Raw genomic sequence first — 115,343 nt, forward strand, 5'->3', positions numbered from 1 at the left:
TACTGTCAAGTTTTTGTCATTTTCTGTAAACGTCCTGACTTTCCTTTCACAATTCCCATTACTTGCTTATCAAGATAGCAATATTTTATGCTACAATAGTTATATGAATACATACGATACAATTATCATTGGCGGCGGTCCCGCTGGTATGATGGCTGCCATTTCAAGCAGTTATTATGGCAATCAAACATTACTTATTGAAAAAAATAAACGACTCGGCAAAAAACTAGCTGGAACGGGTGGTGGACGTTGTAACGTCACTAATAATGGTACCATTGATGACCTCATGGAAGGCATTCCTGGAAATGGACGCTTTCTTTACAGTGTCTTTTCACAATTTGACAACCACGACATTATTCGATTTTTTGAAGAAAATGGCGTTGCTTTAAAAGTTGAGGACCATGGGCGTGTGTTCCCAAAAACTGATAAATCAAAAACGATTATTGATGCTCTTGCCCATAAAATCAATGAACTCGGTGGCACCGTTTTAACCAATACTGAAGTTGTTTCTGTCAAGAAAATCGACAACCTTTTCCACGTCAAATCTGCGACAGATGAGTTCATCTGTGAAAAACTCATTATCACAACAGGTGGCAAAGCCTATCCTTCCACAGGGTCAACAGGTTTTGGTTATGAGATTGCTAGGCATTTTAAACTCAATCTTACAGAACTTGAAGCGGCTGAAAGTCCATTATTAACAGATTTTCCACATAGGGAACTTCAAGGAATCTCTCTTGATGATGTTTGTTTGAGCTATCAAAAACACCGTATTACACATGATTTGCTCTTTACGCATTTTGGTTTGTCTGGACCTGCCGCACTACGCCTATCAAGTTTTATCAAGGGTGGCGAAACCATTACACTTGACCTTTTCCCAAAACTATCCACAGAAGAGCTACACACATTTTTAGCGGAGCAGCGTGAGAAATCCCTCAAAAATGCTCTTAAAGTGCTTCTTCCAGAACGATTAACTAGCTTTTTAGCACAGTCATTTCCCGAAAAAGTCAAACAACTAACGCCACAACAAGAAAAAGAACTTGTGGATAACATCAAAGAGCTGCCGATTAAAGTAACTGGAAAAATGTCACTGGCAAAATCTTTTGTAACTAAAGGTGGCGTTGATTTGAAAGAAATTAATCCCAAAACCCTTGAAAGCAAGCAAGTCCCAGGACTTTACTTTGCTGGTGAAGTGCTTGATATTAATGCCCACACAGGTGGTTTTAACATCACTGTGGCGTTATGCACAGGCTGGGTCGCTGGAAGTTTACATTACTAACAATTGTTGAGAAATCCTTTTGTGGGTTTCTTTTTTAAAAAATATTTAACTATTTAAGCTTTTCTCTTGCTTATTTCCTCAAAGCTGTTATAATAAATATCGTTAACCAGTTAAGAAAAGGGAGACATTATGGCTAAAAAATCAAAAATTGCTAGATACAACCGACAACTAAAACTCATTGAGCAATATGCCGACTTACGTCGTGAATTGAAGGCAAAAGGCGATTACGAAGCGCTTCGTAAATTGCCACGCGACTCAAATCCAAATCATTTGAAAAATCGTGACCGCATTGACGGACGCCCACACGCATACATGCGTAAATTCGGCGTTAGCCGAATCAACTTCCGTGACCTTGCTCACAAAGGACAACTTCCTGGCGTCAAAAAAGCCAGCTGGTAATCCTCAAAAAAATAGAAAGACAAAAGTTTTTATCACACAAAAAGCTGGGATGTCCCCAGCTTTTTTAGTTAATAATAGTAAGTATAGAAACAATTATCCACAGCTAAATGTGGAAAATTAGCAGGTAAATTTGACGATTCAATTGCTTGAAAACCAAATTTTCGGTAAAAGTGCTGTTAACCAGAAAATCAAACGTGTTTATCCAACAGAAAAAGCCATGGACATTTATCCACAGCTTCACGAATATGAACAAAAGCAATCTGATTTTCTTTTATCAAACTTATCCACAGAAGAAATTGCTCAACTCAAACAATTAATGGCAAAATTAAAATATTAACCGTAAAATCGCCATGCTAACAATTCCTGTAATGACGGCATATAATAAATTTTTAGATTTTAAGGCGACATAAAAAGTGGGAAGACTGGCTAGAACTTCCAAGTCCTTTACTTGTGGCAAATGACCAATTTCAACGTCAAAAAGACTTGAAAACATCAAAGCAAATAAAATGGAAACGGGCAAATATTTCAAAAAACGAATGACAATTTCGGGCAAGCCTTTATATTTTACCAAGATAAAAGGGGCAACTCGCGGAACCCACGACACAACAAATCCTAAAAGAATGGCTACCAAAACATAACTACTAACGCTCATCCAACATTACCCCCACACTACAACCAATTAACGTTGATACTAAAACCGCTAAGGCACTTGATAGAAAAACAGCACAGACTAAAAAACTAATAGCCACAGCTGCTAGTACAAGCAATAGTTTTTTAATGCCTTCACTCAACATCGCATCAAATTGAAAGACAAGTAAACCAATAAACATACCAATCAGAGCAAAATCAAGCCCAAAACTTTCTGGATTTGGGATAATACCTCCTAGGAGTGTCCCTACAATTGTGGATAAAACCCATGCTGCATAACTCAGTACATTATTACCATGCATCCAGCTAGCTGCAATTGATTTATTGTGAACATTTTCTCCCAACAAAACACCATAACTTTCATCTGTAATTAGGCTAGCTATCCCAATGTTATTGAGGAAGCTTGTTTTGGTAAAAATAGTTGTTGCATGCAAACTCATCAACATATTACGCAAATTAACTAAAAAAACGGTCAACGTTACTGAAGCTAAATCAGCATGAGCAAGCAACATGGCACACATGGCAAATTGAGCTGAACCACCATAGACCAAAAGACTCATCAAGCCAACTTCTAAAGCTGATAATCCTGAAGCAGACGCCACAATTCCAAAAGCTAATCCAATCGAAATATAACCCAAAGCCGTTGGAAGCGCAGCTTGAAGTCCCGCTTTAAACCCTTTTTCCTGCATACAAACTCCCTAAATATTAAATAAGCAGAGAACTCATATAAAGTCTCTGCAGCCACTCGTTGTTCAAATAATTTTTCTATTATCTTCATCTTTCTAATCCAAACTATCAAAAACTAAACTTGGTTTAGCATTTAAGTCTAAGTCAGCAAAGTGCCCTTTATCGTATTCAATCGCTGCTGCTAACGAAATCATGCCGGCATTATCGCCACAAAGACGTAATGGCGGAATGACAACTTCTGCTTCTGTAATTTCATCTGCCAAACGTTCACGCAAGCCTTGATTAGCAGCCACACCACCAGCTACAACGAGTGTTTTGACAGGATATTTTTCCAAAGCTTTTTTTGTTTTCGCCATCAAAACATCCAAAATGGCAGCTTGAAATGATGCTGATAAATTTTCTTTTGAGAGTGTTTCACCTTTTTGCGCAGCATTATGGTGTAAATTAATAAAAGCTGATTTCAAACCTGAAAATGAAAATTCGAGGTTATCTTCTTTAATCATGGCACGCGGAAAATCATAAATATCCTTTCCTTGATGTGCCAATTGGTCAATTTCACGTCCAGCAGGATAAGTCAACCCCATAACACGACCAACCTTGTCATATGCTTCACCAACAGCGTCATCACGCGTTTCACCGATAATTTTATAATCACCAGGTTCAGACACATAAACCAATTCTGTGTGTGCACCAGAAACCAATAATGCCATTAATGGATAAGTTAATTCTTTGACTTGACGAGCTGCCATCAAGTGCCCAGACATATGATTAACAGGAATCAATGGCAAATGGTTCGCCCAAGCAAAAGCTTTAGCAGCAGCCATCCCCACTAAAAGTGCTCCAACCAAGCCAGGACCGTAAGTTACAGCAACCGCATCAAGGTCACTCGCTTCAATTCCTGCCGCATCCAAAGCATCTTTGAAACACATTGTAATCACTTCGACATGGTGACGACTAGCAACCTCTGGCACCACGCCACCAAAACGCTTGTGACTTTCAATTTGACTAGCAATAATATTGCTCAAAATCTCGCTTTCATTTTTTAAAACGGCAACACTTGTTTCATCACAAGAGCTCTCCACAGCTAAAATATATCTATCGTTCATTTATCTTTTCTACCTCTCATTACCTTCACGCTTCATGATAATCGCATCCTCAATTGGATTATGGTAATATCGCTTACGCTCACCAATCACCTTAAATCCAAATTTTTGGTACAAAACTTGTGAAGAAGTATTTGATGCTCTCACTTCCAAGAAAATTGGAAAGTCAATCTGGTCTAAATTAGTCAATAACTGACTGCCTAAACCACAACCTTGATAAGCTTTCTTAACCGCAATATTTGTGATTTCTATTTCGCCAAAAAGTTGCTGAATTGCCAGAAAACCAACCATTTCCTTGTCTTTCTCCACAAAAAAATAATCCACACTATCCTGCTGCATATCTGCTAAAATTTGCTTTTTTGTCCATGGTGACACTTCATAGACATCAGACAAAATAGCATAAACAGCAGTCACTTTTTCTGATAAATCTTTCATGTTAGATACGTTTGACATAATCTGCAGTTGAATCTTCTTTATGCGTTTTAAGCCAGTTTTCCTCTGCTTCCACACGTTTAAGATAATTTGGTACAAAACTGTCAACATCAGCTGGTTCAAGACTTTGACCATATTTTCCAATAGCATAAGCTGATGGCAAAACAGGTGAAATAACAGCTTGTGGTAGAGCTTCTTCAATCTGGTCGCTGAAATTATCCACTTCACCAACAAATATAACCTTAGCTTCAGCCTTAACGGCTTCTAAAACAGCTGTAAAACTCATGTGTTGGTCTGCTTTAACAGGCTGACCATTTTTATAAAAACCAGCATAAACATTATTACGACGGGCATCCATGATAGGAACAACCAAGCCATCAAAATCAGCTGCCGCAGCAAGTGCATACAAACTTGACACCCCTACTAACTCAATATTTAACGTATATGCCAACGTTTTAGCTGTCGCAACCGCCACGCGCAAACCAGTATAAGACCCTGGACCTTGCGCTACAACAATTCTATCTAAATCACTTGGTTGCAAATCCACAGATGTCATCAAAAAATCAATCGCAGGCATTAATGTTATACTGTGATTTTTTTTAATATTGATCGTTACATCAGCTAACAAATTCTTGTCATCTAAAATGGCAACAGACAAAGCCTTACTTGAAGTATCAAAGGCTAAAACTTTCATAATTTAAATTCCCCCACTTGATTATACCTCTTATTTTATGATATAATTTTAATAATTGCAACGAATCAAGGTTAAATCAATTACTCGGAAAAATTTCATAGATGTTTGTCAAGTAGATGTAAAGCTATTTGGCAGGTTTTTTGTAGTTTGATTAGCCACAGGTATAAAGAAAGGAAAACTATGATTTATAAAGTTTTTTACCAAGAAACAAAAGAACGTAACCCACGCCGTGAGCAAACTAAGGTGCTCTACTTAGACATTGATGCCACAACTGAACTCGAAGGACGCATCAAAACACGCAAACTCGTTGAAGAAAAAACACCTTACAACATTGAATTTATTGAACTTCTATCAGATAAACACCTAGCTTACGAAAAAGAAACAGGTGTCTTTAAATTAACGGAGTTATAACATGTCACAAATCAATTTAAAACCCGAAGAAGTTGGGGTTTACGCAATTGGTGGTCTTGGAGAAATCGGAAAAAATACTTACGGTATTGAGTACAAAGATGAAATTATCATCGTTGATGCTGGTATCAAATTTCCTGAAGATGATCTTCTCGGAATTGATTATGTCATTCCAGATTATTCTTATATCGTTGAAAATATTGACCGTATCAAAGGGCTCGTTATTACCCACGGTCATGAGGACCACATTGGTGGAATCCCATTTCTCTTAAAACAAGCTAATATCCCAATCTACGCTGGACCATTAGCCCTTGCACTTATCAAAGGAAAATTGGAAGAACACGGACTTCTCCGTGATGCTAAACTCTATGAAATTAATGCTAACACAGAATTAACATTTAAAAACCTTAGCGTTACTTTCTTCCGCACAACCCACTCAATTCCAGAACCTCTTGGAATCGTTATCCATACACCACAAGGTAAAATTGTCTGCACAGGGGACTTCAAATTTGACTGGACACCAGTTGGTGAGCCAGCAGATATCCACCGCATGGCTGCCCTTGGTGAAGATGGTGTTCTCTGTTTATTATCAGACTCAACCAACGCTGAAATTCCAACCTTTACAAATTCAGAAAAAGTCGTTGGACAATCTATCATGAAGATTATTGAGGGCATTCATGGACGTATTATTTTCGCGTCATTTGCTTCAAATATCTTCCGTCTCCAACAAGCTGCCGAAGCTGCCGTTAAAACAGGACGTAAAATCGTTGTTTTCGGACGTTCTATGGAAAAAGCCATTGTCAACGGTATCGAACTTGGTTATATCAAAGTTCCAAAAGGAACATTTATCGAACCAAGCGAACTCAAAGACTATCATGCTAGTGAAATCTTAATCATGTGTACAGGTAGTCAAGGGGAACCAATGGCTGCGCTAGCACGCATTGCCAATGGTACACACCGCCAAGTTACACTACAACCTGGTGATACAGTTATCTTCTCATCTAGCCCAATTCCTGGTAACACAACAAGTGTTAATAAACTGATTAATACTATCCAAGAAGCTGGTGTTGAAGTTATCCACGGTAAAGTCAACAATATCCACACATCTGGTCATGGTGGTCAACAAGAGCAAAAACTCATGCTCCGCTTGATGAAACCAAAATACTTCATGCCAGTTCATGGTGAATACCGTATGTTGAAGATTCATGCTGGTTTAGCAATGGACACAGGTGTTCCAAAAGATAATATCTTTATCATGGAAAACGGTGATGTCCTAGCTCTTACAGCTAATTCAGCTCGTCGTGCTGGACACTTCAATGCTCAAGACATTTATGTTGATGGTAATGGTATTGGAGACATTGGTGCTGCTGTGCTGCGCGACCGTCACGATTTATCAGAAGACGGTGTCGTTCTTGCTGTCGCAACTGTCGATTTTGACACACAAATGATTTTAGCAGGTCCTGACATTCTCAGCCGTGGATTTATCTACATGCGCGAATCAGGCGACCTCATCCGTGAAAGTCAACGTATTCTTTTCAACGCGATTCGCATTGCCTTGAAAAACAAGGACGCAAGCATTCAATCTGTTAACGGTGCTATCGTTAACGCACTTCGTCCATTCTTGTACGAAAAAACAGAACGTGAACCAATCATTATCCCAATGATTCTCACACCAGATGAAAAATAGAATTAACGAAGCTGAGACAAAAGTGCTCAGCTTCTTTGTTTACGAATGATAAATGACAAAACGCAGAAATCGGGAACAAATCAGTTTAGGTCAGTAGCTGAAAACTAAGACTAGCTAAAAAATCAAATCTCTTTGAAGTTACCGATTTGCTTTTGAATTTTTAAGTCCATGAATAAAGTCACATTTTCCTCTTTTCCACAACTTATCCACAAAAATAAAGCAGCTTGATTTTTCAAACTGCTTTTTCTATGCTTTAAATTGATATCAATAAGTCGTTGGATAAATGTAGCTAACTGTGCCTGCTGTTTGGCTATTTGTTGGGTCAAACCAGCCACGGTAATTATCAATCCATTGTTTATCACCGTAGTTTGATTCTAGCACTTGAATTTCACCGCTGACACTAACAGCTGTTACATACGCTACGTGTCCGTAACTGTCAGGGTCAGTCCAACAAATAATCGCTCCAACCTCTGCTTGCGTTCCGACAGTATATCCTTGCAAGGCAGCATTAGCAGCCCAATCACCAGCATTCCCCCCCAGTTAGTTACTTGCCCATGTCGCTAACTCTTTAACTCCCCATGTGTATTGACCAACTGGATAAGTATTATCACTATTTGTACTAGTCTCTGTTGCTACTTCTTCAGTTGACGTTGTTTCTACCGAAAATTGGTCTGGTACTTGAAGTGTCTGACCAGGGACAATCGTATCATAAATTGACACGCCATCCAAAGCAGCCAAATCATAAACATCCATACCGTACAATTGCGATACACTATAAAAAGAATCTCCACTTTGTAGTGTATAAGTGTCAGCATCTGCATTTACTTGTAAAAATAGCAAAGCTCCTGAAACTGTTGCTGTTGCTAAAGCTAATTGTGTTTTTCGATTCATAAACATCCGTCTCCCAATTTTGATTACCATTAGTATATCAAGGAATTGTTACAAATTGTATAAAACCATGTAAGCGCTATATTTCAATTTATCACATCTTAAATATGACCATAAAGGCGCCATTGTCCATAAACCTAAAGACTATCTTGAATCCAAGCAAAAAACTCGCCATAAAAGCGAGCTTTCTTAGTTTTATTGTGCAACCATGATACGAAGACCTTGGTCGATTTTTTCTGCAGCTTTGCGTCCTTCGCGGATTCCCCAAATTACAAGACTTGGACCACGACGTGCATCACCAGCAACAAAGACACGGTCATTATTTGTTGAATAGTCATCATAGACACTTTGAACTCCAAACTGTTCAAATAATGATTTTTCAGCACCTGTGAATCCCATTGCTAGTAAAACAAGGTCTGCTTTGATGATTTCTTCAGTTCCTTCAATTGGTTTGAAACCAGGACCAACTTTGATAGTCTTAGCAGCAATGACTTGACCACGGTCAGCACCGATAAATTCAGTTGTTGATGTGGCATAAGTTGTCAATTCTGTATCTTGTACGAAATTGGCTTCTTCTTGCCCATAACCGACGCGTTTAATCATTGGGTACTGTGGCCATGGATTTGTTGGTAAGCGTTTTTCTGGCGGTTCTGGAGTGATTTCAAGCTGTTTAACACTTGCTGCACCCAAACGAACAGCCGTACCGATACAGTCATTACCTGTATCCCCGCCACCAATGACAAGAACATGTTTGCCTTCAAGCGTTGGACCAAGTTTTTTATTATCAGAAGCAAGGACATTTTTAGTCGTTTCAGTTAAGAAATCAACCGCAAAACGCACACCAGATAGATGACGACCTGGGACATCCAAATCACGCGGAACACTTGCACCAGTTGCAAGAACAACACGGTCATATTGTTTCAACAAGTCATCCGCTGTTACATCACGTCCCACTTCCGTATTGGCAACAAAATTAATACCAAGTTTTTCCATCAAATTAATACGACGTTGAACAATTTCCTTATCCAATTTCATATTTGGAATACCGTACATCAATAGTCCACCAAAGCGGTCACTACGTTCATAGACAGTTACTGTATGACCTAGTTTATTAAGGCGCCAAGCAGTTGAAAGCCCTGCAGGTCCAGAACCAATAACAGCAACTTTAAATCCTGTTCGGTAGGCTGGACGACCTGACTCCTCTACCCAACCATTTTCAAAAGCTGTATCGATGATAAAGCGTTCATTATCATGGATAGTGACACCAGAGCCATTGAGAGCTTCTGTACAACCTTTTTCACACGGCGCTGGACAAACACGTCCAGTCATTTCGGGTAAAGGATTTGTACGTGAAAGGCGCTCAAAAGCACGTTTGTAATCGCCTTTATAAAGCAAATCATTCCATTCAGGAATCAAGTTGTCATTTGGACAACCTGAAACCGCACGTCCACCACCATAGAATTGTCCAGAATGACAGAAAGGAATCCCACAAGCCATACAACGTGCGGCTTGTTTTTGACGGTCCTCTTCTGACAACGGAACTTGTAATTCCTCAAAGTCCAAGATGCGTTCAGCAACAGGACGAAACGGATTATCTTTACGTTCATATTTCAAAAATCCAAATGGATCAGCCATTTTACTTACCTCCTGTTACTTGTGCGAGAAGTTCTTCTTTCTCGGCAGCAGTTTCTGCACCACCTGTGGCAATTTCGAAGGTACGCAATTCAAGTTCATCACCTTCTAAGCCAGTATTGGCAAGTGCGTATTCAATATTGTTAATTTCATGGAATTCAGTTGGATAAACTTTAATGAATTTATCAACTTCTTGTGCCCAGTTGTCAAGCAAGCGTTTTGCTTTAGCGCTACCTGTGTATTCATAGTGTTTTTGAATCATATCAACCAAGACATCATCCCCACGAGTTTCACCGACTTTGTAAAGATCAACCATTTCTTGGTTAACTTTTTCGGCAAAATCACCGTCCACATCATAAACATAGGCAATACCACCACTCATACCAGCAGCGAAGTTACGTCCTGTTGTTCCAAGGATAACAGCAACACCACCTGTCATATATTCACAACCGTGTGCTCCAACACCTTCAACAACAACTTTAGCACCAGAATTACGAACACAGAAACGTTCACCTGCGCGACCAGCGAAATAAGCTTCACCCTTAACCGCACCAAAGAGAGCAACGTTACCAACGATTGGTGAATTTTCAACATCATAAGCGGCATCATGTGGCGGCTTAACAATCAAACGTCCACCTGACATTGATTTGGCAATGTAGTCATTTGCTTCACCAACTAGTGTTAATTCCATACCTTGTGTGATAAAGCTTGCAAATGATTGACCAGCAATACCAGTATATTCATATTTAATCAAACCTGGTTCAACGGTATCATTTCCATAACGTTCAGCCATCCAGCCTGCCATTCGAGCACCGACTGCACGTTGAACATTGTTAATTGATTCTTTAACCGTCACGCTTGCGCCATTATCAACAGCAGCTTTGGCAAATCCGTCCAATTCTTTCCATTGACGTGCTTCAGCAAATGGATCTTCTGTCTTGCGGTCAATTGGATAAGCTGTACCAAGCATACGTGAAAAATCAAGCGATTTTGCTTTACCTTTTGGAATGAATTTCGCTTTCAAGATTTCTGAATGACCAACCATTTCGTCAACAGAACGGAAACCAAGTTCAGCCATATATTCACGCAATTCTTCTGCCATAAACATCATCATGTTAATCACATGTTCAGGTTTACCTGCAAAATGTTTACGAAGTTCTGGATTTTGAGTTGCTACACCAACAGGACAAGTATTCAATGAGCAAACACGCATCATCACACAACCAATAGAAATCAATGCTAGACTTGCAAATGAATATTCTTCCGCTCCAAGAAGAGTGGCAATGGCAACATCGCGACCAGTCATTAATTTACCATCAGTTTCAAGGGTCATACGTTGACGGAGACGGTTAAGTGACAATGTTTGGTGTGCTTCAGCCAAGCCCATTTCCCATGGAAGCCCAGCATCACGGACAGAGTTACGTGGAGAAGCTCCTGTACCACCGTCGTAACCTGAAATAACAACCTTATCAGCACCAGCTTTTACACAACCTGTAGCGATTGTACCAACACCAGTACTTGAAACCAATTTAACATTGATTTTAGCATAAGGATTAATGGCTTTAAGGTCATAAATCAATTGCGCCAAATCTTCAATTGAGTAGATGTCATGGTGAGGTGGTGGTGAAATCAAGCGTACACCAGGCGTTGCACCACGAATTTCTGCAACCCAAGGGAAGACTTTTTGACCAGGCAATTGACCACCTTCACCAGGTTTCGCACCTTGTGCTAATTTAATTTGAAGTTCTTCAGCAGACATGAGGTATTCTGCATTGACACCAAAACGTCCAGAAGCAACTTGTTTGATTTTAGAGTTTAAATTACGTCCGTCTGGTTGTACTTTGAAACGATTACGATTTTCGCCACCTTCACCAGAGTTTGATTTCGCTCCGATTGAGTTCATGGCTTCAGCAATTGTTTCATGTGCTTCTTTAGAAAGTGAACCAAAACTCATGGCACCAACTTTGAAACGTTTAACAATAGTTTCTGCTGGTTCTACCTCAGAGAGGTCAACTTTTGGACGATCAGATTTAAATTCCCAAATAGAACGAAGTGTTGTCGGCGTTGACAATGCTTCTTTGTTTAATTCAGCTGTATATTCTTTAAAGAGTTTGTAGTCCCCTTTACGAACAGCTTGTTGGAAATTATAAATGGTATGTGGATTAAAAAGATGATACTCGCCATCTGCTTTAAATTGATAAATACCACCACTTTGGAGATAATCTCCACGACGAGGACCAAAAGCATCTTCCATACGTTGAAGGTATTCTTTTTCAATTTGGTCAAGTGACAAACCGCCGATACGAGTTACTGTACCTGTAAAGTATTTGTTAACAACAGAGTCAGATAAACCAACGGCTTCAAATAATTGAGCCCCTTTGTAACCAAGGATTGTTGAAATCCCCATACGACTCATAACTTTAACAATACCTTTTTCAGCAGCTTTACGATATTTTTCAAAAGCAAGCTCATCTTTGCCATATTCCTTCAATGTCGCATAAGCGCCATAAGGGTGAACCGCAGCCGCACCATAACCAACCAAGGTTGCAAAATGATGAACTTCAATAGCTTCCGCTGTATCGACAACAATTGAGAATTGGCTTGCTTTTCCTTTGACAACCATATAGTTATTTAAACCAGAAACAGCTAACAGCATTGGGATAGTTGTTTGATTTTCTTTAACATTACGGTCTGAAAGAATAATAATCTTACTACCATTATCAACGGCTTTTTCAGCAGCTTTGAAAAGATTTTCTAGCGCACGTTGCAAACGATTATGTGACGGCTCAACCACGTCATAAACCGTAGATAGGGTTGTTGCACAATAACGGTCATCTTTCAAGTTAGCAATTTTCGCAAAATCTTGACTTGAAAGAACTGGGCTGTCAATTTTTACTTTGACACAGTTATCAGCACCATCAGCTTTGAAATTACCATCACCACCGAGGTAAACACTAGTTGACACAACGATTTGTTCACGAATGGCATCAATTGGCGGATTAGTAACCTGCGCAAATTGTTGCTTGAAGAAAGTGAAAAGCGATTGGCTCTTATTAGAGAGAACTGCTAGTGGGCTATCAAATCCCATTGAAATAACAGGTTCTTCACCTTTTTCAGACATTGGTAGAATGATCGTACGAATAACTTCTTCATTATAGCCGTAAGCCTTCCACATTGTTTCAATGTCATTTGTTTCTTGAATCAATTCAGCAGCCTCAAAGTCGTTAAGATGAGCAATGTTTTCGTCAACCCACTCTTTGTATGGATATTGTGCAGCATAGTATGCTTTCACTTCTTCATTGCGCATTAATTTTCCTGAAGTCGTGTCAATCAACATCATATTACCAGGTCCAAGCACACCTTTTTCAATAACACGACTTGGTTCAAGATCGACAACACCAGATTCACTTGAGCAAATAAGGAAATTATCTTTTGTCAATGAATAACGGCTAGGACGCAATCCATTACGGTCCAAACGCGCACCAACCATATCACCGTCAGTGAAAACAAGCGCTGCTGGACCATCCCATGGAGCTACGAAACTTGACGCATATTCATAAAACGCCTTCAAATCATCTGAAAGCCCTGATTCATCACCCCAAGCTTCAGGTACCATCATTAAAAGACTTTGTGGAATATCACGACCATTACGGTAAAGGTATTCTAGACAGTTCTCCAACTTAGCAGAGTCCGAATTTTCTTCGTTATAAACTTCAATCTGGTGACTGTGCATCCAATTTTCAGCACCACGGAGAGTATTAATTTCACCATTGTGTGCCAAAAAGCGGAATGGCTGTGCACGATCCCAAGATGGGAAAGTATTTGTAGAAAAGCGTGAGTGTGTCAACGCAATATGAGATTTGAAATGTTCATCTTGCAAGTCAGGGTAAAAAAGCCCAACTTGGAAAGCATGAAGCATTCCTTTATACACAATTGTCTTACTTGAAAGTGAGCAAATGAAAAATTCATCAGCTGAAAAGCTCTTTTCAAGTTGACGACGCAAACGGAATAACTTATCCTCAAAATCACGACCAGCTTTTGTGTCATCAGGTTTCTTAACAAAAACTTGTACAAAACTTGGCATAATCTCTTGAGCTGCTGGACCACAATTATCATAATTAAATGGTACATCACGTGTCATCAAAACATGAAAACCTGCTAATTTAATTTCAGCTTTAACAGCTTCCAAAAGACTTACCTTAGCTTCAGTATCCTGAGGTAAAAATAATTGTGCGACGGCGTAATCGCCTTTTTTAGGCAAAACATAGCCTGCTTCTTTAGCTTTTAATTGGAAAAATTCATCAGGCAAAGCAAGCAGCATTCCTGCACCGTCTCCTGTATCAGGTTCTGCACCTGTACCTCCACGGTGATTCATACGAGTTAACATGGTTAAGGCATAATCAATCAAAGTATGACTAGCTTTACCATCAAGCTGTGCAACAAAGCCCATACCACAAGCATCCGATTCAAAAGATGGATCCCAAAGCGTTGTCTGTTGCGCTCTCAAAGCACTTTCATTCATAGCTTCTACTCCTATCACTAGTATAAATAGTCCAAAATAGTCTAATTATTCAGAATATTTATTTTAAATTATACCACATTATACTAGATTAGAATAGTTCTTATTTGAACTTTTCTAACTGATAATGTGGTGAATTGATAAAAAAAAGACAGCCAGAAGCTGTCTTTTTACTACTTCTTAGTATAAATCTAGATAGTGATCAATTTCCCATTGTGAAACAAAGGCCGCATAGCTTGACCATTCAATTTTCTTAGCTTCCACAAAGTTTACAAAGATATGTTCACCAAGTGCTGCTTTGACAACTTCATCTTCTTGTAAAGCTTTAACAGCATTGTGCAAAGTAGAAGGAAGGTCACGGATACCTGCTTCTTTACGTTCTTCTTCAGTCATGACATAGATATTTGATTCAACTGCAGCTGGAGCTTCAATTTTGTTTTCAATACCATCAAGACCTGCTTCAAGAAGGACAGCGAGTGCAAGATATGGGTTAGCAGTTGGGTCAACAGAACGAAGTTCCAAACGAGTACCCATACCACGTGATGCAGGAATGCGGATAAGTGGTGAACGGTTACGTCCAGCCCATGCAATGTAAACTGGTGCTTCATAACCAGGAACCAAACGTTTGTATGAGTTTACAGTTGGGTTCATGATTGCAGTGTAGTTATAAGCGTGTTTCATCAAACCACCAAGGAAGTAATATGCTGTTTCTGACAATTGCATACCTTTTGGATCTTCAGTATCGTAGAAGGCATTGTTTCCATCGTAATCGAACAATGACATGTTACAGTGCATACCTGAACCGTTGATACCAAATTTAGGTTTAGCCATAAATGTAGCATAAAGACCATGTTTACGAGCAATTGTTTTAACAACAAGTTTGAAAATTTGAATGTTATCACAAGCTTTCAAAACATCAGCGTATTTAAAGTCAATTTCATGTTGACCAACAGCCACTTCGTGGTGACTTGCTTCAACTTCAAATCCCATTTCAGTCAAAACATTAACGATTTCACGACGAGTATTATCTGCAAGGTCAGTTGGTGCAAGGTCGAAGTAACCACCACGGTCGTTTACTTCAAGAGTTGGTTCACCTTTTTCATCCAATTTGAACAAGAAGAATTCTGGTTCTGGACCAAGGTTAAATGATTTGAAACCAACTTTTTCCATATGACGAAGAGCACGTTTCAAGTTTCCACGTGGGTCACCTGCAAATGGTTCACCTTCAGCAGTATAGATGTCACAGATCAAACCTGCAACAGCACCATTTTCACCACCCCAAGGGAATACTGTCCAAGTATCAAGGTCTGGATGTAAGAACATATCAGATTCATTGATACGAACAAAACCTTCGATTGAAGAACCGTCAAACATTGCTTTGTTTGCCAATACTTTGTCAAGTTGTTCATCAGTTGCTGGAATTTCCACGTTTTTCAATGTCCCAGCGATATCTGAGAACATTAAACGCAAGAAAGTTACATTTTTTTCTTTGACTTCGCGACGAATGTCAGCTGCTGTAATAGTCATGAATTAAGGTCTCCTTTTTAAAACCGAAATAACCGAGCGACGCGTATTTTTAGATGCGCCAGTTGCTAATGTACTGTGATGGGGCCGAAAAACGACCTTGGTTACGGAGTTCATCTTGTAAGATACGACGAACATCAGCATCAGTTAAAGATTTTTGTTTCTGATGTGCTTTATCTTGTCGCTCCGCATATTCACGCTTAATAGCCGCAATATTAAGCCCCTCATCAAGAAAATCTTTAATTTCGAGCAATCGATCCATATCGTTTAACGAATACATACGACGATTTCCCGACGTCCTCTCTGGGGTAATTAAACCCTGATCTTCATAATAACGAATTTGGCGTGCTGTTAAATCCGTCAATTTCATTACTGTTCCAATAGGAAATACCGCCATTGAACGTCTGAGTTCTTTTTCTTTCATGATGACCTCCTTCCGACACTTATTATAGTCTGAAAATTCTAAACTGTCAACCCCTTATGTAAGAAAATATGACATGAACGAAAAATTTTTAGATTTTTTTGCGTAAAAGCCCCCTAATCTTATCAACATCAGAATTAACAAGAATAGCTACAAAGACTCCGCAAAATGTTTCAAATACCCTAGCAAACACATATAAAATAGTATCTCCAGCAGGAATTGATAAGGTAATAATCAAAAGCGCCGATGTTCCACCAATGATTCCTGCTTTGTTATTAATTGAAACATTAATCATAATTCCTAACATGGTAAAAATTGGGACAAAAATCAACGTTACCCAAAACTGATTATGGAAAAATTTATTGATAAAAAAGAAGAGCAAAGATAGCAAACCACCAACACTATTTCCAACCACACGTGAGAAACCAAAATGAACACTTTTGTCAAAACTTTCACGTAAACTGAAAACAGCTGTCAGCGTTCCTATCTGCAGCCCTTCCCATCCAAATAAATGGAAAATTAATAACACCAAAAAAACAGCTAAACCAGTCTTAAGGGTGCGCATACCCAATTTAAATTTACTCGGGTCAAACTTATAATTCGATAAAAGATTTTTTAAATAATTCATAACTCACAACCAATTTGCATTTTCTTTATTTTAACATATTTTCAAATTGATTTGTGAGCGTTCCACCAATATGAATGCGTTTACCACAAAATATCTCTCACTTGATTTTCACAAAACAAAATAATAGTACCACTTTTAAGCAATAAAATGTTTTCTTTTCATTTATGGATTTTACACACAAAAAAGGACGGCTTTGCCGTCCTTTTGAATCTTCTTAACGAAGAAATTATTATTTATCAGTAAGTGCTGCAAGACCTGGAAGTACTTTACCTTCAAGAAGTTCCATAGAAGCTCCACCACCAGTAGAAATCCATGAGAATTTGTCAGCACGACCAAGGTTGATAGCTGCGGCAGCTGAGTCACCACCACCGATAATTGATTTAACGCCTGGTTGTTTAATGATAGCGTCCATTACACCGATTGTACCAGCTTGGAAATCAGGGTTTTCGAACACACCCATAGGTCCGTTCCAAACAACTGTTTTAGCACCAGTCAATTCTTCGTCAAATTTAGCGATAGTTTTTGGACCGATATCAAGACCAAGGAATCCATCATCTATTGCTGGACCTTCAGTAACTTTAACTTCAGTGTAATCAGCAAAAGCGTTAGCTTCTTTTGAGTCAACTGGTAAGATTAATTTACCGTCAGCTTTAGCCAAAAGTTCTTTAGCAACATCAAGTTTGTCTTCTTCAACAAGTGAGTTACCGATTTCAATACCTTGTGCTTTAAAGAATGTGTAAGTCATACCACCACCGATAAGGACTTTATCAGCTTTCTTCAACAAGTTTTCGATAACACCGATTTTATCAGAAACTTTTGAACCACCTAGGATTGCGATAAATGGACGAACTGGTTTTTCAACAGCTTCTTGGATATATGCAATTTCGTTTTCAAGAAGGAAACCTGCAACAGCTTTTTCAACGTTTGCAGAGATACCTACGTTAGATGCGTGTGCACGGTGTGCAGTACCAAATGCATCGTTAACGAAGATTCCGTCACCAAGTGAAGCCCAGTATTTACCAAGTTCTGGATCGTTTTTAGATTCTTTTTTACCATCAACATCTTCAAAACGAGTGTTTTCAACAAGAAGAACTTCACCATCTTTAAGGTTGTTGATAGCTTCTTCAAGTTCAGCACCACGTGTAACACCTGGGAAGACAACTTCTTGACCAAGTTTAGCTGCCAAATTAGCTGCTACTGGAGCAAGAGATTTACCTTCTTTATCAGCTTCTTCTTTAACACGTCCAAGGTGAGAGAAAAGAATTGCACGACCACCTTGTTCGATGATGTACTTGATTGTTGGAAGAGCCGCAGAAATACGGTTGTCGTTAGTGATAACGCCATCTTTCAAAGGCACGTTAAAGTCAACACGGACAAGAACTTTTTTGCCTTTCAAATCAACGTCTTTAACAGTCAATTTAGCCATTTGATAGGACTCCTTATTATTTTTTATACATGCTAATTATATCACAAAACCTGTAAAAGAGGTAGCAAAATCAGTACATTTTGTACGTCAGCCACTACTAAACGAGGAAACCTGTGAATTTCTGTATCATTTTACAATAGACAAAAAAGAGAGGAACGAATCCTCTCTTCTTCAGCTAACTCATTGATTATTTAGCAATTTTTGCGAAGTATTCAAGAGTACGAACAAGTTGTGAAGTGTAAGACATTTCGTTGTCGTACCATGAAACAGTTTTAACCAATTGAGTACCATCTGTTGCTTCAGTTACTTCTGTTTGAGTTGCATCAAACAATGAACCAAATGACATACCAACGATATCAGAAGAAACGATTGGGTCAGTATTGTAACCGTAGCTTTCAGTTGCAGCAGCCTTCATAGCAGCGTTAACTTCGTCAGCAGTCACTTTTTTGTCAAGAACTGAAACCAATTCAGTCAATGAACCCGTTGGAACTGGAACACGTTGAGCATGACCTTGCAATTTACCGTTCAATTCTGGCAATACAAGACCGATAGCTTTAGCAGCACCAGTTGAGTTAGGAACAATGTTTGCTGCAGCAGCACGTGCACGACGGAAGTCACCCTTACGGTGTGGAGCGTCAAGGATCATTTGGTCACCAGTGTAACCGTGGATAGTTGTCATTGTACCAGCTTTAAGACCGAAGTTCTTGTTCAAAGCGTCAGCCATTGGAGCCAAACAGTTTGTAGTACATGAACCAGCTGAGATAACTGTTTCTGTACCATCAAGAACGTCATGGTTAGTGTTGAAAACAATAGTCTTAACATCTGATCCACCAGGAGCAGTGATAACAACCTTCTTAGCACCACCAGCATGCAAGTGCTTTTCAGCTGCTTCTTTAGTAGCAAAGAAACCAGTTGCTTCAAGAACGATTTCTACGCCATCGTTTGCCCAGTCAATTTGTTCTGGGTCACGTTCTGCAGAAACTTTAACGAATTGACCGTTAACTTCGAACCCACCGTCTTTGACTTCAACAGTACCGTTGAAACGACCTTGAGTTGTATCGTATTTCAACAAGTGTGCAAGCATAGCTGGGTCAGTAAGGTCGTTAATACGAGCTACTTCAACACCTTCAACGTTTTGGATACGACGGAATGCAAGACGACCGATACGACCGAAACCATTAATACCAACTTTAACTACCATTAGTGATTTCCTCCTTTTGAAAATCAAAAAAATTTTTTATTTTAAAAGGTTTCCCTTTTAGACAATTGTGAAAAGATTAACTTACGTAGGCACAAATCAACCTTTCAACGTTAGTATTATATAACTATTTCGCCAAAATTGCAAATATTATTACCGTTTTCATAATAAAAAAGGACGCTCTTTTGAGCATCCTCTCTATCAAAAATTATTCACCAGAATTTTTCTTGATGATTTCTTCTTGTACTGATTTAGGAACGTCTTCATAGTGGTCAAATACCATCATGAATGTACCACGTCCTTGAGTTGCAGAACGAAGAACTGTTGCATAACCAAACATTTCAGCAAGTGGAACGAAGGCACGAACGATTTGGGTGTTACCACGAGCTTCCATACCATCAACACGTCCACGACGAGCTGTAACGTGACCCATAACGTCACCAAGGTTTTCTTCTGGAGCTGTGATTGTAACAAGCATCATTGGTTCAAGAATAACCGGTTGTGCAGTTTTAGCAGCTTCTTTAAGTGCAAGTGATGCAGCAATCTTGAACGCTGTTTCAGATGAATCGACATCGTGGTATGAACCATCGTAAAGTTTAGCTTTAATGTCAACCAATGGGTAACCAGCAAGAACACCATTAGCCATAGATTCTTGAAGACCTTTTTCTACTGCAGGGATAAATTCACGAGGAACGACACCACCAACAATAGCATTTTCAAATTCGAAACCTTTACCTTCTTCATTTGGAGTAAATTCAATCCAAACATCACCGAATTGACCTTTACCACCAGATTGGCGTTTGAAGAATCCACGTGCTTGAGTAGCTTTACGGAATGTTTCACGGTATGATACTTGTGGAGCACCTACGTTTGCTTCAACTTTGAATTCACGTTTCATACGGTCAACAAGGACGTCAAGGTGAAGTTCACCCATACCAGAGATAACTGTTTCACCAGTTTCAACGTTAGTTTCAACACGGAATGTTGGGTCTTCTTCAGCAAGTTTTTGAAGAGCAATACCCATTTTATCTTGGTCAGCTTTAGATTTAGGTTCAACCATCAATTGGATAACTGGTTCTGGAACTTCGATTGATTCAAGGATGATTTTAGCTTTTTCATCTGTCAATGAGTCACCAGTTGTAGTGTCTTTCAAACCAACGGCAGCAGCGATATCACCAGCGTAAACTGTTTCAATTTCGTTACGGTGGTTAGCGTGCATTTGAAGGATACGTCCGATACGTTCACGTTTACCTTTAGATGTGTTAAGAACGTAAGAACCGCTGTTCAATACACCTGAGTAAACACGGAAGAATGTCAAACGACCTACGAATGGGTCAGTCATGATTTTGAATGCAAGGGCTGCAAATGGTTCTTCATCTGACGCTGGACGTTCTTCTTGTTCGCCTGTATCTGGGTTAACACCTTTGATTGCAGGGATGTCAAGTGGGCTTGGAAGGTAATCGATAACCGCATCAAGCATCATTTGAACACCTTTGTTTTTGAAGGCAGAACCACAAAGAACTGGGAAGAATTCAACGTTGATAGTTGCTTTACGGATAGCAGCTTTCAATTCAGCTTCAGTGATTTCTTCACCTTCAAGGTATTTCATCATCAATTCTTCATCAGTTTCAGCAACTGCTTCGATCAATTTTTCACGATATTCGTTAGCTTGATCTACGTATTCAGCTGGGATATCTTCTTCAAGAATATCTGTACCAAGGTCGTTAGTGTAAATTTCAGCTTTCATTTTAACCAAGTCAATGATACCGTTGAAGTTATCTTCAGAACCGATTGGCAATTGAATTGGGTGAGCGTTAGCTTGAAGACGATCGTGAAGTGTGCTTACTGAGTACAAGAAGTCAGCACCGATTTTGTCCATTTTGTTTGAGAATACGATACGAGGAACACCGTATTCAGTAGCTTGACGCCAAACTGTTTCAGTTTGAGGTTCTACACCTGATTGTGAGTCAAGAACTGTTACCGCACCATCAAGAACACGAAGAGAACGTTGTACTTCGATTGTGAAGTCCACGTGCCCTGGTGTGTCGATAATGTTTACACGGTAATCTTTCCATTGTGCAGTTGTAGCGGCAGATGTGATTGTGATACCACGTTCTTGCTCTTGTTCCATCCAGTCCATTTGTGAAGCACCTTCGTGTGTTTCACCGATTTTATGGATTTTACCAGTATAGTAAAGAATACGCTCAGTTGTTGTTGTTTTACCAGCATCAACGTGAGCCATGATACCAATGTTACGAGTTTTTTCAAGTGAAAATTCGCGAGCCATTTTTTCTCCTATTATAAATTTAATTTACTACTCCATTATAGCATACTTTTAGAACGGATAGGCAGGACCTACCCGTTCTAAACACGCTTTATTAAATTTGATACATGTTAGCAAGTAAAACACTCACTAAACACAGCCTGAATACCAGTAGTAAAAAGGTTTAATTGTATTCGAAGCTTTGTTTCTGTATATCGCAGATTACCAGCGGAAGTGTGCGAATGCACGGTTTGCTTCTGCCATACGGTGTGTATCTTCACGTTTTTTAACTGAAGCACCAGTGTTGTTAGCAGCATCCAAGATTTCTTTTGCAAGACGATCATTCATAGTGTGTTCACCACGAGCACGTGATGCAGTTACCAACCAACGAAGTCCAAGAGTTATACGACGTTCTGGACGAACTTCAACTGGGACTTGGTAGTTAGAACCACCAACACGACGAGCACGTACTTCAAGAACAGGCATGATGTTTTCCATAGCTGTTTCGAATACTTCAAGTGCATCGTTTCCAGTAGCTTCTTTGATTTGTTCAAATGCATCATAAACGATTGATGCAGCTGTACCACGTTTACCATCAAGCATAACACGGTTGATAAGACGTGTTACAAGTTGTGAATTGTATAATGGATCTGGCAATACTTCGCGTTTAGGCGCTCTATTTTTACGACTCATTTTTTCTTATCCCCCTTCTATTACCCTTTAGGACGTTTAGCACCGTATTTAGAACGGCTTTGTTTACGATCAGCAACACCTGCAGTATCAAGTGCACCACGAACGATGTGGTAACGTACCCCTGGAAGGTCTTTTACACGTCCACCACGGATAAGAACAACACTGTGTTCTTGAAGGTTGTGTCCGATACCTGGGATGTATGCAGTAACTTCGATAAGGTTGCTCAAACGTACACGAGCGAATTTACGAAGGGCTGAGTTAGGTTTTTTAGGTGTCATTGTTCCAACACGAGTTGCAACACCACGTTTTTGTGGTGAAGATACGTTAGTTTGAACTTTTTTGTGGCTGTTGTAACCAACGTTAAGTGCTGGTGATTTAGATTTTTCAACTTTAGATTTACGTGGTTTACGTACCAACTGGTTGATTGTAGGCATCTACTTTTCTCCTGTAAGATTTTTTATTTTGGTTGATAAAGTACTTGGTGACAGTCCTTATCTAAAATGTGTACTTTGCAACATTTGTCAGCACGTCTCTGTACACTCTGGAGAGACCAAAAGTAAAAAGTACCGTTCATTATGATAACATAACTCGCACCATCTGTCAAATGCTTTCGCTGTGTTTTATAGCTTTTATAAAACTTTTTGGCAGCTATTAAAATTTGTTATAGTCAAGATTAAACGCTCTTGGGTAATATAACTTTCAAAAAAGGAACTCCCTCTTTTAATCGAAAATATTACCAATTTCTACTTTGACATGGTTGTTTTGAACATCAATTTCTGAAACTTTTAGAAGAGATTTGTAAGTCATTCGGTCACGTTTTTCTTGGGCATTTTCAGCAAAGATTGCGACACCCACAAGAGTACTATCGAATTCTTTCAAAAGACTGACCATACCAGAAATCGTTCCCCCACCTTTGAGGAAGTCGTCAACAATTAAGACACGGCTATTCGGTTTCAAGCTACGTTTAGACAAGAACATCTTTTCAATACGGTCACTTGAACCACTTGCATAATTGACAGAAACGGTTGAACCTTCCGTAATTTTAAGGTCACGTCGAACGATAACAAATGGAACATTCAAGATATTTGCAACGGCATTTGCCAAAGGCACTCCTTTGGTTGCTACTGTCATAACCGCATCAATTTTATTTCCCTTGAAAGCATTAGCAATGATACGTCCAACACTTTGTAAAATTTTAGGGGTACTTAATAAATCTGATAAGTAAATATAACCTCCAGGAAGAATACGATTGCTTTCTGAAAGGCGGTCACGTAATTCTTCGATGACTGCTTTAGCTTCTTCATCAGAGATTCCTGGTGTAAAAATGACACCTCCGCTCGCCCCTGTAACTGTTTCAATTTCGCCGATTCCTGATTCTTCAAAAGCTTTTTTGATAATGGCGATATCTTCAGAGATTGAAGATTTTGCTGCTTCATATTTTTCAGCAAAAGTGTTTAAACTTGTCAATTTATGTGGGTTGTTAATCAAATAGTTGGAGATGACAACCATGCGTTCACTACGTCGTAATTTCATAATTTCTCCATTTTCATATCTGTTTTTTGTCATTATATCATAAGAAGACAAAAAAAACGAACATTTTAATAAAAAATGTTCGTTTTTTGTGTTTTTCCCTAATGCAAAGGGGATTTTAAGTGAGTAATGTTAAAATGTTCTGCTTTTTATTGCCTTTTATAATTTTGGTTTGTAGAATGAGCGGTTGTCCATTGCAAAAATACGATTTGTCATTTCACCCTCGTCAATACGACCTAATGCTGTTGTCATCATCATCATTTCGGCGTCGATATTATCGATAATATGAATAATCTCTGCTTCCATAACACGTGGACGAACGGGGCTGCCGTATTCAAGCAAACCGTGATGACTTAAGATAACATGGCGTAAAATGATAACATCTTCTTTGGTGTCATCAATGTTTAATTCTGTGAGAACTTTTGTGATTTCTTCATCAATCAAGGCAATGTGACCGATTAGATTGCCACGTACAGTGTATTCGGTATTATCTGGACCAGTTAACTCAATGACTTTCGCCAAGTCATGAAGCATGATACCAGCGTAAAGCAAACTTTTGTTGAGTTGTGGATAGATATCACCAATTGCATCCGCTAAACGCACCATGGTTGCTGTATGGTAGGCTAATCCAGATTCAAAAGCATGGTGATTTGTCTTAGCTGCAGGATAAGTGAAAAATTCCTTGTCGTATTTGCGATAAAGCGCACGAACAACACGTTGCCAAACAGCATTTTCAATTTTGAACATCATTTGCTCAAGATAATCTTTGACATCAACAACGTCAACTGGTGATTTTTCTCGGAAGTCACTTGGGTCGCTTGGCTCACCCTCACATGGATTACGAAGGGTAATTTGATTGACTTGGGGCGTTCCATTATAGACCTCACGGCGACCTTTCATGTACACTACTTTACCAGCAACAAATTCTTCAACATTATAGGGCTGAGCGTCCCAAAGATTACCAGAAATTTCACCAGTATCATCTTGGAAAGTAAAGGCAATATAATCCTTGCCAGCTCTCGTCTTACGAAGCTCTGCGGATTTTATTAAGTAGAACCCTTCAAAAAGTTCATCTTTTTTCATTTGATTAATTTTCATGATTTTCCTCGTCTTCTAATGGTGGGAGGTTAAGTAAACTTGCAGTTGCTTGGTCTTGATAAGATTCGACAGTATTTAAAGCTCGAATAATCGCATTTGTCCTTGTGGAAATAAGGCTATCCAAAGTGTTATTGGCAGTATTGATTTGTTTTTGAGCTTTGATCAACATATTACCAAATTTTTCAAATTCTACCTTAACATTTCCTAAAATTTTGCTAATATCGTTTGCGTTTTTTTGAATATTGAGAGTTTTGAATCCGACAGCAAGCGAATTTAATAGAGCTGATAAGGTTGACGGTCCTGCTATGACAATATTTTCATCACGTCGCAAGCTATCAAAGAAATTAGCATTACGAACCACTTCTGAATACAAACCTTCTGTTGGTAAAAACATAATTCCAAAATTAGTTGTCTCAGGTGGATTGAGGTATTTTTTATTAATATCTTTAGCAAAGCGTTTAATGCTGTTAAGAAGCGACTTGCGGTAAAGCTCAACTTGTTCTTTGTCACCACTTTCGTAAGCACCTTCCAAGCGATAGTAATCCTCCAATGGGAATTTCGAATCAATTGGCAAATAAACATAGCCGTCATCATCTGTTCCTGGAAGTTTTATGGCGTATTCAACACGCTCACTAGAGCCTGAAACGGTCGGAAATTCTCGTTCATATTGGTTAGGCGTCATAATATCTTCGATAATTTGCCCCAGTTGTAACTCACCAAGAATACCACGTGTCTTAGTATTGGAAAGTACTTTGTTTAAAGTGCCAACATCTTGTGCGACATTTTTCATCTCGCCCAAGCCTTGATTGACAGACTCCAGTTGCTTAGAAACGGTCTCAAATGAGGCTTTCAAGCGATTTTGCAAGGTTTGTTCGAGTTTTTCTTCAACCGTTTGACGCATTTCTTCCAAACGTTTTTCGTTTGATTCTTGCATTTCTTTGACAGAATTTGTCAAATTGCGGTTGATGATTTCTAAACGCTGGTCAGAACGGTCACGATTTTCATTCAAACTTTGATGAAGGACATCGCGAATATCATTTAATTGTGTGTATAAATCATTTTGCAAACGATTTATCTGATTATTCAACGCTAAAACTTGGTCTTTTTGCGCTAAATCAAGCTGATATGAGATTTGGTCAGATAAATTATCAGCGTTCTCGTCCAGTTTTTGTGAAACATTTTCTACCAGCTTTGTCATTTTCAGCAAAAGATAAATCAGCAAAACGACACTAAGAAGTCCTAATAATAATGTAATAATTAACATTTTACCTATCCTTACTTTGAATAACGATAAGATAGCCTGATTTTAAGGTAACTGTAATTGGTTGGTCAAGAAATTCATTACTTGAATAGATTTTTTTCTTGAAAAAATTACTGGCGTCAAACTCGTATTTAGCACCTTTAATGGTCAAATCAGCGTCACCATCAGCCATAAAAGAAACGTAAATCATTTCTTTTTCTGGCAAAACTTGATTAGAACCTGCAGGATAAAACTGCACGGTATTTTGCTCATCGCGTAGGGTTATCTGACGCATGAAGGGTGCTAATTCTGGGTCGCTTGGTAGAAAAAGATTGGACATCATGTGGTCAATTCGACCGCCAAAAGCGCCGAAAATCGTCACTTGTGCTTGTGGGCATTTTGAGAAAATCGCCTTTAGGGCTAACTCTGTATCCGTGTCGTCTTTTTCTGGTGCAGCCTTGATGAAATCGCCAGCTTTTTCTTGAATCATTTGTAATTCTTCTTTGCTGACAGAATCAAAATCTCCCACTGCCAAATCTAAAGGTAATTGATTTTTTAATAGGAAAAGACTACCATGGTCAACACCGACAAAAAGCTCAAAATCAGTCGAAAAATCTGACAAGCGACCGCCAGTAAAAACAGCTATCTTAGTCATCTAACCGCCACACGCAATGCTTCTACTTGTGCAGCTAAATCACTTGCTTTGAAGAGATACGAACCAGCAACAAAGACATTAGCTCCAGCATCATAGCAAGCTTTGATAGTCTTATTATCAACGCCACCGTCAACTTCGATGTCAAAATCATAGCCTTTTTCATCGCGGAGTTGAGCAACTTTTGCCACTTTTTCAAGCATTTCAGGAATGAAGGCTTGTCCACCAAATCCTGGGTTGACTGTCATGATAAGCACTTGGTCAACCAAACTCAAGACAGATTCAATAGCTGAAACTGGTGTTCCTGGGTTGATAACAACACCTGCTTTCATACCTGCAGCTTTAATTTTTTGCAAAGCACCATGAATATGAAGAGTTGACTCCGCATGAATTGTCATAATATCCGCACCAGCTTGCGCAAATGCGTCAACATAACGTTCTGGATTAACCACCATAAGGTGACAATCAAAAACGAGTTTGCTGTGTTTACGCATGCTAGCCACGACATCTGCACCAAAACTGATATTTGACACAAATTGTCCATCCATAATGTCGATATGAACATATTCTGCACTTGTTTCTTCGATACGTTTTAATTCTGAAGCGAAATTTGCATAATCAGCTGCTAAAATTGATGGTGCGATTTTATTGTTTGACATAAGTACCTACTTTCTTTTTATAACTTTCTTATACGTTTCACGACGGTTTTCAATTTCACTAAGAAATTGGAGATAATTATCATACCGTGACTGCCAAAGGTCGCCTGATTCCAAGGCTTCCTTAACCGCACATGATGGCTCATGCGTATGCGTACAGGAACGGAATTTACAGTAATGACTAAGGTGCCTTAGCTCTGGAAAAGCTTCGTTGAGATCTTCGGCATTTGTAATTTCATAATCAAGCGATGAAAATCCTGGCGTATCTGCTATTTTCCCACCATTAACATTGTAAAAACTAACTGCACGAGTGGTATGGCGACCACGTCCAAGACTATCCGAAATTTCACCTGTTTCTAACTTGAGTTCTGGAGCAATTTTATTTAATAATGTTGATTTACCAACACCTGTTTGCCCAATGAAAACAGTCACTTTGTCGGTCAATAGCGGAAGCAATTCTTCCAAAGACGTGCAAAATTGATAACCAATTTCTTGATATTGTCTTTGAATTGTCCTTATCTCATCAGGAGTTGTCACTAAATCCATTTTTGAAATATAAACAATCGGTTCTATCGCCTTATGCTCTAATAAGACCAAAAAACGATCCAACAAATTGGCATTAAAGTCTGGTTCTTTGGCTGACATGATGACAACCGCTTGGTCAATGTTGACAATCGGTGGTCGAACCAAACTATTCTTTCGGTCATGAATCGCTAAAATGTAGCCTTCTGAATGGTCATCTGCTGAAAATTCAACAAAATCGCCAACATAAGGTGTTTGACCTTTTTTTCTAAAATTGCCACGCGCACGTGTCTGATAAATGACTCCGTCAGATTCAACATAGTAAAAACCTGCTAGAGACTTGATAATTCTACCTTGCAAATGTATTTCCTTTTTATAATTGATAGTCTCATTATAGCAAAAAATGCCCTTTTATTCAGTACCTAGCTCAAAAGATTTCTCATGTTTGTCTTTTTTGATTAAAAGTCGTATAATAATTTTGTCTTTTGCGGAAGTGGTGGAACGGCAGACACGCATGCTTCAGGCGCATGTGCCCAGTATGGGCGTAAGGGTTCAAATCCCTTTTTCCGCATGGTATTTTGAGCAACATTATCATTTGAAATCAAACAACGCTTAAATACGACATTTGGAAAGGTGGCCCAGCTTGGTACGGCACCAGACTCGAAATCTGGCAAGTGGATGTTATTCACACGCGGGTTCAAATCCCGTCCTTTCCTTATAACAAATAAAGAAGCTGGGACAAAAGGTGCTCAGCTTCTTTGTTTACATAGTTATTATTTATTAGTTGCCTCTCTATCTATATTATTCGCAAAAGGTTTTAAAAAAATGCCCTATTGAGCATTGAATAACACAAGTTTTTTTAAAAATATTCACAATAAGATCAGCAGCTACTGATGATAGGATAATACTTATAAGAGCTCCACTCCACAAACTATCCAAAAGAAATGGTGACGTATTTTTGTTACAATGTTTTTTTGTGTTGTCAAACAATTTGTAAGCTGTAAATAATTGATAACCAGCTAACAATAAACAAGCAATACCAGCTAAAACTTCTAACATAAAATACCTCTTTTCATTCGGAATTTGTTAATCGTGTATTTAAATAAAATATATATCTTTAAAGATGGTGCAGTTTTTTTAAATTATCAGAAAAAAACTTAGTGTTTCTAATGCATCAATTTTCAAAATTTATCTAAAGAGGTGATTTGAGCTGCTTGTTTCAATGGGTAGCTTGCCATATTCTTGATGAAATTCAATAACTGTTGCTAAGCCAATACCACGATTATTACCTTTGCTTGAATAGCCTTTTTGATTAACGTTATCAATCGGAATACTATCTTCTTTGGTTGAATTTTCAATCATAAAAACAAAGTTATCATCTTGATAAAAATTCGCTACGGATATTTTAGGAACATCTGATAATACTGTAGCTTCAATCCTATTATCAAACAGAATAGCAAGGCTATGAATGTAGGTAATACGTGGAATTTCGAAACAATCCATGACTGTCCAATAGCATTGATTCTTGTAGAAAATAGCGCTACTAATGAATAAGACACCGTCCTAAGCAAAATATCCCCTACTGCAACTGGAAAAAAAACATAAAAATATGATACCTTGGTAGCAAGAAACTATCATGACGGTAAGATAAAGTGATAAAGCACAACAACACCAGCTTCCATTCCTATTATCAAGCTATTTAATATTGGATTTTTAACTATTTTTTTCATCCTTTCTCCCTGAAAGTCTAAATCATCAAGAACACTTGGCAAACTGTCCAAGAAAAATTTTTCACATCTCTACACGATTCCCTCACATCAGAAAGTTATTTAATAACCACTAATTACTATAATCCTTTTTGAGTGATAATTTCATTTAATGTTATGAAATAACCAAAAATAGTCGTGAAAGGTCAAAATTGTCAGTTAAGGCGTTTTATGACTTACCTGCCTTTTTGGCATAGCAGTAATAATTTTGAAAATAAATGCTTATAATCATCGTTTGATAATTGCTGTATTAACAAGTTTTCCCAAGTGTCGTGATGATGTTTTCTATTATTTTTTTATACTAAAGTTATCAATGACCACCGCCCACGACACCCATAGCTATGAGACCACGTCCGAGATTTTTTTCAAATTCTCCATATGTCGCGATTTTTTGATAAAAAGTATTCACCGATGCGCTCATTTTTGTTTTCTTGGCAATATTTGCAACACCGATTCGGCGTAAATCAGATGCTAAAGACATCACAGCTCTATCAAAATCCTGACCTGCTTCTACCGCATTTTTGAAAGTTAGTAGTGCTTGACGTTCTTCATCTTTGATGTCAACAGACAAGACAAGGTCATAAACCTCATTTAACAACTCTTCTTTTACTAATTTTGTCATAATGTCTCCTCCTAAGGTAATAAAGCATTGACAAGACTACGACCAAAGTCGCGTCCAGACATGTAAATTATTTTAAAAATCTGCGGATAAACGGTTAGTAACAAAATGATGTCAATAACCAAAACCGCTGTTTTATACTGTGAAAATAATGTTTTTATCATAAATACTCCCTATAATCCCAATATTTCAGAAAATGGCAGGTAATCCGTCGTAAATTCTAACTTTTGAGCTTCGTCAGTAGAGCCTTGAGCTTGTTGAATGAAGGCTTTTTGAAAGTCAGCCAAAGTCAACTCAGAATGACAAAGCCAATGATTTCCAGTTGTTGTGTACCATTTCCCCAAATGTTTCAACGTCGTCGAAAACTACAACTTTTTTTGTCAGATTTGTCTGATCGATAACATAGATTTTTTCATGCGTATAGGTTGGAAAAGCAATCTTTTTAATCAATTGTTTTACTGATGCCACTAACATGACAATCACCTGCTTTCACTTATATTTCCTAATAACATGCCTCCATTATACCCCTTTTCAACTCATAACGAACACCCAAGTCGCAAAACGTTGTTTTTTAGTCGCGAATGGTAATTTTTTTAATAATTGCCGTTTACGACCGAAAAATGACGTTTTATGACTTAGAGGAAACCTGTAAGAAGTTTTCTGCTACAATTAATCACTAAGGAGGTTTATAAAAATGATGACAGAAAAAATGTTTAAAGAATTAAATCAATCCGAATTAGAGAAAACGATTGGTGGAAAGAATAAGGATTTCTTAATTGTTGGACCTTTCGATTGGTTTAAAAAACATCAAGGGAAATCACAAAAACACATGTAAAAAATCATTCGACTATTTCAGTCGAATGATTTTTTGATTCGTATTGTTTGTCTAAAATGATAATTTTTGCTTGATGTTTGTACCGACATATTTGGATACTTTTTCAACATCTGGTTAACCGTTTTAAGACCAACACCTCGTCCAAAGCCCTTACTTGAATAATTCTTCTGATAAATCAATTCCACAGGAACTCGTTCTTCTTTTGTGGTGTTATCAATAACTAGTAAATAGTCATCCCCTTGATAGAAACAAGCAATAATCATGGCAGGATTTTCAGCTTCCATAGCTGCTTCAATCGCATTATCACACAAAATCGACAAAAGTCGCACATAGTCTAGTAATGGTATCTCAGGAAGTCCGATCTTATCCTTAACCTCTAATTGAACGGCAATGTGATAAGACTCAGCCTCTAAAAACTTTGCTGATAATACACTTTTTATTGCATCATTGTCAATATTAATCAATCGTCCAATATCAAATTTTTTATTCTGAACAAGGTGCCCTGACTCTTCTAATACAGAATTGTAAATATTTCTGACCATATCCATATCATCTTGGTCAATTCCCTCTTTTAAACTCGCTAAGATATTAGCATAATCATGACGAAAAGCTCTTAGTTCTTCATATAAGCTTTCGATTTGTTTACTATACACTGACAAAGAATGCAGTTCTTGTTCTCGCGCTAACGACACTTCTTTCTCAAGCCAATTTTGATAAGAGCGATTCATATAAAACAGCATTAAAATGAAGAAAGTGAAATAGAGAACTACCAACCATTGGCGATAAACCAAGTTTGGAACACCACCATAAACTTCCATACCTGTTAGAAATTCAATCATGACATAGTAAAACATCATTGTTACATCTGTAAATATTAGTTTCTTTCGTAGATTCTTTATCTCACTTAGTTCAATAAAAGTTTGAAAGTTAATTTTGAACAACTTCACCATCATAAAATACATCAGAACTATTGAAAATTCTACAATGACAAATAATAAATTATTTTTATCTAAATCGGTATAACTAAAATTAAAAAATGGAATAATAAAGAAGCTAATAATTCTTTTAAAAGCACTCTCTATAACCCATGGAATACTCCCATAAAATACGTATAGAGAAAAAGGCAAGGTTTTATCTCTCAAATAAGATAGAAGCATCAAAATTAAAATACGACCGATAATAGTGTAAAACCATGTAAAATCAATGACAAAGAAAGTAACAGCTATCGTTATTATTTCCCACAATTTCAGCTTTGCTCCTCTAACATTAGAGTAAATCAACATAATCACAGGATAGTAAGCTAGTTCACTTAGATAATTACTCATTAGCTTTTCACCTCATCTCATTTAATAGAGGTTTTATTTTATCTCTAGAAACTAGGCAAGTGTCCCCAGTTTCGAAATAAACACTTCGTGTCGCTCTATCAAATCTAACCACATTATCCACATTAATGATAAAAGAACGGTGACACTTGAAAAGACGTTTGTCTGATTTAGCAATCTCTGCAATCGTCGCATAAAATTCCACTCTTTCATTTTTCGTATGCAAAATCACGCGGTGCACGGCAGGAGATGTTTCGAAATAAAGAATGTCACTATATAGAACGCGCACACGTGCTTTAGGAGTTTCAAATAAAAAAGAATTTTCGCCGAAATTATCATTTTGATGTTTCATTGCTTCCTTTAGGCACAACTCTATGCGTTCACTAAATGCTTGGTCATTCAGGTTCTTATCAATAAAATCAATTGCCCCTACTAACGCTTGGTAGGTCAGCAGCATAAATTCTGAATGAGTTGTTACAAAAACAATGATAGCTGTTGCATCTTTTTCACGAATAGCTTTAGCGACATCAATTCCTTGTTTTTCGTCGTCTCTGATTTCTAAATCAAGAAAGAAAATTTGATGCTCTCCTTTTTCAGTTGCCTTAGCTATAATCTCATTTGCAGAACTAAACACCTCTATTCTCTGATAGTCCCAATTATTTTTTGCCATAATGGTCGCAATCTCGCGTTCCATACGAAATTGCTGTATGATATTATCCTCTAGTACATAAATATCTAACATAAATCTCCTCTAAAAATCAGTCATTTGAGATGATTTCTTTTAGTTGACTTCCTTTACTTCGTGCATAATGTACAGGTCGCTTTTCATCTCCAACATATAAAAGTCGCTGCTCTCTATCCATTATCCGTATTTTATCCCTATTTACCAAAGTATCACGGTGGCACCTAAAGAACTGATGATATTCTCTTTCAATATCTTTCAATTGATGATAAATGTGATATTCCTCATCAGCGGTTACGACCTTGACCATATGAATTTTTTCCTTAGAGACTTGAATAAAAAGGATATCGTCAATAGCCAATTTATAATCTCTCCTGTTAATTGTAAATTTAAAATATTTCATAAATCATTATTCCCTCCAATAGCATTATAAAGGAAATATTGATAAAAAAAATCTTTAAGTCATAAACAGACAAAATAAGGTCACGAACGGTCACTTTTTATTGTATGACGTTAAGTCAAGTTTTTAGAGTAACAAACGTAGAATTTTAATCTATTTATTTTAAGCACTTACCTTTTCAAATTGATTAGGTGTAAGATACCCTAAACTTTGATGGATTCGTTTTGAATTATAAAAGGCTTCGATGTACCAGAAAATACTCTGATAGGCTTCTTCAAAGTTCTTATATTTAAATTGATACACCCACTCTCTTTTTAAATGTCCATGCCAAGATTCAAGACTGGCATTATGATAAGGGTATCCCCTTCGACTGAAAGAGTGAGTCATCCCATAATACTTAAGCAACTCTTCATACTCTAGACTCGTATACTGGGTTCCTTGGTCAGAATGAAGAATAACAGCTTCTGGATAGTCTTGTGATTTAATGGCCTTATTTAAAGTTCTTTGCACTAATTCTACAGTCATTCGCTTGCCCAAATCCCAAGCAATGACTTTTTTAGTATAACGATCCATAATGGTTGAGAGATAAGCCCATCCTTGTTGAGTAGGAATATAAGTAATGTCGGTTGACCAAACCTTATTTTTCTTTGTAGGTTCAGTCTGTATGAGATTTTTTCGATTGATGTGATCACTTAGTGAGTATCCAGGCTTAAGTTTCTTAATGACTACAGACTTGAGTTGAAGTTGCTTCATTAGCTTCTGTACCAGTTTTAACCCGACTTTTTCCCCTTGTTTAAATAGAAGATGATGAATTTTAGGAGCACCATAGATTCCTCGGTTAGCATTGAAGAGTTGAGAAATTTTGAGTGACAGGTATTGTCTCTTTAATTGAGTTTTAGATGGATGTCGGTTAATCCGTTCATAATAACTTGATTCAGGAACATCAAGGAGTTGACAGCTTAGTCTGACATTGAGTGCTAAAGTTTGTATGGTTTGAGCCATATCCGCAGCACTCACTTCTTTTTCTCGGCGAATATGGTCAATACTTTTTTTAAGATGTCTCGTTCTTCCTTAACTTTAGCCAGTTGTCTTTTTAATTCTAGAAAATCAGCTTTAGAGACGGAGCTTTCATTAGATTTAGAGTAGAGGTCTATCCATTTATAAATTGTTGCAGGGGCCACGTCGTATTCTTTAGACAGCTGGGTGACGGATTGACCAGAATGATAGAAGGCGATAAGGGTTTCTTTAAATTCTTTTGAGTAGCGTTTTTTCATGTTTTTGTCCTTTGTCTAAATTATACAATAGTGACTCTAAGATTTAAGGATAACATCAGTAACATAGTAAAATGATATTCCGATATACTAAAAAAACAAAAATTAAGTACACTAACAACTAGTGGATAATTTTTGTTTTTCCATATTAGAGAAGTGATTAAAAGACATTGAGTAACAAACCTAATCCAAGAACAAAAAGAATAATCCCAGATAGGCCATCGCTCCATAAACTAGCCAACAGAAACTGCGATGTGTTTTCATTGCCATTTGCTTTAGTGTCAGTTAACAACTTATAAGTGTTATAAAATTGAAATACTGCTATTAATAAGCACACGACACCAACGATTTTAGTTACATAATAGCCTCTTTTATGCTTCAATATTATTTTGAACAAGTTTAGCTAATTGCTTTAGCTTGTTCACACATAAAGTATATATCTTTTTTGAGTTTTTTCGCCAAAGTCGACTTTCCAGAACCACTATAGCCAATGATTGCAATTTTCAACTCATGTCTCCTTTTTCAATTCTGTTTCTTGACTATTATCATAACATAAAGCAGATATCTTACGAGGCAATAATTCATGTTTAAACAAGCAAAAAAAGCCTTGTAAATCAAGGCTTTTCCTGTTGTATTTAGATGCCCCCTACAGGTAGTTTATAGAGATTTATACATATAGAGAAAAGGATTTTTATTGATTTTATGCGATTTTAGTATCTTTATATTTTAAAAGAATTTATATTTTAAAAGAATTTTTGTTTCGCAACAAATTCGCAACAAGTTTTGTTTCATATTTTATTTTATACTACATAGTTAAATATAATTTTTAATAAAGTAATTTAATAACAATAATATAGATAAAAGGGAGAGAATGAATGCTGAGCTTATCACAAGACTAACGCTCATATAATTCAGTAAAAAACTTAAAGCATATAAAATTAATAATCCACTTATCCTAGAGATTGTTGACTTGAGAGATATTAACGAAGATATTGTTTTCGTTGATACCTGTTTATTAAAATATATATTTAGGACAAATTGAATTATATAAAATATAAAGACATATAAAATATAGGCTATAAGATAAACTACGGGCAAGTTTGATAAGAAAAATAAAGGCAAGGCAATAACTAATAAGAGAAATAATCGATAGTTAACTAACTTTTGTAGTTTGTCTGTATGTATAGAATAGGATAGGATACTGATTATTTGAAAAAGAAAATAGAAAGCTGTGAAATATCGTTTATCAATACCTTTTTCCAATAAAAAGGATTGCCACAATTGAAAATGTGCTTGAAAAAATAACTGTGTTAATAAGTCAAAAACAATAATAACTCTAAGAATACTATTTTCTTTTAGCTCTTTAAAACTTATAGAAATTTGTTTCTTAAAAGTATCTATATTTATTTTTTCTTTATAGTAATCTCTATCTTCTTGGAAGAAAAAGCCAATATCAAAAATAGATAAACAAACTAATATTATAGCAATAATATATATTTTTATACCTATCATAAAATATAGAATACCACCTATACCACTACCGATAATCATAGATGCAAATTGAATTTTATTATCTTTAGAAATAAAAGATTCAATAAGTTTATCATTAGATGAACGTTTCAATTTATTTATTAAATAGGAATCCAAAGTACCGCTTTCAAATGCTGCTGCAATCCCATATATAAACCAAGCTAAATATAAAAAATAGAAGTTGGAAGATATAAGGACAATAAGAAACATAATTATTAATAAAACTCTTGATGATAAGTATAAATACTTTCTTGACCAATTGTCTGATAGCATTCCACTTGGAAATTCAAACAATATAATTGCTAGACTGTATGCAGACTGTATTATTAATATTTGAGAAATTGATAGTCCTTTTTCTAGTAATAAGACTGTAAGTATTGAATGAGGTAGTGTATAGGCAACTGTAACTAAGAAAGTTGCAAATAGATAATGAAAAATTTGTTTTTTAATCATCTAGTGTGCCACCACATATACTACAGTTAGGGTCCTTGGTATTAGGTAGGACATACTTTTCAAAGGAGTTACTATTAATACCCACTCGAGCATTAAGGGATTTTATACTATCATTATTACCTGCAAAATATTGAATAATATCCGATAGCGCTAAATCACATGCTAGTGAATTATTAATAATACTTGATGGTGAGGCATATTGATTATGCAACTGTGCCATTGTTTCATCATTAGAATTAATCTCGCCGTTGATTGAAAATATTCCATAACAGAAAGGACAAGAAGTTTTGTGAGGAATAACAAAAGGACCGATTACAGCAATATCATTTAAATAACCAATATTTACAAATGGAACATTATTGGTGAGAAAGTATTTTGATGATATTGAAACAGCAGTATCGTCATCTCCAGATAATATCCCAAACATTGAATTAGTATCTTTGCCCTCAAGAATATTATTGATATTATTAGTACTTATAAACTCTGTATATACTTCAATATCAAGATTAGGATTACGTAATTTTAGTGCATCAGCAATTACTTCTGACTTGTATTTTCCGATATCGTTTATCGTAAATAGAAATTGTCTATTTAAGTTACTTCTTTCAATTTTATCACCGTCGATAAGAACTAATTTTTTAGGAGAGTAGACCGATAAAGCATAACTCATAAAGTTTCCAATGCCACCACAACCAATAATGACAAAGGTTGTTTCTTTAAATTTAGTTAGAACATCTTGAACGTTATTTATTATTAGGTCCAGATAAAGTCCGTTTTTAAATTCCATAGTATCTTCTTTTTGGAAAACAGCTTTACTAGTAGTGATTAATTTATTAGCTACTAATTTTTTAAAAACCGACTTATCAATATTATTACTATCTAACCAGTTTAAGATTTCATCTTCATCTTTTTCTGTAAGTAGAAATTTTAGAATCTTTAGTGATAAATTGAATTCATCATCATTAACTGTATATTGTTTACTGCCAATACCAATTAAGTTTTCATTAGATTTTAGTGTAGTAGCGGTTAAGCTTGTTTTGTATTTCATAAATTAATCCTTCCCATTTATAATAAAAAAATCTATTTAACTATATCAAGAGATATAGTTAAATAGATTAAACCGATTAACCAAGTGTGGTTAATTCAAGATTGTACCTTTCATATTGGGTACCTCCTTCATATTTTTAGACAATTATACACCGCATGAAAAATAATGTCAATTCAAAAAATTCTGAACTTTACTTTTTTTAATTTTTGTTATTTGTTTTTATTTTCATATTGGTTGAATTATATTGTATCTAAAGTATTAAATTGGTAGTGTAAAATAAGTTGTGTAAACACAAAAAAGGAATAAATCCGTTATAGTAGAGTTGCAAAACATTACTAGAAAGAGATTTATTCCTATGACTCAGTTTACCACAGACTTGCTTAACTTCCTAGCCCAAAAATGAGATATTGATGAATCTTTCCGTATTTCTCTTGAAACAGCTATGAATGATCTGCTTCAGACAGAGTTATCAGCCTTTTTAGGGTATGAACTTTACGATAAAGTAGGCTATAATTCTTGGAATAGTCGTAATGGAACGTATTCACGAAAATTTGAAACCAAATATGGGACTGTTCAGTTGAGTATTCCTAGAGATCGTAATGGGAACTTTAGTCCAGCTTTGCTTCCCGCTTATGGACGTCGAGATGACCACTTGGAAGAGATGGTTATCAAACTCTATCAAACCGGTGTAACGACTCGAGAAATTAGTGATATCATCGAGCGAATGTATGGTCATCACTATAGTCCTGCCACAATTTCTAATATCTCAAAAGCAACTCAGGAGAATGTCGCTACTTTTCATGAGCGAAGCTTAGAAGCCAATTACTCTGTTTTATTTCTTGACGGAACCTATCTTCCATTAAGACGTGGAACCGTTAGTAAAGAATGTATTCATATCGCACTTGGCATTACACCAGAAGGACAGAAGGCTGTTCTTGGATATGAAATCGCCCCAAATGAAAACAATGCTTCTTGGTCCACCCTGTTAGACAAGCTTCAAAACCAAGGAATCCAACAGGTTTCTCTTGTAGTGACCGATGGCTTCAAGGGGCTTGAAGAGATTATCAATCAGGCTTACCCATTAGCTAAACAACAACGTTGCTTAATTCATATTAGTCGAAATCTAGCTAGTAAAGTGAAACGAGCAGATAGAGCGGTTATTCTGGAGCAATTTAAAACGATTTATCGTGCTGAAAATTTAGAAATGGCAGTGCAAGCTTTAGAGAACTTTATCTCCGAATGGAAACCAAAGTATAGGAAAGTCATGGAAAGTTTGGAGAATACGGATAATCTTTTAACTTTTTATCAGTTTCCCTACCAGATTTGGCATAGCATTTATTCGACAAACCTCATTGAGTCTCTTAACAAAGAAATCAAACGTCAAACGAAAAAGAAGATTCATTTTTCCTAACGAGGAGGCTCTGGGACGTTATTTAGTTACCCTGTTTGAAGATTATAATTTCAAGCAAAATCAACGCATCCATAAAGGGTTTGGCCAATGTGCTGACACACTTGAAAGCTTATTTGATTAACATTCTTCAACTCTACTTGAGTGTTTACACATAATTATTGACAGTATCAATAAAAATTATAGCTAAGATAATGCAGAATAAAATAACAAAAATAGAATAGTACATAGAAATTAATTTGCTTTATAACCTAAGTAAGCACCAGCTGCAGTAGTAACACCTAAATATACTAAATTAGCAACAATAATACTATGTTTTTCAAGAATAGATTATATAATAGCTAAACTATATATTTATGACGAAAAATATACAATTATTGTAAATAGTAGTGTTATTATAAATAATCTAGGGTACATCTCTCTATGTTTTTTGTCAAACAAATAGAATAGAACATATATAATGACTTGAGCTACTACAAGCCTAATTAATTCACTCCCCATCATTATATCAATTAAAATATGCTGCAGCTGCTCCTGCAGTACCACATACAACAGCATATCCTGTCGCGGTAACTGGACCGCCTGCCCATGCTAAAAGCATACCTCCGAGACAGCCACCAACTGCTGCTCCAACTTTTCCTCCACCAGAAACTAACTCTAAATCTGAGTTTGTCATTTCATGAAATTTATCATTCATCCTCAAATACCTCTTTATATCAAAGACTAGCACCTACACAATATAAGCCACCAGCTATTGCTCCAAAATGGGCTCCAACAAATGCTCCTGGAATTGAAGTAACACCAAGCGTTGCCATACCACCTACAAATCCTGATCCTGCACCTGTTAATGAGCCACCAAAAATTGCATTAACACATTTGTTTCCACCTTCAACTTTAGCAAGTTCTGCGTCTGTCATTACATCAAATTGTTCAAAAGTTTTTGTATTCATTTGAATACCTCCCAATAATTTTTTGTCATCGCGATTGACAAAATTTATTTTATCAGAATATTTCATCTTTTTTTGCCCAAGTCGTAATTTGTTGTTTTTAGGTCGTAAATGGTAAAATTTTTTGTATTTTCATGATTTTTTGACCGTTTGCGACTTATTTTAAAGTTTTTATATTCATACTATGTCTATTTTTATTGACCAAAGAAAACAAAAGTAATAAGGTGCTAGCTCAGAAAAATATTCCATGCCATATGAACAAGAATTGATGGGTAAATTGACCGTGTTTTTCTGAAAAGAAGGGCTGGCTAAAATCAAGCCAACAACAACATATTTCTCAAATAAATCCAGTCTAAAACCATAGGAAAGCAAATGTGCAAATGAAAATAAAATAGCAGATAACAAACAATCGAGGAAATACTTTGATTTTTCAAAAAAGCTAGTCATTAAAACGCCACGGTAAAGTAATTCTTCTAAGATTGGACCCAACAACCAAGGGTTGTAAAGCCACCAAAAACGCCTGCGGTGAGTGACGGAAAAACACCAAATCAAAATCAGGATTGGCCTCAACAAATAAAAGTTTGCCATAGTAGGCGTATATCAACCCAAAAGCAAGCAGAGTTAGTAAATAATCCAAAGGTTTTAGCGACGTTATTTGAAACATTTCTGGTCTTATTCGTTTTAGGTAAATGACTAATACTACAACAAAAAGAATGGTTAAACTATTAAGAACAGGATAAAAATAATCTGTTGTTGGTAAATCAAATTGCCAAAAAATCATACTCATTATTTCAACAACACCAAATAATTCGAAAACGATAAAAAATAAAGCTAACAATTTTGGCACAAGCTTGGTTTTTAGCTTTTCTATCATAGATACTCCTTTTCAAAAAAGAAAGAAGCCAAGTAAGGTAGCTTAACTTCTTCCAGAATAAATTATTATTTTTTACCGCGATTTTCTCTGCAAATATAAGGGAATGGGGTAATATGAATGGTATCTCTATTATGCTGCTTTAAACTGTAGTTTTAGATATAAATGAGAATTATAGAGGATCCTCCTCAATAATTTGATAATGTTTATGAAATTGTTTCTTTGAAACAACACGATGGTTAGTAATATCTAAAAAATCTCCGATATACCCCACAGGATAAGAGGCGTAACCAGGATAACTCAATAAGCTAATTTTCAAATTAAATTTCATAGACGGATTTATTCCGCTCATAGAAATTATTAATTTATTATCGTTCCATTTCAGATAATTTTGTTTAAAAGCTTGCTGAACCCATACTGGTTGAACATTCGTCTTACTTATTTCCCATACATCAGACAGACGACCTTTATATAATGCTTTCATAATTTACATACCGTATTTCTTTTTTGCTAAAAAATTTCTAAATTATCTTTAAAATAACATTATTTAGAAATTTCTACAGACAAATTATCAACAAGCATTAGGTGTTCCTCCAGTTCCTCCAGGATGGCAAGAACGAACAGGACCACGACGTGGATACTTTCCATTTAATTGGTCTACCACTTGACGAGGGTTAACAGGATGCGCAGCATTACCTATAGCACCCAATACATCTCCAATCCATTCCATGCCTCCACCTTCAACTTTAGCAAGTTCTGCGTCTGTCATTACATCAAATTGTTCAAAAGTTTTTGTATTCATTTGAACACCTCCCAATAATATTTTGTCGTTGCAACTGACAAATTTTATTCTAACAGATTGTGAGGTTAATGCACGCCCAAGTCGTAATTTGTCGTTTTTTAGTCGTAAATGGTAAATTTTTTCATATTTTCATAATTTTTTGACCGTTTGCAACCTATTTTTGACTTTTTACGACTTGGGCGTTTTTTAATCTTGTTTTATGGCACAATAGTTCTAGTTTCATTTTTAAAAGGGAAAGGTTATGAGAAGATATAAATATGTTAGTCAGATTGATTTGCGAGACTGTGGTGTGGCAGCTTTGGCATCAGTTGCCAAACATTATGGATCAGATTTCTCGTTGGCTCATTTGAGAGAATTAGCCAAAACAACTAAGGAAGGGACAACAGCATTAGGGATAGTTGAGGCAGCTAAAGCAATCGGCTTTGAAACACGCGCCATTCAGGCTAATATGGAACTGTTTGATATGGCTGATATTCCCTATCCTTTTATTGTTCATGTTAATAAAGAAGGCAAACTCCCGCATTACTATGTTATCTACAAAGCCAAAAAAGATTATCTTATTATCGGTGACCCTGATTCGAGCGTTGGGGTCACTAAAATGTCCAAAGCGCATTTTGCCAAAGAATGGACTGGGGTTGCTATCTTTTTAGCGCCTGCTCCGCATTATCAACCGCATAAAGATAAGAAAAATGGCTTAACAAGCTTTTTACCAATTATTTTCAAACAAAAGGTACTGCTAACTTATATCATTCTGGCAAGTTTGCTCGTGACCTTGATTAATATTGTTGGTTCTTACTATTTGCAAGGAATCTTAGATGATTATATTCCTAATCATTTGCAATCCACTCTTGGCATTGTCTCGGTTGGGTTGATTGTAACTTATATAATGCAACAAATCATGAGCTTTTCACAAAATTATTTACTTGTTGTGCTGAGCCAACGATTAACGATTGACGTGATTTTGTCTTATATTCGTCACATTTTTGAATTGCCCATGTCCTTTTTTGCCACAAGGCGGACAGGTGAAGTTATTTCACGTTTCACCGATGCTAACTCGATTATTGATGTACTGGCATCAACGATTCTCTCTTTATTTTTAGATGTGAGTATTTTGTTTATTGTCGGAAGTGTCTTAATTCTGCAAAATGCCAATCTTTTTTTCATCACCTTAATAGCATTTCCTATCTATGTATTATTTTGGCTTTTATGAAACCTTTTGAGCGAATGAATCACGATGTCATGCAAGCCAATTCTATGGTTAGCTCTGCGATTATCGAAGATATCAATGGTATTGAAACGATTAAATCTTTGACTAGTGAGGAAGTCCGTTATCAAAATATTGACCGTGAATTTGTGGATTATTTGGATAAAAGTTTTACGCTTAGTAAGTATGAAGCTGTGCAAACGTCGTTAAAACAGGGAGCACAGCTGATTTTAAACGTTGTCATTCTCTGGTATGGTTCACATTTAGTCATGACTGGGAACATTTCAGTAGGACAATTGATTACTTACAGTACGCTTCTGTCGTACTTTACAACGCCAATGGAAAATATTATTAATCTGCAAACCAAACTACAATCTGCCAAAGTAGCTAACAATCGTCTCAACGAAGTTTACTTAGTGTCGTCTGAATTTGATGGCAAACAACTCTTAAATGACAGCCATTTTCTACAAGGAGATATTGTTTTTGATGATGTTTCTTATAAATATGGTTTTGGTCGTGACACGCTGAGTCATGTGAATTTACGCATTAAGAAAGGTGAAAAAATTAGCCTAGTTGGTATCAGCGGTTCTGGTAAGACAACCTTAGCTAAAATGATTGTCAATTTTTACACACCTAACCATGGACAGATTACCCTTGGTGGCTACGATTTAAAAACCATTGATAAAAAAGCCATTCGCCAATACATTAATTACCTACCACAACAGTCTTACGTCTTTTCAGGGACGATTTTAGAAAATTTAACCTTGGGAGCACCTGACAATATTACGCAAGAAGAAATTCTGAATGCTTGTGAAATCGCTGAAATCCGTGCTGATATTGAATCGATGCCACTAGCATACCATACCGAACTTTCAGATGGTGCTGGGTTATCTGGTGGGCAAAAGCAACGTTTAGCTTTAGCACGCGCTTTACTGACACAAGCTCCCGTCTTGATTTTAGATGAAGCCACAAGTGGTCTTGATGTTCTAACGGAAAAACGTGTGATTAAAAATTTACTATCTCTCACAGACAAGACTATTATTTTTGTTGCCCACCGTTTGAGCATTGCTGAACAATCTGACCGTGTCATTGTTCTAGATAAAGGACAAGTCATCGAAGAAGGGCATCATAAACAACTCATCCAAAATCAAGGTTTCTATGCACAGTTATTTCATGAATAAAAGGAGACCATATGAATCCTAAATTATTTCAATCTGCTGAATTTTATCATAGGCGTTATCATAATTTTGCGACTGTCTTAGTGATTCCAATGACACTCTTGGCCTTTTTTCTCCTTGCCTTTTCTCTCATTGGTAAAAAAGAAATTACCGTTACGGCACTTGGTAGTATTAGACCAACAAAAGTCATCGCTGTTGTTCAATCAAGTAGCAATAACACCGTTTTAACCAATAATCTTGGTGAAAATAAGGCAGTCAAAAAGGGGGATCTACTCATCCAATACTCCGACAAATTGGAAGATAGTCAACTTAATGCCATTCAAACACAAATCGAAAGATATGAACGTCAACAAGAAGCACTCAATCAATTGAAAGAAAGTCTAAAGCAAGGACAAAATCTTTTTACAGGTGATGATGAATTTGGTTATTCAGCAACCGTTGATTTTTTTTTAAATCAATCTCAAACAATTACTGCTCAAGTTTCTCAATCAAACCAATCAGTTGCTAAACAAAAAGCCGGTGTCAACCAAGCAAATGCAGCTATCGCCAATCAGATTGCCAACCTACAAACCCAAGCTAGTCAATATCAAGAGGTTAAAGATGCTATTCAAACTGATAAAACAAACGTATCTGGCAATAATCCATATGCAACTACTCTTAATAGCTATCTTAGCCAAATTCAAACAATTGATACACAAAACAGTTCAACTGACAACAATTCTGCTAGCAAAGAAAGCATTAAAAATCACTTTTTAACAGACCTACAAGGGCAGATTGATAGCATTAATGCCTCTATCTCTAGTTTGCAAACACAAGCTGCTTCCAATTATTCAACGGGAAGTTATGACATTAGTGCCACTAATCAAATTGAAAGCTTGCGTCAGCAGGAATTGACACAAGCTGAAACACAACTTACGCAAATTACTCAAGAAAAAGAAAATTTGCAAGCGCAGCTTGACCAGACAAATCTCTCCAAAGCTGACACTGTTTTAAAAGCTAGTCAAAGTGGCATTTTACATGTTTCTGATGAATTTGAAGGGCAAACGCTCTTGCCGCAAGGCAGTCAGATTGCAGAGATTTACCCGGATATTGCCAAAACACAGCAAGTCGCTATCCGCTATTACGTTGACTCCACTCATGTTAGTCAATTGAAAAAAGGACAGACTGTTCGCCTAACCCTTGAAAAAATTAGCAATCACGCCATTGTTATCACTGGCAAAATCAGTAAAATTGCAAGTTCTGCCACACAAACCAAAGAAGGAAATGTCTTTGAGGTGACAGCACTAGCCACCGTTGATAAACAAGATAGCTCCAAATTAAAATATGGTTTACAAGGCAAAACAATCAGCACTATCGGCAAAAAAACTTTCTTTAATTATTACAAAGACAAGCTATTAAAAGATTTTTGATATTTTGATAAGAATAGCTCATAATTACTATAAATAAATTCTCTTAAAATTCATAGTAATAAAAAATGGATTTTTATTTCAAATAAATAGTAGATTATTTAACCCCAGCCATAATAATGACTGGGGTTCATTTTTATAATTCGACTTCTTTTAGGGCGTCTGCTAGTTTGGCAAATTCGGCAATTGATAGGGCTTCTCCACGAATGGATGGTTTGATTTCTGCGATTTCAAGCGCTTGTTCAAGTTTGGCTTTGGTTTCGTCTGATTTTCCAAAATGGCTTGTTAGGTTGTTCCAAAGGGTTTTGCGGCGGTGAACAAAGCTAATTTTTGAAACACGGAAGAAGAAATCTTCGTCTTTGACTTGAACGAGTGGTTGTTCACGGCGAGTCATTGTTAAAATCGCTGAATCCACATTTGGTGCTGGTACAAAGACTGTACGTGGTACAACAAAAGCAACTTTAGCAGTCATGTAATATTGCACCGCAATTGATAACGAGCCGTAAGCTTTGGTGTTTGGCTCTGCCGAAATACGATCTGCCACTTCTTTTTGCATCATCACGACAAATTCCGCAAATGGGATTTTTGATTCAATCAAGTGCATCAAGATTGGTGTTGTGATGTAGTAAGGAAGATTTGCCACGACTTTAATTGGAAGGTCTGGGTTAGCAAATTCTTTGATACGACTTTGTAGGTCTGATTTCAAAATATCCTCGTTGATAACTTTTACATTATCAAAATCACGGAGCGTATCATCTAAAATCGGAATTAAACGGTCGTCAATTTCAAATGCCATGACTTCGGCAGCATTTTCAGCCAAAAATTCAGTCAAAGCACCGATACCAGGACCAATTTCAATAACATTGACGTTCTTGTCAATTTCAGCAGTATCCACAATCTTTTGAAGAATGTTTGTATCTGTCAAAAAGTTCTGTCCAAATGATTTTTTAAACGTAAATCCATGACGCTCAAGGACGGCACGCGTCACGCTGTAATCTGCAATTCTCATAATTAATAATCCCTCATTAGTTAGGAAATGTCTTTCCTTTCATTTCTATCAATGCAAGTTACTATTGTATCACATCTGGCTCAATCGCAAAATACTGCGACGTTTTCGCATGGTTGCTGTGATATGTAACTGTTTTTCAAGGTAATTGGTATTCAGTCGCTTTTTCTTTGCTTCTCTTGGTAAATAGATGTACAGGCACTCACTACCAGCTTTCAAAATTTCAGCACCAAAATCCATCTCTAGTAGTTTATTTAATATCTCTTGGTCAAGCTGGTCATTGGTGAATACCAAGTGAACACGTGAGGCATCGTAGCTTTCATCAAAAAGACTTTCAGCAAGAGCCGTTGTAAACTGGGCTTGCGTTTTGAGGATAACCGATAAATCAGCACCGATTTTTGCCTGAATCGTGTCATGAATCAATGTACAAACGTCATCGTCAGATAAGGTTGTCTCAAAAACGATATTGCCACTTTGAATATATGTCTTAACATTTTCAAGACCTGCTTCTGTTAAAATCTCTGCCAGATAAGCCATTTTAGGAATACGATTCTGCCCAACTGGTGTAACTCCCCGTAAAAGCGCAACTTTTTTTATCCCTCATATCTCTCCATAGCTTCTTCTACTTCGGCTAAAGTGATGCCAAAGAGCTCTAGGCGTTTGAGAAGTTGTTTGCCGTTGCTGTAACCAATACGGAGCTTTTCGCCCAAATATTCACGGCGCCTGCGGCTATCATTTCCCATTAAAAGCCCCATACGCATCAGGTCAGCTCCTGTGATGTTGAATTGATTATCATCATCAAAATTTCCTAATACGCCAGAAAGAGCTTTTTGCAAATCTTCGAAACTTGCGTGCTCAACGCCGAGTGAACGACCTTTACTTTTTGATTTTGGTGCAGCTTCATCACGATTTAAAAAAGCGTGTTTAACATTTGGGATAGCATTCATGATGATTTTGCGAATGCGTTCTCCGTTATAATCTGGGTCCGTAAAGACAATAACCCCACGAAGGTCATTTAATTTTTCGATACGTTCAAGGTCGTCATCATTGATAGCTGACCCGCGAGTTTCATAGGTATCTACATCATAAAAACGACGCAAATTTGCGGTATCGTCTTTCCCCTCAACAACAAGCACTTCTTGAATTTTGATTTTTTCAGTCACAGTTAAACAACCTCTTTGCATTATCTGATGTCGCTTTTGCCACTTCTTCACTGGTCAAACCGCGAAGCTCTGCAATTTTATCTACAACATAGCGAGTATAAGCGGTGCGGTTTTCACGACCACGTTTTGGAACAGGTGCAAGGTAAGGCGCATCCGTTTCAACCAAAATCTTATCAAGCGGCAATTTCTGCGCAGCTTCTTGAATGTCAAGTGCTTTTTTAAATGTAACAACCCCTGAAAATGAAATCATCATGCCAAGCTCGATAAAACGCTCTGCCATTTCCAAAGAGCCTGAAAATGAATGAATAATCCCGCCGCGAGGTCCAACGCCTGCTTCTTTGATGACAGCGTAAGTATCTTCAAGCGCATCACGAGTGTGGACGATGAAAGGAAGGTTATGGTCTTTTGAAAGCTGAATCTGACGTTTAAAAACCTCAATTTGAACGTCTTTTGGGTCTTCCATCCAATAATAATCTAGCCCAATCTCACCAAGACCAACCACTTTGGGGTGTGATAGATTGGCAACAATCATATCCTCAATTTCTTGATTATATGAACCTGCTTCCGTTGGGTGCCACCCAATCGTGGCGTAGATTTCAGGGTATTTTTCAGCTAACTCAATAGCACGTTTAATAGTTGGTGCGTCAAATCCAACAACATTGTGTCGAGTGACCCCCATTTCTTTAGCAAGTGCCAATTCTTCTGCTTCACGCCCGGCAAAATCATCGGCGTTTAAATGCGTATGTGTGTCAAATATTTCCATGATTTTATTATAACACAGACCACAAGAGAGACCAAAGTCAAGTACAAGTAAAACGGTAAAATATCAAAGATAAACACAAAAAGAGAACCAAATTGGCTCTCTTTTCTAAAAGGTTGGTTTCAATTATTAACTAATTTTATGCTTTAGCTCTTTTTGCTTTATAAACAAAACCAAAGATAACTGATAATACAAGTGCTAGACCAAATATCATCAATCCTAGACCGCTGCTATCTCCTGTTGACGGAAGGAGTGATTTCTTTTCTTGTTTCTTCTCTGATTGTTTATCAGAATTACTTGACGGAGTTGTTGGATCATCAACTGTTGGGGTATTTGACTGTGGTTCTTCTGGAACTACTGGTGTTTTAGCATCTTCCATTTTTATTGTGGCATCGGCTTGGTTTGTCCAGGAACCATCTGTTCCTTTTACCTCAACTTGACCGTCTGCTGTGACACGGAAAGTGATTGACTCTGCTAATTCATAACCTGCTGGGGCTTGACTTTCCACCATAGTGTAGGTATCTTCTGACAAGCTGAACACTTTGGCTGTATCACCTGAAGGTCACATCTGTTGTTTTAGGTTCTTCTGGAATTACTGGCACATGCGTATTCGTAATGGTTACATTTCCGTTCTCTACTTTTCCTTCAATAGTTGTATAGCCATCAACTTCAGTCACTTCTTTGACAGAGTAAACAATATCTTTTTTTATTTGCTTTTTCAGCAAGATTTGTCCATGTATATGTCCAGTTATCCGCTGCTGTTAAGGTCACAACGTCACCAGATTTTTTGCCATTAGCATATAATTGGACATCAATAGAATTAGGACGAAGCCCATCTTGGTCATCACTATCATCCCAAAATTTTGTGACTGTCAAACTTGTTTTACCTAGAGTGTAGCTATTTGTAATGTCATATCCATTAATTGTTGTCGTGTAATTGTCAACACTATCTTCAGTTACTGTGTAAGTAATAGCACTACCATTTGCTAACAATTGAACAGTAACTTCACTTGAACGTTGTCCACCTTGATTGTTTGCATCATCCCAAACTTTATTGATAGATACACTTGTGTATTCAGTTTGATTTTCTGGCAACATTTCTGCTGCCAGAAAATTTTGTACATAAGGATAAATTAACTGTGAAACATTCCTTAATTCATTATAAACATTTTCTAAATTGTCAGAGCTAAACGAATACCCTGTATAGCTATCTGTGAATTTCCAAATAACTAGCTGAGTAATTCCTCTAAACTGATCATCAGTTAACTGATACTTTTGTTGAATGCTACTCCCATTATTTGGATAACCGTTATATAAAACTTTCATAACCGAATCGTATAACACCGCATCTTCCAATGTACTGCTACTGTTCTCTTTCATTCGCTTCGCATTTACATTAGTACATTTAGTATACCGATCTCCATACATACTAGAATACTGCTTTTTGATATTAAAACAGTACCCTACAATAGTCTGACTATTGTCATCTATATAAATATTATTAATACCTAATCGGCTTTCGCTACTCTTACCACCATTATTTACATAACCTCGAAAAGTCTCTAAACTATTAGATTCAGCTAATACTACCTTTTCCCCACCTAAAAAACATAGCACTGATAATAAAACAACTAATATAGAAAATAACTTCTTCATAATTATTATCGGTAGTGTATCATCTAATCTAACATAGATTTTTATGTCTAATTTAATTGACAGATTGAATCTCAAGCAATTATATCACACATTTTTACGTGCTCGTAATGCTGAGAGAATTGAAACAGTATCAACAACTTCTTGGAGTATAGCTCCTAATAAAGTCGGGATGACACCTGTTGCTGCAATGACCATTAGCACTAAACAAACAAATAAGCCAATTAAAACAGATTGTTTAGCGATTTTCATGGTGTGTTTTGCAATAGCAATAACTTGTACAACCTTACTCAAATCATCTTTCATGATGACAACATCTGCGTTCTCACTTGCTGCTGTTGATCCATGAGCACCCATAGCAATTCCGACATCTGCGGTTACAAGGGCTGGGGCATCATTTACACCATCTCCCACCATTAAAACTGGTCCATTTTGGACTCCAATATCTTTTAAGTGCTTAATTTTATCCTGCGGTAAGCAATCTGCGAAGACTTTATTAATACCAACCTGCTCTGCTATTTCCTTAGCGACTGAATATTTATCTCCAGTGAGCATAACTAGGTTTTTAACATCCATTTGTTGGAGTTTTTGCATTGTTTCCTTGGCTTCAGGTCGAACGGAGTCCTTAAAAGTAATATATCCGAGTAGATGATCGTTTTTACCAACATAAATGCTAGTTTCTTTTGATAGATTTTCAGAACTAAAATTTTTGATAAGGCTCGGTTTGCCTGCTGAAACTTCATTACCTGAAATCTTTCCTATGATACCTTGAGCCGTTACTTCAGTTGCTGATGTGACAGGTAAAAATGTAATACCTTTACTTTTAGCGTATTGTACTAGTGAACGTGCTAAGATATGTGATGAATTTTGTTCAAGACTTGCTGCAAGCTGAATGAGTTCTTCTTCCGTGGTCCCTTCAACTGCGATGATTTGATTGACAGCTAGGTTTCCTTGTGTAATAGTACCCGTCTTATCAAAAGCTACAGATTTTGCACCAGACAACTTTTCTAGGGTTGTCCCTGTTCTAATAATAATCCCGTTCTTTGATGCTTGACTCATGCCAGCAACCAGTGCTACAGGGGCTGCTAATATTAGGGGACATGGCGAAGCTACAACAAGGACTTGAGCAAAACGCACTGGATCTTTTGAGACAAACCAAGCAAATCCACCGATTACATAAGCAATGACTGTAAAAGGAATTGAATAGCGATCAGCAAGTCTAACAAATGGTGCAGGATTTGAAGTTGACTCTTTTACCAATCTCACCAATTGTTGGTATTGACTATCTTCAGCCAGTGAAGTAACTTCAAATTGGATAGAATTTGAACCATTCATAGAACCAGATAAAATATTATCTCCAACCTTCTTTTCAATTGGTTTAGATTCACCAGTCAGTGAGGCTTCATTAAAATCAGATTCTCCACGTAAAATACGTCCATCTACTGGCACCATCTCATCAGGTCTAACGACGACTACATCACCAATTTTTAAAGCTTCAACAGGAACATCTTCCAACTCGTGTCCAATCAAGCGATGTGCAATTTTGGGACTATTATCAAGAAGACTTCGTAATTCACGACTGGCCTGTTTACTGGCATAATCTTCAAGACTTTCCCCACCTGTAAGCATGATGAGAATCATAAGACTAGCCCAATAATCACCAACAAGTAAGGTAGCAATAATAGCTGAAATAGCTAGAATATCAACACCGTACTGACCAGATTTTAAAGTCTTAATCATATCAATAAGCATTGATAAAGACATAATACCGCCGGCAATAGCCACTAGAATGTAGGCCAAATCTGGTTTATGAAGAATAAAATTAATAACCAATGCACATAGTGCAATAGTTAGAGTTGTAAGTAATTTTTTGAAGTTTGACATTCTATTTACCTCTTTCTTACTTTTATTATATTATAATAGTTCCAAAAAAACGACTATTTATAATGATTCTAAATAAAAATCAAATTATTAAGTGCAACAAATATTTTACTGAGCTAAGCCAATATATCTTATTATCATAGTGTGACTTTTATCTAACTTCATAGAATGCAGTAAGTGACTATTTATGGGCATGAAAAAATCTCTTGAATACCGTGTTCTAAAATATTACTGGAAACTCATTCAAAAGGATAGTCGAAAATTATCGCCCAATGCTTTTTATTCAAGGACTTTCAGAGAAACTTTAATATCTAAAGAGTATTTAAAAAGATTTTTCAAACACGTACCACAACTTAAAAATTACTACAACCTTTATCCGTTATCAGAAATACATCACTAATGCTATTGAACTCCCTTATTCTAACGTCAAACCTGAAGCTACTAACAAACTCATCAAAGATATTAAACGAAACGCTTTTGGTTACAGGAACTTTGACAACTTTAAAAAACGCATTTACCTCGCTTTAAACAGCAAAAAAACGAGAACATCATTTGTTCTCGCTAGAGTTTAACTTTGACACCTATTACAGTTGACAAAGAGCGGTTATATAGCTTTCCTAATTCATTTAACTATCTTCAAACAATTTTTTTAGTTGCTCAATAATACCTTTATAAACATTTCTTTCAACTTGTGGACGATAATTAATTTCTTTTTGAGCTAAGTAATTCGCAACGCAGTTGGCGTGTTTTTTACGGTAGTGCTTACTTGTTATGATAAAGATATACATTAGTAAAATGACACAAACAGGAGTCGCAAGAAATGGTGCAATATAAATCGGCTTAATCTGCACAGCATCTGATATGACATTTGCATCACCATCAGAATTGGCAATACGATGCCCACGAACCAAGAGGCGGTGAGTATTGATTCCGTATGGGGTACAGGTAACTAAAGTCACGTAATCTTGGTCAGGATCAATGCTTAAATTAGATAAATCTGTTGGTTCTACCACACGAATCTGATCCACTTCATACGTTAAAGTTTCGTTGAGAACATGAATAGTAAAGGTATCCCCTTCACGTAACTGATCCAAATCTGAGAACAACTTAGCCGATGGCAAACCACGATGCCCTGATAGAACGCTATGTGTTCCTTTTCCACCGACAGGCAAGGAAGTTCCCTCCAAATGCCCAATAGACGTTTGCAAAACAGATTCATCTGTGCCGTGGAAAATGGTCAGCTTAACGTTAATTTTGGGAATATCAATGTAGCCCATAGAACCATCATTATTAAAATTAAGTTCTTTTTCATAGGCTGCCTTATCCTCATCTGAAAAATTCCAATCCATACCATGCGTTGCATTATACTGCTTGGCACTTGCCAAAATGCGTTTATAGTCTTCTGTTGACATCTTGGACACACTTTTAGTGTATGACATAATAGCTTCAGACTGATGAAAAGAATTCCAGTAGTCACTGATAGTCGGATAGGTCAGTAACCCTAAGCCCATGATAAAAATGAATGGCAAAGCGAATTTAGAAAGTTTTTGCTTTAGCCAGATCATCAGCTGACCACCTCCCTTCTCTGTGCTCTGTATGTTCCTCTCTTTAAACTTAGTCCCAATAAGTATGAGAACTAGATTTAAAGAGAAAATCTTCGGAAAAAGCGATTAAGCCAAACCTTCCGAAGATAACTCTATTTGATAAAATTACATATTATTCATGCGACGTTTTGAAATCATGAAAATTAAGGCACCAATGAGTAATATTGAACCAACAAGATAGAATACCTTAGTACCAAATGACCCTGTTGAAGGCAATGCTGCACCAGCTTTATTGACAACATTTGAAGTATTTGTTTCTGTTGATGAGATTGTTACTTCTTTACGTTCTGTCAGAATGTTGTAACCGTTAGGCGCTTTAGTTTCTTCAAGATAATATTTCGTATCATCCCCTTTAAGACCTTTGATAATAGCTGAACCAGCTTCAATTTCAGTACCTTCTTCACTTGCTTCTGCAACACGATAAACTCCATCAGATACTTTCACAACTTTAATTTCGTTACCATCTGTTGCAGCGTCATAAAGTTTGAATGTTGCACCAGTCAATTGATTACTTGACGTATCAACTTTGTTTAAAGTAAACTGGTAAGTTTTAACCTCAGTCGTATCGGTTGGTTTGTCAGGATCGACTGGTGTAGGATTTTCATTAGGGTTATCAGCTGTATTATAGCCAATAGTTGCTGAGTTGGTTGCAGCAGCGTCAGCAGCACCTTTTGTAACAGTAGCGTCATAAGTAATGACAACATCAGCTGGTGAGTCATAAATGGTTTTACCACTTTCATCTGCCCATGTTAAGACGATAGTCATTTTACCAGCATCATCAAAAGTTGTTGAAACATTAGCAGCTTTAGCTTCTGTTCCTTTAACAAGGACTTTCACACTGGATTTATCAATGCTTAAATTTGTTGATGTATCGGTAATCGTGTATGATACAATTTGTTTTGAATCTGTTTCAGTTGTAACATAGTTAGTTGCTTCAAATTTGATTTGATAATTTACTGTGTCACCAACTTTGGCAGTTGTACTATCAACAGTTTCACCATTCACAAGGATGTGTTTACCACCGCCATTATTGTCATCTGGGATATTTGGTGCAGTGGTATTTTTATCTTTGATTGTCGCATCTGGATTTGTGCTATCAACTGTGATCGTCGCACCGAGTGATGATTGCACATAGTAGTAACCATAGGCAAGGTTGGTAAATGTGACAGTGTTGTCTTCAGCTGTTGCTGTAGCTGCTTGGGTACCAAAGCTAGCTGCCCATGTTTTGAAAGCATCAGATGACACATCTGCATTTTTCTTAGCAGTGACATTGCCCTTGGCATCTACTTCAAACCAAGTTGAACCGTCTCCAAGGGAAGTTTTACCACTTGGTAATTTGTAAGAGATGGCACCATTGCCATCAACAGTTGCATCAAAGAGTTTATAAACCGTGTAGGTTTGCCCTTGAGAAGCATTATTGATAGTGATTGTTGCTGATCCACCAGCACCTGAGTCAACTGTTTGTGCACTTACTGCACCACACACAAAGACCAACGCGAGGACGGTCAAAAGGGGAGTTAAAATCTTTTTAAGGTTATTCATGAGAATCCTCTTTCTTTTCATAATGATAATTTTAGAAAAAAACTGTAAAAGTTAGGCTAGAATCAAGCCCTTAATGTATTTTAGGAGTTTTTAAGGCAAATCACTCCTTTCACGATGTTTCTGATATTGACGATAAGCCAGAGTAACCAACATCAGAGCTAGTCCGACTAACACGTAAAACATACGACCACTACCACCAGTATGAGGTAGTGCCTTTCCAGTCTCATTAGCAATTTGAATACGTGTACTATAACTACTATTTCCCTCCAAGACTTTCACATTCTCTAAGCTAGAAATAGTATTCCCATTTTCATCTGTTAGGGAAATGGCAAAGCTAGACTGACCATTCTCTGCTTGGCTTTCTGTTACAGCAAAATAAACTGAGTTATCAAGGATAACATAGCCATCGGGCGCCGCTGTCTCTGTGATACGGTAACGACCAGTATTTAGACCAACGGGAATAGTCACACCATCAGTTGAAGTGATAGTCAAATCCGATACGCCATCAATAGATGTCCAAGTATTACCGTTCCACTTGCTAATCTCAAACTTACCACCTGTCAAGGCTGTCCAATCCGTCTTGGTCTTTTGAATATTGACCGTTGGTGTCACAGTCAAGCGACCATAGACTGTGGCAATGTCATAGTTAGACAGTTTGGTAGCAGTATTCATAGCTGTATAAGTGAAAGTATTGTCAGACGAGCCAGTAGCTGTTTGACTACCTGTTACATCATAGAGCAGACCCTCACCCGTCACAAAACCTTTGTCAGCTGTTGGCTCACTAGCAGTTACTGTTCGGGCTGTTAAAGCCATGCCGTCATAACCTTTTTCAGCAGTCGCCGAGGTCAAGATAACAGGACGTGGCTTAATCAGCAGGCGACCGTCACTTACTTGGAAAGTTACCTCAAAGTTAGCATTGCTATTGGTAAATTTACCTTGTAGAGTCAGATTATAGGTGCCAGCATCCGTTGCCGACAAGGTCTTGTCACCTGTAAATCTGATGTCGCTTTCTTTGTAAAGACCACTACTATCGTTAATGACCAAGTCGTCATAACTGATACTTTCTGCTACACCGTCGTAGGTCTTTTCCTTATCTTGACCATTGACGATAACGGTGACAGGTTGTTTATTAACCGTTAAAGTACCCGCGACATAGATGATATTATAGTAATAATTCCGCGCCTTGCCAGTTGAACTGCTAACCAAGGCAATGCTTGGTGTCACCGCACTAGATCCCGCGTCTATCTGACTACCTGTGAAGGAAATCCCTGTCAAACTATCACCTGTTTCCAGTAAGTCTTTGTAGCTATCTTTGAGGTCAGTCAAGCCACTATTTTCCAAAGCGATGTCGTCATAATTTTTTTCCTTGCTGACAGCTTCGATGTAAAGATCTTTTTGATAATAGAGATTAATGGTGATGTTATCGCCCTTGTCAATCTTGTAATTAACTTTGTTCTTATCACCATTGCTATCTTTAGACTGAGCATAAGTGTAGCCACTAATAGTCTTGTGAGTGACAGTATATTGACTTGGTTTCTTGCGTGTCGTGTTCAAAGGTTCTTGCCCCACAATCGGATTGCCATCCATATCTAGATAATTAACCGTGATATGAGCCGTGTCGTAAGGTACGTAGTAGAAAGTGATAACGTTGTTATCTGAACTTGAGGTCAAGGTTAGGCTTTCAACATCTGTCAGAGCATAGTAATCATCCAGTTGTTCAGGCGTCGTGTCGAGTTGCTTAGCCAGATAATCTTTATCAACTGTGACCGCACTTTCTTTAATTGAAATCGTGCTACCGTCCACTGTCACCGACTTGCTCTCAGCGACTTTCACTGTCGGATTGTCCTTCAAAACATAGTCGACACGATAAGACACTTGAGCAGACTTCTTGGTGTAGTAGAAAGTGATGATATTGTGGTCGGCATCATAATCAAGCACAACGCTCTTGCTATTAGCATCTGGGCGGTAACCCGTAATAGCTAAAGCACTCTCACTAATCACTTGTTGGTAATTTAGTGCAGAACTGGTAACTGTTTTATCCGCTGCTAGTTGATTGTTATTATTGTCCGCGTCAAGATAACGCACTGTGTAGGTCAATGGTTTCAAGGACCAATGAGCGTAAAGTGTGGTATCTGAGGTTACTGGCTGTGACCAATCGTAGCGTTCACCACCTTCTTTTGCTGTGTACCAGCCATCAAAATTATAATATTGACGACTTGGATCTGCTACCGAAGTTGCTGTTTTGTATTTTTCAACCTCTTGTGTCGTAGGCGCTACTCCATCGCCACCATTCAAATTAAAAGTCACATTAAAAGTTGGCGCAACCCACTTGGCATAAAGGACTAGGTTATGGGAAGGCATAGTATCAAAGGTATAAGGCACCGTCAAACCAGCATCCGTATACCAACCTCCCCAAGTGTAATCAGCATCAATACCTGACGGACGTTCAGGCGTATAGTTATAGGTTGAAGAGTTAATATTTTGCTCAAATGGAATGCTAGAAATGGTATTTATATTACTACCATTATAGTAATAATCAATACTGTAAGTATTTCTATCATAATAGAAACGGTAGTAGTAATTATTTGTGTTATCGCCATTATCATTCCGATAACCAGAACTATAATAACCCGCTGGTGTTGTCGTTCTCAATGTAAAACCGTCAATGTCCTTACCGCTTAAACTATCATTAGATCGATATAATGACTGACTGTACGAAGAATTAGTATAAACACTAGTATTATCAGCATCTTGTAAATAATAATTCACATAGTACAAACTCAACCCACGTTGCCAATAAGCGACGAAAGTTTTTTCATTGTTAGTGTTCATTCCTTTTTCAATCATATCTTTTGTTACTTCATAGCGTTTGGTAACATAAAATATTCTATCAGAGGAATTATACCAACCTTTAAATTGATATGTTTTTCTCCTGCTGGTTACACTATTGACAGATGTGGGCCATTGTGATGAAATATCCTGACCTAAAACAACATTTGAAATTCTATATTGACTACTTGTATATAACGTTCCATTGACAGTCATACTTCCAGAAGTTGAGCCAACTGGATAACTATTGACATTAAAAAGTGTACCATTCAAATTAAATACAAAGGTATATCTTATCAAACTATAATACACTTTCAGCACCGATGTACCGTCAGCTGCAATCGTAACATTAGAGTTAGCATTCATACCATAGGCGCTTTCACGTTCGTATCCTGTTGGAACTGTTGTCAAGGCAGGAGCTTCATCAGCTTGAACGGTAGCACCAACCTTTCCACTAGCTGATACAGCACTATCATAAACATAACTCGTTGTTCCCGTAGCATTATTATAAACTTCTTTATAGTAGTTTATGGTGTAATTAACAGTATTAGCTTTCCATTCTGCATAGAGTGTCTTATCACTATCCAGCGTAATCGTTCCACTGGTTTTAGCAGTGTCTGATAAATCTTCCTTTTCATGCCAACCAACAAAGGTGTAGCCCGTTTTTGTCGGCACATTATCGGTCAGACTAACTTTACTTTCGTATAGACCTGTCTGATAAGGGATATAAGAGCCACCGTTGGTATTATAGGAAAGCGTGTAGCTGTTGCGTGTGTAATAAACATAGAGATCTTGTCCCTGTGATTGTGTCAATTTTGTCGCTTCTGTTTTTTCAAAAATAGCATAATCATAAGACAAGACTTGAGGGCTTACTGTAGAACCTAGAACACCGTGATTGGTAACACTCTGAATCTCAGTATAGTCATCACCTGTTAAATTTTTCAACATATAATGTACTGTATACTCGGCGGTATAAGGCACGTACTGTAAATTGATGGTCACCTTATCATCAATATTTCCATCTAACTCATCCTTAATTGCCAAATCACCTGACTTGAGTTCAATAACTGCTTCTTGTGGGTAATAAATTGCATCAGCAGTTAAAGTACTATCTTCTTCTCTTTTAACTTCAGTTGAGGTAGGTGGAGTAATTTGATAGGGAGTATCCCGTTCTTCCAATTGGAAGATTTCCTTATCAAAGGTGACGTCCTGATTGGCACTATTATTGTGATAATAGTAATTTACGGTAACCGTATAAATTGAAATCTCCGTAAAAACTGCCTTAACCGTCAAATCACTCGTCACAATCGTATCTGCTGTGACAGTTTCATGCGTCTCTGCATTTTCCCAATGATCAAAACGATACCCTGATTTGAAAGGAGTTTCTGGCAGAATTGTTAATGCTGTCCCAGCCTCAATTTGCGTTGAAGTGATTTCGCTATCGTCATTGTAGAAGGTCACGGTGTAACTCTGTGACGTCGTCTCTGTTTCTGTTGTGCTCTCCACGGAAGCGTCAACATCCCTTCCTGTTGATGAACTATTTAATATTGAATCATCAGATGTACTAGTATCAACTAAAGCAAAATCAGAAAAACTATCACTATTAAATGTAACTGTTGTTACCTGATTACCATCACCTGCCACTTCAGCATCCAATACTTCTGTTGAACCATCCGTTTTGATATGAACAACTTTTAGATTATCTTTATTAGCCTCAAAATTATCCTTTTGAGTAATGGTCACCTTCACAGAAGCAGACGGTTCCACTTCAGCATCACCTTGCATGAAAGCAATATCATAAAGCCTAATATTTGCCACCGTATTTAAAGGCAAAGTGTCTTGTATTTTTTGTAGTTTACTCTGGTAAGTATCATCCTCTGGCTTAACTTGGTTAACTTCAAGTGCCACACTTTCTGGTAATTTAGCCTCAGCTGTTATATCAGCTGTTACTTGATAATTTTTATCATCTGCAATCAAAGTCGTATCTGTAGTAACTAGCTGTTCATCTTGGCTAGACACATTCGTTTCAGAAACAGCCTGCGAGTCTGAATTTTCTGTGCTCAAGGAAGTGCTTGTTGTATTGTCATCTACACTGCCAGACTGTTCCGTATTAATACCAGGCGTTTGATTGGCAGCATTACTATCTAAAGTCAATGCTGGCAATATCAAAGCATAGGTCGTCACAAAGACGACAATTACAGCAATAGCACCAATTACTTTCTTATACTTAGCCTTGAACTGAGCTAAATATTCTCTCCTAAAAAATTTCTTCATAAATTCTCATCCTCCTTTCTCATATTAACTAATAAAGCCACTATTCAATGATTTCCATTTCTGAAAGAGGCCAAACTTTAAAAACTAAACGTCCAACAATTTGCTCATCTGAAACCGCTCCGATAGAAGTATTTCGTGAATCAATCGACACTTCACGGTTATCCCCCATAACAAAAATACGATCTTCTGGTACTTGATAAGGAAAGGTAATATTGGTTTTACCATAGGCTTTCTTACTCAAGTAGGGCTCATTCAGTTTTTTTCCATTAACATAAACATTTCCTTTTTCATCCATATCAACCCAATCACCAGACTCTGCAATTACGCGCTTCACCAAAATATTATTATTATAATAAAAGGCAACAACATCACCAGTCTCAAAATTACTACTCTTGACAGAGACAACTATATCTCCGCTATTCAAGGTTCCCTTCATAGACTTGCCGTAAATACGTAAAATTGGTAAAAATAGTATTGCAACCAGTACAGCAAAGGCAGCAACCACAATTAACATAAAAGTAGTGCTTCTAAACATTTCCAAAAAGTTTTTACGGTATTGTGCTGATTTATAAACTTGTTCAATAACAGTCGTCTCAGGGAGAGGATGTGGTTTAGTGGATTTATTTTTCTTCATCATCATTCTCCGTAATATTTTTAAGATAAATATCAGCAGCTTTCTGCGCCTCCTCAAAAATTTTAGTTAATTTGAGAGCGGCATCTGCCAATGATCCTGCTTCTTGGATGATAATCTTCTTATTTTCTAACTTTTGTTGAGTTTCTATTAACTCTTGTTTTAATCTGTCAATTTCTTTACTTTGTGCCAACAAAATCTCATAGAGTTCTATCTTTTTTAATTGTTTCAGTGTACGTTCATTCATAGAGTTTTTTACCTTTTTATATAAAATCATTGCTATTTAAGAGACACAAAAAGTCACTTTTTCGTATAACTATTATATAGATACACGAAAAAGTGACTTTTAAAATAAATAACTGTACACCAAAAAAAGCGTTTTTAGACTCTGCTCTGCTCTGCTCTGCTCTGCTCTGCTCTGCTCTGCTCTGCTCTGCTCTGCTCTGCTCTGCTCTGCTCATGGTAGCAAGCCCCCTTTCCTCTGTCAATAGTTTTTTACTTTTTATCAGATATTTTTCTAACTTTATAACTTATTTACAATTTTTAAGATTAATACTTATTTATTCTAAACTAATTAAAATTAATTGTCAATAATTATGACTTATGTTTTTTTATTTAAATAATATTACAAACATGTTTTATCTATATAAAACTTAACACAGATTTATTATAAAGAGCTACTTTTTGCATCATTTTATTGCAACACAAAAAATTGAGTCAAACAACGATAACGGCAAAGCAACCATCAGTGTTTGACTCACTCTTTTTAGAATATAATACCTATTTTTTACTTAGAAATAATTTCCAAATATTATTCATTTCTATTTTACTAAAATTATCTATCTGTAACGTAAAACAACCAAGGAAATTTTCCTTGGTTATCCTCACTTAATTGATACATTCAAAATAAACCATTGATCCTTCTGTATGGAGATTTATTTTTGAATATAAATTTTCTAACAAATCTTTTAGCTGTTTTTCTGTTTGAAATGGTGGGGTAAACCAACCTTCCTTGGAAAGAATATTTTTTACTAGCCAATCTGTAATTTTTGATTTCCCTTTGATATAGAAACAAGCAATAAATTTACCACCAGGCTTCACCACGCGCCATATCTCTTGAAAAGCTTGGTTTTTATCTGGAAAGGCATGAAAGCCATTCATACTCAAAACAATATCACAAGAGTTATCTTCTAAGGGAAGTTCCCCCACATCACCTTACATACACAAAATATGTGAATAATTTTCTAAGCGTTTGCTTCTTCGCATTTATAATGATACCGTTTTCTAATTTTAACCATGCATGTGGATCTTCTTTTCCTAAGTCATTCTTTCCCTCAAGATATATGACATCAATACCATCGCTTACCGCAAAATAGTCTTTATTAGCCTCCTTATGAGCATTTTTAACTAATTTGGTGAACCATGCATTTTCACCAGTCTCTAAATTGATACCGTTATAAAAAATAATATCTGAATTTGTTGTTTTTTTAACATCTTCAGGAAGTGGCTCATATTCATGTGAATCCTGACCGATAGGAACAATACTGTGTAGGTTTATTTTATCCTTACCAATGTTTTGAGTAATATCAGCTAATATAGAATTAGTCACAACAACATTTAACTTACTCTTTTCTGATGTCTTTGTAGTAGCACATGCTCCCAAAATACATATTATTAGTAATAAACATATGAGTGATGTTATCTTTTTCATTATAGAACTCTCCGTAAAATATTTATATTCGAAATTAAGCATACTTAATTTTATATTTGATATAACTTAATTTAATTACAGTGTCAAATATTATTTAAAAATAAGTTGATCAAAATTTAGAGCTTAAAAAAATGACTAGAAAGTTCTAGTCATTTTTCAACTCACTACAGATAGCTTACATGGTTATTATAACATCTAAAAAATATTCAATCTTGCCAAAGAACAAGGATGAAAATTTTTCCAGAAGTTATTGAATTAATGTAAAAATTGAATAAGGATTCCTCCTAGGATGAGGACAATTGCGCCGCCTAGGCGGTTTGCCATTTGGGCAAAGGCAATCATTTCCATGCGGTCCGCTGCAGAAAGCACAGCGATATTTCCTGTACCTCCCATGGAATTGTTAATCATCCCAGCACCGATAGCTGTTTCGACTGGATACATACCGAGAACTTGTCCCAAAATCCAGCTAGCAAGTCCCATTGACACAACAGATGTTAAACTGATAAGGACAAATTGCCATGTCATGGCTTGCGCTAATGAACTCAAATCAATCATTGAAAGCCCGATACCTGCCAAAACAGCGTGTGTCAAGTTAGTCATAATCACACGATTAAACATGACTACTGCTTCTTCTAATGGTTTTGGTACAATATCAAGCGCTTTAAGAACAAAGACAATAATAATCATAAAGGCATAGCTGTGCACTTTTGGAATAAAGGCATTTAAGATAACACCGATAAGGAAAAGGGCAAAGGCAAGCATCATTCCGACACCGATTTTTGTAGGGTCAAGCGGAGCTTCAGATTTTTTCAAATCGTCTTTGTCAACAGGGATGAGCACACCGTTCCCATTGAATTTGGTGTTAGCAAATCCACGCGCCAACACAATGGCACCGATAATGGCAAAAATATTTCCTAGCGTGGTTGCTGGGGCTAATTGTGACAAGATTGATGAGGCATCTGTGTGCAATCCAGCCGCATAGATTTTGGATAATGGCACGATTCCTGCACCCATTCCTCCTGCCATTTGGGCAAATGAAATGTACATGACAGAATGTCCAAAGCCTTGACCGAGCAAAGCCCCAACAGCACCAGTGGAAAAGAAACCGATAACCATTGATAAAAGAGCGACAGGAATGAATTTCGCAGAGGCTTTCACCAAAAGTTTGCGGTTCATTCCTAGAATTGAGCCACAAATAAGCGCTGCAATATAAAAATCTAGAAAGCCCCAATCACTCATGAAACTAGAAGTGGCTGAGACAACTGATTTTGGAATCAATCCTGTTGAAGCTAAGATTGCGGCTAACAGCAAGGTAAAGACTGACCCACCACCAAGGTAAGTATTCCAAAATGGTAATCGTTCACCAAGGAAGTAGAAAAGATGTCCTAAAACGACCAACATGAAAGTAACTCCAACCATGTTGAGCGGTAGTTTTCCCATTGCAATCACAACAGCTAAAATGATAACTAGAGCCGTATAAAGCGGAAGAGAAAGCCCCGCAATTTTGATATTAGATAACTTTTTCATACGAATGGTTATCCTCCTAAACTAATATTTTGGATACCATTTAAGGTCGCGAACAGCTTTAGCCATGTCTTTTTCTTCAGCTTGAGCTAAGCCTTGTTCTTGAGCTTTTTTAGCAACAGCTTCCGCAACTTTGATTGACACTTCAGCAACGTATTGGAATGGAGGAAGAACAGGTGCTCCTGGTTGACCTGGATCTACAAGACCACTGAGTGAGTGAGCTGCAGCACCAATCATTTCATCTGTAAGAAGCGATGCTTCAGAAGCCAACATACCAAGACCAAGACCTGGATAGATTAGGGCATTGTTTGCTTGACCGATTTGGTAATCAACGCCTTTGTAGCTTACTGTACCTGAAGGCACACCAGTCGCAACGAAGGCTTTACCGTCTGACCATTCGATAACTTGTTTGGCTGTTGCTTCTAATTTCTTAGTTGGGTTAGAAATTGGGAAGATAACTGGACGTTCAGTGTTTTCGCACATTGCTTCAACGACTTCTTTAGTGAAAGCACCAGCGTCTGTTGATGTTCCGACCAAGATTGTTGGTTTAACAGCTTTGATAACGTCAAGAAGTTTAGTCATGTCACCGCAATTTGCAAAATCTTCACGTTTTTTAGCAAATGGTTTTTGGGCAGGTGTCAAATCTTCCATATCGTCGAAAAGGAGACCTTGTTTGTCAATCATGAAGAAATGTTTGTAAGCTTCTTCTGATGAAAGCCCTTCTGAAACCATTTCAGCATGAACACGGTCAGCAATACCAGCACCAGCAGAACCACCACCGTAGCAAAGGTAAACTTGGTCAGTTAATTTTTCACCTGTGATATTCATGGCACCAAAGATACCACCAAGAACAACAATACCAGTTCCTTGAATGTCATCGTTAAATGTTGGAATTTCTTTTTTGTATTTGTTAAGAATGTTGGCAGCATTTGAACGACCGAAATCTTCCCAGTGAAGGTACAATTTAGGGAACATATTTTCAGCAGTTTGAACGAATTTGTCGATAAATTCATAGTATTTATCACCAGTAACACGTTCGTGGCGGTTGCCAAGATACATTGGATTTTCCAAAAGTTCTTTACGGTTTGTACCAGCATCGATAACAAGTGGCATAACTGAAGTAGGGTCAATACCTGCAGCAGCTGTGTAAATCATCAATTTACCAACAGAAATATCCACACCTTGGACACCCCAGTCACCAATACCAAGAATTCCTTCGCCATCTGTCACAACGATTAAACGAATGTCACGGCCCCCAGCAGCATTTTTTAGTGTTTCTTCGATATTTTCTGGGTGATTAATATCAAGGTAAGCAGCGTATTGTGGGTCAACATACAATTCACTATATTCTTCAATCGTTTCAGCGATAACTGGGTCATACACGATTGGGTTAAATTCAACGATATGTTGGTTGAATAGGTAGTAGAAAAGCGTACGGTTTGTGTTGAAAATTTCCATTAAGAAATGGCGTTTTTCAAGATCTGATGGTTTACGCAAGAAATGTTGATAAGCTTGTTCAGCTTGTTCTTCGATTGTTTGAACGTAAGGTGGTAGAATACCAAGCAATCCTAGTTCTTTACGTTCTTCCATGGTAAAAGCAGTACCCTTATTTAAGAATGGGTTGTTTAAAATATCATGTCCACGCATGACATATCCTCCTAAAGATATATTAAATAAGAAGAAATTTCTTATGCGGGTCATTATAAACTGTTCCAGTTCTTATAGTCAAACGCCATAGTTTTAATAAATATTATTTATAATAAGTTTTAAAAGATTATGGTAAAATAAAGCAAGGAGGTCTGAATGAATTTACGAGATTTAGAATATTTTTACCAGTTAGCAAAGCTAAAATCTTATACCGCTGCTGCACAATATTTTCAAGTTAGTCAACCGACAATTACTTACGCTATTAAACGACTTGAAAAAGAATTGGGCTGTGATTTGGTCATCAAAGACCCGTCACATCGCTCAGCAGCACTTACTTTGCAAGGTGATATTTTTCAAAGCCATGTTGAAGATGTTCTACTTCAAATAAAGACAGCTGTCAACGAGGTACATCAGTCACTCAATCCTATGATGGCTGTTGGGTTGCCACCGATTATCTGCAATTATTTGCTGACGGAACTCCTTCACAAAAATGAAAGTATCGCCCCATTTTCACAAGTTAAAGCTGTGCGTGGTGGCTCTAATAGTTTAATGATGAAATTGCTAGATGGAGAATTGGATTTCAGTCTGTTAGGTTCGCTAGCGCCGCTCAAAAACGACCAGTTGATTATTCATCCGCTGTTTAAAAAAGATTTTTATGTCGTTCTTTCTCCAAAACACCCTTTGGCAAACCAGAAAGAACTGTCTTTTCAGGATATTCTTTACGAAAAATTTATCTTGTTAGATGAGCATAATATCCACCTAACCGCTTTTAATCAGCTCAATCATCGTTACCATGACCAAGCTTCAATTTTGTTTAAAATCGATGATGTTTCAGTAATTAAGCAAATGGTTGCGGAAAACATGGGCATTTCATTGCTGTCTGATATTGCGCTAACGTCTGGTTCTGACCAATTGGTTAAGGTGCCTCTGGCTGAGCAAGACCGTATCTCTTTCTACGTCAGCTATGCTCATTCACGACATGCTATCCTCTCAAAAGAAGCCGAAGATTTGGTCCGCTTAATCAAAAAAATTTCTTAGTGGACTTTCCTTAGCAAAATGATAACAGCTTTATAAACACTAACCCCTCCTTATAAATCCTATAAGGAGGGGGTTTTTAGATTAATTGGTTGCGTATTGGGCGTTTAGTCAGTCGAAAATATTGTTATAAGAAACGCCGTTGACTTGGGCTTGGGCGTCACCACCATTGGTTGGGTTTGTCGCAACCATGCCCGTTAAACCTGACCATGTAACGATATTTATTACCCAAGAAAAGTTACTAAAATGTAATGATTTTCGATCCATAAAGCGCTCACAAGGATATTGTACTCCCACAAGATACTATTTTCAGAAATTTTCAAATATGAAAATTCAACAACAGAAATATTAAAATTCCTTGCCGATTATGACAAGGAATTTTTTTAAGAATTTGCATTAAACTGCTGAACTGAGCCGTCGTAGCTTGCCCAAGCTTTCGTTAAAAATTGGTCATTTAAGCGATAACTTGGTGTGGCTTGTTTCTGACTTAGAAACGGATTAACAGCTTTGTCCATGGCTAACCAGCCAGTCCACCCCATATGAATAGTATCTTGCATAAAGAAAGGTTTGTCACCATCTTTTGAAAAATCAGCAATATTGGTAAAGCCTTGACTTTGCAATTGATACTTTATCTTAGCAACTGTTTTTTGGTACATGGCTTGATTAAGACCAGTATAATTTGCCCATTTACTGTTGACTGGTGGGATAACAAAGAGAACATTGGTATTGTCCTGTGCAAATTGACTGAGCACTAATTGTAAATCATTGTATTCTGGAGAGTTTAAGTAATTAAATTTTGTTTGAGACTGTTTTAATCGTTTGAGTTGCGCTTTAAGACGTGTGTCAAAAAAAGTGTTGTCGATATCAAAGGTATTATTATTACTTCGTTTTTTTCCGTCAGCAATAGCTATGCCACCGAGTTTGCTGTAAGAAAAACAAGCTGGCAATTTCTTAGCTTGCGGTTTAATCTTGCTGTCGTAATTGTCAAACATAGGGATTTGGCTAAAAAGAGCATCTTCTTTCTGGAAAATCATCTGTTGCGTGTTGAGATTTTCATTGTCAGAGGCAGTCAATGATTTTCCTGCCACAACATTTTCCATCATATCCTTAAAAGAAGAGTCAGGGTACATTTTCAAAAAGCGTTTAGCAGCGTAGCGGTCATAAACACTGCCTTTTTGATGTTTTAGGAAATCAATCGCTTGTCCGCTGCTAAAATATTCTTGAAAAGCGCTAGCGCTCGCTCCCTTAGATGTAAACCATTGTGGTGATATTACATAAACAGCTTGTTTATTTTTGAGTTCTTTGTTAATCTGCTGAATACCAAAATAATGCGTTAGCGAAGCCGAGCCACGTTGTCCGAGTAAATAAGGCGTATAGTTGCGATGATATTTTTCTGCCAAGACAGACGGATGCATTTTATCCAAGCGCAACCATTCGCTAGAACCAAAAAAGGGAACAAAGCGGTGCTTAGCATCTGTTAAGGCACGTACCTTTTTATAGTTACTCTTAAAACTCATTTTGCTTAATGAGACCGCATCTTTTTTCTCAGCTTTTAAATCATGCTTTTGATTAGCTGTTGGAACACAGATAAAAACCAAAAGAACAATCAGTACAGCACAGACAACTGGTCCTAAAATCTGCCAGAGGCGCTTAAGCATGACAAAGGTCCTCTATTCCTGCAATGATTTTATTGGCTGTGTTCCAGTCATTACGCCCAAATTCTGAAATCGGAATATCAATGTCAAAATGACTTTCCAATTCCACAATGAGTTCCACCGTTCCCATGCTATCTAGCACGCCCGCATCAAATAAATCTTCATCCATCATGTCAGAAACATCTTCCATGAAAAGGTCATCAATAATCGCTAATACATCTTTTTTAATATCCATGTGATAAACTCCTTTTAAATCTGAAACGGTTTATTTCCCAGCTGTTTTTGGAAACCACAACTGGTCTAAGAAACCTGAAAATAGTAAAAATGACAACATCACAACGTTAAATGTAATAAAAATACCAAGTGCCTGCGTCCATTTGTTATCTGGCAAAGGTGGCAAATCTTGCACCTTACGCTCTCGATTAATCTTTTTCTTCTGTCGCACCCAAGCATCGTTAATCACAAGTCCAATACCATGAAAAAGACCGTAAGTGATATAATACCAAGTCAATCCATGCCAGAAGCCCATGATTAACATATTGACAATGTAGGCAATATTAGAGGTGACATTTCGATTTTTAAAAACTTTGTGTTTAACTAAAACCTTTACCAAACGCATAAAAACAAAATCACGGAACCAAAATGACAAACTCATGTGCCAACGATTCCAGAATTCCTTTAAATCACGTGATTTAAAAGGTTGATTGAAGTTGACAGGGCTCTTAATACCCATAAGATTAGAAATAGCAAGAGCAAACATGCTATAACCTGCAAAGTCAAAGAACAAATCAAACCCATAAGCATACATGACCCCAAGCGTTGCAATGTTAAACACACCACCCATTTGCAGGGCACACTCTTTTAGCTGTGGCAATAGCAAGCTACCAAAAACATAAGCCAAAATGAATTTGTAAAGAAAACCAAGCATCAAGTAATGCACGCTTTCTTCTAACATATTCAGAAGCTCAGCTTTTTCAGGAATATTCTCGTAATCTTCATTAAACCGTTTGAAACGGTCAATCGGACCACTTGAAAATGTCGGCATAAAAAGCAAGAAACGCAAGAATTCCCACATGGTAAATTCACTCAGCACGCCGTCTCGCATTTCCATAATCATACCAACTGCACGAAAAGTCAGGTAAGAAATTCCTAAAAAACCAAAAAGTAATTGGTGATTGTCAATGGTCATCAAGGGTGTCAGCTTGCTCAAAGCTAATGGCAAAATAGACAAAAACACCCAAAGATAGAAAATCCATTTATGATTATGACGTTTTCGGTAAATCTTGTAGGAAAAGACGAGAATTACTTGCCAAACGACATAAGCTAACAACGACACAAGCTGATTAGCCGTTTTTCCCGTTAACATCAAAATAATGAAAGCTAGGCTAACCAGGGCTTCATACAGTGGAAAGCGTTTTTTGAAAAATAATCCAATGAAAATGGGAAGCACAGCCACAATCAAATACAGAAAATACTGCGGATTGCCATAAGCTTCCAAGTGCGGTAATTGCTGAAGAAACTCACTCATCGGCGATTTACCTCGTTCATCAAGCCTTTAATATCGATTTTCCCATTCGGTGTGAGTGGTAAACTGTCACGATAGAGGAATTTAGACGGCATCATGTAATCCATCATGATGTCTTTGAGTTCTTCTTTGATTGCCTTGGTAATGTCCAGTTGACGCTCAAATTGCTCTGCAACACCGTCTTTTAAAACAACGTAAGCTAGCAGATTTTGTACTTTGTGGTCTTTGTTGTAACGCGGGACAGCCACAGCCGACTTGATATAAGTTGATTTATTCAGATTTTGTGAGACTTCCTCAAGCTCGATGCGGTAGCCGTTGAATTTTATTTGAAAATCCATGCGCCCACCGTAAAGAAGCATACCGTGGTCAGTCATGATACCTAAGTCACCCGTGTGGTAGGCTGGCAAACCATTGAATTCGAAGAAAGCAGCTTGCGTGCGTTCTGGATTGTTGAGGTAACCTTTAGAAACAGCTGAACCGGACACGATGATTTCGCCTTGTTCTCCATTTGGCAAAGGATTGCCATTTTCATCGATGACAAAAGTGGGAGAATCGGCTTTGGTGTAGCCAATTGGCAGACGCTTGCAAGTCGCTAACATCTCATCTGTGATAGCTACCGCAGAAAGAGCCACGGTCGCCTCCGTTGGACCATAAGCATTGACAATGCGAGCTTTTGGGAAACGACTGCGCAATTTTTGAGCGGTTTTCACCGTTAATTCTTCGCCGTCAAAATAAAAATGCGTCAAGTTGGGTAAGGTTTCATGATTAAAATCATTTGATAACATTGCCATATCAACAAAAGAAGGTGTTGATGTCCAAACACCAATTGGCAATTGATTAATCGTCGTAAAAAGACGTTGAAAGTCTGTTGTCAACTCTTTTGGAAGCGCAAAAAGCGTGCCACCCAAGGCTAAAGTCGGCGCCCAGTACATGACTGACAAATCAAATGAATACGGTGCCTGCGCCAGCATTTGTGGGCGTTTCGGAACGGAAAAAGTCTCTGCTTCAATCATCCAATTGGTAAAACTAAGCAAATTATCATGCGAAATTTGCACGCCCTTTGGCTGACCCGTTGTGCCAGACGTGAAAATAATATAATAATTATCATCACCTTTGACAGAATGTGTGAGGTGATAATCTGATTGTTGAGCAAAAATAGTCTTGAGCTCTGCGGATTTAATGATAGGAATGTGTGTGATTTCCAAAGGAAAGTCACCAACGGCAATAATCAAGCTTGGCTCTGCTATTGCCAAAATAGCTTCAATTCTCTCAAGGGCGGAGTGTTGGTCAACTGGAATATAAGCATGACCTGACTTTGTCAGCCCAACAAAACTGGCTAACATTTCATATTCTTGACCGCCAAAAACCAAAACTGGCGACTTTTCCTCGATTTTCAAAAAATCAATGTAGGTTGCCAAGGCATCTGAATCAGCCTTTAAATCACCATAAGTGTGAACATCTCCCAGAATATTATAGACAGGAAAATCAGCTTGCACCTGTGCAAAATGCTCAATTCTTTCAATCATATCGTGTAACATGAAAACTTACCTTTCTAAAATTCGTTGTAGATGAAGTTACCCTGACCACGCCCAAGATAACTGAAAAAATAGATTAATACTAAAAAAATCAACACATAAAGTAATGTCTTTAGGACAAATTGACTTATTTCTTTCATGACTTGCTCCTCATACTAAATCAGTATAATCAAATTTACTGGAGAAATCTTGGGCAAATTGTTGCAAAACTAGGGCAAATTTGTGGCAATTCCTCTAAAGTTCAGTTTAACTAAATTTTCACCGCAAGCTCTTACAGAATTGTAAGAAAGAATTTTCAGCACTATGGATGATTTTTCGCAAAAACAAAAAAGCCTCAGACACCATGTCCAAGACTTAATCTATGTTTTTTATTTTACCTCTACAATAAATGTTACGGATGTGCTGGAAATTTTAAGCGTTTATAAGACATCATAAACTGCACAGCAGCAGAAATAATAAAAATAGCTATCGCAAGCACTAAAATGCTTTTAACACCTCTATCCAGTACCAACAAAATAGCAAGTAACAAATCAACTATCCTAATATATGTCCCAATTTCTTTAAACATCGCAACCTCCCAATTATGATGATTAATCGTTTGATTTAAAACGCTTACAAAAATTATTATATCACTTTTTTTCATAATTACTAGCCATTTTCAAATATGGAAATAAAAATCTCTCTAGGTAGTCATTCTAGAGAGATAGTCGTATTTAGTTATCTTTATGGATAGCTTTTTTGACACCTTCGACAGCACCTTCCGCGCTTTCTTTGACATCACTGGCTAATTCTTTTCCTTTGGCGATAGTCTTTTCGGCAAGACCTTCTTTTTCTAGTTTTTCATCACCTGTTACTTTTCCGAAACCTTCTTTAAGGCTTCCTTTGACTTGGTCCAACTTTGAATCATATTTCTTTTCAGACATGTTAAATTCCTCCTGTCCTTAAGTTACCTATAGTCTACCACCTTATAACCTAAAAGTAAAAGGATTCGCTTACAAATTTAACCTAACAAAAAAGCGTCTAAAAGACACTTTTTGTTTTATTTTACTTTCATAATGCGGACTAGGTTGGCGCGCTCTGTTTCTTCGAGTTTTAGTTCGATATAGTGAATGGTTTCTTCCAATTGTGGAATGGTTGAGTATTCCAAACCATTGACGCGACGGCGTGTTTTTTCAATTTCGTCAGCCATTAGTTGACAAGATTTTTCGATTTCAGCCAGACGAAGCAATTCCTCTGTCAAGCCCTCAATGGAAACCAAGGTGTCGTCCATTTCACTATTAGAAGCTAGATAACTGTACACAACGTCACCGTTATCATCACCATACGGATTTTCAATATGGCTGTGCATTTTGGGAACAGTAACGCTCATAACATTTTCTGTTTCAATAAACAGTTGAACCTCTTTTGTCGGAACTGAAAACATTTCTTCTACCATAAGTGTGTTTTCAAGAGATTTCGCCATGACAAAATCTTGCATATGACCGACCAGAGCCGCTTCTACTTCTTTGCGCAATTCATTATTTTCACGAATGAGGTCAACAAAACGTCGCATTAATTCATCTCGTTTATCTTTGAGTAATTTGTGCCCACGAGTTGCGGTTTTTAAACGTTCCTTGAGGTTACTCAATTCCATTCGAGTGGGTTTTACATTTAAACGTGCCATAAAACCTACCTCCTTTACTAAATGTTTTAATGATTACTTATCATCTGTTTTAGTTTGCGGAAGGTATTGGTCAAGCATATCGTCTTTGATACGTTTGAGTTCGGTACGTGGGAGGATTGATAACAATTCCCAACCTAAATCAAGCGTTTCTTCGATGCTACGGTTTGTTTGGAAACCTTGATTAATGTATTCTTCTTCAAAATGTTTAGTGAATTCCACATAAAGTTTGTCAGTGTCAGATAAGGCTGATTCACCCAACACAACAGCCAATTCTGCCGCTTGTTTTCCTTGGGCGTAAGCAGCGAAAAGTTGGTTCATTGCTGCCGCATGGTCACCCCGTGTTTTACCTTCACCTGACCCTTTATCTTTCAAACGAGATAGTGATGGCAATACATTAATCGGTGGACGATAACCAGAATTATACAATTCATGTGATAAAATGATTTGTCCTTCGGTGATGTAACCTGTCAAGTCAGGAATTGGGTGCGTAATATCATCTTCAGGCATGGTCAAAATAGGAATCTGTGTTACAGAACCTTTTTTACCAACCAAACGCCCCGCACGTTCATAAAGTGTAGACAAGTTTGTGTAAAGGTAACCAGGGTAACCACGGCGCCCAGGGACTTCACGACGTGCAGCCGACACTTCACGAAGCGCTTCACAGTAGTTGGTCATATCCGTCATGATAACCAACACATGCATATCTTTTTCGTAAGCCAAATATTCAGCCGTTGTCAAAGCAATACGTGGTGTGGCAATACGTTCGATAGCAGGGTCATTTGCCAAATTGATAAAGAGAACAGAACGGTCAATCGCTCCCGTTTGACGTAAGTCATTCATGAAAAATTCTGCTTCTTCAAAGGTAATCCCCATGGCTGCAAAAACAACCGCAAAATTTTCATCAGAATTTAATACCGTTGCTTGACGCGCAATTTGCGCTGCTAATTCATTGTGAGGAAGACCTGAACCTGAAAATACAGGTAATTTTTGCCCACGAACCAAAGTATTCAAATGGTCAATCGCTGAAATCCCTGTTTGAATAAATTCATCAGGATAATCACGCGCCACGGGATTGATTGCTTGACCGTCAATATCCAAATATTTTTCCGGAATCAAATCTGGTCCACCGTCAATTGGTTTTCCCATACCATTGAAAATACGTCCAACCATATCTTCTGATACTGGCAATTCCAAAGGATGTCCTGTAAAACGCACCTTCGCCTTTTCAAGATTGATACCACTAGACCCTTCAAAAAGTTGAACCATGGCTTTATCTTCTTGAACTTCAAGCACTTGCCCTTGACGAACTTCACCATTATGAAGCTTGATTTCAACCAATTCATTGTAGTGAACACCAGAAACTTGGTCAACAATCATTAGAGGTCCAACAACTTCTCTGACTGTTCGATATTCTTTAAGAACACTCATCTTAGATACCTCCTTTTGCTAACACTTGATGAATCGCTTCTTGTGCTTGTTCAGATAGCGCTTTGATTTGGTCAATATTTTCCTCGGCAATATATTTACTACGTGCCATGCGGTCACGTACTTCAACAGTTCCGTCCATGATTTCAGTGAAATACGCTCCTAGTTCAAGTGCTTTTTTAGCTTCATCCGCAAAATTCAAAATATTGTTAAGCATCGCTTCTTGTTTGGCAAATGAAGTGAAGGTATCAACTGAATCAAAGGCATTTTGTTGCAAATAATCCTCACGGATTTGTTTAGCAATTTCCATGGTCTAACGATCTGTTTCAGAAAGTGAATCAATACCAACCAAGCGTACAATTTCTTCCAAACTAGACTCACGTTGTAAAATATTCATAGCTTGTGTCACCTTAGCAGCCCAATTTGTTTTTTGGACTTTATCAACGTACTTCCCAACTTCATCTTTATAAAGTGAATAGGATGTCAACCAGTTAATTGCTGGGAAATGGCGACGTTGGGCAAGCGGAGCATCCAAGCCCCAAAACACTTTAACAATACGTAGCGTATTTTGCGTAACAGGTTCTGAAATGTCTCCTCCTGGAGGTGATACGGCACCAATGGCGGTAATTATTCCTTCGCGACCTTCTTGACTAAGTACACGAGCACGACCAGCACGTTCATAATATTCAGCAATACGAGAACCTAGGTAAGCTGGGTAACCTTCGTCACCTGGTATTTCTTCCAAACGCCCTGACATTTCACGAAGCGCTTCTGCCCAACGAGATGTTGAATCTGCCATAATGGCGACAGAATAACCCATATCTCGGAAGTATTCAGCAATCGTAATCCCTGTGTAAATAGAAGCTTCACGCGCAGCTACGGGCATATTTGATGTATTGGCAATCAAGACTGTACGTTGCATGATAGATTGACCAGTATTTGGGTCAATCAACTCTGGAAATTCATTCAAAACATCGGTCATTTCATTACCACGTTCACCACAACCAACGTAGATAACAATATCCACATTCGCAAATTTGGCGATTTGGTGTTGAACAACCGTTTTATCAGCTCCGAAAGGTCCTGGTACGGCAGCAGCACCGCCTTTTGTCACAGGAAAGAAAGTGTCAATAACGCGTTGACCTGTTACCAAAGGTTCCTCTGGAATCAAGCGTTGAGCAACAGGACGTCCTTTACGAACAGGCCATTTTTGCAACAGTGTTCCTTTAAAAATAGAACCGTCAGCTTGTTCAATTTCATAAACCATTTCTTCAACGGTAAATTCACCTGCTGTGATAGAAATCAGTTTTCCTGAGACATTGTTTGGCACCATTCAAACTCTTGCAAATGAATCTGTGGGAGATTAACTTGAGCAGTTTTCTCCGCAAGTTCTTTTGAAAGCCCCTCAACTTCAATTTGAGTTTTCTTGTCACAATCCGTTTCGATACATTCCAATTCTTTTGTAAATTGCGAACGTAATCCTTGAACCTTTGCATCATAATCCGCCAAAATTGGCTTTGCTTCAGCTGCAATACCCTGCATTGTTTCTAAAATGGAATTTACCACCATGACACCTCCTCTCAATAATTACTTTTTTTCATGAACCCAAAAAAGTAAGACTGATTTCAAGAAAATAAAAAAACCGTCAGACTCGAGCACTGACGGTGACTTTTTGTATTCTATCAATTAAGCAGATAAGACTTTACGTCCTTTACGACGGCGAGCAGCAAGCACGCGACGTCCGTTTTTAGTTGACATACGGTGACGGAATCCGTGTTTACGTTGACGACGGATTTTACTTGGTTGATAAGTACGTTTCACGATGAATACCTCCTCATAGATTTTCGTATTCGTTTAGCCGGCTATATTTGATCAGTTACTAAACATACCATACTATTTTATAATAAGAATAGAAAGCTGTCAAGGACTACTTGGTTTTGTTTGTGTCTATTTTTTTGAGAATAATCATCAAGCCTATAAATCAAGAGATTTCTCTGTTGAATTTTTTCAAAAAAAATACCGAAACAAAGGTTTCCTTGCTTCAGTCTTGACTTTATTGGCTTTTTTGTGTTACAATAACTTCAGACTGATTAAGCAAAGTGTAGATTTGTCTTAATCGGTGGAGTAGAAGTTACCCGCTTCTGCTCCTTTTTTTGATTTTCTATAATGATATTATAACAAAATTGTCAGAAAAATGCAAACAAAAACAACTTAAAAAAGCCTTAAAATCCAAAAAATTTTAAAGTTTTTAATACTTAAATTTTTGGCGGTCAAGAGAAGTAAATTTCCCAGCACGTTGAAAAATTTTGCGTGATTTAAATATCGTTTGTTCCTTCGCTTCTCGGAGATAACCAACGCTTAAACGTTGATTTTGATAGTATTCATACTCTTTTCGCCAATTACCAAAAAATAGATCATCAACAAGATTAATTCTATCTAGAATAATTAATCTCGACATTGTATAAGCACCTTTTAATGACCAATACATTCCCCTGTGTTTCATCCGATAGGTTATTTTTCGATGCTGACTCTCCATGACACCTATTCCTTTGGCTGATAAATTTCTTAATTTAGCAGGCTTTGTGTATTTGAAATTATTAAGAATTTTTCGGCGAAAATTAAAATAATTATAGTGTTCTTCATCATCTCCATCAGCAATTAAAGACTCTACGGTGTCAAGAACGGTTTTCATCAATTCCCTTTTATGGCTATTGATTGCCTGAAAAGCTAGTTCTTTTAACTCGGCTGGATATTTTTTAAAAAATATTTTTATCTTTTCGTTTAGATGATAAGCATCCCAAAAGTGCTCGTGTATTTTAATGCCAAGCGCTTTTTTAATTTCTTGAAAAACTTTTGGAGTATAGCCTTTACCATTATCAGAATTAGTGATTAATATCGTCTCATCTGTAATCTCGTAATGATTATACAAATAGTCTAGTAATTCTTCTTTTGCCTTTTCATAATTTGTGTGAATTATCTCATGCTTATTTTCCAAAACATAACGATTTTTAGCAATTTTTTTAGAACCTGTGTGAAGAAGAAAGTGTGCTAAATCAACATTTCTTTTGTCATCTCTAGCAGAATCTGATGATTTCACCATCACGCCATCGCCTTCAATATAAAGGATTTTTGGATTAATTTTCTTGGTCGGTTCTTCCTCTAGCCAAAAGCGAAATTTTTCTTTTTCAGATAGCAATTCCCCAGCTCGCTTAACGGCTTTTAAAACAGTATCCTTAGTAATCTCAAGATGATAAAACTCTTTAACAAAATGACACACTTGACGATATGACATTACTGTAGCCATTTTAGCTACATGGCAAACCAATTCAGGAGAAAAACGCATGTACTTTTTGAGTCCTAGCCATTCATCAACAGGACAACGTGTTTTGCTTCCTTTTCTCCAGCGAGACCTTGAAAAAGTTACTTCTCCAAAAGTAAAAGCAACCGTTCTCTCTGTTTGATTGATACGTTTGTATCCAGCTATCCGCATTGCTGAGGCAATATTTGCATCATACGTTTCAACTCTTTTTAAAAAGTCATATTTACGTTTATCTTCTAATTCAATAACAAAACTCTTTTCATCAAATCTCATACCTGTCATACAGATATTTTACCTAATTTTGGATAAACTATCACAAAAAAACTCCTCATGGAAATGAAGAGTTTTTAAATATAACTATATTTATATTTGTGTTTATAATTATAGTTATATATATAATTATAAATATTTTTATAAACACAGTTATATATAATTATAACGAAAAACCTTTTGTTTTGTTTGGCTTTTTATGGCTATCATCAGCACTTTTACTTTTTTTATTGATAACATCTCTGTCTTTGCTATCGTTTATTTTCCCTGCAAATCCTTTGTTTTTAAGGTAATTTGCATAAAATTTTTGTTCGCTAGCAAAATAATCAATTAAGGGTTGATGGTTATCATAAGCTTGAAATTGTTCTAGTGCATTGTAATAGTCTGCTTTTCTGGTGTCATCAACAATGAATGGAGTTATTCCTTGTTTTAAGCATTCCTTGTAAAGAATTAAACGTCCTACACGACCATTACCATCAGCGAACGGATGAATTTGTTCAAAACGTGCATGAAATGATGCTAAGTAAGATAAGTCTTTTTCTTTTTTGAAATTATACCCTAAAAGAAGTGAATACATAGTTTGACCTAGTCAAGCATTTTTGTAACACTAGTGTATAAAATTTCTTACGCTGCACGACATCGTGCAGCATAAGGTGTAAGTCCACCGTTTGCACGATGTGGTCTTACGTGATTATATTTCCCATAAACAAATTCATAGAGCTTTTGGTCAAGAATGTCATTTGAATCAAACTTGTAGAGATAATAGAATTCGTGTTTGAGCGTATTGTAGAATCTTTCCATAACGGCATTGTCATATGGACAGCCTGCTTTGCTCATACTTTGTTGGACATAGTTTTTATCACAAAATTTATTGAATTCTTTTGCGGTAAATTGACGCCCTTGATCAGAATGCAGGATAATTCCTTTTGCTGGTTTTCGACGTTCTAGTGCGATTTTCAAGGTTTCCTTTGCCAACTCAGTATCGATATGACTGCTGTTTAATGATGCAACCACTTCACGACCGCAAAGGTCTATAATCGTGCAATTGTAACGCATTGTTCCATCTGGACGAGTTAAATATGTAAAATCAGTACACCATATTTTATTGGGTTCTTTTACATCAAATTCCCTATTCAGAAGGTTTGGAAAGATTTTATTGGCAGTTCCTTTTACATAGTTTGGTTTCTTTCGACGTGTGATGGAACGTAAGCCCAATTCATTCATAAAATGATGTATTGTCAGATCTGAACGAATGCTTCCGATACCCTTAAGATAATCGTTCATCATTCGGTATCCAGGAACTCCATTTTCGCGGTGGTAGATTTCAACAATTTTACGTTGAATCTCTGCCTTCTCCTGACGATAAGCATATTTTTTGTTTTTAAGATAATTATAGTAAGCATTTGGACAGATGTTCATTCTTCTAAGAAGCCATCTGACCCCAAATATCTGTTGATATTTCTGGATGAACTGGTACTGAGCTAATCGATTTCCTTCGCAAAGAATGCTGCCGCTTTTTTTTAAAAATCATTTTCCTTTTTGAGTTCTTCAATTTCTTTGCGTAGCTTTTTTGCAACTTCGTATGAATCAGATTCTTCCCGTTTTGTTGGGCTGTTATCGCATTCTTTGCGGTATTGCTGTAACCAGTATGTCAGCGTGCCTTGTCCAAGATTATATTCTTCGGTCAGGCTTTTCTTGGTTCGTCCCTCTTCCAGATAGAGGCGAAGAACCTTTTGTTTGAGCTCAGGCTCGTAACGATTGTTTGTCTTTGTAACATCTCCTTGGATTATGTATGTATTTTACCAAACTATACACAGGTGTTACAACTTAATTATATCAGGTCACGTGCTATCCTAATCTTAAACCACTAAGAATTAGAAAGCGCACGACCTATATGACTTATAATAGCACACTTACAAAAGTTTTTGTTTATTTACTGACAACCTAGTACCTATTACAACTGGCGCCATTGGCAGCCCAGTCGACAAGAAAAACGTAGAGAATCCCTGAAACCTTATATTTTAGACGTTTGGAAAACCTTTTAATTTTATGGTTATCGTCCTATTACTGCTTATAGTCAACAAACCGACGGTCCGAAAGTATCTGAGTATATGACACTCAAATTGATGCGTGAATTAGGGATTAAATCCCGCATGCAAAAACGTTATCGCAAACCCAAAACTGTTGTGACGGTTGATCAAAAACCCAATCTGATTAGACACTTGCATGATTTGAGCGGTGTTTAGCAAACAGATATCACTTATATTCAGTTGACTAATCACAGATGGGTCTATTTAGCGACCGTTTTGGATCCTGAGAAGAGAAAAGTATTGGGCGATACAATGACAGCCGAGCTAGCCACAAGTGCCTTACAGATGTCGTTAGATAAGCATCGAAAGCCACTCATTATTCATTCAGATATGGGGTCACAATACACGAGTGCTGAGTTTAATATTAAATGCCAAAATTATGGCTTGAAACATTCATATTCACTCAAAGGCCATCCGTACGATAATGGCCGTATGGAATCGTTTCATTCAATATTGAAGCGTGAAGAGGTGTATCTGAAGGTATACCAAACATTAACTGAAGTCCAAGCAGCCATCGGTTGGTATATCAATTTTTATAATCGAAATCGTATCTCAAATGTTGCCTAAGTAACTGAATAAAAATAGTCCAATTTATTGACTTCTAAGCAAAAAGGAAGAGATGATTTTTTAAATTATTTCATCTCTTCCTTTCCTGTGAAACTATTGTATTTTTACACGATAAGGTCATTCAATTATTTCATGTGCCAAATAACTGTTTATTTTGGCTCTAATTTCAATGTCATAGCATTGATGGCAACAATTACAGTCGAAAGTGACATCAGGACGGCACCGACTGCTGGACTTAATGTTATGCCAATTGGTGCTAGTATTCCTGCAGCTATTGGGATCGCGATAAAGTTATACCCTGCTCCCCATACCAAGTTTTGTTTCATTTTACGTGTCGTCTTGTTTGCTAACTCGATAAAGGATTCAATATCCCCTGGATCAGACTGAGTAAGGATAATATCCGCAGAATCCAAAGCTACTTGCGTTCCAGCTCCGATTGCAATACCTACGTCTGCCAAGGCAAGGGAAGGTGCGTCATTGACCCCGTCTCCCACCATGATAACCGTCTTGTTTTGGTTTTTCATGGACTCGACCAGCTTGTACTTATCTTTCGGAGATTGATTGGCTTGGTATTGAATACCTAGAACTTCTGCAACTCCTTGTGCAGCTTCCTCGTTATCACCAGTAGCCATGAGTGGTTCAATTCCGTATTTTTTCAGCACCTCGATCAAGTTTCTGCTAGTTTCTTTCAGTTCATCTCCCAATGCGACAGCGCCGATTGCTTCATTATTTTCTACAAGGATACTTAAAGTAGCGCCTTTCGGAATATCCATACGCAATGCTTTTCCGTATGCCTTTTGGCTGATTAATTGATAGTGGTGGCCGTTCGCCTCCCCTTCTATTCCTGCTCCCGAAACGATTTCAATGGAGTCAAAGGAAACTGACTTAATGCCTTTCGCTTCAGCGTGGTTCACAATCGATTGGGCAATCGGGTGACTGGAGCCCGCCTCTATACCCGCCAACAAGCCTGTAATTTCTTCTTCAGAATATTTATCACTCAAAACAGTGACGTCCAACACTTTAAATTCACCAGTTGTTAAAGTACCTGTTTTATCCAATACCATAACATCCGCTTTAGTAGTTAATTCCAAAGCTTCTCTATTTTTAACCAGTAATCCTCGGCTTGCACCCAAACTAGTACTACGTGATACTACCAAGGGAATAGCAAGACCCAAAGCATGTGGGCAGGCAATAACTAACGCAGTCACAGTAAAGATAACGGCTGTAGGCAGATCCGCAATGATCATCCAGACTACTAGAGCGATTAAAGCTACTACAACGGCAATGTAGAACAACCAGCTAGCTACTTTGTGAGCCACATTCTCTGCTCGAGATGGTTGGCTTTGTGCTTGGCTGATTAATGTCTGAACCTGAGAAATGAAGGACTTATCGCCCGTCTGCTTTATTTCCACATAGAGGACTCCGCCACCATTGGTTGATCCACCGATGACCTCATCTCCGGGTTTTTTTTCAATTGGTTTCGATTCCCCAGTCACAAGCGCTTCGTTTACACGGGATTCTCCGCGGATAATGATACCATCAGCTGGAACATTTTCTCCTGCTTGAACACGGATAACATCTCCAATCTGAAGTTCAGACACAGGGCGAGTCTCAATCGAATCGTCTTCTAAAACAACATGAGCATCTTTCGGCACCAACTCAGCCAATGCTTTTTGCGCGTCCCCTGCTTCACCCAATGCCTTCATTTCAATCCAGTGTCCTAATAACATGATTAAAATTAACGTTGTAAACTCAAAGAAGAAGTCCATGACATGTTCTCCGGTCACATATCGAGCGGCCACTGCGTAAACACTATAGGCATAAGAAACCGTTATTCCCAAAGTAATCAAGGACATCATGCCTGGAGCTTTTGAATTAAACTCATCTTTCGCACCCATGTAGAATGGTTTTCCGCCATAAATGTATAGAATTGTTGCCAATACAGCTGCTACAACGTCTGCATAAGGAAAGATAATTTGGAAAGGCAACTGAATATCCATCATAGGCGTAATGAGTAAGATTGCAATTCCTAATGGGAGTGACTTCAAGAAAATCTCCTTAAAGCTACCGTGATGGTGGTGGGCATGCCCTCCCATTGCGCCATGATCCATTTCACTGTGATCCATCGCACTATGATTCATCTTGCTGTGATCCATCTGACTGTGATCCATCTGACTATGTTCCATTTCATTATGGTCGTGTTTTGAGTGATCCATGTCACCGTGATTATGATGACTATGTGACGAATGTTTTTTGTTATTCCTCATTTTTAATTCCTCCTTATTATAATTAGAGACTGATTTTAAAGTTTTAGAACTTTCTCATCTAACACTGCATATAATTCTCACGAAAAGGGTTCTATACTTTATCTCTAGCTACTATCTATGAATAAATGGTATTCGTACTTTATGCACTTAATACTGAATAGTTAGTTTCTGCTAAAGCAGCATTGAGCGTTTCGGTATCAATCTCTGTTTGACTTTCAAGTACTGCTTTTTTAGTCGCTAAATCAACCTCTACAGATTCAACCCCTTCAATAGCTGAAAATCTTTCTTGTACCGTGTTCGCACAACCTGCACATTTTACGCCATCTAATAAGACTTCTTTTTTCATTATTTTATTCCCCTTTTTTTATCTTCTCCTATTATATAGAATAGGAAGAAGTTTAAATCCCAGATAAGCTACGTGTTTTCTAAACAACTGCTGGTTTGAATCGTCTTAACCGTAAAGCATTGAGCAAGACCGATACGGAGCTGAAACTCATGGCGAATGCCCCGCCAACATTGGACTCATCAATGGTCCGCCAAAAATATACAAAAGACCCATCGCAACTGGAATACCTACAAGGTTGTAAGCAAAAGCCCAGAACAAGTTTTGTTTAATTTTTCGTAGCGTTGCATGACTTAAATCAATCGCAGTCAATACAGCGGTTAAATCATTACGCATAAGGACAATATCAGCCGATTCAATCGCCACGTCTGTACCTGATCCAACTGCAATTCCAACATCTGCTTGAGCTAATGCGGGTGCATCGTTAATGCCGTCTCCAACCATCGCTACCTCCTTGCCTGCCTCTTGTAGTTTTTTGACTTCCTCTGCTTTATCTTCAGGTAATACTTCACTTAATACACTGTCTATACCCACTTGCTTAGCAATCGCTTTGGCTGTTCGTTTGTTATCTCCAGTAATCATGATTACTTCAACACCGCGTCTTCTAAGTTCTTTAACAGCCTTCATACTATTTTCCTTGAGTGTGTCAGCTACTGCGATAATTCCAGCTAGTTCTCCATCAACAGAGAGATACGTCGGTGTTTTTCCTTCGTCTGCTAAACGATCGGATTCTTTTTCCATGCTTGATAAATCAATCTTTTGCTCTAGCATCAGTTTACGGTTTCCACTGTACATATCTTTGCCCTCAATTTCAACTCGAATCCCGTGTCCAGGAATCGCTTCAAAATGATCTGGTTTAGCTAATATCATGTTCTCTTCTTTTGATTTCTGTACGATGGCTTCGCCTAATGGGTGTTCAGAACCTGTTTCACCGAAAGCTGCATAATATAAAATATTTTCTTTAGTAATAAGAGGAGTTACCAAAATATCCGTCACGATAGGTTTACCTTCTGTCAGTGTCCCTGTTTTATCAAATACAATCGTGTCTAAATTATGAGTGGTTTCTAACGCCTCACCACTTTTTATCAAGACACCATGTTCTGCCCCTTTTCCGGTTCCAACCATAATACTTGTTGGAGTCGCCAAACCTAAGGCACAAGGACAAGCAATGACAAGGGTTGTTATGATAACGGATAAAACAAATATTCCAGATTGACCTACAATTAACCAAGCAATCCCTGCTAAAACGGCTAATGCTATAACAATCGGTACGAAATATCCGGTAATGATATCGGCCATTCGAGCAATGGGTGCTTTAGACCCTTGAGCATCTTCTACTAATTTTATGATTTTAGATAGAGTTGTATCACTTCCCACTCGAGTCGCGCGGTAATCAATGGAACCATTTTTATTGATACTAGCCCCAATAACCTCGTCTCCACTTTCCTTTTCCACGGGGATACTTTCTCCTGTCAGCATTGATTCATCGACTGAAGTGCGCCCCTCAACAACAACACCATCTACAGGCATACTTTCTCCCGGACGAACTCGAATAACATCTCCTAAAGCGACTTCGTCCACAGTAATCTCTTGTTCCACACCATTACGTATTACTCGAGCTGTTTTAGGAGCCAAGTTAACTAATTTTTCAATAGCTGAGGACATTTGCCCCTTTGAGCGTTCTTCTAAAAATAGCCCTAATGTATGGAGCGTCAAGATAACTCCAGTTACTTCATAATAAAGTAAATTGGAAAAGTTGCCGTAACCCAGGCCTGTCTCAATTGTCGCAGCAAGGCTGTAAACAAATGCAGACGCCGTACCAAGCGCAATCAGGGGGATCCATATTTGGGTGACCTTTAAATAAAGTTTTAAATCCCTTCTGGAAATATTCCCAGCTTACTACCATTATCGGCAAAGTCAGAATAAGTTGTAAAAGAGAAAAATTAAATGCATTTATCATTGGGTCAACGATATTTGGTAGAGGCATACCTACCATTGGACCCATAGATATAATTAATACAGGGATTGTAAATATAATGGATATCCCAAAACGATTTGAAAGTTGCTTCATTCTTTTTTATCACGCTTCTCTGCTCGTGAATTATCTTGAGTATCCGTAGTCTCTAATACGGCTGCATAACCACTATTGGATACAGCACCAGTCACATCAGATACTGAAATTGCTGACGGGTTATAGGAAACTTGCATTTTTTCTGTCGCTAAATTGACTGAAGCTTTATCTACGCCCGACAACTTTCCGACGGCTTTTTCAATTGTCTGTGCACAGGATGCGCAGGTCATCCCTTCAATTGCAAAGGTTTGCGTCTTTCCCTCTTGGGCAATCAGTTCATACCCTGAATCATCCAACGCTTTTTGTAGATTTTTACCGAAAAAGTTGGTTCATTGTATTCTATACTCAACTTTTCTGTTGCTAGGTTCATGGAAGCCTGTGTGACCCCACGTACTTTTTTTGCCGCTTTTTCTACTGTCTGCGCACAAGACGCACAGGTCATACCTTCTATGGCAAACGATTTATTCTCCAATTTTTTCGCTCCTTATTCTCCATGATGATGTAAATGGCAATCGCATTGCCCTTCTGTACACTGACAATCCACTTCTTCTACTGCGAAAGCTTTTTTCATCTCTAATATTTCTTCTAGTCGCTGGATATCATCGAAGCTTAAGACATGATTTTCAATGATACTCCCTACTGCATTCCCGACATTCTTTCGACAAATACGGTTGAAAATATCGTCTGTATACTTTCCTACGGCTTCTTTCTCTTCAATATTGGCAGTATAAATAAATTTTCTACCTTCTTTCTCTGTATTTAGTACGCCTTTTTCAACCAGTCGACCTAAGAGCGTTTTGATAGTGGCTTGTTTCCAGTCCATTTTTTCTTTCAATATGGAGATGACTTCTTTACTAGTCACTCGACCATTCGCCCAGACTACACGCATAACTTCCCATTCAGTATCTGTGATATGAGGGCTAACTACTATTGTACTTATTCTCTTTTCCTCCTTATTGTCTACATGCGTAAACGTAAATGTTTGAGATAAGTTTACTATTGTAAACCATTCTTGTCAAGTCTTTTTAAAATAAATGTAACCATCTTGTTTTTTAAATAAATATAACCAGCTATTATTGCCTTTGTTTTCCTATCTTTACCCAATGATTGGGATCCCATTAATCAGCAAGCTCACATCTCCACGATCTACTCTAGAGGAATCTGGGAACACTTGGTGAACTACCTCATAAGAAGAAGTTCCTCCTGAGATATCCTTATTTCTAAAGGCTTCTAAAGTCACTTTTTTCCCATCTTCTCGCTCTAATAAAACTTGAGCCACCCCGTCTTCTCCTCTAAGCCATTGAGAAGCTAAAAAAGGCGTTCCGGTCAAACGTGAAAACTCGACTTTGACTTGCTTAAATTCTTTGTCCGTTAATAGTTGCTCTTCCAATACTGCTAAATTTATTCGGTTCAAATGGCCTCTAAAGTTTTGCCAAAGTGCTTCTTCCGACTTCAAGTCCGGACGATAAGTCCACTGATTTCTGATTTATACTCTTCTAGTAATTTTTTATCCTGTAAGGCTTGACGTTGTTGTTGGTCAAAAAGATTTTGCATATTACTTAATTGTTTAAATTGTTCATCTTTAGTGTTTTGTAAATCTTTTATCTGCTCTTTTATTTACAATTATTATGTTTGCAGTAAAAGGAGATAAAGTAGTAGAATTACCACTTGATGTAGTATTAATTGCGATTCCCCTTCTATTATACTTTGTCTTGATGTTCTTTATATCTTTCTTTATGTCTAAGAAAATGAGAACGAGCTATCCAGTAGCAACATCTCTTTCCTTTACAGCAGGAAGCAATAACTTTGAGCTTGCGATTGCTGTCGCTGTTGGTGTATTTGGGATTAACTCAGGCGAAGCCTTTGCTGCAGTAATTGGTCCACTTGTGGAAGTTCCAGTTATGATTGCTTTGGTTAATGTTGCACTTAAAATGAAAAACAAATACTTTAAAGATAAAGAAAAATTTGAAGTGTAGATGGAGGACTTTTAAATGAAATTCAAGTTTAACTCTTTTTCTTCATTTGACGTTAAGTCAAGTTTTTAGAGTAACAAACGTATAATTTTAATCTATTTATTTTAAGCACTTACCTTTTCAAATTGATTAGGTGTAAGATACCCTAAACTTTGATGGATTCGTTTTGAATTATAAAAGGCTTCGATGTACCAGAAAATACTCTGATAGGCTTCTTCAAAGTTCTTATATTTAAATTGATACACCCACTCTCTTTTTAAATGTCCATGCCAAGATTCAAGACTGGCATTATGATAAGGGTATCCCCTTCGACTGAAAGAGTGAGTCATCCCATAATACTTAAGCAACTCTTCATACTCTAGACTCGTATACTGGGTTCCTTGGTCAGAATGAAGAATAACAGCTTCTGGATAGTCTTGTGATTTAATGGCCTTATTTAAAGTTCTTTGCACTAATTCTACAGTCATTCGCTTGCCCAAATCCCAAGCAATGACTTTTTTAGTATAACGATCCATAATGGTTGAGAGATAAGCCCATCCTTGTTGAGTAGGAATATAAGTAATGTCGGTTGACCAAACCTTATTTTTCTTTGTAGGTTCAGTCTGTATGAGATTTTTTCGATTGATGTGATCACTTAGTGAGTATGCAGGCTTAAATTTCTTAATGACTGCAGACTTGAGTTGAAGTTGCTTCATTAGCTTCTGTACCAGTTTTAACCCGACTTTTTCCCCTTGTTTAAGTAGAAGATGATGAATTTTAGGAGCACCATAGATTCCTCGGTTAGCATTGAAGAGTTGAGAAATTTTGAGTGACAGGTATTGTCTCCTTAATTGAGTTTTAGATGGATGTCGGTTAATCCGTTCATAATAACTTGATTCAGGAACATCAAGGAGTTGACAGCTTAGTCTGACATTGAGTGCTAAAGTTTGTATGGTTTGAGCCATATCCGCAGCACTCACTTCTTTTTCTCGGCGAATATGGTCAATACTTTTTTTAAGATATCTCGTTCTTCCTTAACTTTAGCCAGTTGTCTTTTTAATTCTAGAAAATCAGCTTTAGAGACGGAGCTTTCATTAGATGTAGAGTAGAGGTCTATCCATTTATAAATTGTTTCAGGGGCCACGTCGTATTCTTTAGACAGCTGGGTGACGGATTGACCAGAATGATAGAAGGCGATAAGGGTTTCTTTAAATTCTTTTGAGTAGCGTTTTTGCATGTTTTTGTCCTTTGTCTAAATTATACAATAGTGACTCTAAGATTTAAGGATAACATCAGACGTTGCTTTAATTCAAATTTATGACTAGACTGCCTATATTTATGATACTCACGGTATGAGAAACGCTTTTCAATAATTTTTGCCCCCACCATTTTAGAAATACGATCTGAAATCATACGTAAAATTCGTTCTAAGGCATAATTCCATATCAATTTTTTATCTGAATTACTGTCTATGGCGTTGATTAGGATGTGATTATGAACATGATTTTTGTCTGTATGAGTCGCTACGATGAAACGAAAACGACCTCCTGTCAATTCCATCATAGTCTCGTAACCAATACGGTTAATTTCTTCAGGTGTCAGATTATCCTCAGGAGAAAATGATTGAATGAGGTGATGGGCATGGATATTTTGTTGATGTTTTTCTTGTCGGTCATTTCTGGATTCGTACAACTTGTCGTTATTGGTAAAGTTGACATTGTACATTTCTACCATTTCTTCATAGCTGGGAAAGTCTAAGTAATTGCTCACGCCAAAATCAGATACCAATTTCAAATTGTCCGTTTTATCAGGATTGAGAATATACTTAATTAAACGCCTACGATATTTTTTTCCGTGCGTCGCAAAATGCTTAGTGATTACCATAGAACTCCTTCAGTCTTTTCACTTCCACTTGAAATTCTCTATCCACTTCCTTAATTAACTCTCCGACTCCTTTACTCAATTCTTGTAACTGTTCCTGAGAAATCAAATGGCTTTGGTTAATAGCACGCGCAATTTGATTAGTGTTATTTCCAATCCGTCTCAATTCAAACACTAACTGATCATAAGTATCCGTGTTAATTGTGATAAAAGACATATTGGGATTGAGCAAAACTTTTCTAGCATAGACTGAAAAATTTTGACAATGACTCTTAGCAATTCGTTCATTCAATTGATGTAACTCTGAATCTGTTAGAAATACTTTTTTGAGATTGGTACGATAACGATAAACCATTACTCCCTCCTAGCCCACATATTTTTCACGAAACTCACGACTGAGTGGCTGTGCTTGATTGACTTCCGCAATCAATTCTTGAACGCAAGTCAATAAGATTGAGACGTGTTCTTGAGTCACTTGATGATTTTCTCTTGCGACAACTAGAACTTCATACACATCTCGACTAATTTATTCAAACTTTTGAGACTGCCAAAGGGAGAACCATTCTTTGGCAGCTAACTGTTTGTCATCAGTCATCAAAATTTTATCCCTGACGAATGGTGAAAAGTGACGATAATTATCAACCTCCATCATTTTTTCAATCTGTTTTAGCTCATCTGCGGTTAGATTTACCTCTTTTCTAATGTCACGGTACTGTTCAGACATCTCTTTCCCTCACTTTCATCCTTTCTCGGGTAAACCCCGACCCCGTGTGTCATACGAGAAATTTCTTAAAGTCCTTGTTCGGTCTTTGCGAGCTCAGGCATTGTGGTCACAATACCCAAAAAATCATATCGCCAGCCTACCAAAACCTTCCAGTTTTGACAGCCAACGATAAGATAACTTGGTGGTTTCGCCCCAAAATCCCCAATAGAAAATCAAACTTTGATTTTCTTAGGAATGATATTAGGATAACAAAGATGATTTGGAAAAGTTATCACAAAAATTGGTATAATGTTAGGATAAAACTACTTATTGAAAGAGGTTATTCATGGATAAATCATCTAAGCAAATTGAAGAAGAAGCTGTCGATTTTTTTAAATTGGCACTAAAAAATCTAAACATATTAACCGAGAAATTTCTGAAGGAGATAGAGAACCTATCTGGGACGGTCATATCTATTTTTACAAAAATGTAAAAAAATATCGATTTAGTTGAAAGAATCCCTATTCAAGTTAAGAGTAAAGATAGTTTTTATAATGAAAAGAAGGATATCCAGTCATAACCATCTGTGAAAATAGTTGATTTATACACTGCGGGAAGTCGATCGAGTAGGGACAAATTTCTAGTCCCTCTCACACCACCGTGCGTGCCGTTCGGCACACGGCGGTTCAACTAACTTTTTTTAACGCATGTCGTTTTAGACAATAATCTAGGCAAGAAACCAGTCCACGTTTAGCGAGGACTGGTTTTGATATGGCACGTTTCAATACAGACCTCTGAGCCACTAATTGATAATGGTCTCCCCAGCCAGATACTTTATCCGCTATCCACTTCGGTACTCCTAATTTGAGAAGTCCCCATAATCGCCTAGATTTCTTCTTCCATTGTTTCCAGATAATAACTCTTATTCGAGTTCTTAATCGTTCATCAAGGCTTTCCATGACTGATTTCATGTTCGTCATAGAAAAGTAGTTTATCCAACCTCGGATGACCCAGTTTAGTCGCTCAATTCGGTTGTCTAAGTCAATACTCCACTTACGGGCTGTTAGTTTCTTGAGTTTTCTCTTGAAACTCTGTACGCTATCCTGATGCGGACGACTTTTCCAGCCCTCAGATGATTTCCAGAACCCAAATCCTAGGTACTTTAATTTGCTCGGTCTCACAATCTTGGTCTTAGTCATGTTGACTTTCAAACCTAATCGTTTTTCAATGTAACGACTAATTGAATGCATCACACGTTTAGCCGCTGCCTCACTACCAACTGTGATGATACAGTCATCTGCGTAGCGGACAAAGCGAAGCCCTCGACTGTCCAACTCTTTGTCTAGCTCATTAAGCATGATATTGGACAGGAGCGGTGATAAATTTCCTCCCTGTGGTGTTCCAACTAGTGTTTTATGCCACTGTCCGTTAATGACCACCCCTGAATGAAGGTACTTACGAATCAGAGATTCTGTATCCCCATCCTGGATTATGTTATGAACAAGTGACATCAGTCTATCTTGAGGAACGGTATCGAAAAACTTCTCAAGGTCTATGTCCACTATCCACTCATAGCCGTCATTAAGATATTCTAATAACTGGATAACGGCATGTTCGCAGGACCGATTGGGTCTGAATCCGTAGCTCCTCTCAGAGAAATAGGGTTCACAAATGGGACTAATGACTTGGACAATAGCTTGTTGTATCATTCTATCCATGACCGTTGGGATACCTAACTGACGGACTCCGCCGTTAGGTTTGGGAATTTCAACTCGTAAGACTGGCTGAGGTTTGTACTTCCTCTGCTTTATGAGTTCTTTAGTTGAACGCCAGTGTTTGCGGAGATAGTCATCTATTTCGTCAATGGTTAAGCCGTCAATTCCTGCAGAACCTTTATTAGCTCTAACTTGATTGTAAGCGTCCAACATATTTGAACGAGATAGGATATTATCTAGTAACTATGACATGTGTGTATTCCTTTCTTGTTTCGGTGTCTGTAGGATATCTTATATTGGCGAACTTTCTTCTAGTCAATACGTGACCGCCTCCAGTTCTATCAGACCGTTCTTTTACAGACACAAGTGAAGTAAGTATACTCCGGTTAATAGTTCAGCCCTTCGCTCCGTTTCCATTACAGAAACTTCATCGCTACTATGACCTCGGCTGACTTCTCATGATTCGTTGTTACTACGTCTTATTGACGCTCATGAGACCTCACGGGATAAGTCGTACATCTTTCCTCATTTACACTCGTGATTTACGCATATAGGTTACGACTACCTTTTTGGACTTTAATGTTCTTAGCCACCTTGTCCGCTATATATGCCTTCGTATCACGTTTCTGTTCGTAGTGCCACGATTTCGCTATCCCTTCCTCTCCCCGCTACCTCACGATAGTCAGGCTTGGGAGTCGCTATTGGGTTCACCGGTAGCGGGTGCCCGCAGAGGACTTTCACCTCAGATGTACGACATGCCCGTCGTACTAAGAAAAATGCACAGGCTATCCAGTGCATTTTGTTGTTCTAACAAAATAATTAATTATCTTTAATATCACAATTCTTGTCTATAGGCATTTTTGAGAAGAGCAAGTATAAATATGAAAATCTGTCTTTTTTCATATAAAAATTTCTGATTTAGGATAAATATAATCGAATAAATTAGCTTTCAGACAAGGAACTGAGGTGCAGATAGTACTAGAGTAGGGCAAACCGAAAGTGACGATGTCTCAAAGCTAATAATGACTATATCCTACTCCCTAAAAATTCCAACAAAAATCCAAATCAGAACCAGTCCTGCAAGTACAAACAACAGTTTAGACATATCAAGCATCTCTGCATTTATACTGAGCAAACTGGCGCTAATCAGAAGCGCTAGAAAAACCAAGCTCAGTACAAAACGATTAGCCATCCTCGTCACGATTTTGATACGATTGTTATAATCGTATAAATCATGATTAATCAAAATGCGACCGTTTAGGATTTGTTCCAAAAGCTGATTGGCTCGTCTAGAAATGTTTTTACCGTTTTTGAGCAGGTAAAAAAGCTCGATTAATAGCGTTTCCTTATTTAAGGCCTGTTCGAGCATGTCTGGCCCCATATTTTCGATGAAATAATCCTTGGCTAGAGTCATCAAGTCCTTATCAGGTGCTAAGTCTCGGAAAATCCCCTCAATTTGTAGCGAAGCTTTTTCCAAGATCGTTATCTGAGGGGAGGCCTTGAGATGATTATTGATAAAAACTTTCACTAAATCTTCCAGCAAATAGGTAATCGATAAGGCTCCCAAATTTAGGCTGGAATACTTATTAAGCATACGCTCAACATCTCGACTCAGCTCCGCCTTGTTCATTGAAGTATCAAGGTTGGTTATTGTCAAAATGCCCTGAGTCATACCATCAATATCCTGAGCCGTAAAACTATACAGAATATCATTTAGAGCAGCTCGCATGTCATTTTCTAAATGACCCATGATACCAAAATCGATAAAGTAAATCTGCCCATCCTTGATGAGAAGATTTCCAGGATGTGGATCACCATGGAAATAACCATCCTTAAGAACCTGCTTGATAAAGGACAACTTGAGCTTCTGCCCAATATCCTCCAAATCATAGCCCGCATGAACCAAATCTTCGTAGCGATTGATTGGAATCCCTTGGATAAATTCTTCGACCACCATATGAGAGGTCGTCAGCTCATCATAAACCTTAGGAACAGCCACACATTTTACCCTGCGATTAAGCTCAGCAAACTCAAGCAAGGCCTTAGCTTCATTACGGAAATCAATTTCAGTAGTCAGACTATCTTTTAGTTGGTAGAGAACATCTGTCAGATTAACCATGGGAATGAGTCCTGATGGCATCTTTTTCGACAAACCAATCAACAAAGACAGGTCTTCATCAACAATTTCTGCCAGATGTGGTCGCTGAATTTTGACCACAACCTCTTGGCCTGTTTTCAAAATGGCTCTATGGGTCTGAGCGACTGACCCACTTGCCAATGGCCTCTCATCTATTGACTGAAAAACATCAAATAAGGGTTGTGTCAGCTCTGCTTCGATTGCTGACATGACAAGCTCCTTGTCTAATGGAAGGACATTGCTTTGAAGTCTGGTCAATTCCTTAATATAGGCATCAGGTAATAGGTCACTGCGCGTCGATAAAATCTGCCCAATTTTGACAAAACTTGGTCCCAACTGCTCAAAAGCTAGACGCAGTTTAGCTGGTGCCATCTGCTCATCCAGTGGCTTTTTTCGCTCTTTTAAAGTCGTAAAGCCTACCGAACTAAAAACCCTAACAATTTCTCTCAGGCGTTTATTTTCCATAAAATAAACCTATTCTTTACTTTCAGAAGTCCGGTGTTGTAAGAGCGCATCTAATTTATTCTCAAGACGTGAGAGATCATCTTTGGTAGCGTACTGCACCTTTTGTGTTTTTGCATTGACCCTATCAAAGACACCTTGAACCTCTGCTTGCCCTTTGCGTTTGAGTTCGGACTGTAGCTCCTTACCTTCTTCAACGGTCAAGCGCCCTTTCTCAACCATGTCTTTAACAAAAGCATCTGCTTTTTCCAAAGTCATCGATATTAGACCAATTCCAGCCAACAAATATTCTACTACTTTTCATAAAAAAGCGCTTACATTTAAATTTTTTGTCTGAATTTACTATATAAGAGCACAATTAAACTTATAAAATTTTCTAATAGACTTGTTCGGTAACTACATCACCTCATGGTTGATGATACCACAAATCAACTAACTCCGCTCTTAATTCAAACCGTTTTCTACGATTACGATAAGGCTGTGCCATGATTTAAAGGTTTTAAATTTGGCATTAAAGTGCTCGACTTCAATACGCATTTTAGCTATCTCGCGATTCAACGGCTTATCCTCTTGGGTTAAGGGGTGATTTCTAGAACGTTTAGCAGGAATAAAGGTATTTTCGTGAAATTTCAAGATGCCTAAATACCCTAAATCTACGAAAACAAGGGTATTTTGGGGCAAACTATAGTCAATACTCTCCTTAAAAAGGGTAAAATCATGCGTATGACCATCTGAAAAAGCCAATTGACAAGCACGATGGCTAGTCAAATCAAGCATGATTTGAGTTTTTATGGTATGTCTTTTCTTTTTACCAGAATAATTCTTGCTTTGGTTTTTTAGGGCGTTGAATGGGACTTTCAGTGACATCTATGGCAACAGTGGCGCTAGGTGCTTCTAAGTGGTCTAAATTAAAGAGACCTGAAGAACGAAGGGTGTCCTCTACCCATGTAATGGTCTCATTGACAGTTGCCACACCTACACCAAAATCAAATGCCAACTAGCGTTGAGTCGGGTAATAGCGTAAGTAGCGCAAGGTCATGATGAGCTGCTCTTCCATACTTAGACGGCGTGGACGTCCTCCTTTCTTTTTCGGTGTTGCTCTTGATAAGCGTCAGTGAGACAATCAAGCATCAGTTGAAACGTCGCTTTTTTAACACCTATCAACAATTTGAAATTCTCTGAGTTTAATTTTAAGGCTTTTTCGTATGTTGTTTCCATACCTTTAGTATACCACCTTTAAGTTACGAACAAGTCTATTACTACAAAGCTGGAACGAGGAATGTTCAAGCATTGACACATGGCTGAAATGCTGTATTTGTCCTTGTTAGCGGTGATTATTTCCCTTTTCGTGCCATAATCACCGCCGCTTGCTTTAGGATATCAACCTGCATTTCAAGCTCTTTATTGCGTTTTCTGAGTTCCATCAACTCACGCTGTTCATCTGTCAGATTATCAACAGTTTTGAAGGAACCAGTTGTTCTTGCTTGTTTAACCCACTTGTCAAAGCTAGACGGGGTCAAGTTATACTCTTTGATAATCTCGCTTCGCTTCATACCTGCATTGTGTAGGTCAACAATTTGTTGTTTAAACTCATCTGTGAAATGACGGCAAATTGTTCTAGACATATCTGTTCTCCTCTTTAGTGTAGAACACTTTATAAATTCTGTCTAGTTTAATTCAACCTTAACCTTGTCAATCCTGCCTTCAAGACTGTTTTTAAGACCTTTCTAAAGTATAAAACTTATATCACGAACGCCATTGAGCTACCCTATACCAACGCTAAACTGGAAGCGACCAATAAACTCATCAAGGATATCAAGAGACAGGCTTTCGGGTTTAGGAACTTTAAGAACTTTAAAACTAAGATATATATTGCTTTGAATATACAAAAAGAGAGAACGAAGGTCGTTCTCTCTAGGTAGAAGCTTTTATTTCGTCCTCTCTAGGTGTTAGCTTTTCATCTACCCACTACGGTTGACAAAGAGCCTGACAAAGAGCCTTTTTCATCAGCCTAATTGTAGCTGATAAAGAGCACTACTCCTCATCTTCTTTATTGCGTTTCTTTCCAGAGACTAAAAGTCCAGAAAGTCCCAAAAGTAGAGCTCCAATGATAGGAAGACTTGAAGAATCCTCAACTCCTGTTTCTGGAAGCATTGCTTTTTTCTCTTCTGTAGGAGTAGTTGGAGCAACAGTTCCTTTATCATGAGTCGGAGCTACTGGAAGGTTGGTATCTGGTGTCTTCGGATTCTTATCATCCTCATCCTTGATACCATCGTTATCATCATCTGGATCGGTCACATCTGGATCACCATCGCCATCTGTGTCACGTTGAACCGTGATCGTGATGGTCTTAGTAGCTTCGTTACCAGCTCCATCGGTTGCCTTGATTTCTACTGGGAAGTCTCGGCTTTCTTCCGTTGTGCCCCAATCGGAAACCGTTGGTGTGCCTTCAATCGCTTCTGTCGCTGGGTTGTAGGCCAAGCCATCTGGTAAGCCAGTCACATCATTTGGATCGATGGCAATGGTGTCATCATCCTCATCGGTAACCGTTACTGGGATTGGGCTGATTGGTGCTTTTTCTGTGACGGTCGCATCATCTGCTGTGATCACTGGAAGGTTGGTATCTGGTGTCTTCGGATTCTTATCATCCTCATCCTTGATACCATCGTTATCATCATCTGGATCGGTCACATCTGGATCACCATCGCCATCTGTGTCACGTTGAACCGTGATCGTGATGGTCTTAGTAGCTTCGTTACCAGCTCCATCGGTTGCCTTGATTTCTACTGGGAAGTCTCGGCTTTCTTCCGTTGTGCCCCAATCGGAAACCGTTGGTGTGCCTTCAATCGCTTCTGTCGCTGGGTTGTAGGCCAAGCCATCTGGTAAGCCAGTCACATCATTTGGATCGATGGCAATGGTGTCATCATCCTCATCGGTAACCGTTACTGGGATTGGGCTGATTGGTGCTTTTTCTGTGACGGTCGCATCATCTGCTGTGATCACTGGAAGGTTGGTATCTGGTGTCTTCGGATTCTTATCATCCTCATCCTTGATACCATCGTTATCATCATCTGGATCGGTCACATCTGGATCACCATCGCCATCTGTGTCACGTTGAACCGTGATCGTGATGGTCTTAGTAGCTTCGTTACCAGCTCCATCGGTTGCCTTGATTTCTACTGGGAAGTCTCGGCTTTCTTCCGTTGTGCCCCAATCGGAAACCGTTGGTGTGCCTTCAATCGCTTCTGTCGCTGGGTTGTAGGCCAAGCCATCTGGTAAGCCAGTCACATCATTTGGATCGATGGCAATGGTGTCATCATCCTCATCGGTAACCGTTACTGGGATTGGGCTGATTGGTGCTTTTTCTGTGACGGTCGCATCATCTGCTGTGATCACTGGAAGGTTGGTATCTGGTGTCTTCGGATTCTTATCATCCTCATCCTTGATACCATCGTTATCATCATCTGGATCGGTCACATCTGGATCACCATCGCCATCTGTGTCACGTTGAACCGTGATCGTGATGGTCTTAGTAGCTTCGTTACCAGCTCCATCGGTTGCCTTGATTTCTACTGGGAAGTCTCGGCTTTCTTCCGTTGTGCCCCAATCGGAAACCGTTGGTGTGCCTTCAATCGCTTCTGTCGCTGGGTTGTAGGCCAAGCCATCTGGTAAGCCAGTCACATCATTTGGATCGATGGCAATGGTGTCATCATCCTCATCGGTAACCGTTACTGGGATTGGGCTGATTGGTGCTTTTTCTGTGACGGTCGCATCATCTGCTGTGATCACTGGAAGGTTGGTATCTGGTGTCTTCGGATTCTTATCATCCTCATCCTTGATACCATCGTTATCATCATCTGGATCGGTCACATCTGGATCACCATCGCCATCTGTGTCACGTTGAACCGTGATCGTGATGGTCTTAGTAGCTTCGTTACCAGCTCCATCGGTTGCCTTGATTTCTACTGGGAAGTCTCGGCTTTCTTCCGTTGTGCCCCAATCGGAAACCGTTGGTGTGCCTTCAATCGCTTCTGTCGCTGGGTTGTAGGCCAAGCCATCTGGTAAGCCAGTCACATCATTTGGATCGATGGCAATGGTGTCATCATCCTCATCGGTAACCGTTACTGGGATTGGGCTGATTGGTGCTTTTTCTGTGACGGTCGCATCATCTGCTGTGATCACTGGAAGGTTGGTATCTGGTGTCTTCGGATTCTTATCATCCTCATCCTTGATACCATCGTTATCATCATCTGGATCGGTCACATCTGGATCACCATCGCCATCTGTGTCACGTTGAACCGTGATCGTGATGGTCTTAGTAGCTTCGTTACCAGCTCCATCGGTTGCCTTGATTTCTACTGGGAAGTCTCGGCTTTCTTCCGTTGTGCCCCAATCGGAAACCGTTGGTGTGCCTTCAATCGCTTCTGTCGCTGGGTTGTAGGCCAAGCCATCTGGTAAGCCAGTCACATCATTTGGATCGATGGCAATGGTGTCATCATCCTCATCGGTAACCGTTACTGGGATTGGGCTGATTGGTGCTTTTTCTGTGACGGTCGCATCATCTGCTGTGATCACTGGAAGGTTGGTATCTGGTGTCTTCGGATTCTTATCATCCTCATCCTTGATACCATCGTTATCATCATCTGGATCGGTCACATCTGGATCACCATCGCCATCTGTGTCACGTTGAACCGTGATCGTGATGGTCTTAGTAGCTTCGTTACCAGCTCCATCGGTTGCCTTGATTTCTACTGGGAAGTCTCGGCTTTCTTCCGTTGTGCCCCAATCGGAAACCGTTGGTGTGCCTTCAATCGCTTCTGTCGCTGGGTTGTAGGCCAAGCCATCTGGTAAGCCAGTCACATCATTTGGATCGATGGCAATGGTGTCATCATCCTCATCGGTAACCGTTACTGGGATTGGGCTGATTGGTGCTTTTTCTGTGACGGTCGCATCATCTGCTGTGATCACTGGAAGGTTGGTATCTGGTGTCTTCGGATTCTTATCATCCTCATCCTTGATACCATCGTTATCATCATCTGGATCGGTCACATCTGGATCACCATCGCCATCTGTGTCACGTTGAACCGTGATCGTGATGGTCTTAGTAGCTTCGTTACCAGCTCCATCGGTTGCCTTGATTTCTACTGGGAAGTCTCGGCTTTCTTCCGTTGTGCCCCAATCGGAAACCGTTGGTGTGCCTTCAATCGCTTCTGTCGCTGGGTTGTAGGCCAAGCCATCTGGTAAGCCAGTCACATCATTTGGATCGATGGCAATGGTGTCATCATCCTCATCGGTAACCGTTACTGGGATTGGGCTGATTGGTGCTTTTTCTGTGACGGTCGCATCATCTGCTGTGATCACTGGAAGGTTGGTATCTGGTGTCTTCGGATTCTTATCATCCTCATCCTTGATACCATCGTTATCATCATCTGGATCGGTCACATCTGGATCACCATCGCCATCTGTGTCACGTTGAACCGTGATCGTGATGGTCTTAGTAGCTTCGTTACCAGCTCCATCGGTTGCCTTGATTTCTACTGGGAAGTCTCGGCTTTCTTCCGTTGTGCCCCAATCGGAAACCGTTGGTGTGCCTTCAATCGCTTCTGTCGCTGGGTTGTAGGCCAAGCCATCTGGTAAGCCAGTCACATCATTTGGATCGATGGCAATGGTGTCATCATCCTCATCGGTAACCGTTACTGGGATTGGGCTGATTGGTGCTTTTTCTGTGACGGTCGCATCATCTGCTGTGATCACTGGAAGGTTGGTATCTGGTGTCTTCGGATTCTTATCATCCTCATCCTTGATACCATCGTTATCATCATCTGGATCGGTCACATCTGGATCACCATCGCCATCTGTGTCACGTTGAACCGTGATCGTGATGGTCTTAGTAGCTTCGTTACCAGCTCCATCGGTTGCCTTGATTTCTACTGGGAAGTCTCGGCTTTCTTCCGTTGTGCCCCAATCGGAAACCGTTGGTGTGCCTTCAATCGCTTCTGTCGCTGGGTTGTAGGCCAAGCCATCTGGTAAGCCAGTCACATCATTTGGATCGATGGCAATGGTGTCATCATCCTCATCGGTAACCGTTACTGGGATTGGGCTGATTGGTGCTTTTTCTGTGACGGTCGCATCATCTGCTGTGATCACTGGAAGGTTGGTATCTGGTGTCTTCGGATTCTTATCATCCTCATCCTTGATACCATCGTTATCATCATCTGGATCGGTCACATCTGGATCACCATCGCCATCTGTGTCACGTTGAACCGTGATCGTGATGGTCTTAGTAGCTTCGTTACCAGCTCCATCGGTTGCCTTGATTTCTACTGGGAAGTCTCGGCTTTCTTCCGTTGTGCCCCAATCGGAAACCGTTGGTGTGCCTTCAATCGCTTCTGTCGCTGGGTTGTAGGCCAAGCCATCTGGTAAGCCAGTCACATCATTTGGATCGATGGCAATGGTGTCATCATCCTCATCGGTAACCGTTACTGGGATTGGGCTGATTGGTGCTTTTTCTGTGACGGTCGCATCATCTGCTGTGATCACTGGAAGGTTGGTATCTGGTGTCTTCGGATTCTTATCATCCTCATCCTTGATACCATCGTTATCATCATCTGGATCGGTCACATCTGGATCACCATCGCCATCTGTGTCACGTTGAACCGTGATCGTGATGGTCTTAGTAGCTTCGTTACCAGCTCCATCGGTTGCCTTGATTTCTACTGGGAAGTCTCGGCTTTCTTCCGTTGTGCCCCAATCGGAAACCGTTGGTGTGCCTTCAATCGCTTCTGTCGCTGGGTTGTAGGCCAAGCCATCTGGTAAGCCAGTCACATCATTTGGATCGATGGCAATGGTGTCATCATCCTCATCGGTAACCGTTACTGGGATTGGGCTGATTGGTGCTTTTTCTGTGACGGTCGCATCATCTGCTGTGATCACTGGAAGGTTGGTATCTGGTGTCTTCGGATTCTTATCATCCTCATCCTTGATACCATCGTTATCATCATCTGGATCGGTCACATCTGGATCACCATCGCCATCTGTGTCACGTTGAACCGTGATCGTGATGGTCTTAGTAGCTTCGTTACCAGCTCCATCGGTTGCCTTGATTTCTACTGGGAAGTCTCGGCTTTCTTCCGTTGTGCCCCAATCGGAAACCGTTGGTGTGCCTTCAATCGCTTCTGTCGCTGGGTTGTAGGCCAAGCCATCTGGTAAGCCAGTCACATCATTTGGATCGATGGCAATGGTGTCATCATCCTCATCGGTAACCGTTACTGGGATTGGGCTGATTGGTGCTTTTTCTGTGACGGTCGCATCATCTGCTGTGATCACTGGAAGGTTGGTATCTGGTGTCTTCGGATTCTTATCATCCTCATCCTTGATACCATCGTTATCATCATCTGGATCGGTCACATCTGGATCACCATCGCCATCTGTGTCACGTTGAACCGTGATCGTGATGGTCTTAGTAGCTTCGTTACCAGCTCCATCGGTTGCCTTGATTTCTACTGGGAAGTCTCGGCTTTCTTCCGTTGTGCCCCAATCGGAAACCGTTGGTGTGCCTTCAATCGCTTCTGTCGCTGGGTTGTAGGCCAAGCCATCTGGTAAGCCAGTCACATCATTTGGATCGATGGCAATGGTGTCATCATCCTCATCGGTAACCGTTACTGGGATTGGGCTGATTGGTGCTTTTTCTGTGACGGTCGCATCATCTGCTGTGATCACTGGAAGGTTGGTATCTGGTGTCTTCGGATTCTTATCATCCTCATCCTTGATACCATCGTTATCATCATCTGGATCGGTCACATCTGGATCACCATCGCCATCTGTGTCACGTTGAACCGTGATCGTGATGGTCTTAGTAGCTTCGTTACCAGCTCCATCGGTTGCCTTGATTTCTACTGGGAAGTCTCGGCTTTCTTCCGTTGTGCCCCAATCGGAAACCGTTGGTGTGCCTTCAATCGCTTCTGTCGCTGGGTTGTAGGCCAAGCCATCTGGTAAGCCAGTCACATCATTTGGATCGATGGCAATGGTGTCATCATCCTCATCGGTAACCGTTACTGGGATTGGGCTGATTGGTGCTTTTTCTGTGACGGTCGCATCATCTGCTGTGATCACTGGAAGGTTGGTATCTGGTGTCTTCGGATTCTTATCATCCTCATCCTTGATACCATCGTTATCATCATCTGGATCGGTCACATCTGGATCACCATCGCCATCTGTGTCACGTTGAACCGTGATCGTGATGGTCTTAGTAGCTTCGTTACCAGCTCCATCGGTTGCCTTGATTTCTACTGGGAAGTCTCGGCTTTCTTCCGTTGTGCCCCAATCGGAAACCGTTGGTGTGCCTTCAATCGCTTCTGTCGCTGGGTTGTAGGCCAAGCCATCTGGTAAGCCAGTCACATCATTTGGATCGATGGCAATGGTGTCATCATCCTCATCGGTAACCGTTACTGGGATTGGGCTGATTGGTGCTTTTTCTGTGACGGTCGCATCATCTGCTGTGATCACTGGAAGGTTGGTATCTGGTGTCTTCGGATTCTTATCATCCTCATCCTTGATACCATCGTTATCATCATCTGGATCGGTCACATCTGGATCACCATCGCCATCTGTGTCACGTTGAACCGTGATCGTGATGGTCTTAGTAGCTTCGTTACCAGCTCCATCGGTTGCCTTGATTTCTACTGGGAAGTCTCGGCTTTCTTCCGTTGTGCCCCAATCGGAAACCGTTGGTGTGCCTTCAATCGCTTCTGTCGCTGGGTTGTAGGCCAAGCCATCTGGTAAGCCAGTCACATCATTTGGATCGATGGCAATGGTGTCATCATCCTCATCGGTAACCGTTACTGGGATTGGGCTGATTGGTGCTTTTTCTGTGACGGTCGCATCATCTGCTGTGATCACTGGAAGGTTGGTATCTGGTGTCTTCGGATTCTTATCATCCTCATCCTTGATACCATCGTTATCATCATCTGGATCGGTCACATCTGGATCACCATCGCCATCTGTGTCACGTTGAACCGTGATCGTGATGGTCTTAGTAGCTTCGTTACCAGCTCCATCGGTTGCCTTGATTTCTACTGGGAAGTCTCGGCTTTCTTCCGTTGTGCCCCAATCGGAAACCGTTGGTGTGCCTTCAATCGCTTCTGTCGCTGGGTTGTAGGCCAAGCCATCTGGTAAGCCAGTCACATCATTTGGATCGATGGCAATGGTGTCATCATCCTCATCGGTAACCGTTACTGGGATTGGGCTGATTGGTGCTTTTTCTGTGACGGTCGCATCATCTGCTGTGATCACTGGAAGGTTGGTATCTGGTGTCTTCGGATTCTTATCATCCTCATCCTTGATACCATCGTTATCATCATCTGGATCGGTCACATCTGGATCACCATCGCCATCTGTGTCACGTTGAACCGTGATCGTGATGGTCTTAGTAGCTTCGTTACCAGCTCCATCGGTTGCCTTGATTTCTACTGGGAAGTCTCGGCTTTCTTCCGTTGTGCCCCAATCGGAAACCGTTGGTGTGCCTTCAATCGCTTCTGTCGCTGGGTTGTAGGCCAAGCCATCTGGTAAGCCAGTCACATCATTTGGATCGATGGCAATGGTGTCATCATCCTCATCGGTAACCGTTACTGGGATTGGGCTGATTGGTGCTTTTTCTGTGACGGTCGCATCATCTGCTGTGATCACTGGAAGGTTGGTATCTGGTGTCTTCGGATTCTTATCATCCTCATCCTTGATACCATCGTTATCATCATCTGGATCGGTCACATCTGGATCACCATCGCCATCTGTGTCACGTTGAACCGTGATCGTGATGGTCTTAGTAGCTTCGTTACCAGCTCCATCGGTTGCCTTGATTTCTACTGGGAAGTCTCGGCTTTCTTCCGTTGTGCCCCAATCGGAAACCGTTGGTGTGCCTTCAATCGCTTCTGTCGCTGGGTTGTAGGCCAAGCCATCTGGTAAGCCAGTCACATCATTTGGATCGATGGCAATGGTGTCATCATCCTCATCGGTAACCGTTACTGGGATTGGGCTGATTGGTGCTTTTTCTGTGACGGTCGCATCATCTGCTGTGATCACTGGAAGGTTGGTATCTGGTGTCTTCGGATTCTTATCATCCTCATCCTTGATACCATCGTTATCATCATCTGGATCGGTCACATCTGGATCACCATCGCCATCTGTGTCACGTTGAACCGTGATCGTGATGGTCTTAGTAGCTTCGTTACCAGCTCCATCGGTTGCCTTGATTTCTACTGGGAAGTCTCGGCTTTCTTCCGTTGTGCCCCAATCGGAAACCGTTGGTGTGCCTTCAATCGCTTCTGTCGCTGGGTTGTAGGCCAAGCCATCTGGTAAGCCAGTCACATCATTTGGATCGATGGCAATGGTGTCATCATCCTCATCGGTAACCGTTACTGGGATTGGGCTGATTGGTGCTTTTTCTGTGACGGTCGCATCATCTGCTGTGATCACTGGAAGGTTGGTATCTGGTGTCTTCGGATTCTTATCATCCTCATCCTTGATACCATCGTTATCATCATCTGGATCGGTCACATCTGGATCACCATCGCCATCTGTGTCACGTTGAACCGTGATCGTGATGGTCTTAGTAGCTTCGTTACCAGCTCCATCGGTTGCCTTGATTTCTACTGGGAAGTCTCGGCTTTCTTCCGTTGTGCCCCAATCGGAAACCGTTGGTGTGCCTTCAATCGCTTCTGTCGCTGGGTTGTAGGCCAAGCCATCTGGTAAGCCAGTCACATCATTTGGATCGATGGCAATGGTGTCATCATCCTCATCGGTAACCGTTACTGGGATTGGGCTGATTGGTGCTTTTTCTGTGACGGTCGCATCATCTGCTGTGATCACTGGAAGGTTGGTATCTGGTGTCTTCGGATTCTTATCATCCTCATCCTTGATACCATCGTTATCATCATCTGGATCGGTCACATCTGGATCACCATCGCCATCTGTGTCACGTTGAACCGTGATCGTGATGGTCTTAGTAGCTTCGTTACCAGCTCCATCGGTTGCCTTGATTTCTACTGGGAAGTCTCGGCTTTCTTCCGTTGTGCCCCAATCGGAAACCGTTGGTGTGCCTTCAATCGCTTCTGTCGCTGGGTTGTAGGCCAAGCCATCTGGTAAGCCAGTCACATCATTTGGATCGATGGCAATGGTGTCATCATCCTCATCGGTAACCGTTACTGGGATTGGGCTGATTGGTGCTTTTTCTGTGACGGTCGCATCATCTGCTGTGATCACTGGAAGGTTGGTATCTGGTGTCTTCGGATTCTTATCATCCTCATCCTTGATACCATCGTTATCATCATCTGGATCGGTCACATCTGGATCACCATCGCCATCTGTGTCACGTTGAACCGTGATCGTGATGGTCTTAGTAGCTTCGTTACCAGCTCCATCGGTTGCCTTGATTTCTACTGGGAAGTCTCGGCTTTCTTCCGTTGTGCCCCAATCGGAAACCGTTGGTGTGCCTTCAATCGCTTCTGTCGCTGGGTTGTAGGCCAAGCCATCTGGTAAGCCAGTCACATCATTTGGATCGATGGCAATGGTGTCATCATCCTCATCGGTAACCGTTACTGGGATTGGGCTGATTGGTGCTTTTTCTGTGACGGTCGCATCATCTGCTGTGATCACTGGAAGGTTGGTATCTGGTGTCTTCGGATTCTTATCATCCTCATCCTTGATACCATCGTTATCATCATCTGGATCGGTCACATCTGGATCACCATCGCCATCTGTGTCACGTTGAACCGTGATCGTGATGGTCTTAGTAGCTTCGTTACCAGCTCCATCGGTTGCCTTGATTTCTACTGGGAAGTCTCGGCTTTCTTCCGTTGTGCCCCAATCGGAAACCGTTGGTGTGCCTTCAATCGCTTCTGTCGCTGGGTTGTAGGCCAAGCCATCTGGTAAGCCAGTCACATCATTTGGATCGATGGCAATGGTGTCATCATCCTCATCGGTAACCGTTACTGGGATTGGGCTGATTGGTGCTTTTTCTGTGACGGTCGCATCATCTGCTGTGATCACTGGAAGGTTGGTATCTGGTGTCTTCGGATTCTTATCATCCTCATCCTTGATACCATCGTTATCATCATCTGGATCGGTCACATCTGGATCACCATCGCCATCTGTGTCACGTTGAACCGTGATCGTGATGGTCTTAGTAGCTTCGTTACCAGCTCCATCGGTTGCCTTGATTTCTACTGGGAAGTCTCGGCTTTCTTCCGTTGTGCCCCAATCGGAAACCGTTGGTGTGCCTTCAATCGCTTCTGTCGCTGGGTTGTAGGCCAAGCCATCTGGTAAGCCAGTCACATCATTTGGATCGATGGCAATGGTGTCATCATCCTCATCGGTAACCGTTACTGGGATTGGGCTGATTGGTGCTTTTTCTGTGACGGTCGCATCATCTGCTGTGATCACTGGAAGGTTGGTATCTGGTGTCTTCGGATTCTTATCATCCTCATCCTTGATACCATCGTTATCATCATCTGGATCGGTCACATCTGGATCACCATCGCCATCTGTGTCACGTTGAACCGTGATCGTGATGGTCTTAGTAGCTTCGTTACCAGCTCCATCGGTTGCCTTGATTTCTACTGGGAAGTCTCGGCTTTCTTCCGTTGTGCCCCAATCGGAAACCGTTGGTGTGCCTTCAATCGCTTCTGTCGCTGGGTTGTAGGCCAAGCCATCTGGTAAGCCAGTCACATCATTTGGATCGATGGCAATGGTGTCATCATCCTCATCGGTAACCGTTACTGGGATTGGGCTGATTGGTGCTTTTTCTGTGACGGTCGCATCATCTGCTGTGATCACTGGAAGGTTGGTATCTGGTGTCTTCGGATTCTTATCATCCTCATCCTTGATACCATCGTTATCATCATCTGGATCGGTCACATCTGGATCACCATCGCCATCTGTGTCACGTTGAACCGTGATCGTGATGGTCTTAGTAGCTTCGTTACCAGCTCCATCGGTTGCCTTGATTTCTACTGGGAAGTCTCGGCTTTCTTCCGTTGTGCCCCAATCGGAAACCGTTGGTGTGCCTTCAATCGCTTCTGTCGCTGGGTTGTAGGCCAAGCCATCTGGTAAGCCAGTCACATCATTTGGATCGATGGCAATGGTGTCATCATCCTCATCGGTAACCGTTACTGGGATTGGGCTGATTGGTGCTTTTTCTGTGACGGTCGCATCATCTGCTGTGATCACTGGAAGGTTGGTATCTGGTGTCTTCGGATTCTTATCATCCTCATCCTTGATACCATCGTTATCATCATCTGGATCGGTCACATCTGGATCACCATCGCCATCTGTGTCACGTTGAACCGTGATCGTGATGGTCTTAGTAGCTTCGTTACCAGCTCCATCGGTTGCCTTGATTTCTACTGGGAAGTCTCGGCTTTCTTCCGTTGTGCCCCAATCGGAAACCGTTGGTGTGCCTTCAATCGCTTCTGTCGCTGGGTTGTAGGCCAAGCCATCTGGTAAGCCAGTCACATCATTTGGATCGATGGCAATGGTGTCATCATCCTCATCGGTAACCGTTACTGGGATTGGGCTGATTGGTGCTTTTTCTGTGACGGTCGCATCATCTGCTGTGATCACTGGAAGGTTGGTATCTGGTGTCTTCGGATTCTTATCATCCTCATCCTTGATACCATCGTTATCATCATCTGGATCGGTCACATCTGGATCACCATCGCCATCTGTGTCACGTTGAACCGTGATCGTGATGGTCTTAGTAGCTTCGTTACCAGCTCCATCGGTTGCCTTGATTTCTACTGGGAAGTCTCGGCTTTCTTCCGTTGTGCCCCAATCGGAAACCGTTGGTGTGCCTTCAATCGCTTCTGTCGCTGGGTTGTAGGCCAAGCCATCTGGTAAGCCAGTCACATCATTTGGATCGATGGCAATGGTGTCATCATCCTCATCGGTAACCGTTACTGGGATTGGGCTGATTGGTGCTTTTTCTGTGACGGTCGCATCATCTGCTGTGATCACTGGAAGGTTGGTATCTGGTGTCTTCGGATTCTTATCATCCTCATCCTTGATACCATCGTTATCATCATCTGGATCGGTCACATCTGGATCACCATCGCCATCTGTGTCACGTTGAACCGTGATCGTGATGGTCTTAGTAGCTTCGTTACCAGCTCCATCGGTTGCCTTGATTTCTACTGGGAAGTCTCGGCTTTCTTCCGTTGTGCCCCAATCGGAAACCGTTGGTGTGCCTTCAATCGCTTCTGTCGCTGGGTTGTAGGCCAAGCCATCTGGTAAGCCAGTCACATCATTTGGATCGATGGCAATGGTGTCATCATCCTCATCGGTAACCGTTACTGGGATTGGGCTGATTGGTGCTTTTTCTGTGACGGTCGCATCATCTGCTGTGATCACTGGAAGGTTGGTATCTGGTGTCTTCGGATTCTTATCATCCTCATCCTTGATACCATCGTTATCATCATCTGGATCGGTCACATCTGGATCACCATCGCCATCTGTGTCACGTTGAACCGTGATCGTGATGGTCTTAGTAGCTTCGTTACCAGCTCCATCGGTTGCCTTGATTTCTACTGGGAAGTCTCGGCTTTCTTCCGTTGTGCCCCAATCGGAAACCGTTGGTGTGCCTTCAATCGCTTCTGTCGCTGGGTTGTAGGCCAAGCCATCTGGTAAGCCAGTCACATCATTTGGATCGATGGCAATGGTGTCATCATCCTCATCGGTAACCGTTACTGGGATTGGGCTGATTGGTGCTTTTTCTGTGACGGTCGCATCATCTGCTGTGATCACTGGAAGGTTGGTATCTGGTGTCTTCGGATTCTTATCATCCTCATCCTTGATACCATCGTTATCATCATCTGGATCGGTCACATCTGGATCACCATCGCCATCTGTGTCACGTTGAACCGTGATCGTGATGGTCTTAGTAGCTTCGTTACCAGCTCCATCGGTTGCCTTGATTTCTACTGGGAAGTCTCGGCTTTCTTCCGTTGTGCCCCAATCGGAAACCGTTGGTGTGCCTTCAATCGCTTCTGTCGCTGGGTTGTAGGCCAAGCCATCTGGTAAGCCAGTCACATCATTTGGATCGATGGCAATGGTGTCATCATCCTCATCGGTAACCGTTACTGGGATTGGGCTGATTGGTGCTTTTTCTGTGACGGTCGCATCATCTGCTGTGATCACTGGAAGGTTGGTATCTGGTGTCTTCGGATTCTTATCATCCTCATCCTTGATACCATCGTTATCATCATCTGGATCGGTCACATCTGGATCACCATCGCCATCTGTGTCACGTTGAACCGTGATCGTGATGGTCTTAGTAGCTTCGTTACCAGCTCCATCGGTTGCCTTGATTTCTACTGGGAAGTCTCGGCTTTCTTCCGTTGTGCCCCAATCGGAAACCGTTGGTGTGCCTTCAATCGCTTCTGTCGCTGGGTTGTAGGCCAAGCCATCTGGTAAGCCAGTCACATCATTTGGATCGATGGCAATGGTGTCATCATCCTCATCGGTAACCGTTACTGGGATTGGGCTGATTGGTGCTTTTTCTGTGACGGTCGCATCATCTGCTGTGATCACTGGAAGGTTGGTATCTGGTGTCTTCGGATTCTTATCATCCTCATCCTTGATACCATCGTTATCATCATCTGGATCGGTCACATCTGGATCACCATCGCCATCTGTGTCACGTTGAACCGTGATCGTGATGGTCTTAGTAGCTTCGTTACCAGCTCCATCGGTTGCCTTGATTTCTACTGGGAAGTCTCGGCTTTCTTCCGTTGTGCCCCAATCGGAAACCGTTGGTGTGCCTTCAATCGCTTCTGTCGCTGGGTTGTAGGCCAAGCCATCTGGTAAGCCAGTCACATCATTTGGATCGATGGCAATGGTGTCATCATCCTCATCGGTAACCGTTACTGGGATTGGGCTGATTGGTGCTTTTTCTGTGACGGTCGCATCATCTGCTGTGATCACTGGAAGGTTGGTATCTGGTGTCTTCGGATTCTTATCATCCTCATCCTTGATACCATCGTTATCATCATCTGGATCGGTCACATCTGGATCACCATCGCCATCTGTGTCACGTTGAACCGTGATCGTGATGGTCTTAGTAGCTTCGTTACCAGCTCCATCGGTTGCCTTGATTTCTACTGGGAAGTCTCGGCTTTCTTCCGTTGTGCCCCAATCGGAAACCGTTGGTGTGCCTTCAATCGCTTCTGTCGCTGGGTTGTAGGCCAAGCCATCTGGTAAGCCAGTCACATCATTTGGATCGATGGCAATGGTGTCATCATCCTCATCGGTAACCGTTACTGGGATTGGGCTGATTGGTGCTTTTTCTGTGACGGTCGCATCATCTGCTGTGATCACTGGAAGGTTGGTATCTGGTGTCTTCGGATTCTTATCATCCTCATCCTTGATACCATCGTTATCATCATCTGGATCGGTCACATCTGGATCACCATCGCCATCTGTGTCACGTTGAACCGTGATCGTGATGGTCTTAGTAGCTTCGTTACCAGCTCCATCGGTTGCCTTGATTTCTACTGGGAAGTCTCGGCTTTCTTCCGTTGTGCCCCAATCGGAAACCGTTGGTGTGCCTTCAATCGCTTCTGTCGCTGGGTTGTAGGCCAAGCCATCTGGTAAGCCAGTCACATCATTTGGATCGATGGCAATGGTGTCATCATCCTCATCGGTAACCGTTACTGGGATTGGGCTGATTGGTGCTTTTTCTGTGACGGTCGCATCATCTGCTGTGATCACTGGAAGGTTGGTATCTGGTGTCTTCGGATTCTTATCATCCTCATCCTTGATACCATCGTTATCATCATCTGGATCGGTCACATCTGGATCACCATCGCCATCTGTGTCACGTTGAACCGTGATCGTGATGGTCTTAGTAGCTTCGTTACCAGCTCCATCGGTTGCCTTGATTTCTACTGGGAAGTCTCGGCTTTCTTCCGTTGTGCCCCAATCGGAAACCGTTGGTGTGCCTTCAATCGCTTCTGTCGCTGGGTTGTAGGCCAAGCCATCTGGTAAGCCAGTCACATCATTTGGATCGATGGCAATGGTGTCATCATCCTCATCGGTAACCGTTACTGGGATTGGGCTGATTGGTGCTTTTTCTGTGACGGTCGCATCATCTGCTGTGATCACTGGAAGGTTGGTATCTGGTGTCTTCGGATTCTTATCATCCTCATCCTTGATACCATCGTTATCATCATCTGGATCGGTCACATCTGGATCACCATCGCCATCTGTGTCACGTTGAACCGTGATCGTGATGGTCTTAGTAGCTTCGTTACCAGCTCCATCGGTTGCCTTGATTTCTACTGGGAAGTCTCGGCTTTCTTCCGTTGTGCCCCAATCGGAAACCGTTGGTGTGCCTTCAATCGCTTCTGTCGCTGGGTTGTAGGCCAAGCCATCTGGTAAGCCAGTCACATCATTTGGATCGATGGCAATGGTGTCATCATCCTCATCGGTAACCGTTACTGGGATTGGGCTGATTGGTGCTTTTTCTGTGACGGTCGCATCATCTGCTGTGATCACTGGAAGGTTGGTATCTGGTGTCTTCGGATTCTTATCATCCTCATCCTTGATACCATCGTTATCATCATCTGGATCGGTCACATCTGGATCACCATCGCCATCTGTGTCACGTTGAACCGTGATCGTGATGGTCTTAGTAGCTTCGTTACCAGCTCCATCGGTTGCCTTGATTTCTACTGGGAAGTCTCGGCTTTCTTCCGTTGTGCCCCAATCGGAAACCGTTGGTGTGCCTTCAATCGCTTCTGTCGCTGGGTTGTAGGCCAAGCCATCTGGTAAGCCAGTCACATCATTTGGATCGATGGCAATGGTGTCATCATCCTCATCGGTAACCGTTACTGGGATTGGGCTGATTGGTGCTTTTTCTGTGACGGTCGCATCATCTGCTGTGATCACTGGAAGGTTGGTATCTGGTGTCTTCGGATTCTTATCATCCTCATCCTTGATACCATCGTTATCATCATCTGGATCGGTCACATCTGGATCACCATCGCCATCTGTGTCACGTTGAACCGTGATCGTGATGGTCTTAGTAGCTTCGTTACCAGCTCCATCGGTTGCCTTGATTTCTACTGGGAAGTCTCGGCTTTCTTCCGTTGTGCCCCAATCGGAAACCGTTGGTGTGCCTTCAATCGCTTCTGTCGCTGGGTTGTAGGCCAAGCCATCTGGTAAGCCAGTCACATCATTTGGATCGATGGCAATGGTGTCATCATCCTCATCGGTAACCGTTACTGGGATTGGGCTGATTGGTGCTTTTTCTGTGACGGTCGCATCATCTGCTGTGATCACTGGAAGGTTGGTATCTGGTGTCTTCGGATTCTTATCATCCTCATCCTTGATACCATCGTTATCATCATCTGGATCGGTCACATCTGGATCACCATCGCCATCTGTGTCACGTTGAACCGTGATCGTGATGGTCTTAGTAGCTTCGTTACCAGCTCCATCGGTTGCCTTGATTTCTACTGGGAAGTCTCGGCTTTCTTCCGTTGTGCCCCAATCGGAAACCGTTGGTGTGCCTTCAATCGCTTCTGTCGCTGGGTTGTAGGCCAAGCCATCTGGTAAGCCAGTCACATCATTTGGATCGATGGCAATGGTGTCATCATCCTCATCGGTAACCGTTACTGGGATTGGGCTGATTGGTGCTTTTTCTGTGACGGTCGCATCATCTGCTGTGATCACTGGAAGGTTGGTATCTGGTGTCTTCGGATTCTTATCATCCTCATCCTTGATACCATCGTTATCATCATCTGGATCGGTCACATCTGGATCACCATCGCCATCTGTGTCACGTTGAACCGTGATCGTGATGGTCTTAGTAGCTTCGTTACCAGCTCCATCGGTTGCCTTGATTTCTACTGGGAAGTCTCGGCTTTCTTCCGTTGTGCCCCAATCGGAAACCGTTGGTGTGCCTTCAATCGCTTCTGTCGCTGGGTTGTAGGCCAAGCCATCTGGTAAGCCAGTCACATCATTTGGATCGATGGCAATGGTGTCATCATCCTCATCGGTAACCGTTACTGGGATTGGGCTGATTGGTGCTTTTTCTGTGACGGTCGCATCATCTGCTGTGATCACTGGAAGGTTGGTATCTGGTGTCTTCGGATTCTTATCATCCTCATCCTTGATACCATCGTTATCATCATCTGGATCGGTCACATCTGGATCACCATCGCCATCTGTGTCACGTTGAACCGTGATCGTGATGGTCTTAGTAGCTTCGTTACCAGCTCCATCGGTTGCCTTGATTTCTACTGGGAAGTCTCGGCTTTCTTCCGTTGTGCCCCAATCGGAAACCGTTGGTGTGCCTTCAATCGCTTCTGTCGCTGGGTTGTAGGCCAAGCCATCTGGTAAGCCAGTCACATCATTTGGATCGATGGCAATGGTGTCATCATCCTCATCGGTAACCGTTACTGGGATTGGGCTGATTGGTGCTTTTTCTGTGACGGTCGCATCATCTGCTGTGATCACTGGAAGGTTGGTATCTGGTGTCTTCGGATTCTTATCATCCTCATCCTTGATACCATCGTTATCATCATCTGGATCGGTCACATCTGGATCACCATCGCCATCTGTGTCACGTTGAACCGTGATCGTGATGGTCTTAGTAGCTTCGTTACCAGCTCCATCGGTTGCCTTGATTTCTACTGGGAAGTCTCGGCTTTCTTCCGTTGTGCCCCAATCGGAAACCGTTGGTGTGCCTTCAATCGCTTCTGTCGCTGGGTTGTAGGCCAAGCCATCTGGTAAGCCAGTCACATCATTTGGATCGATGGCAATGGTGTCATCATCCTCATCGGTAACCGTTACTGGGATTGGGCTGATTGGTGCTTTTTCTGTGACGGTCGCATCATCTGCTGTGATCACTGGAAGGTTGGTATCTGGTGTCTTCGGATTCTTATCATCCTCATCCTTGATACCATCGTTATCATCATCTGGATCGGTCACATCTGGATCACCATCGCCATCTGTGTCACGTTGAACCGTGATCGTGATGGTCTTAGTAGCTTCGTTACCAGCTCCATCGGTTGCCTTGATTTCTACTGGGAAGTCTCGGCTTTCTTCCGTTGTGCCCCAATCGGAAACCGTTGGTGTGCCTTCAATCGCTTCTGTCGCTGGGTTGTAGGCCAAGCCATCTGGTAAGCCAGTCACATCATTTGGATCGATGGCAATGGTGTCATCATCCTCATCGGTAACCGTTACTGGGATTGGGCTGATTGGTGCTTTTTCTGTGACGGTCGCATCATCTGCTGTGATCACTGGAAGGTTGGTATCTGGTGTCTTCGGATTCTTATCATCCTCATCCTTGATACCATCGTTATCATCATCTGGATCGGTCACATCTGGATCACCATCGCCATCTGTGTCACGTTGAACCGTGATCGTGATGGTCTTAGTAGCTTCGTTACCAGCTCCATCGGTTGCCTTGATTTCTACTGGGAAGTCTCGGCTTTCTTCCGTTGTGCCCCAATCGGAAACCGTTGGTGTGCCTTCAATCGCTT

87 protein-coding genes, 2 tRNA genes and 18 pseudogenes (1 of these 107 running past the window's edge) are annotated in these 115,343 nt (G+C 39.4%); 17 read left to right on the forward strand and 90 right to left on the reverse strand.

What is annotated here, in order from left to right:
• The first annotated feature begins 103 nt into the window (after nt 1–103).
• From aao to SMA_RS09105, 3 genes are all read left to right on the forward strand, one after another.
• Nucleotides 104–1,276, forward strand: coding sequence for an aminoacetone oxidase (gene aao, locus SMA_RS09095; protein ID WP_014295274.1), 1,173 nt, complete (start codon nt 104–106; stop codon nt 1,274–1,276).
• A 129-nt stretch (nt 1,277–1,405) separates the two neighbouring features.
• On the forward strand, nt 1,406–1,675 hold the full coding sequence (gene rpsN, locus SMA_RS09100) for a 30S ribosomal protein S14 (RefSeq protein WP_014295275.1): 270 nt from the start codon (nt 1,406–1,408) through the stop codon (nt 1,673–1,675).
• 130 nt (nt 1,676–1,805) lie between these two features.
• Nucleotides 1,806–2,012, forward strand: a complete 207-nt coding sequence (locus SMA_RS09105) for a winged helix DNA-binding protein (RefSeq protein WP_223246320.1) — start codon at nt 1,806–1,808, stop codon at nt 2,010–2,012.
• Here the strand turns inward: SMA_RS09105 and SMA_RS09110 are convergent.
• The 5 genes from SMA_RS09110 to tsaB all read right to left on the reverse strand — a co-directional run bounded on the left by SMA_RS09110 (nt 2,001) and on the right by tsaB (nt 5,239).
• Nucleotides 2,001–2,327: a branched-chain amino acid transport AzlD family protein gene (locus SMA_RS09110; RefSeq protein WP_014295276.1), complete on the reverse strand. Its 327-nt coding sequence runs from the start codon at nt 2,325–2,327 to the stop codon at nt 2,001–2,003. The genes SMA_RS09105 and SMA_RS09110 overlap by 12 nt on opposite strands.
• A complete protein-coding gene (locus tag SMA_RS09115) occupies nt 2,317–3,012 on the reverse strand; it encodes an AzlC family ABC transporter permease (RefSeq protein WP_014295277.1) in 696 nt (231 codons plus the stop codon). The genes SMA_RS09110 and SMA_RS09115 overlap by 11 nt, the downstream gene beginning before the upstream one ends.
• Nucleotides 3,013–3,105: 93 nt before the next feature.
• Nucleotides 3,106–4,116, reverse strand: a complete 1,011-nt coding sequence (tsaD, locus tag SMA_RS09120) for a tRNA (adenosine(37)-N6)-threonylcarbamoyltransferase complex transferase subunit TsaD (RefSeq protein ID WP_014295278.1) — start codon at nt 4,114–4,116, stop codon at nt 3,106–3,108.
• A 9-nt stretch (nt 4,117–4,125) separates the two neighbouring features.
• Complete coding sequence (rimI, locus tag SMA_RS09125; protein ID WP_039671221.1) at nt 4,126–4,548, reverse strand: ribosomal protein S18-alanine N-acetyltransferase; 423 nt, start codon at nt 4,546–4,548, stop codon at nt 4,126–4,128.
• Between the two features lies 1 nt (nt 4,549).
• Nucleotides 4,550–5,239, reverse strand: coding sequence for a tRNA (adenosine(37)-N6)-threonylcarbamoyltransferase complex dimerization subunit type 1 TsaB (tsaB, locus tag SMA_RS09130; RefSeq protein WP_014295280.1), 690 nt, complete (start codon nt 5,237–5,239; stop codon nt 4,550–4,552).
• Nucleotides 5,240–5,419: 180 nt separating this feature from the next.
• Between tsaB and rpoY the strand changes: the two genes are divergently transcribed.
• Together rpoY and rnjA are read left to right on the forward strand one after the other, a co-directional pair.
• Nucleotides 5,420–5,650: a DNA-directed RNA polymerase subunit epsilon gene (gene rpoY, locus SMA_RS09135; RefSeq protein WP_014295281.1), complete on the forward strand. Its 231-nt coding sequence runs from the start codon at nt 5,420–5,422 to the stop codon at nt 5,648–5,650.
• 1 nt (nt 5,651) lies between these two features.
• Nucleotides 5,652–7,334: a ribonuclease J1 gene (gene rnjA, locus SMA_RS09140; protein ID WP_014295282.1), complete on the forward strand. Its 1,683-nt coding sequence runs from the start codon at nt 5,652–5,654 to the stop codon at nt 7,332–7,334.
• A gap of 264 nt (nt 7,335–7,598) precedes the next feature.
• Here the strand turns inward: rnjA and SMA_RS09145 are convergent.
• From SMA_RS09145 to rsgA, 17 genes and pseudogenes are all read right to left on the reverse strand, one after another.
• A pseudogene (locus SMA_RS09145) lies at nt 7,599–8,231 on the reverse strand (COG3942 and LysM peptidoglycan-binding domain-containing protein).
• 186 nt (nt 8,232–8,417) lie between these two features.
• Nucleotides 8,418–9,857, reverse strand: coding sequence for a glutamate synthase subunit beta (gene gltD, locus SMA_RS09150; RefSeq protein ID WP_014295283.1), 1,440 nt, complete (start codon nt 9,855–9,857; stop codon nt 8,418–8,420).
• 1 nt (nt 9,858) lies between these two features.
• The gene (gltB, locus tag SMA_RS09155; protein WP_014295284.1) at nt 9,859–14,376 is read right to left on the reverse strand and encodes a glutamate synthase large subunit; all 4,518 of its coding nucleotides are present in this window, start codon (nt 14,374–14,376) and stop codon (nt 9,859–9,861) included.
• Nucleotides 14,377–14,553: 177 nt separating this feature from the next.
• Complete coding sequence (gene glnA, locus SMA_RS09160; RefSeq protein WP_014295285.1) at nt 14,554–15,900, reverse strand: type I glutamate--ammonia ligase; 1,347 nt, start codon at nt 15,898–15,900, stop codon at nt 14,554–14,556.
• 49 nt (nt 15,901–15,949) lie between these two features.
• Nucleotides 15,950–16,321: a MerR family transcriptional regulator gene (locus SMA_RS09165; RefSeq protein WP_009854980.1), complete on the reverse strand. Its 372-nt coding sequence runs from the start codon at nt 16,319–16,321 to the stop codon at nt 15,950–15,952.
• Nucleotides 16,322–16,409: 88 nt separating this feature from the next.
• Nucleotides 16,410–16,946, reverse strand: a complete 537-nt coding sequence (locus SMA_RS09170; RefSeq protein ID WP_014295286.1) for an FUSC family protein — start codon at nt 16,944–16,946, stop codon at nt 16,410–16,412.
• Between the two features lie 229 nt (nt 16,947–17,175).
• Nucleotides 17,176–18,372 (reverse strand): phosphoglycerate kinase, encoded by a 1,197-nt coding sequence (locus SMA_RS09175; protein WP_014295287.1) that lies wholly within the window; start codon nt 18,370–18,372, stop codon nt 17,176–17,178.
• Nucleotides 18,373–18,559: 187 nt separating this feature from the next.
• A complete protein-coding gene (gene gap, locus SMA_RS09180; RefSeq protein ID WP_014295288.1) occupies nt 18,560–19,573 on the reverse strand; it encodes a type I glyceraldehyde-3-phosphate dehydrogenase in 1,014 nt (337 codons plus the stop codon).
• Between the two features lie 205 nt (nt 19,574–19,778).
• Nucleotides 19,779–21,857 carry an elongation factor G gene (gene fusA, locus SMA_RS09185; protein WP_014295289.1) on the reverse strand — a complete coding sequence of 693 codons (2,079 nt, stop codon included), beginning with the start codon at nt 21,855–21,857 and terminating at the stop codon, nt 19,779–19,781.
• A gap of 198 nt (nt 21,858–22,055) precedes the next feature.
• Nucleotides 22,056–22,526 carry a 30S ribosomal protein S7 gene (gene rpsG / locus SMA_RS09190; RefSeq protein WP_014295290.1) on the reverse strand — a complete coding sequence of 157 codons (471 nt, stop codon included), beginning with the start codon at nt 22,524–22,526 and terminating at the stop codon, nt 22,056–22,058.
• A gap of 20 nt (nt 22,527–22,546) precedes the next feature.
• A complete protein-coding gene (gene rpsL, locus SMA_RS09195; protein ID WP_003066537.1) occupies nt 22,547–22,960 on the reverse strand; it encodes a 30S ribosomal protein S12 in 414 nt (137 codons plus the stop codon).
• Nucleotides 22,961–23,246: 286 nt separating this feature from the next.
• Entirely contained in the window at nt 23,247–24,059 is an 813-nt protein-coding gene (gene purR / locus SMA_RS09200) for a pur operon repressor (RefSeq protein ID WP_014295291.1), read from the reverse strand.
• Nucleotides 24,060–24,215: 156 nt separating this feature from the next.
• The gene (locus tag SMA_RS09205) at nt 24,216–25,154 is read right to left on the reverse strand and encodes a 3'-5' exoribonuclease YhaM family protein (protein WP_014295292.1); all 939 of its coding nucleotides are present in this window, start codon (nt 25,152–25,154) and stop codon (nt 24,216–24,218) included.
• Entirely contained in the window at nt 25,144–26,418 is a 1,275-nt protein-coding gene (locus SMA_RS09210; RefSeq protein WP_014295293.1) for a DNA recombination protein RmuC, read from the reverse strand. The genes SMA_RS09205 and SMA_RS09210 overlap by 11 nt, the downstream gene beginning before the upstream one ends.
• 1 nt (nt 26,419) lies before the next feature.
• Nucleotides 26,420–27,049, reverse strand: coding sequence for a thiamine diphosphokinase (locus tag SMA_RS09215; protein ID WP_014295294.1), 630 nt, complete (start codon nt 27,047–27,049; stop codon nt 26,420–26,422).
• A complete protein-coding gene (rpe, locus tag SMA_RS09220) occupies nt 27,046–27,705 on the reverse strand; it encodes a ribulose-phosphate 3-epimerase (protein ID WP_014295295.1) in 660 nt (219 codons plus the stop codon). The genes SMA_RS09215 and rpe overlap by 4 nt, the downstream gene beginning before the upstream one ends.
• A 6-nt stretch (nt 27,706–27,711) precedes the next feature.
• Nucleotides 27,712–28,584, reverse strand: coding sequence for a ribosome small subunit-dependent GTPase A (gene rsgA, locus SMA_RS09225; protein WP_014295296.1), 873 nt, complete (start codon nt 28,582–28,584; stop codon nt 27,712–27,714).
• A 127-nt stretch (nt 28,585–28,711) separates the two neighbouring features.
• Here rsgA and SMA_RS09230 point away from each other — a divergent pair.
• Both SMA_RS09230 and SMA_RS09235 read left to right on the forward strand, forming a co-directional pair.
• Nucleotides 28,712–28,795, forward strand: a tRNA-Leu gene (locus tag SMA_RS09230).
• Nucleotides 28,796–28,851: 56 nt separating this feature from the next.
• Nucleotides 28,852–28,940, forward strand: a tRNA-Ser gene (locus tag SMA_RS09235).
• A gap of 85 nt (nt 28,941–29,025) precedes the next feature.
• On the opposite strand, the gene SMA_RS09240 is transcribed toward SMA_RS09235, so the two are convergent.
• The 6 genes from SMA_RS09240 to SMA_RS12255 form a co-directional block, all read right to left on the reverse strand.
• A complete protein-coding gene (locus tag SMA_RS09240) occupies nt 29,026–29,283 on the reverse strand; it encodes a hypothetical protein (RefSeq protein WP_014295297.1) in 258 nt (85 codons plus the stop codon).
• Nucleotides 29,284–29,412: 129 nt separating this feature from the next.
• Complete coding sequence (locus SMA_RS09245) at nt 29,413–29,727, reverse strand: GHKL domain-containing protein (RefSeq protein WP_014295298.1); 315 nt, start codon at nt 29,725–29,727, stop codon at nt 29,413–29,415.
• Nucleotides 29,728–30,300: 573 nt separating this feature from the next.
• Complete coding sequence (locus SMA_RS09250) at nt 30,301–30,612, reverse strand: bacteriocin immunity family protein (protein WP_014295300.1); 312 nt, start codon at nt 30,610–30,612, stop codon at nt 30,301–30,303.
• An 11-nt stretch (nt 30,613–30,623) separates the two neighbouring features.
• A complete protein-coding gene (locus SMA_RS09255) occupies nt 30,624–30,773 on the reverse strand; it encodes a hypothetical protein (RefSeq protein WP_014295301.1) in 150 nt (49 codons plus the stop codon).
• Nucleotides 30,774–30,782: 9 nt separating this feature from the next.
• The gene (locus SMA_RS12250; RefSeq protein WP_014295302.1) at nt 30,783–30,962 is read right to left on the reverse strand and encodes a DUF3884 family protein; all 180 of its coding nucleotides are present in this window, start codon (nt 30,960–30,962) and stop codon (nt 30,783–30,785) included.
• Entirely contained in the window at nt 30,904–31,083 is a 180-nt protein-coding gene (locus tag SMA_RS12255) for a hypothetical protein (protein WP_014295303.1), read from the reverse strand. Before SMA_RS12255 ends, SMA_RS12250 begins: the two co-directional genes overlap by 59 nt.
• Nucleotides 31,084–31,303: 220 nt before the next feature.
• On the opposite strand from SMA_RS12255, the gene SMA_RS11610 reads away from it, so the two are divergent.
• Nucleotides 31,304–31,444 carry a hypothetical protein gene (locus SMA_RS11610; RefSeq protein WP_014295304.1) on the forward strand — a complete coding sequence of 47 codons (141 nt, stop codon included), beginning with the start codon at nt 31,304–31,306 and terminating at the stop codon, nt 31,442–31,444.
• 17 nt (nt 31,445–31,461) lie between these two features.
• Here the strand turns inward: SMA_RS11610 and SMA_RS09265 are convergent, their stop codons facing one another.
• From SMA_RS09265 to SMA_RS09295, 7 genes and pseudogenes are all read right to left on the reverse strand, one after another.
• Nucleotides 31,462–32,769, reverse strand: a complete 1,308-nt coding sequence (locus SMA_RS09265; protein WP_014295305.1) for a sensor histidine kinase — start codon at nt 32,767–32,769, stop codon at nt 31,462–31,464.
• 7 nt (nt 32,770–32,776) lie between these two features.
• Nucleotides 32,777–33,508, reverse strand: coding sequence for a response regulator transcription factor (locus SMA_RS09270; RefSeq protein ID WP_014295306.1), 732 nt, complete (start codon nt 33,506–33,508; stop codon nt 32,777–32,779).
• A 16-nt stretch (nt 33,509–33,524) separates the two neighbouring features.
• Nucleotides 33,525–33,809: a LytTR family DNA-binding domain-containing protein gene (locus SMA_RS09275; RefSeq protein WP_231101259.1), complete on the reverse strand. Its 285-nt coding sequence runs from the start codon at nt 33,807–33,809 to the stop codon at nt 33,525–33,527.
• A gap of 201 nt (nt 33,810–34,010) precedes the next feature.
• A protein-coding gene (locus SMA_RS09280; RefSeq protein ID WP_145971690.1) for an IS3-like element IS981 family transposase occupies nt 34,011–35,122 on the reverse strand; the annotation gives its coding sequence in 2 pieces (ribosomal slippage) (nt 34,011–34,906 and nt 34,906–35,122; 1,113 coding nt in all).
• A gap of 420 nt (nt 35,123–35,542) precedes the next feature.
• A pseudogene (locus tag SMA_RS12395) lies at nt 35,543–35,626 on the reverse strand (DNA topology modulation protein); the annotation flags it as partial.
• 306 nt (nt 35,627–35,932) lie between these two features.
• Nucleotides 35,933–37,102, reverse strand: coding sequence for an MFS transporter (locus SMA_RS09290; protein WP_014295309.1), 1,170 nt, complete (start codon nt 37,100–37,102; stop codon nt 35,933–35,935).
• Nucleotides 37,095–38,150, reverse strand: coding sequence for a ThiF family adenylyltransferase (locus tag SMA_RS09295; protein ID WP_014295310.1), 1,056 nt, complete (start codon nt 38,148–38,150; stop codon nt 37,095–37,097). The genes SMA_RS09290 and SMA_RS09295 overlap by 8 nt, the downstream gene beginning before the upstream one ends.
• A 406-nt stretch (nt 38,151–38,556) precedes the next feature.
• Here SMA_RS09295 and SMA_RS09300 point away from each other — a divergent pair.
• Nucleotides 38,557–39,682 (forward strand): annotated as a pseudogene (locus SMA_RS09300) (IS256 family transposase).
• A gap of 384 nt (nt 39,683–40,066) precedes the next feature.
• On the opposite strand, the gene SMA_RS09305 reads toward SMA_RS09300, so the two are convergent.
• From SMA_RS09305 to SMA_RS09325, 7 genes and pseudogenes are all read right to left on the reverse strand, one after another.
• Nucleotides 40,067–40,255 carry a class IIb bacteriocin, lactobin A/cerein 7B family gene (locus tag SMA_RS09305; RefSeq protein WP_006531876.1) on the reverse strand — a complete coding sequence of 63 codons (189 nt, stop codon included), beginning with the start codon at nt 40,253–40,255 and terminating at the stop codon, nt 40,067–40,069.
• Nucleotides 40,256–40,274: 19 nt separating this feature from the next.
• Complete coding sequence (locus SMA_RS09310; protein ID WP_039671240.1) at nt 40,275–40,508, reverse strand: Blp family class II bacteriocin; 234 nt, start codon at nt 40,506–40,508, stop codon at nt 40,275–40,277.
• Nucleotides 40,509–40,732: 224 nt separating this feature from the next.
• Entirely contained in the window at nt 40,733–40,783 is a 51-nt protein-coding gene (locus tag SMA_RS12400; RefSeq protein WP_371410733.1) for a hypothetical protein, read from the reverse strand.
• An 88-nt stretch (nt 40,784–40,871) separates the two neighbouring features.
• Nucleotides 40,872–40,997, reverse strand: a pseudogene (locus SMA_RS12405) (CPBP family glutamic-type intramembrane protease); the annotation flags it as partial.
• Nucleotides 40,945–41,379, reverse strand: a complete 435-nt coding sequence (locus SMA_RS09315) for a hypothetical protein (RefSeq protein ID WP_014295313.1) — start codon at nt 41,377–41,379, stop codon at nt 40,945–40,947. The pseudogene SMA_RS12405 and the gene SMA_RS09315, both read right to left, overlap by 53 nt.
• Nucleotides 41,380–41,548: 169 nt before the next feature.
• Nucleotides 41,549–41,860, reverse strand: a complete 312-nt coding sequence (locus SMA_RS09320) for a hypothetical protein (protein WP_014295314.1) — start codon at nt 41,858–41,860, stop codon at nt 41,549–41,551.
• Nucleotides 41,861–41,947: 87 nt separating this feature from the next.
• On the reverse strand, nt 41,948–42,178 hold the full coding sequence (locus tag SMA_RS09325) for a ComC/BlpC family leader-containing pheromone/bacteriocin (protein WP_014295315.1): 231 nt from the start codon (nt 42,176–42,178) through the stop codon (nt 41,948–41,950).
• Between the two features lie 241 nt (nt 42,179–42,419).
• On the opposite strand from SMA_RS09325, the pseudogene SMA_RS09330 reads away from it, so the two are divergent.
• Together SMA_RS09330 and SMA_RS09335 are read left to right on the forward strand one after the other, a co-directional pair.
• Nucleotides 42,420–44,563: pseudogene (locus SMA_RS09330) on the forward strand (peptide cleavage/export ABC transporter).
• Between the two features lie 11 nt (nt 44,564–44,574).
• Entirely contained in the window at nt 44,575–45,969 is a 1,395-nt protein-coding gene (locus SMA_RS09335; RefSeq protein ID WP_014295316.1) for a bacteriocin secretion accessory protein, read from the forward strand.
• Between the two features lie 133 nt (nt 45,970–46,102).
• Here the strand turns inward: SMA_RS09335 and rsmA are convergent, their stop codons facing one another.
• From rsmA to SMA_RS09365, 8 genes are all read right to left on the reverse strand, one after another.
• Nucleotides 46,103–46,975, reverse strand: a complete 873-nt coding sequence (rsmA, locus tag SMA_RS09340; RefSeq protein ID WP_014295317.1) for a 16S rRNA (adenine(1518)-N(6)/adenine(1519)-N(6))-dimethyltransferase RsmA — start codon at nt 46,973–46,975, stop codon at nt 46,103–46,105.
• A gap of 69 nt (nt 46,976–47,044) precedes the next feature.
• Complete coding sequence (locus SMA_RS09345) at nt 47,045–47,569, reverse strand: DUF1697 domain-containing protein (protein ID WP_044563128.1); 525 nt, start codon at nt 47,567–47,569, stop codon at nt 47,045–47,047.
• On the reverse strand, nt 47,566–48,135 hold the full coding sequence (rnmV, locus tag SMA_RS09350; RefSeq protein ID WP_014295319.1) for a ribonuclease M5: 570 nt from the start codon (nt 48,133–48,135) through the stop codon (nt 47,566–47,568). Before rnmV ends, SMA_RS09345 begins: the two co-directional genes overlap by 4 nt.
• Nucleotides 48,128–48,898, reverse strand: coding sequence for a TatD family hydrolase (locus SMA_RS09355; RefSeq protein WP_014295320.1), 771 nt, complete (start codon nt 48,896–48,898; stop codon nt 48,128–48,130). The genes rnmV and SMA_RS09355 overlap by 8 nt, the downstream gene beginning before the upstream one ends.
• A 136-nt stretch (nt 48,899–49,034) precedes the next feature.
• The gene (locus SMA_RS12265) at nt 49,035–49,406 is read right to left on the reverse strand and encodes an LPXTG cell wall anchor domain-containing protein (RefSeq protein WP_318248489.1); all 372 of its coding nucleotides are present in this window, start codon (nt 49,404–49,406) and stop codon (nt 49,035–49,037) included.
• Nucleotides 49,407–49,446: 40 nt separating this feature from the next.
• Nucleotides 49,447–49,572 (reverse strand): hypothetical protein, encoded by a 126-nt coding sequence (locus tag SMA_RS12270; RefSeq protein WP_252518646.1) that lies wholly within the window; start codon nt 49,570–49,572, stop codon nt 49,447–49,449.
• The gene (locus tag SMA_RS09360; RefSeq protein ID WP_318248490.1) at nt 49,565–50,551 is read right to left on the reverse strand and encodes a Cna B-type domain-containing protein; all 987 of its coding nucleotides are present in this window, start codon (nt 50,549–50,551) and stop codon (nt 49,565–49,567) included. Before SMA_RS09360 ends, SMA_RS12270 begins: the two co-directional genes overlap by 8 nt.
• A gap of 84 nt (nt 50,552–50,635) precedes the next feature.
• Nucleotides 50,636–52,432, reverse strand: a complete 1,797-nt coding sequence (locus tag SMA_RS09365; RefSeq protein WP_014295323.1) for a heavy metal translocating P-type ATPase — start codon at nt 52,430–52,432, stop codon at nt 50,636–50,638.
• A 196-nt stretch (nt 52,433–52,628) separates the two neighbouring features.
• Between SMA_RS09365 and SMA_RS11425 the strand changes: the two are divergent.
• A pseudogene (locus SMA_RS11425) lies at nt 52,629–53,001 on the forward strand (transposase); the annotation flags it as partial.
• Between the two features lie 54 nt (nt 53,002–53,055).
• Here SMA_RS11425 and SMA_RS09370 read toward each other — a convergent pair.
• The 9 genes and pseudogenes from SMA_RS09370 to SMA_RS09415 all read right to left on the reverse strand — a co-directional run bounded on the left by SMA_RS09370 (nt 53,056) and on the right by SMA_RS09415 (nt 66,191).
• On the reverse strand, nt 53,056–53,994 hold the full coding sequence (locus SMA_RS09370) for a class C sortase (RefSeq protein WP_014295324.1): 939 nt from the start codon (nt 53,992–53,994) through the stop codon (nt 53,056–53,058).
• 144 nt (nt 53,995–54,138) lie between these two features.
• Complete coding sequence (locus SMA_RS09375) at nt 54,139–55,575, reverse strand: SpaH/EbpB family LPXTG-anchored major pilin (protein ID WP_014295325.1); 1,437 nt, start codon at nt 55,573–55,575, stop codon at nt 54,139–54,141.
• Between the two features lie 90 nt (nt 55,576–55,665).
• Nucleotides 55,666–60,678: an InlB B-repeat-containing protein gene (locus tag SMA_RS09380; RefSeq protein WP_014295326.1), complete on the reverse strand. Its 5,013-nt coding sequence runs from the start codon at nt 60,676–60,678 to the stop codon at nt 55,666–55,668.
• A gap of 40 nt (nt 60,679–60,718) precedes the next feature.
• Nucleotides 60,719–61,312 (reverse strand): signal peptidase I, encoded by a 594-nt coding sequence (gene lepB, locus SMA_RS09385; RefSeq protein WP_014295327.1) that lies wholly within the window; start codon nt 61,310–61,312, stop codon nt 60,719–60,721.
• Nucleotides 61,299–61,556, reverse strand: coding sequence for a hypothetical protein (locus SMA_RS09390; protein WP_014295328.1), 258 nt, complete (start codon nt 61,554–61,556; stop codon nt 61,299–61,301). Before SMA_RS09390 ends, lepB begins: the two co-directional genes overlap by 14 nt.
• 641 nt (nt 61,557–62,197) lie before the next feature.
• Nucleotides 62,198–62,518 (reverse strand): class I SAM-dependent methyltransferase, encoded by a 321-nt coding sequence (locus SMA_RS09400; protein WP_014295329.1) that lies wholly within the window; start codon nt 62,516–62,518, stop codon nt 62,198–62,200.
• A 31-nt stretch (nt 62,519–62,549) separates the two neighbouring features.
• A pseudogene (locus tag SMA_RS09405) lies at nt 62,550–63,020 on the reverse strand (metal ABC transporter solute-binding protein, Zn/Mn family); the annotation flags it as partial.
• A 255-nt stretch (nt 63,021–63,275) separates the two neighbouring features.
• Nucleotides 63,276–64,547 carry a 2-hydroxycarboxylate transporter family protein gene (locus tag SMA_RS09410; RefSeq protein WP_014295331.1) on the reverse strand — a complete coding sequence of 424 codons (1,272 nt, stop codon included), beginning with the start codon at nt 64,545–64,547 and terminating at the stop codon, nt 63,276–63,278.
• Between the two features lie 21 nt (nt 64,548–64,568).
• Entirely contained in the window at nt 64,569–66,191 is a 1,623-nt protein-coding gene (locus tag SMA_RS09415; protein ID WP_014295332.1) for a malolactic enzyme, read from the reverse strand.
• 156 nt (nt 66,192–66,347) lie between these two features.
• On the opposite strand from SMA_RS09415, the gene SMA_RS09420 reads away from it, so the two are divergent.
• Entirely contained in the window at nt 66,348–67,229 is an 882-nt protein-coding gene (locus SMA_RS09420) for a LysR family transcriptional regulator (RefSeq protein WP_014295333.1), read from the forward strand.
• Between the two features lie 108 nt (nt 67,230–67,337).
• Here SMA_RS09420 and SMA_RS11495 read toward each other — a convergent pair whose 3' ends face one another.
• The 16 genes and pseudogenes from SMA_RS11495 to SMA_RS11170 all read right to left on the reverse strand — a co-directional run bounded on the left by SMA_RS11495 (nt 67,338) and on the right by SMA_RS11170 (nt 80,405).
• Nucleotides 67,338–67,493, reverse strand: coding sequence for a hypothetical protein (locus SMA_RS11495; RefSeq protein WP_158309480.1), 156 nt, complete (start codon nt 67,491–67,493; stop codon nt 67,338–67,340).
• A gap of 116 nt (nt 67,494–67,609) precedes the next feature.
• The gene (gene dltD, locus SMA_RS09425) at nt 67,610–68,884 is read right to left on the reverse strand and encodes a D-alanyl-lipoteichoic acid biosynthesis protein DltD (protein ID WP_014295334.1); all 1,275 of its coding nucleotides are present in this window, start codon (nt 68,882–68,884) and stop codon (nt 67,610–67,612) included.
• Nucleotides 68,877–69,116, reverse strand: coding sequence for a D-alanine--poly(phosphoribitol) ligase subunit DltC (gene dltC / locus SMA_RS09430; RefSeq protein ID WP_014295335.1), 240 nt, complete (start codon nt 69,114–69,116; stop codon nt 68,877–68,879). Before dltC ends, dltD begins: the two co-directional genes overlap by 8 nt.
• A gap of 30 nt (nt 69,117–69,146) precedes the next feature.
• Nucleotides 69,147–70,409, reverse strand: coding sequence for a D-alanyl-lipoteichoic acid biosynthesis protein DltB (gene dltB, locus SMA_RS09435; RefSeq protein WP_014295336.1), 1,263 nt, complete (start codon nt 70,407–70,409; stop codon nt 69,147–69,149).
• Complete coding sequence (dltA, locus tag SMA_RS09440; RefSeq protein ID WP_014295337.1) at nt 70,406–71,944, reverse strand: D-alanine--poly(phosphoribitol) ligase subunit DltA; 1,539 nt, start codon at nt 71,942–71,944, stop codon at nt 70,406–70,408. The genes dltB and dltA overlap by 4 nt, the downstream gene beginning before the upstream one ends.
• A gap of 14 nt (nt 71,945–71,958) precedes the next feature.
• Nucleotides 71,959–72,081 carry a teichoic acid D-Ala incorporation-associated protein DltX gene (gene dltX / locus SMA_RS11165; RefSeq protein ID WP_014295338.1) on the reverse strand — a complete coding sequence of 41 codons (123 nt, stop codon included), beginning with the start codon at nt 72,079–72,081 and terminating at the stop codon, nt 71,959–71,961.
• 251 nt (nt 72,082–72,332) lie between these two features.
• The gene (locus tag SMA_RS09445; RefSeq protein WP_257235448.1) at nt 72,333–72,509 is read right to left on the reverse strand and encodes a hypothetical protein; all 177 of its coding nucleotides are present in this window, start codon (nt 72,507–72,509) and stop codon (nt 72,333–72,335) included.
• Nucleotides 72,510–72,654: 145 nt separating this feature from the next.
• Entirely contained in the window at nt 72,655–72,864 is a 210-nt protein-coding gene (locus SMA_RS09450; RefSeq protein ID WP_014295340.1) for a CsbD family protein, read from the reverse strand.
• Nucleotides 72,865–72,980: 116 nt separating this feature from the next.
• On the reverse strand, nt 72,981–73,604 hold the full coding sequence (locus SMA_RS09455) for a V-type ATP synthase subunit D (protein ID WP_014295341.1): 624 nt from the start codon (nt 73,602–73,604) through the stop codon (nt 72,981–72,983).
• Between the two features lie 33 nt (nt 73,605–73,637).
• Nucleotides 73,638–75,032, reverse strand: coding sequence for a V-type ATP synthase subunit B (locus SMA_RS09460; RefSeq protein WP_014295342.1), 1,395 nt, complete (start codon nt 75,030–75,032; stop codon nt 73,638–73,640).
• Between the two features lies 1 nt (nt 75,033).
• A pseudogene (locus SMA_RS09465) lies at nt 75,034–76,362 on the reverse strand (V-type ATP synthase subunit A); the annotation flags it as partial.
• The gene (locus SMA_RS09470) at nt 76,332–76,598 is read right to left on the reverse strand and encodes a hypothetical protein (protein WP_014295343.1); all 267 of its coding nucleotides are present in this window, start codon (nt 76,596–76,598) and stop codon (nt 76,332–76,334) included. The gene SMA_RS09470 and the pseudogene SMA_RS09465, both read right to left, overlap by 31 nt.
• Before the next feature lie 117 nt (nt 76,599–76,715).
• Entirely contained in the window at nt 76,716–76,850 is a 135-nt protein-coding gene (gene rpmH / locus SMA_RS09475) for a 50S ribosomal protein L34 (RefSeq protein WP_002885866.1), read from the reverse strand.
• Nucleotides 76,851–77,277: 427 nt separating this feature from the next.
• Nucleotides 77,278–78,630, reverse strand: a complete 1,353-nt coding sequence (locus SMA_RS09480) for an ISLre2 family transposase (RefSeq protein ID WP_006531843.1) — start codon at nt 78,628–78,630, stop codon at nt 77,278–77,280.
• Between the two features lie 151 nt (nt 78,631–78,781).
• Nucleotides 78,782–79,201, reverse strand: a pseudogene (locus SMA_RS09485) (Fic family protein); the annotation flags it as partial.
• A 41-nt stretch (nt 79,202–79,242) separates the two neighbouring features.
• Nucleotides 79,243–80,405, reverse strand: a protein-coding gene (locus SMA_RS11170) for an IS3 family transposase (RefSeq protein WP_145971691.1) whose coding sequence is annotated in 2 segments (ribosomal slippage) — nt 79,243–80,141 and nt 80,141–80,405 — 1,164 coding nt in all. Because the reading frame shifts where the segments join, the coding sequence is not laid out codon by codon here.
• Nucleotides 80,406–80,678: 273 nt separating this feature from the next.
• On the opposite strand from SMA_RS11170, the pseudogene SMA_RS12410 reads away from it, so the two are divergent.
• Both SMA_RS12410 and SMA_RS09495 read left to right on the forward strand, forming a co-directional pair.
• Nucleotides 80,679–80,864 (forward strand): annotated as a pseudogene (locus SMA_RS12410) (IS3-like element IS1520 family transposase); the annotation flags it as partial.
• A gap of 9 nt (nt 80,865–80,873) precedes the next feature.
• Complete coding sequence (locus SMA_RS09495) at nt 80,874–81,275, forward strand: DDE-type integrase/transposase/recombinase (RefSeq protein ID WP_099390967.1); 402 nt, start codon at nt 80,874–80,876, stop codon at nt 81,273–81,275.
• A gap of 149 nt (nt 81,276–81,424) precedes the next feature.
• Here SMA_RS09495 and SMA_RS09500 read toward each other — a convergent pair whose 3' ends face one another.
• The 5 genes and pseudogenes from SMA_RS09500 to SMA_RS09535 all read right to left on the reverse strand — a co-directional run.
• A complete protein-coding gene (locus SMA_RS09500; RefSeq protein WP_006531837.1) occupies nt 81,425–83,542 on the reverse strand; it encodes a heavy metal translocating P-type ATPase in 2,118 nt (705 codons plus the stop codon).
• A 139-nt stretch (nt 83,543–83,681) separates the two neighbouring features.
• Nucleotides 83,682–83,888, reverse strand: coding sequence for a copper chaperone TcrZ (tcrZ, locus tag SMA_RS09505; protein ID WP_002294571.1), 207 nt, complete (start codon nt 83,886–83,888; stop codon nt 83,682–83,684).
• Between the two features lie 79 nt (nt 83,889–83,967).
• Nucleotides 83,968–86,428 (reverse strand): annotated as a pseudogene (locus SMA_RS11175) (heavy metal translocating P-type ATPase).
• Between the two features lie 12 nt (nt 86,429–86,440).
• Complete coding sequence (locus SMA_RS09530; protein ID WP_039671262.1) at nt 86,441–86,896, reverse strand: CopY/TcrY family copper transport repressor; 456 nt, start codon at nt 86,894–86,896, stop codon at nt 86,441–86,443.
• 162 nt (nt 86,897–87,058) lie between these two features.
• Nucleotides 87,059–87,442, reverse strand: a pseudogene (locus SMA_RS09535) (type I restriction endonuclease); the annotation flags it as partial.
• A 115-nt stretch (nt 87,443–87,557) separates the two neighbouring features.
• On the opposite strand from SMA_RS09535, the pseudogene SMA_RS09540 reads away from it, so the two are divergent.
• A pseudogene (locus SMA_RS09540) lies at nt 87,558–87,932 on the forward strand (arsenic resistance protein); the annotation flags it as partial.
• 101 nt (nt 87,933–88,033) lie between these two features.
• Here SMA_RS09540 and SMA_RS09545 read toward each other — a convergent pair.
• From SMA_RS09545 to SMA_RS09595, 9 genes and pseudogenes are all read right to left on the reverse strand, one after another.
• Nucleotides 88,034–89,145 (reverse strand): IS3-like element IS981 family transposase gene (locus tag SMA_RS09545; RefSeq protein ID WP_145971692.1). Its coding sequence is split into 2 segments (ribosomal slippage): nt 88,034–88,929 and nt 88,929–89,145, totalling 1,113 coding nucleotides; the frame shifts between segments, so codons are not numbered across the junction.
• A 56-nt stretch (nt 89,146–89,201) separates the two neighbouring features.
• Nucleotides 89,202–89,792 (reverse strand): annotated as a pseudogene (locus tag SMA_RS09555) (relaxase/mobilization nuclease domain-containing protein); the annotation flags it as partial.
• Nucleotides 89,779–90,144 (reverse strand): plasmid mobilization relaxosome protein MobC, encoded by a 366-nt coding sequence (gene mobC / locus SMA_RS09560; protein WP_006531827.1) that lies wholly within the window; start codon nt 90,142–90,144, stop codon nt 89,779–89,781. The gene mobC and the pseudogene SMA_RS09555, both read right to left, overlap by 14 nt.
• A gap of 9 nt (nt 90,145–90,153) precedes the next feature.
• Nucleotides 90,154–90,513: pseudogene (locus SMA_RS11435) on the reverse strand (SAG1252 family conjugative relaxosome accessory protein).
• Between the two features lie 665 nt (nt 90,514–91,178).
• Nucleotides 91,179–92,420 carry a group II intron reverse transcriptase/maturase gene (gene ltrA / locus SMA_RS09570; protein ID WP_006531823.1) on the reverse strand — a complete coding sequence of 414 codons (1,242 nt, stop codon included), beginning with the start codon at nt 92,418–92,420 and terminating at the stop codon, nt 91,179–91,181.
• An 820-nt stretch (nt 92,421–93,240) separates the two neighbouring features.
• Nucleotides 93,241–94,809 (reverse strand): ABC1 kinase family protein, encoded by a 1,569-nt coding sequence (locus tag SMA_RS09575; protein WP_014295351.1) that lies wholly within the window; start codon nt 94,807–94,809, stop codon nt 93,241–93,243.
• Nucleotides 94,810–94,818: 9 nt separating this feature from the next.
• The gene (locus SMA_RS09580) at nt 94,819–95,064 is read right to left on the reverse strand and encodes a hypothetical protein (protein ID WP_006531821.1); all 246 of its coding nucleotides are present in this window, start codon (nt 95,062–95,064) and stop codon (nt 94,819–94,821) included.
• Nucleotides 95,065–95,202: 138 nt separating this feature from the next.
• Nucleotides 95,203–96,024: pseudogene (locus SMA_RS11195) on the reverse strand (IS5 family transposase).
• Between the two features lie 45 nt (nt 96,025–96,069).
• Nucleotides 96,070–96,431, reverse strand: a pseudogene (locus SMA_RS09595) (transposase); the annotation flags it as partial.
• A 57-nt stretch (nt 96,432–96,488) separates the two neighbouring features.
• On the opposite strand from SMA_RS09595, the pseudogene SMA_RS11200 reads away from it, so the two are divergent.
• Nucleotides 96,489–96,728, forward strand: a pseudogene (locus SMA_RS11200) (transposase); the annotation flags it as partial.
• A 112-nt stretch (nt 96,729–96,840) separates the two neighbouring features.
• On the opposite strand, the gene SMA_RS09600 reads toward SMA_RS11200, so the two are convergent.
• A protein-coding gene (locus SMA_RS09600; protein WP_014295355.1) for a putative Ig domain-containing protein crosses the window boundary here: on the reverse strand, nt 96,841–115,343 show its 3' portion. 5,380 nt of this gene lie beyond the right edge of the window; only the last 18,503 of its 23,883 coding nucleotides appear in the window; the start codon falls outside the window, past its right edge — the gene reads right to left on this strand; its stop codon occupies nt 96,841–96,843.

It is taken from the genome of Streptococcus macedonicus ACA-DC 198, assembly GCA_000283635.1.
In the GTDB taxonomy this organism is placed as follows: Bacteria; Bacillota; Bacilli; order Lactobacillales; family Streptococcaceae; genus Streptococcus; species Streptococcus macedonicus.

Coding starts and splice junctions, on each gene's coding strand:
- aao (WP_014295274.1), top strand. CDS start 104: ATGAATACATACGATACAATTATCATTGGCGGCGGTCCCGCTGGTATG.
- rpsN (WP_014295275.1), top strand. CDS start 1,406: ATGGCTAAAAAATCAAAAATTGCTAGATACAACCGACAACTAAAACTC.
- SMA_RS09110 (WP_014295276.1), bottom strand. CDS start 2,327: ATGAGCGTTAGTAGTTATGTTTTGGTAGCCATTCTTTTAGGATTTGTT.
- SMA_RS09115 (WP_014295277.1), bottom strand. CDS start 3,012: ATGCAGGAAAAAGGGTTTAAAGCGGGACTTCAAGCTGCGCTTCCAACG.
- tsaD (WP_014295278.1), bottom strand. CDS start 4,116: ATGAACGATAGATATATTTTAGCTGTGGAGAGCTCTTGTGATGAAACA.
- rimI (WP_039671221.1), bottom strand. CDS start 4,548: ATGAAAGATTTATCAGAAAAAGTGACTGCTGTTTATGCTATTTTGTCT.
- tsaB (WP_014295280.1), bottom strand. CDS start 5,239: ATGAAAGTTTTAGCCTTTGATACTTCAAGTAAGGCTTTGTCTGTTGCC.
- rpoY (WP_014295281.1), top strand. CDS start 5,420: ATGATTTATAAAGTTTTTTACCAAGAAACAAAAGAACGTAACCCACGC.
- rnjA (WP_014295282.1), top strand. CDS start 5,652: ATGTCACAAATCAATTTAAAACCCGAAGAAGTTGGGGTTTACGCAATT.
- gltD (WP_014295283.1), bottom strand. CDS start 9,857: ATGGCTGATCCATTTGGATTTTTGAAATATGAACGTAAAGATAATCCG.
- gltB (WP_014295284.1), bottom strand. CDS start 14,376: ATGAATGAAAGTGCTTTGAGAGCGCAACAGACAACGCTTTGGGATCCA.
- glnA (WP_014295285.1), bottom strand. CDS start 15,900: ATGACTATTACAGCAGCTGACATTCGTCGCGAAGTCAAAGAAAAAAAT.
- SMA_RS09165 (WP_009854980.1), bottom strand. CDS start 16,321: ATGAAAGAAAAAGAACTCAGACGTTCAATGGCGGTATTTCCTATTGGA.
- SMA_RS09170 (WP_014295286.1), bottom strand. CDS start 16,946: ATGAATTATTTAAAAAATCTTTTATCGAATTATAAGTTTGACCCGAGT.
- SMA_RS09175 (WP_014295287.1), bottom strand. CDS start 18,372: ATGGCTAAATTGACTGTTAAAGACGTTGATTTGAAAGGCAAAAAAGTT.
- gap (WP_014295288.1), bottom strand. CDS start 19,573: ATGGTAGTTAAAGTTGGTATTAATGGTTTCGGTCGTATCGGTCGTCTT.
- fusA (WP_014295289.1), bottom strand. CDS start 21,857: ATGGCTCGCGAATTTTCACTTGAAAAAACTCGTAACATTGGTATCATG.
- rpsG (WP_014295290.1), bottom strand. CDS start 22,526: ATGAGTCGTAAAAATAGAGCGCCTAAACGCGAAGTATTGCCAGATCCA.
- rpsL (WP_003066537.1), bottom strand. CDS start 22,960: ATGCCTACAATCAACCAGTTGGTACGTAAACCACGTAAATCTAAAGTT.
- purR (WP_014295291.1), bottom strand. CDS start 24,059: ATGAAATTACGACGTAGTGAACGCATGGTTGTCATCTCCAACTATTTG.
- SMA_RS09205 (WP_014295292.1), bottom strand. CDS start 25,154: ATGAAAATTAATCAAATGAAAAAAGATGAACTTTTTGAAGGGTTCTAC.
- SMA_RS09210 (WP_014295293.1), bottom strand. CDS start 26,418: ATGTTAATTATTACATTATTATTAGGACTTCTTAGTGTCGTTTTGCTG.
- SMA_RS09215 (WP_014295294.1), bottom strand. CDS start 27,049: ATGACTAAGATAGCTGTTTTTACTGGCGGTCGCTTGTCAGATTTTTCG.
- rpe (WP_014295295.1), bottom strand. CDS start 27,705: ATGTCAAACAATAAAATCGCACCATCAATTTTAGCAGCTGATTATGCA.
- SMA_RS09240 (WP_014295297.1), bottom strand. CDS start 29,283: ATGTTAGAAGTTTTAGCTGGTATTGCTTGTTTATTGTTAGCTGGTTAT.
- SMA_RS09245 (WP_014295298.1), bottom strand. CDS start 29,727: ATGGATTGTTTCGAAATTCCACGTATTACCTACATTCATAGCCTTGCT.
- SMA_RS09250 (WP_014295300.1), bottom strand. CDS start 30,612: ATGACAAAATTAGTAAAAGAAGAGTTGTTAAATGAGGTTTATGACCTT.
- SMA_RS09255 (WP_014295301.1), bottom strand. CDS start 30,773: ATGATAAAAACATTATTTTCACAGTATAAAACAGCGGTTTTGGTTATT.
- SMA_RS12255 (WP_014295303.1), bottom strand. CDS start 31,083: ATGTTAGTGGCATCAGTAAAACAATTGATTAAAAAGATTGCTTTTCCA.
- SMA_RS11610 (WP_014295304.1), top strand. CDS start 31,304: ATGATGACAGAAAAAATGTTTAAAGAATTAAATCAATCCGAATTAGAG.
- SMA_RS09265 (WP_014295305.1), bottom strand. CDS start 32,769: ATGAGTAATTATCTAAGTGAACTAGCTTACTATCCTGTGATTATGTTG.
- SMA_RS09270 (WP_014295306.1), bottom strand. CDS start 33,508: ATGTTAGATATTTATGTACTAGAGGATAATATCATACAGCAATTTCGT.
- SMA_RS09290 (WP_014295309.1), bottom strand. CDS start 37,102: ATGATTAAAAAACAAATTTTTCATTATCTATTTGCAACTTTCTTAGTT.
- SMA_RS09295 (WP_014295310.1), bottom strand. CDS start 38,150: ATGAAATACAAAACAAGCTTAACCGCTACTACACTAAAATCTAATGAA.
- SMA_RS09305 (WP_006531876.1), bottom strand. CDS start 40,255: ATGAATGATAAATTTCATGAAATGACAAACTCAGATTTAGAGTTAGTT.
- SMA_RS09310 (WP_039671240.1), bottom strand. CDS start 40,508: ATGAATACAAAAACTTTTGAACAATTTGATGTAATGACAGACGCAGAA.
- SMA_RS09315 (WP_014295313.1), bottom strand. CDS start 41,379: ATGATAGAAAAGCTAAAAACCAAGCTTGTGCCAAAATTGTTAGCTTTA.
- SMA_RS09320 (WP_014295314.1), bottom strand. CDS start 41,860: ATGAAAGCATTATATAAAGGTCGTCTGTCTGATGTATGGGAAATAAGT.
- SMA_RS09325 (WP_014295315.1), bottom strand. CDS start 42,178: ATGAATACAAAAACTTTTGAACAATTTGATGTAATGACAGACGCAGAA.
- SMA_RS09335 (WP_014295316.1), top strand. CDS start 44,575: ATGAATCCTAAATTATTTCAATCTGCTGAATTTTATCATAGGCGTTAT.
- rsmA (WP_014295317.1), bottom strand. CDS start 46,975: ATGAGAATTGCAGATTACAGCGTGACGCGTGCCGTCCTTGAGCGTCAT.
- SMA_RS09355 (WP_014295320.1), bottom strand. CDS start 48,898: ATGGAAATATTTGACACACATACGCATTTAAACGCCGATGATTTTGCC.
- SMA_RS12265 (WP_318248489.1), bottom strand. CDS start 49,406: ATGGTGGAAAGTCAAGCCCCAGCAGGTTATGAATTAGCAGAGTCAATC.
- SMA_RS09360 (WP_318248490.1), bottom strand. CDS start 50,551: ATGAAGAAGTTATTTTCTATATTAGTTGTTTTATTATCAGTGCTATGT.
- SMA_RS09365 (WP_014295323.1), bottom strand. CDS start 52,432: ATGTCAAACTTCAAAAAATTACTTACAACTCTAACTATTGCACTATGT.
- SMA_RS09370 (WP_014295324.1), bottom strand. CDS start 53,994: ATGATCTGGCTAAAGCAAAAACTTTCTAAATTCGCTTTGCCATTCATT.
- SMA_RS09375 (WP_014295325.1), bottom strand. CDS start 55,575: ATGAATAACCTTAAAAAGATTTTAACTCCCCTTTTGACCGTCCTCGCG.
- SMA_RS09380 (WP_014295326.1), bottom strand. CDS start 60,678: ATGAAGAAATTTTTTAGGAGAGAATATTTAGCTCAGTTCAAGGCTAAG.
- lepB (WP_014295327.1), bottom strand. CDS start 61,312: ATGAAGAAAAATAAATCCACTAAACCACATCCTCTCCCTGAGACGACT.
- SMA_RS09390 (WP_014295328.1), bottom strand. CDS start 61,556: ATGAATGAACGTACACTGAAACAATTAAAAAAGATAGAACTCTATGAG.
- SMA_RS09410 (WP_014295331.1), bottom strand. CDS start 64,547: ATGAAAAAGTTATCTAATATCAAAATTGCGGGGCTTTCTCTTCCGCTT.
- SMA_RS09415 (WP_014295332.1), bottom strand. CDS start 66,191: ATGCGTGGACATGATATTTTAAACAACCCATTCTTAAATAAGGGTACT.
- SMA_RS09420 (WP_014295333.1), top strand. CDS start 66,348: ATGAATTTACGAGATTTAGAATATTTTTACCAGTTAGCAAAGCTAAAA.
- SMA_RS11495 (WP_158309480.1), bottom strand. CDS start 67,493: ATGGATCGAAAATCATTACATTTTAGTAACTTTTCTTGGGTAATAAAT.
- dltD (WP_014295334.1), bottom strand. CDS start 68,884: ATGCTTAAGCGCCTCTGGCAGATTTTAGGACCAGTTGTCTGTGCTGTA.
- dltC (WP_014295335.1), bottom strand. CDS start 69,116: ATGGATATTAAAAAAGATGTATTAGCGATTATTGATGACCTTTTCATG.
- dltB (WP_014295336.1), bottom strand. CDS start 70,409: ATGAGTGAGTTTCTTCAGCAATTACCGCACTTGGAAGCTTATGGCAAT.
- dltA (WP_014295337.1), bottom strand. CDS start 71,944: ATGTTACACGATATGATTGAAAGAATTGAGCATTTTGCACAGGTGCAA.
- dltX (WP_014295338.1), bottom strand. CDS start 72,081: ATGAAAGAAATAAGTCAATTTGTCCTAAAGACATTACTTTATGTGTTG.
- SMA_RS09445 (WP_257235448.1), bottom strand. CDS start 72,509: ATGTTTAAAGAAATTGGGACATATATTAGGATAGTTGATTTGTTACTT.
- SMA_RS09450 (WP_014295340.1), bottom strand. CDS start 72,864: ATGTCTGAAAAGAAATATGATTCAAAGTTGGACCAAGTCAAAGGAAGC.
- SMA_RS09455 (WP_014295341.1), bottom strand. CDS start 73,604: ATGGCACGTTTAAATGTAAAACCCACTCGAATGGAATTGAGTAACCTC.
- SMA_RS09460 (WP_014295342.1), bottom strand. CDS start 75,032: ATGAGTGTTCTTAAAGAATATCGAACAGTCAGAGAAGTTGTTGGACCT.
- SMA_RS09470 (WP_014295343.1), bottom strand. CDS start 76,598: ATGGTGGTAAATTCCATTTTAGAAACAATGCAGGGTATTGCAGCTGAA.
- SMA_RS09480 (WP_006531843.1), bottom strand. CDS start 78,630: ATGACAGGTATGAGATTTGATGAAAAGAGTTTTGTTATTGAATTAGAA.
- SMA_RS09500 (WP_006531837.1), bottom strand. CDS start 83,542: ATGAGGAATAACAAAAAACATTCGTCACATAGTCATCATAATCACGGT.
- tcrZ (WP_002294571.1), bottom strand. CDS start 83,888: ATGAAAAAAGAAGTCTTATTAGATGGCGTAAAATGTGCAGGTTGTGCG.
- mobC (WP_006531827.1), bottom strand. CDS start 90,144: ATGGTTTATCGTTATCGTACCAATCTCAAAAAAGTATTTCTAACAGAT.
- ltrA (WP_006531823.1), bottom strand. CDS start 92,420: ATGTTGGACGCTTACAATCAAGTTAGAGCTAATAAAGGTTCTGCAGGA.
- SMA_RS09575 (WP_014295351.1), bottom strand. CDS start 94,809: ATGGAAAATAAACGCCTGAGAGAAATTGTTAGGGTTTTTAGTTCGGTA.
- SMA_RS09580 (WP_006531821.1), bottom strand. CDS start 95,064: ATGACTTTGGAAAAAGCAGATGCTTTTGTTAAAGACATGGTTGAGAAA.